The following is a 115343-nucleotide window of genomic DNA, read 5'->3' on the forward strand; positions in this document are numbered from 1 at the left end:
ATCTTCATGATCCGCTCCAATTAAAAAGTAGGAGCGAGCTTTTGCTCTGACGAAATTTTTGTATTTATTGATCAATTGCTCCAATGCGGCGCCATCAGCCATACGTACAGCCTCCACCAGCATCTCGTCGGTCATCGCTTCATCAGTTGCAGATACGCTCCATTGAAGATTGACACTCACCTTCATCCCTCCGACCCGTGGGGTGGAAAACCATGATAAGAGTATTATAGCTGAGTTGCTACAAAAACGTCAAATTTTCAACCTATTTTTCTCGCCTCCATTTTTCCAAGGTTTCCAATAGGTCTCCAGCTAATCCTTGACCCAATGTGGATCTTCTTTCTTTTTTTTCTCGAATTCGCTTTGCTATTTTTTTATCCATTGCTGTTAATTGTTGGATGAGTTCCCGGGAGGAAACTCGATAAGCTCCCTGCCCGAATATCATCCGCTGTTCCATAAAATCCGAAGTTGCGACATAGATGCGCCGCTGGGACTTTTTATGTTGACGTACCAATCTTTCAATCATTTGGTCTGCTGTTTCATGCTCCCGAGTAAACCATACCTTCACCCGGCTGTCGATAGTCTTCGTCTCAGCACCAGGCGAACGGTGAGCATCGTAGACAACCGTTACCTCTCTTCCTGTCACTGCTTGATATTCGGCCAACGCCGATACAAGAAGATCCCGCGATTCATCCAATGAAAGAGAAGCCCACCCCGCATGTGCCCCGATGACATTATATCCATCTACAATCAGCCACTCTTCCATCTGAATGCACCCCTACCCTTCACGCTTCCGCAACACCTCATACATAAAGAGCGCTGCAGCGACGGATGCATTAAGCGAGGAGACCTGTCCTTTCATCGGCAAATTAACGAGGAAGTCGCAACGTTCACGCAAGAGGCGACTGATCCCTTTTCCCTCATTCCCGATAACAAAAGCCAAAGGCAACCCATAATCCACTCCGTCATAGCGGTCATGGGCTTCTGCATCACTTCCCACTAACCATACCCCTCGGTCTTTTAATTCATCCGCTGTCCGGTTAAGGTTGGTCACCCGAGCGACTGGTACATGTTCTACAGCGCCGGCAGATGTTTTGGCGACCACGGTGGTTAATCCCACGGCCCGACGTTTGGGGATAATCACACCATGCACACCCGATGCATCCGCTGTCCGCAAAATCGAGCCCAAATTATGAGGATCTTCAATCCCATCCAAGATCAGAAAGAATGGATCTTCTCCTTTCTTCTCCGCTCGTTGAAATAGCTCGTCCACCGTCGCATACTCATGGGCGGCTACTAACGCCGCTACCCCTTGATGATTGCCCCCTTCAGCCACTTGATCCAACTTCTTACGGGGAACTTCTTGAACGAGAATACCTTCTTTTTTTGCTTCGTTTAATAGAACAGCCAGGGGACCTTTGCTAGCTCCATCAGCAATCAATAACTTTTCCATATCTCGGCCTGCTTTTAACGTTTCCTTCACCGCTTGGCGGCCGATCACCCATTCATTCGCCATCGTTTTCGCCCTCTTCCAATGCTTGAATCATCCGTTTCATCATGTCAGTCAGTCGATCCACTTGTCCAGTCAAGTACCAATGGGCAACCAACGTTTCTAGCCCCGTCGCATAACGATACTCTGATGGCTTGGCACTTTTCGGAACCCCACCTGATTTGGCATTGCGCCCTCGCTTTAACACTTCCCATTCTTCTTCCGTTAATTGCTCCTCGACCGCTCTCATCCCTCGCGCTTGTGCCGGTGCAGCTACAAAGCGAATCGCCTCATCATGAAGTTCCTTTGGTCGGATATCACTCCCGATGACCAGATGGTAGCGTATATACAATTCATAAATGGCGTCGCCCAGGTAGGCGAGCTGGAGCGGATTCATTTCCTTGGTCTCTTTCATATCCACTGACTTCGTCATCCCGATTTCCATGCCATATCCTCACTTCCGACGCCAACGTATGCCTTGGGGGGTATCTTCAAGAAGGATCCCTTGTTTTGCTAGCTCATCTCGAATGGCATCCGCACGGCTAAAATCCCGATTTTTTCTCGCTTGTTGACGTTCTTCAATCTTCGTCTCGATTTCCGCCTCTAAATCAGCTTCATCAACCATTTCAACTAGGCCAAGAATTTCTCCACCAAAATGATGTAACCAACCCTGCATCGCTTCCAAGGATCCACGGGAAACGACATCTTTTGCCACCAATTCATTCGTAAAATGAACAGCTTCAAACAGTACACTAATCGCGTTTGCTGTATTCAGATCATCATCCATTGCACCTTCAAAATCCGTTGTCAGCAAGCGTAAACGCTCACGCACTTCTTCAGATGCTTCGCCATCCATCGCCGCACTCATGCGATGGGAGAGATTCGCAACCGCTGTATCGACCCGAGCGATCGCACCACCGATTTGGTTGATCGATTCATCTGAAAAAGAGATGGGATTGCGATAATGAGCCGAAAGCAAAAACCATCGTAACTCTCTACCGGTATACCGACCACGCAGATCACGCACACGCTCCACATTCCCCAAGGATTTCGACATTTTCTCTGATCCCATGTTAATAAAGCCATTATGAAGCCAATAGCGTGCAAAGGGTTTTCCCGTCCATGCCTCACTCTGTGCGATCTCATTCTCATGGTGTGGAAAGCATAGGTCCGTCCCACCCGCATGGATGTCTAACGTATCACCTAGGTATTTTCGCGCCATCGCGGAGCATTCGATATGCCAGCCGGGTCGCCCTTTGCCCCACGGACTATCCCAAGCAATTTCCCCTGGTTTCGCCTTCTTCCATAATGCAAAGTCCAAAGGGCTTTCCTTGCGATCATTAACCTCAATCCGCGCTCCTGCCTTTAGCTCTTCCAAGGGCTGATTCGAGAGCGCACCATAATTCTCTTTTTTAAGGGAGCGGTAGTAGACATCCCCATCAACCTCATAGGCAAATCCTTTTTCAATCAAGGCACGAATGGCATCCTGCATTTCTTTAATATGTTCCGTTGCCCGTGGATGAACGTCCGCGCGCTTAACGCCTAGATCGTCCATATCTTCAAAGTAAGCATCAATATAAGCCGCTGCGACTTCCGGTACAGTTCGCCCTTCTTCAATGGACTGTTTGATCAAACGATCATCCACATCCGTAAAGTTTTGCACATACGTCACTTCATATCCCCGGTAGGTTAAGTAACGACGAACGACATCAAAAAATACAAATACACGCGCATTGCCAATGTGAATGAAGTTATAAACAGTAGGCCCACAAACATAAAATCGTACCCGGTCGTCTTCCAACGGTTGAAACGGTTCTCTTTCTCTTGTCAACGTATTATATAATTGAATCGCCATCTTCTATGTTCTCCTTTCTTCCCATCGAAGCTTCCTTACGTAATTGGTTCACTTCATCCCGTAAACGATCAATCTCCTTTTGCATTTTTCCACAGGTCTCCGCAACCGGGTCAGGCAAATTCACTTGATCCAAATCCGCTTTCTTCACTTGGCCACTATGTTGAGCCCCTGCCACTCGCACCCCATCTTGGATCACCACATGTCCAGGAACTCCTACGACGGTTGAATTGGGTGGAACATCACGCAATACAACCGAACCCGCCCCGATTTTAGAGCAATGACCAATTTGAATCGACCCGAGCACTTTGGCTCCTGAAGCAATTAGCACGCCATCCTCAACCGTCGGATGACGTTTCCCCCGTTCTTTGCCAGTCCCACCAAGGGTGACGCCTTGGTAGATCGTTACATAATTTCCGATTTCACAAGTCTCTCCAATTACCACACCCATCCCATGGTCGATGAAGAATCCTTTTCCTATTGTAGCCCCTGGATGGATTTCAATCCCAGTAAAGAACCGACCCAATTGCGAAATAATGCGGGCAATCAAATACCCCTTACGCTTATAAAACCAATGGGCGAGACGGTGGGACCAAATTGCATGGAGTCCTGAATAAGTGAAAACGACCTCAAACATATTGCGCGCCGCAGGATCTCGATCAAATACCGCATCAATATCTGAACGCATCAAGTCAGTTGCCCTGCGCATTCCCTTTATGATTCCCATCCTCTCGCTCCCCCTTTCTTTTCGCACGATTGTTCGCCTCGATAACCAACGGCATCATCGAGTACACAAGTGAATACCGGATCCAAATTAAAAAACGTCTCTGTAACCTGTTTCCAGGTTACAGAGACGGTGATGACCGCGGTTCCACTCTGTTTGACTAAAGCCCACCAAGGCACTTATCGTCCGCTCAACCCAGTAACGGTGGGTTCCGGCTCTCCCTACTCCCCTTGGGTTTCGGTCGAACAGCTCACGGGGGCATTTCCAGCGGCTCAAGAACGGAATCTTCTCAGCTTTGAGATTCCTCTCTGGTGATCTTGCTAACGCTGTACTCTCCCGATCATCGCTTCCTAAGATACTTATAATTCCATTATAGCAAAAAAGAACGGGTGAAGCGAGCAACGCATTTCCTTTTATTGACCCAAAAAAGTCTCCAATCGAGTCATCACTCGCTCTTTACCCAATAATGAAATTGACTCTCTTAAGTCTGGACCATGGGTTTCTCCCGTCACTGCTGCACGTACAGGCATAAAGAGTTGCTTTCCCTTAAATCCAGTCGTTTTTTGCACAGCTTTCAACAGTTTTTTCACCTCTTCAGGATCAAGCTCACCCTCATGGGTTTTTACCTGTTCCACAAAGGCCCCAATGACGGTAGGAACTTGCTCTTCAGCCAATACCGTTTTGGCTTCTTGGGAGTGCTCCACTTCTTCAAGGAAAAAGAGTGCGGTCAGATCCGTAATCTGGGCAACGTAATCCATCTGCTCTTGATAGAGCCCTACCAGACGAGTGACCCAGGTTTTCTCGGATTCATTGATCGAGGAATCAATCCGTCCAGCTTTGATAAGGTGAGGAATCGCCAGATCCGTAATCCGCTCCAACGAAGCTTCTTTGATGTAATGATTATTCATCCATTTTAATTTACCCGTATCAAAAACAGCAGGTGCTTTCGAAATCCGATCCAAGGAGAAGATGTCTGTAAGCTCATCCAAGGAGAAGATCTCCTCTTCTGATTTTTCTCCGGCAGGTGCCCATCCCAAGAGAGCTAAAAAGTTATTAATCGCCTCGGGAAGATAACCCAGCTCTTTATACTGGTCAATAAATTGAATGATGGACTCATCCCGCTTACTCATTTTTTTCCCTTCAGGATTTAAAATGAGCGGCGCATGAGCAAATCGAGGAATTTTAAATCCGAAGGCTTCATAAAGCAGAATTTGCCGCGGAGTATTAGAAAGATGCTCTTCCCCACGAACCACATCCGTAATTTCCATGAGAGCATCGTCGATCGTCACTGCAAAATTGTAGGTCGGGCGACCATCCGGACGTGCAATGATAAAATCGCCGATGCCATCCGTTTCAAAGGAAACATCCCCACGAACGATATCTTCAATAAGGATCTTTCGCCCGGCCGGAACACGAAACCGAACGGAAGACATCCGTCCCTCTGACTCCCTCGCGGACCTCTCTTCCTCTGTGAGATCACGACAGCGACCGATATATCGCGGGGCTTGTCCTGCTGCGAGTTGCCGCTCACGATCTTGTTCAAGTTCCTCAGAAGTGCAATAACAGGGATATGCCTGTTTGCTAGTCAGTAGGCGCTTTAGATACTCTTCATAAATGCCCGTACGTTCCATGGAACGATAGGGAGCATGAGGCCCACCCACATCAACGCTCTCGTCCCATTGGATCCCTAACCAAGCAAGAGCTGCCATCTGCTTTTCTTCCGCATCCACCACATTCCGCTCGGTATCCGTATCTTCAATGCGAACAATAAAATCGCCACCATGTTTCTTTGCCCATAAATAACTAAATAATGCCGTTCGTGCACCACCAATATGTAGGTGTCCGGTCGGACTTGGTGCGTAACGTGTACGTACTCGATCAGCCATTACACCCTCACCTCACCCAGTATTTATTGTTTTTTTAACAAGCAGACCACAGCCATCGCAGCAATTCCCTCTTCACGCCCAGTAAAGCCAAGTTGCTCGGTTGTCGTTGCTTTTATATTGATATCCGTTACATCCGCCTGCAATAATTCAGCAATTCTTTCCCGAATCACCGGGATATGTGGAGCCATTTTTGGACGTTGGGCAATCACTGTTGCATCCAGGTTACCTAAGGTATATCCCTTTGCCACCGCCAACTCCCATACCACGCGCATTAACTCTGCACTATCAGCCCCTTCAAAAGCCGGGTCGGTATCAGGGAAATGCTTACCTATATCCCCCTCTCCCAACGCACCCAGCACGGCATCGGATATGGCATGTAGCAACACATCCGCATCAGAGTGTCCAGCCAGTCCCAGGGAATACGGGATGGCGATTCCACCTAAAATCAAGGGGCGCCCTTCTGCAAAAGCATGTACATCAAAACCTTGCCCTACTTTAATCATGGGTCGAACACCTCATATTCCATATCGCTTCCGCCAATACCAAATCCTCAGGTGTAGTTAACTTTAAATTCACATAATCACCATGGATGACACGAACCAGAACACCCATCTCTTCCACAAGTCGCGCATCATCGGTTGCTTCAATTCCTGTTTCGATCCCCTTTTGATGGGCCTTTAGCAGTAATTCCTTTGAAAAAGCTTGGGGTGTCTGCACTGCCCACAGTTGATTCCGATCCAGCGTACTTTCAACCGTCCCTGCATCTGATACTTTCTTTACTGTATCCTTCACAGGCACAGCTAAAATAGCGGCGCCAGTTTCCTTCGCAGCCACTAACAATTGATCCACTTGTGCACGCGTCACAAAAGGACGTACGGCATCATGTACCAGCACCCACTCCGCATCAATTGCCTTTAACCCTTGGTAGACACTCGATTGTCGTTCGCCTCCACCCTGGACCAGACGAATGGACGGTGATTCCATCTGATACTGATGGAGAAGGCCTTCCACTACTTCCCGCTCTTCTTCTCGCACAGCAATTACAATTTCTGTGATCGCTGGATGACCTTCAAATACACGCAAAGTATGAATGAAAACTGGGGCCCCAGCAATTTCGAGAAACTGTTTACTCACTTTCGTTCCCATACGCTTTCCAATCCCAGCGGCTGGGATGACAACCCCTACACCCATCGGTTGTTTCCCCCTTCAAAAACACAAGAACACCCGGCGACGGAGATGCCACCCGACGCCGGGCGCTACAAGGAATCGATCAAGAATTGCTTGTTAAAGCGCCTGTTCCAGCAATTTTGGCTTCGCAAAAATCATTCTCCCTGCAGATGTTTGTAACACACTGGTGACTAATACGTCAATCCGTCCACCAATGTACTCACGACCACCTTCAATGACGATCATCGTTCCATCATCCAAGTATGCAACACCTTGTCCGTGTTCTTTCCCGTCTTTAATTACCTGGACATTGATTTCCTCACCAGGTAGGACAACGGGTTTCACCGCGTTCGCCAAGTCGTTGATATTAAGCACCTTGACTCCTTGTAATTCACACACTTTATTCAAATTAAAATCATTGGTAACAACCTTACCCGATAGCACCTTCGCCAGCTTAACCAGCTTGCTATCTACTTCAGATACCTCTTCAAAATCACCTTCGTAGATCAAGACACGCATATTGAGTTCTTTTTGTATCTTATTAAGGATATCCAGTCCACGACGACCACGGTTACGCTTCAGAACATCCGAAGAGTCTGCTATGTGTTGTAATTCCTCAAGAACAAAGCTCGGGATGACCAGTGTCCCCTCTAAAAAGCCCGTCCGACAGATATCCGCGATACGACCGTCAATAATCACACTCGTATCAAGAATCTTATGCTCCACCTCATAACTTTCTCTTTCCTTCTTCGCTTTATCCTTGGTTTGCCTTCCCATCGTAAAGACGCTAATCAATTCATCTCGCTTTTTATAACCCACACGGTAACCGAGATAACCGAGCAAAGCAGAAATCATAATGGATAAAATCGAAGGCACACCCGGAAAAGGCAGTTCGGAAAGGGGAAGCTCTACCAGATAGGCTACAATAAGACCGAAGATCAATCCCAATGCTCCGAACAGCGTATCCGCTGCGGGGACCTTCACCAGTCTCTCCTCACTCCATTGAATCCATCGTACAACATAATCCGATAACCACATGGTTGCTACATATAGGAGGGCCGCCCCCAAAACGGCTCCAATGTATTGGGGGCCAGGCACCTCACCAAAGTTTAAGGGAGAGCTCTGGAGAATTCGAAATAGCATAGGTCCTACATAATAACCAACCGTTGCACCCAGTAATGCAAAGGCCACCTGCACAAATCTTTTTAACACGGGGCTTCACCTCCTCATTAGCATTATAGACAAACCTCCGCGATGAAAACCCTATATATTGCATCGTATTTGAGGAAAGTTCCCCGATTCAACCATTTTTTAGCAACCGGATGCCCTTTCATTTTCCTGGATCACTTGATCCAACAAACCAAAAGCTTGGTTTTCATCGATTTCCTTGGCAAGTACCATCTCACTAATCAGGATCTGGCGAGCATTTTCTAGCATTTTACGCTCCCCGGTGGAAAGGCCCTTCTCCCGTTCACGAAGCATGAGACAACGCACGACATCTGCCATGTCGTGAATATCTCCACTCTTCATCTTGTCTAGATTGGCACGATAACGACGGTTCCAATTGTTCGATACATCAGGGTCACCCTCACCCAAACGCTGGATGACCTCGGTGATGGTGGCTTCATCCACCACTTCTCTCAAACCAATGCTGTTTACGTTGTTCATTGGGATCATTACTTTCATATCCCCTAGTGGTAATCTCATAATGTAATACCTTTGGGACTCGCCGAGGATTTCTTTTTCCTCGATCGACTCGATAATGCCTGCACCGTGCATGGGGTAGACCACTTTGTCTCCGACGTTGAACAAAAAACCCACCTCCAAGGGCAATATCCATTTTCCAAGATATCACATCCTGAGAGATATGTCAATAATAAACAAAATATCTTAGCACAGTATATGAGATATCGTCAATACTTTTTTCAAAAAATCATGCATACCCGATCTAATTTGCCTTTGGTCAAATTGACACATTCTACAAATTCCCGCTATAATGATCGTGTAGAGAATCTTCAGTCGCTTTAGAAATTTCACTCAACCCCCAACACGGGGCGGAAATTACATGGTGAGGTGAATGCGGTGAATGAAATCCAGGCTTCTATTCTGCAATCCTTCCAGCAACAAGTATCAGAATTGCTGCTCCGCCACCGTAGCTTTCTCGATGTCTCTTCTAAATTTCAAGAAACTAACGGCCGAATTAATCGGGCGGTCACTAAATCCGTCACTGAATGTGGTTGTATGGAAATCAGCGCCAACTGTCAGCCCTTTACCGGAGACACCCCATTAGCAGAGATGAAGGATCAGGTGAGTACTCATCTGTCAGGAAGTCTTTGCGACCATTGCCTTGAAGTGGTCATCGAAGAAATGGGTAAAAACCTTTTTTATCTAACCGCCCTCTGTAACCATCTAGACATTTCCTTAGATGAGGTTGTGGAAAAGGAATCGAATAAACTTTCCACGCTCGGTGTATTTAATCTGCGCTGATCACGACTTATCTAAATCCAAAGAAGGGTACCCCTACTCTTCAAAGAAGGGAATAACCACAACTCTCTCCTTGCTCTTCCCTTTTTTTCAATGCAAAAAACACCCCATTAGGGGTGTTTTTTGCATGGCTCAATCTTCGACGGGCTCATCTTGATTGGCTCGACGCCGCCGAGATACACTTCGCTTTAAACCATAAGCCGCATAAAGCGCCAAGGGGATAAACACAAGTTTTGGAAATTCTTCAGGAAATCGTGCCGCTAGCCATCCTAATGCAATAATAAAAAGCGGAGCGATCCAGTAGGCACTGCGAGGAATACCAATTTTTTTAAAGTTCGGGTACTTAATTTGGCTCACCATGAGATAAGAGAGTAGTAACATCCCCAGCACCAAAACAGTAGGCCCAGCGGTCTTGCCACTATATAAAGCCATGGTAGCCAACACGCCACCAGCCGCTGTAATGGGCAATCCAATAAAATACCCTGGAATTCCCGGGTGAACATTAAATCGCGCTAAACGAAGGGCTCCACAAATCGGAAAGACAGCCGCAATAATCCAGCCTAGAATTCCCAGTTCATGAAGAATAGAAGTATACATAATAAGTGCAGGCGCTACGCCAAAAGAGATCATATCCGAAAGGGAGTCTAATTCTTTGCCGAATTCGCTTTGCGTGTTTAACATTCGTGCCACACGACCATCCAAACCATCCAAAAACATACCGATAATCACCATGATCGCGCCGTATTTCCATTCACCCTCTACAGCGAGAATCATTGCGACCACTCCGAGGAACAGATTCCCCACCGTAAAGATACTGGGCAATGCTCGTGCTAACATGACAGGAACCTCCTAAAATGGGCAGGTGGTTCCCACCTCCGACCCGGCGGGACCTACTTCCCTTCATAGTGATATTAGGGATAGCCGCTAAAATATCACTTGTGTACAAACACGTCCGTTTCTTTTGTTGAAAAGTGAGTAATTTCCCATGCCTCACAAGAATCCATCATTTACAAATCATAGATGACTCCATCATAGGAAATTTAGATATGTCTGTCAATAAAGACTTGCTCTTGAATTCGCTTGAGTCCCTCTTTGATTGCACGAGCCCTTACCTCTCCAATCCCTTCCACCTCATCCAATTCCTCAATCGTCGCCATCATGACACGGGGAAGGGAGGTGAAGTTGCCAATTAACTTGCGAATAATTGGACTCGGTACACGAGGAATTTTATTTAAAATGCGATACCCTCTAGGGGAAACCGCTTCATCTTGAATATTGGTACTTATAGAATACCCCATATGGCGAACGATGTTTGGATACTCTAACAGCTCATCTGCAGATAATTTATTCAGTCGCTCCAATACAGCAGAAGCGGATTGACACTCAATATCTTTACAGTAATCTTTGATCACCAAATGGGCTTCTTGCTCGATATTGACCACAAGCTCTTCTAGTTGCATACTGATTAATCGACCTTCGGTCCCCAGTTCATTAATATACCGTTCAATCTCACTTTTCACGCGTAGAACCATTTCAATCCGTTGCATTACCATTGCCACTTCATGCAAAGTAACCAGTTCTTCAAACTCCAATGCCGATAGATTGGTCATTGATTGATCCAATACAGATTTGTACTTTTCAAGGGTTTGAATCGCTTGATTGGCCTTTGTGAGGATCACACCGATATCTTTTAATGAATAGCGTTGATTGCCTTGATATAGCGTAATGACATTGCGACGCTGGGAGATCGATACGACCAATTTTCCCGTTTGCCGGGCCGTCCGTTGTGCCGTTCGATGACGAATCCCGGTCTCTGTCGAGGGGATGGAGGAGCTGGGAACAAGTTGCGCATTGGCGTACAAAATACGGCGCCCATCGCTGGAGAGGATAATCGCCCCATCCATTTTGGCAAGCTCGTACAGATAAGCCGGCGAGAAGGGGCAGTCAATATGAAATCCGCCATCCACTAGCTCCCGCACGGATTCATCATAACCAACGACAATCAACGCCCCCGTCTTTGCTCCTAATACGTTGTCTAGTCCCACTCGAAAAGATGTCCCTGGAGCAACCATGCGAAGTGTACTCGATTCAAATTGATTATTTTTCGCTTCTTCTTTCATTGGTTACCCTCCTTAAAGCGCCGCATCTAATGCTTCTTCTACCGTATCCACCCACAAGATGTCTACATTTTTAGGGGGTGTCCATCCCCGCCGATTTTTAGCAGGAAGAATCACACGAGTAAATCCCATGTTTGCCGCCTCAACAACTCGTTGTTCTAATCGAGTTACCCCCCGCACTTCCCCTGTTAAACCCACTTCGCCTATCACAACATCTTTGGGTCGTGTTGCTACATTACGAAAACTAGAAGCCAGGCTCACTGCCACTGCTAAATCTACCGCAGGTTCGTCCAGCCGTACGCCCCCCACGACATTTACATAAGCATCTTGATTTTGCAGGAACATTCCCAGGCGCTTTTCAAGCACAGCCATCACCATCGTCACTCGGTGATGGTCCACCCCCGACGCCATCCGCTTTGGAGAAGGGAAGCTTGTCGCAGAGACAAGCGCCTGTAATTCAATCAATACGGGTCGTGTTCCTTCCATACTTGCCGTAACTGCTGAACCAGCGACTCCTGATATGCGATCGGAGAGAAACATTTCTGATGGGTTATCCACCTCGGTCAATCCACTATCTCTCATCTCAAACAAACCAATTTCATTGGTGGAGCCAAACCGATTTTTTACTGCACGCAACACACGATATGTATGATGGCGTTCGCCTTCAAAATATAGAACACAATCCACCATATGTTCTAACATCCGCGGTCCAGCAATCGCCCCTTCTTTTGTAACATGACCCACGATGATAATTGCAATTCCTAATCCCTTTGCAATGCGCATCAACCGACCCGTACACTCCCGCACCTGCGCCACGCTTCCTGGTGCTGAAGTAACCTCTGGATGATAAATCGTTTGAATCGAATCAATCACGAGCAATCGGGGCTTCTCACGTTCCACCAGTGCTTCGATTTCCGTTAAATCAGTTTCGGATGCGACTAACAGCCGTTCATCTAACGCTTGTAAGCGATCCGCCCGCAGACGGGTTTGTTCTGTTGATTCTTCCCCTGATACATAAAGTACCGATACCCCTCGACTCGCCAGTCGATAGGAGGCTTGCAAAATCAGGGTCGACTTTCCAATTCCAGGATCCCCACCTACTAGGATCAAAGATCCGGGTACCAATCCACCACCAAGCACGCGATTCAACTCACGAATACCCGTATCGGAACGTGGTTCATCGACTTGAGCCACGCGTGTGATTGGTGTTGCTGATTGCCTCGGAATCAAAGTACCTCCACGAGAGCGCACGGGGCCTGATGAGGAAACTTCCCTCTCTTCAACGAGGGTGTTCCATTCTCCACAACCTGGGCAACGTCCCATCCACTTTGGAGTTTCATATCCGCACTGTTGACAAGCAAATTTTGTTTTTTGTTTCGCCACGGTGGGTCCCCTATTCATACTTATGGATTCAACATCCATTATATCAAAATCCTTCACAAAAAGCGCACCTCCCGTGGGAGGTGCGCTTTTCAAAGGCCTTACTTCGCTGAAGGCGAAAGTTCAACCCGGTTAAAGGTTAATTTTCCATCTTCCTCTTTGATTTCGACGGTATCACCGTGTTTGATATTCCCTTTCAACAACTCTTCCGAGAGGCGGTCTTCAATATGTTTTTGAATGGCACGGCGTAAGGGTCTCGCACCATAGGTCGGATCGTAACCACTTTTCGCCAAGTGTTTCGCCGCTTCTTCGCTCAGAACAAAATCAATCTCCTGTTCTTTGAGTCGCTTACGCAATTGCTCTGACATTAACGTCACAATTTCTTGCAAATGCTCCTCTTTCAAGGAATGGAAGACAATCACATCATCGATACGATTGAGAAATTCGGGCCGGAAGCTTTTCTTCAGCTCTTCCATCACATTGTCCTTCATTGCTTCATACTCGTCAGCAGAAGTGTCACCGACAGCAAAGCCCAGTCGTTTATTCTGCTTGATCAGGTTTGCACCTACGTTGGAGGTCATGATAATCACCGTATTACGAAAATCCACGGTGCGTCCCTTTCCATCCGTAAGTCGCCCATCCTCTAAGACTTGAAGCATGACGTTAAACACTTCAGGGTGTGCCTTTTCAACTTCGTCAAAAAGAACGACGGAGTAGGGCTTTCTGCGAACCTTCTCCGTTAGCTGTCCACCCTCATCATAGCCCACATATCCTGGAGGTGCTCCGACAAGCCGCGCTGTCGAATGTTTCTCCATATACTCAGACATATCAATGCGAATGGTTGCATCCTCATCTCCGAACATCGCTTCCGCCAAAGCACGGGCCAATTCTGTTTTCCCCACACCGGTAGGACCCAGGAAGATAAACGATCCGATCGGACGTTTTGGATCCTTCAAGCCTGCTCGTGCGCGACGAATGGCCCGAGAAACCGAACGAACGGCTTCATCTTGCCCGATCACCCGTTGATGCAGAATGTCTTCCATATTCAAGAGACGTGCGGACTCATCCTCAGCTAACTTCCGGACGGGAATTCCTGTCCAACTACCCACGATCTCAGCAATATCCTCTGCATTCACTTCCGAGTCGGTCTTCCCTTGATCCGCTTTCCAGCGTGTTCGGGTGTTTTCTAACTCTTCCCGAAGTTTCTGCTCCGTATCCCGTAAGCCAGCAGCCTTCTCAAACTCTTGGCTCTGAACTGCTGCATCCTTTTCTTTACGAACCCCATCCAACTTTTGTTCCATTTCCTTTAAATCTGGCGGAATCGTATAGGAAGATAGGCGAACCTTAGAGGCTGCTTCGTCAATCAAGTCAATCGCTTTATCCGGAAGGAAGCGATCCGTAATATAACGATCGGAGAGTTTTACCGCTGCATCGATCGCTTCATCGGTAATTTTCACGCGATGATGGGCCTCATAACGATCCCGTAAGCCTTGAAGAATTTGAAAAGCTTCTTCCTTTGTTGGCTCTTCTACCGTAATCGGTTGGAAACGACGTTCCAATGCTGCATCTTTTTCAATGTATTTTCGGTATTCATCCAGGGTCGTCGCCCCGATGCATTGAAGGTCGCCACGGGCCAAGGCAGGCTTCAAAATATTGGATGCATCGATTGCTCCCTCGGCCCCCCCTGCACCAATCAGGGTATGAAGCTCATCAATGAACAAGACCACATTCCCCGCTTGACGAATTTCATCCATGATCTTTTTGAGCCGATCCTCAAATTCACCACGGTATTTAGTACCTGCAACAACGGTTCCCATATCCAGCGTCATCACACGTTTGCCGCGCAACGTTTCTGGAGTCTCCCCGTCGACAATTTTCTGAGCCAATCCTTCCGCGATCGCGGTTTTCCCCACGCCAGGCTCCCCAATGAGAACCGGATTATTTTTCGTGCGGCGCGAAAGCACTTGGATCACACGTTCAATTTCTTTACTACGGCCAATGACGGGATCCAAATTATCTTCCTTCGCTGACGCAGTCAAATCCCTTGCCAAACTATCGAGCGTAGGGGTGTTTGCATTGTTCCCAGAGCCTTGATGGGAAGAGACCGCTTCCGAACTTCCGAGAAGTTGCAAAACCTGCTGCCGAGCTTTGTTGAGGGAAACCCCTAAATTATTTAATACCCTTGCTGCAACACCCTCTCCTTCACGGATCAAGCCAAGCAGGATATGTTCCGTTCCGACATAAGTATGGCCGAGCTTGCGAGCCTCATCGATGGATAGCTCAATCACTTTCTTTGCTCGGGGAGTATAGGCGATGTTGGTGGGTTGGCCTTGACCGCGACCAATGAGGGTTTCCACTTCCTTCTGGATTTTTTCCAAACCCAGACCTAAACCCATCAAAGCTTTCGCGGCAATGCCTTCTCCTTCCCTCACCAGTCCGAGCAGGATATGTTCTGTACCGATATTGCTATGGCCGAGACGGACCGCTTCTTCCTGTGCCAGCGCTAACACCTTCTGTGCTCTCTCCGTAAATCGTCCAAACATCATGGTCATCCCACCTCACTTGGTATCTGGTCTGCCCTTCAGCTGTTCATCCTCTGATTCTTCATGATGAAGGCGTTCTCGAATCATGACCGCTCGTCGGACATCCCGTTCTTGAGAATCCAATCGAGCCCGGGCGTATTGTTGTAAAAAACCAGGCTGGGTCATCACAATTAACTCATTCATCACATTGGCATCAATATCATGAAGGATTCCCATATCAATCCCTAATCGTAAGTCAGACAATCGTTCCATCGCTTCCTTTGAACTGATCACCCGCGCTTGGGAAAGCACGCCATAGGAACGGTATACACGATCCTCCAGTTGAATCGATGACCCTTCAACTAAGCGCTGGCGGGCATTTTGTTCATGCTGAATCATCTGCTTGGCAACCCCCGCCAATTTATCAATGATCTCTTCTTCTTGTTGCCCAAGAGTCACCTGATTGGATACTTGATATAAATTTCCTAACGCTTCACTACCCTCCCCATAGATGCCTCGCACGGCCAATCCCACTTGGGTAATGGCAGGAAACAAACGGGGTAGTTGATTAGTCATTGCCAATGCTGGGAGATGAACCATCACCGAGGCTCGAATACCCGTCCCTACGTTGGTAGGACAACTAGTTAAGTATCCCGTTTGTTCACTAAAAGCATAGGTTAGTTGCTTTTCAAACCAATCATCGAGCTGATTAGCGATGCGCCAGGCTTCCTGGGGCTGAAACCCTGGATAAAGGACTTGGATACGAATATGATCCTCTTCATTGATCATGATGCTAATCGCTTCATCCTTTGATAAAACCACAGCACCATGGCGTGATTCTTCGGCTAAATGGGGACTAATTAAATGTTTTTCCACTAACACACGCTTCTCGAGTTCAGAGAGGTCATCCATACGAATGAGCTCCGCTTTTGCAAGGATCGGAAACTCTTTTGCCGATTGAAGGGCTTCCTCCACTCGACGAACAACCTGAGAGGATTGCGCGGAGGTCGCCAACATTGGAAATGGGAGACCTGACAGGTTACGAGCAACGCGAACCCGACTGGATATCACAATGTCAGACTGTGGACCCTTTCCTCTCATCCATTCACTCAACGCATGTTCAGTAAAACGCTTTAGTGACATGGACCACTACCCTCCCTGATTCGCCAATTTCTCTTGTAACGAGCGGATACGATCTCGAAGTTGAGCGGCTTCTTCAAATTCTTCATTTTCAATACGACGGGACATATCCCTTTTTAATTCTTCAACTTCACGGCGAATCTTTAAACGCCCCCCTGTACGATGAGGCACTTTTCCGCGATGGGTCGTGTGACCATGCACTCGACGAAACAAGGGATCCAGGCGATCGCCGAAAGCCTGGTAACAATCACTACACCCAAACCGACCAATTTTTGAAAACTGTGTATAGGTGAGTCCACAGGTAGAACAACGGGCTCCCTTTGACGGTGTCGTATCGCGAACCTGTTGCTGCCCTTCAGAAAAGGAAGGTTCTAGGTTAAGCAGCCCCGAAAGCAGGTTATGGATGGAGAAGCTCCCATCGATGCCTGGCATTTGTTCACCCTTCTCCCGGGCACATGCTTCGCAAAGATGAAACTCCGTTTTTTCACCATTAATAATTTTAGTGTAATGAAGGGTCGCCGATTGTTTGCCGCATTCCTGGCACTGCATCCCGGCTCACTCTCCTTTATTAGCAAATAGGGTCGTCACCACTGACCGCATCATCCGAGCTCTCACTTGGTCACGCAGACGTAACGGTAAATCCAATACATCGCGGGAAACCATTTTACGAACCAGACCCGCTTCGCGGAGAGTCATCCAACCCTCCTCAATCAGGCGGTAAAGAAGATCTTCCGCAGCAGATTGACTAATCTCCAACCCGATCAATTCCTGCAAAAGTTCGTAATAATCTCCAGTGGATGGCGTTTGTACTTTACAAAGGCGAATATATCCGCCCCCTCCACGCTTACTTTCAACCACATACCCTTTTTCCACCGTAAATCGAGTACTGATCACATAGTTGATTTGAGATGGCACACATTGAAATAAATCCGCCAATTCACTACGTTTCACCTGTAAGATCCCGGAAGGAGCTTCACGGATCATTTGGATCAGATATTGTTCAATGATGTCTGAGATACTTGACATCCTAGGACCCCCCGCTGACTTTGACTAACTTTGACCTTGTGACCTTATTATACTGGATGGGTAAACCGTTGCCAAGTAGCTTTCACATCGATTCCAGTAACATTCTTCCGTACTTCCCGTGGTTTCATACGAAAGAACGGGGATTCCACTCCCCGTTCCTCATCCCACAGCACAAAGGTAGTCATCGACGCGGAGTTTTATTTCTGTTCATTACATACCCGCATCAGACGATCATTAATCGCCCATTTACAATCGAAAAGGGGATTCCCCATCACTGATCCATATGTATGGGAAGGTGCACATCGCTATGCACATTGCTACAACACCATCCATCTACTCGACATGGACTTCCCGAATACCCTGCACCGATTCGACTGCTTCCATAATGGTTGCCACTTCTAAATCCCCCGGTAATTTCATGGTAAACAGAATTTGGAGCCGATTTTCGTTAATTTCCCCGTGATCCAATGTCACTTTTCGGATTTGAATCCCTAAATTGCCGATCACCGTTGCAAGCTCCCCCATACGCCCGGTTGCATTATCGGTGTCAATTCGCATGGTAATCAGTCTCTTTCGGCGAAAAAGATAATTTTCCGCCCGGTTAAGGAGCTCCAAACTTACCAAGGCTACCACCGTTGTCACGATGGCAGGAAAGTAAAATCCCGCTCCAGAAGCAAGCCCGATTGCAGCAACCACCCATAAGGATGCCGCTGTCGTCAGACCACTGACAGTAAATCCTTGCCGCAAGATCGTCCCTGCACCGAGAAAACCGATCCCACTAACCACTTGCGCAGCGATCCGGCTAGGATCCAACCGTACATTATCTTCCTTCGCAAACTCAGAGAAGCCATAAACGGATAACAACATAATGAGGCAAGAACCCACCGACACCAAAATATGCGTTCGTAAACCCGCCGGATGATTGTTATGCTCCCTCTCCCAGCCAATCAGCCCACCTAATACCGTGGCAATTAATAAACGTAATGCCATCTCCCAATGAGAAATGATCCATATACTATGCACTTTTCTATCGTCCTCCTTTACAAGATAGGTACCTGATTCATTCCCTTTGGCTGAAGAAATGCATAAATTCGCGTTTTGACATCAGCCACTCCTATACGATTAAGGAGAGGAAATCAGCTCTTTTAACTGACTAAACTCATGGATGACCTGATCAGCTCCATCCAGTTCACCCTCTTTGGCAAAGGAAGGGAATCCCTTATACCGACAACCAATCACAGGGAGACCGTTTCCTTTTCCGCCTTCTACATCCGATTGACGATCCCCAACCATATAGCCTTTGTCAATTCCTGTTTCCCTAAGCAATCCTTCAATTAATGCGGTTTTATCTTTTACTTGTTGTTCCGCCGTTGAATAAACACCCAGAAAATATTCATGTAAATCAAAGTGGGCAAGAATGCCTTGAAGATAGGGAGCTAAACCATTACTTGCAATCACTAACACCCAGCCCCGATCCTTTAATTCCGCCAGGGTCTCTCGTACCCCCGGGTAAAGCTCTCCCATCCCTTCTGCAAGACAATCCAGTTCATCTTCAAGCCACCATTGATCCGCCTGTTCTTTTGCCTGTGAGGAAGCGCCTGGCAACAACCGCTCCCATATTGCTGCACTGGTCATACCAAAGACAGAGCAAATCTTTTCGTCGCTCGGAGATTCCCCTTCATACAAACCTTCGTCGACTAATCGACGGAAAGTCCGATGAAAAGCAGGGACCGCAACTTTCTCTGTTTGAAGCAGTGTGCCATCCATATCAAAAATAATGCCTGCTTGGTTCTCGACCATGGGATATGGCCCCCTTTTTTATTTATATTTTTATGAACTACAAATAACAACAAAGATCACACAAAATCAACGTCCAATTCTAACAAGATTCCGGCAAATATTGGGTTGACTCAACTGGAAAAACCAAGTAAAATTATCGTACTTGCACTAAGAACTTGTATATCATCTTACGAAAGGAGGTCGTCGGAATGGTTACACCTATCACGCTTTTACAACATCCAACCCAAATTTCTCCCATTCGCACGATGCATGCATATGCTAACTATGTTGAAAACGGAATCTCTTTATTTGATTACAAGAAACATTCCACCCTTCGTGCTTCGATGGTAACTCAATTCATCCCAATCTCTCATTCGATTCCGACGACTCCGCACTAGGGGAACCCCCCTGGTTAACTAGGCAATTTACTGCCGCGGGTTGTCACAACCTGCGGCTTTTTCTCCACTTCAATACCCGATTTTTGGTATTTTAGTGAGAATATACCGCAGGAGTCCCTGCGGTATTTTTTTGTCTCGAAAGTGTGGAAACAACAACGAAATTTACAAAGCATGTTTTGGCATAGGAAGGAGCAAAGCATCTGGGGCGCTCACCACCAACTGCGTCGTCTTTCTCATCACCGTGCCCATAAATAAAGGAGGAGTTCACTCGATGAACTTTGATAGCTATTCCCTCGAACACCACATTCGCTCTCGACAAGAGGAAGCCGACGAATGTTGCCAACAACCCAAACTTGACCGCCCCTCGCTCTTTTACCGAATAGGTCAGAGGCTAGGCCTCACCGAAGCGACACTGGCGAAGCCTGAGCCTCCACATTTAAAACCACTAAAATTAACGGAACAACCCTCATCCAACCTCGTCTTCCTACAATTGTACCGCAATCGCACCCGACAACCAAAGGGACGCCGAGCCCAGCGTCGTTCCTCCTAATTCTCGTTAATCAACCATCCAGAGGATTCATCGGGATACGCCTCTAAATGAAACAAAGGAACAACCCCTTCGCCTTCATGGTCGCTAGAGGGGTTGTTCCACATTCCCGCTATTTTGCGATTAACTGACTAGGGTAGAGTCCAACATCGGCAAATTACCCAATTTGTACAACATATAGATTAAAAACACCGCTAATCCTAGATATGCCGTTCCATAAATAAATCGAATTGTAGGTGACACCTTGTAGTAGGCTTCATCTTTACGCAGCGATGCTTCCATATCACTGGGGGTGTAGTCGGCTTCCAGACGCATTTGCACAATCTCTTTCCCATCGGAATCTTTCATCACTTTTGTTTTCGTCAACCAAACAGATTCAAAGGACCCCAGAAAGCCATTCATCCGATGAATCACCCCGAGCCCCGGGTAGTAAACATCTCCCCAGTGCTCATGATCTTCGAGGGTACAATATTGCACCATGGATAAACGACGGCGATGATCATCAGCAGGGATTGGATATCCATGCTGATGAAAAGAGGCGGCCTCGATTTCGGCTCCGGCAGTTACCTTTCTCACCCGCTGGCGGCGACGGGAAAAGAAAGTGGCCCATAATTCAAAGGCAAACATTAACCAAATAATAATTAAAATCAAGTTTTTCGTATAGATAATAAGGACAAGGCCACCGATTAGACCAAGTACCCAAAACCAACGGGAAATCGCCGTAACAATTCGTCCTCCATCTAAGGGGTGAATGGGTAACAAATTAAACAAATTAATGATAAAACCGAGTGCAGCAATCGCACTTAACACTTCCCATCCAGTCCAACCACCCAGAAGATAGCAGACAAAGGCTCCAAGACTGCCAAGCAAAGGCCCACCTAATGCCACAAAGGCCTCTGTTTCAGCATCTTGGGGTTGTTTTTTTAATGTAATTAAGGCTCCCAGAAAGGGAATAAATGCAGGCGCTGATACAGGCAACTTCTTATATCGCGCAGCCCATATATGACCCATCTCATGGATAAATAGCATTGCCACTAATCCAATCGAAAAGGACCAGGGAAAGATTAAAGCGTAGGCCCCCACCGTAACCAACATGCTAATTAACGTTCCCCCTGCTTTGCCTAGCTTCAACAAACCCGGGAGAAACTTTAATCCGCCAAAGGCAACGGCCGCCCATCCCCCAAGCCTCCCCCACACCCCTTCGCGTTTCTCTTTTTTTGGATGGGTTTCCAAAGGAACACCCTCCTCCTTTTTCACATCGATTTACTCTATCGTATCATTCCCCGTAATTCTTGCACTCTACACTTTTAGAAAAAAAGATGAATTCAAGCGTTATGTTCCATTGGCGACAGAAAACCCCTGATAAATTTACGCCGAAAATAGTACAAAAGTAGCATGAAATCCTTTCATTTACTCTGTATGATAGAGAGATACGCTAGGTTTTATCTTTTATGCGATAAAGAAAGGAGGACATTTATGAAAAGAGTCCTGTTATTGTTGTTGATTATGTTGGTAAGTACGGCAACTGGATGCTCCCCCCTGACCCATCTAGTAGCGGGTAAGTCATCGAGCGAAGAAAAAAAGAACGAACCCAAACAAACCCGTGAAAAAACCACTACAGAAAATCTTGAAGTTGACATCCCTCAAGAATTAGACGGGCTTCAATTAGAGAATGGCGCTGGTCGATATGGTGGTAACCATTATGATATCAACAACATTCGCACTGCCCTAAAGAAAATCCCTAAGAATGCCTCTTCGAAAGAAATTTACAATCAACTTATTGGACTCATCGGTAATGATTATCGCCATGATATTAAACAGCTTGAAGAATTTGATACCTCCATTCTCACAATGAAAAAAGGTCCCAACGGTCTACAGATTCCCCAACTTCCTGGGCAAAAGAAAGTAAATATTATGATCCTATTGGATGCAAGTGGCAGTATGGCCGGAAAGGTTAAAGGCGGGGAGAAAATGAAGTTGGCTAAACATGCGGTTCAAAACTTCGCTGAGAAAATGCCATACGGAGCCAATGTCAGTCTCACTGTTTATGGTCATAAAGGATCCAACAGCAAAAGTGACAAAGACATCTCCTGTAAAGGCACCGAGGAGATCTACCCCCTGGGAAATTATAACCCAGAGAAATTCGCAAAATCGATGAAGAACCTTCATCCCGCTGGTTGGACCCCTTTAGCAGCGGCTATGAAAAAAGCAAAAGAGCAATTAGATCCTCCTGAAAATGCAAAGGCAGAGAACCTCGTCTATGTCGTAAGTGATGGGGAAGAAACCTGCGGGGGGAGCCCTAAACAAATCGCAAAAGAATTAAACCAATCCAATATTAAAGCAGTGGTGAACATCGTCGGTTTCGATGTGGACGATGCTGACCAAAAAGCACTCTCGCAAATCGCCGAAGCGGGGGGCGGCAAATATGAATCCGTAGAGAATGAAGTTGCTCTCAATCAATACTTAGACGTTGAGAAGGATCGGCTTTATGACCAATGGGAGAAATGGTCGAATGCCCATTACGACAATGCTGAAGCAATCGGTAATAAGAAACATGATCAACTGGAAAAGATGAGTGACAATTTCTATAATCGACTGGAAGTTGAAGGAAATCGCTATTATGATTGGGGCGATTACCTCGAAGAGAAACTTGGCTTTGATTATGATGCGGTCAGCACAACAAAGTCCATGCTTTCAGACCGAATTGATGATATAAAATCCTATGCCTTAGATAAACCCGATGAATTGCAGGCCGAGGTATTGGATCATGCGGACAAAATCCAGGCAGAAGTGTTAGAGCGCGCGGATAATGAAAAAAGCAAACTGTATGACAACTAGGAGATGGTGAACCATGCTGAAAAGACTATTTTTAATCATGACCGTAATCACTTTGGTAGTGACTGGAACAGGTTGTGGTCTACTTGATGTAGCCAGCGGTAAACCTACTAAAAAGAAAGTTGAAGAGCCTAAAGTAGCAAAGTTAGAATTTGGGGACTACGATGAGGACGCCGATCACCATCTAGTTAATGCGAGAGGTCACTTTAGTCGAGATGAAGAGATTTATTTTTCTTTTTTTAATAGCGGGAAGAAAAAATTGGACTCCACAGTATTAAAAATTCGTTTATTAGATGGATCTAAGAAGCGTGTGATTGATGAATGGAACCATGGCGATATTAATCCTTCATGGCCAGGACTCGTCACATCATGGACGGATGATGACGGATTTGACGGATTTACCGACTCTGGAAAATACACCTTACAAGTGCTTCGTGGTGATACCCTATTAGCGGAAGGTAGCTTTGAAATCGTCGACTAATTCCCCAGAGGAGATTCTGTGATATCATGGAATCTCCTCTTTTTGAATTTCTTTTACGAAAGGGATGATTCGATGACACATCCATTATTCCAACCCCTGACACTACCAGCAGGAGCGACTATCAAGAATCGTTTTTTTAAATCCGCGATGAGTGAAGGCTTGGGCACGCCTGATCATCGACCCACTCCGCTTCACGTTACCTTATACCGACGCTGGGCAGAGGGGGGAGCAGGTCTGGTCGTTACCGGAAATATTATGATCGACCGCCGTGCCATCGGGGAACCACGTAATGTCGTCGTCGAGGATGAGCGTGACTTCTCACTACTTAAGCAATGGGCATCCGCTGGTACCAAGAATGGCACCCATCTATGGGCTCAACTGAATCACCCGGGTAAACAGATTCCCAAATACCTTGTTAAAGAACCCGTTGCCCCCAGTGCCATCCCCTTGCAAGGCAATGTGGAAAATTTCTTTGCCAAACCGCGCGCCCTCACCTCAACTGAAATTGTAGAAATCATCCATCGTTTTGGAAATTCCGCTCGTATTTTACAAAGGGCAGGTTTTACCGGCATTCAAATCCATGCCGCCCACGGTTATCTGATTAGTCAATTCCTATCCGCCCATCACAATCAACGCGATGATGAATGGGGTGGATCACTTACCAATCGGATGCGCTTTTTAGTTGAAGTCTACCAAGAAATTCGCAAGCAAGTCGGAGATTCCTTCCCTATCGGTATTAAATTGAACTCCGCAGACTTTCAACGTGGAGGATTGACTGAGGAAGAATCCATGACCGTCATTCAAAAGCTATCGACGATGAACATCGATTGTATCGAGATTTCAGGAGGAAACTATGAAAACCCTGCCATGTTCCTCGGAAGTGATATCAAAGAAAGCACACGCAAGCGAGAAGCTTACTTTATCGACTTTGCAGAGCAGGCACGCGACCATGTGACAACCCCCCTCGTCGTCACCGGCGGATTCCGTTCTGAAGAAGGCATGACCCAAGCGATCGACAGTCACGCCATCGATATGGTAGGGCTTGCTCGTCCCTTCTCTATCAAACCGGACTTACCCAATCAGATTAATCAAGGAAGCTATCACACCACTTCTTTAAAGAGAATCCGTACAGGTATTTCTTCCATCGATGAATCCAGTTTATTGGACACCTTATGGTATGAACAACAACTCAAGCGCCTCGGCAAAGGGAAAAAACCCCTGCGACGATATCCAAGCTTCCTCTTCTTTATTCAAACCCTACTTTCACAAGGAATCCTCACCCTACAAAGGAGAAGAAGTTAATTGAAGTGACGACTTGGATCACAAAAAGGAGCGTGATTGGATCCGAAAACGGGAATCCCCCAAGTAGCGACTTATTTGTGCGTTCCTATCAAAAAAGCAGACCATGCAACCGCTGCATGTCTGCTTGATTTTACGACTTACCACGTCCGACCCAATCGCTCTTCATATTGTTTGAGCCTTTTTTTCAACTCGGTATTCTCCAGTAATACCTCCGAATAATCATGGATAATCTGGTCCAAAAAATCATTGACACCCTGGATGTCATAACCATGGGGGGCCTGAACAAATTCGTGTTGGTGAATTTCCTCGGGTGTAATACGCCTTTGATTTACTGGATAGGACAGCGGTTGCACAGATGGGTATAGCGGTATTTGCTCGGGGTGATCCTCTTCATAAGCGATTGTTTGGGGTGCATGTTGTTGTAGTAATTCTTGATAACTATCCAGGATCTGGTCGATATATTCATTAACCTCATCCCGGTGATAACCGCGCATCTCCACGCGAAATTCACAATTCGCAATCTCTTCAAGGGTGAGCTTTGGGGTGTCTTCTCCACGCAACAAGGCCTCAAAGGAAAGAATCACTTGATCAAGAAAGTCATTCACATCATCCTGATGATATCCACGGAAAACGGTTTTAAATTCCTTGGAATGAATCTCTAATGGGGTCAACATATCGACCACCTCCTCACTATCCGATTGACCTTCATTATAACTCTCGTAATTGCGGTTGAATCGAAAGAAGTTCCTCTCCCACATCCTCCACTTCTACAGCAACTGCTTCCCGTTCCTGCCCAATCCCATCGTAAAGGTCTAGTAATTCTTTCCTTTCTTTATCCCATGTCATCTCTTTACGGGCTCGTAGTACACCGATAAAGAAGGGTAGCGAGGTCGTTATCACTTGATTAATCGCACGAGCGATCCCTTGTACATCCGAAGGATTAACAAGCAACCCTGCACGATACGTTCCAACCACCATAGATTTCCCTGGTTGATCACTCGCTACCACGGGTAATCCTGCTTGAATGTATTCAAAAATCTTATTGGGCGTTGATAACTGATGGTTGAGGCAATTACTATGTTGCAGAGCCACCCCCAGATGGGCATGGGAAATCATCGACAACAACTCACTGGGAGGAACCGAAGGGTGAAAATACACCCTTTCCTCCAATCGATTTTCCCGGATAAGCCCTTCCAAGGCCTCACGTTGGGCACCATCACCCAATAATACGAGCTTAATGTGTGAAGGTAAGAATGTCAGGGATTGGATTAACTCTTCTAATCCCCCATTCTTCACAAAGGTACCCTGGTATAACACCACCTTGGCATCCGATTCGAGGCCAAAACGTTGGTGAAAATACTGTTTGTCTTCTTCGTCGGGCAATTCCTCAAGGGCATTTGGGATGCTTCGTACCACACGTGTCTCTACCTCGCTATACCGTGCCATGAGTTCCTTCGCCATCAATTCATTTACTGTGATAAGACGGTCAACATGATGGATCCACATGGATTCCGCACGGTACCCCATTGCACGTTCCCAACGATTCTTTCCATTCCGTTCATTAAATAATTCATGGGAATCGTAGACCAACATCGCCCCTGATTTCCGTTTAAGATAACCACCAATACTAAGCGTATATAAATCATGACAGTGAATCACATCATAATGGGAATCTTCGCACAAACTCCAAACCCGGAAGGAGAATTGCCTCTGAGCAACTACATCCTTTGCCAATTTAACAATGGGATTCCGAATGATCCGATAGACGCCCCGTTTTACCCGATGGTCTTGCTGTCGTTCCACAACGCGCTTGATTCGCTTCGTATGAATGGGAAACCGCAGTAAACGAACGCGTTCATGTAATTCTGGTGTTGGTTGGACGGTGGTCTGCACGCAGGCAATATCCACTTCCCAGCCCTTCTGGGCCAGGGCGACGGCTTCCTGCTGTACACGGGCATCAAAATGGATGTCTCGGAACAGGATCATTAATACGCGCATCGCCAGTCACCCTCAATCTAAGATAGTAGGAGGCGACTTCTCCTACTTCTTCTTTTTCTTTTCTTGTTTTTGAAATTCTCCAAGCGCTTTCTCATATCGGGCATTACCAGCATCTAACTTGAGAGCTTGTTCATACGCATTTTTTGCTTCTTTTTTCTTTCCTTGTTTTTGAAGCACAACCCCATATTGATACTGATAGCCTGCTATTTTAGGAGAGAGACGGACTGAGTTTTGCGCACTTTTTTCCGAAGCAGAGAAGGAACCATAGAAGTATTGTGCAATCGATAGATAATAGTATCCCTGGCCGCTCTTAGGATCCAAGCTTACCACTTGATGAAAGGCATGAATCGCAACTTCCGTCCGCTTCGCCATCTCCCCCCGGTTCTTCTTAGAGTCGCCACCATCGTGATACACCTTTTGTCGATCAGCAAGATAGGCTTGACCCACCTTCATCCAATAAAAGGCGCCCCGCGGCTCTAATTGCGTCGCCTTCTCTCCATGCTCCTTTGCCCCTTCAATATCACCCGTATGTAATAAGTAGTAGGAAAGCATGCCATGATAGCGAGCACTGTCTGGTTCTAACTTCACAGCTTTTTGTAGCGCTTGTGCCGCAGCATCATAGTTTTCACGTGCCCCGTATACTTTTCCGCGGTGATAGAGAAAACGGGGGTTATCCGGGTCGAGTTTAAGCGCCTTCTCTACTGCGTCGCGCGCTTCGTCCTTCTCCCCGTCCATTAGGAGATATACACTTAACGAATCATAAACGCGTGCCTTTGGTGCTGTTTTTACACCTTTTTTCAAGACATTGATTGAACGATCATGTTGTTTTTTTTCGTTATAAAGATTGGCCAAGTAAATGAGATACTCTTCTTCCTTAGGATCCGCTTTCACCGCTTTTTGTGCCTGGGTAATCGCCTCATCGAGATGATGATCCTTAAAGGATTTGACAGATTCCCCATAATAACGGGCAGCCTCTTCCGCTTCGTCAGCGGAGAGACCACCCGCATTCAGAAAGTACGCACCAATCCCTCCCCCCAACAAGGCGACAACGGTCGCGATTGCAATTACTGGCCGTCGTGACAACCATGCCTTTACAGGGTGAAGCGGAGTAGGTTTGGAAGAACGATCGCTTTCAGGCTGTTCCTTCAACCTCTCAGTTCCATCTTTGGATGTCCAAACCTGCTCCCCTTTCGGTTGAGGGAGAGGCTTCTTAGTCGATTGCTCCGGCAAAGGTGCTGGTTCCACCTTGGAAAGAGAAGTGTCACTTGTCTCCTCCACCCTTACTGAAGGGGTAGGGGCAACCGTGGTTCGCTTGATCCAAGGACCCGCATCGACCTCACCTGCTTCCCAGCCTTCCCAGCCCGTCGCATCCATGGGATCGGTTGCCTCTTGACTACTTGAATCAGGGAACTGAAAGAGATAGGTCTCCAAACTCTCCTTGTCCGGTTTTAGCCAGTAAATGGGGTCACTTTTTTTTTTTTCAAAGTCCGTATTTAGAGGAAGGGCGTCTAACCATCCCCAAATATCTGACACCCGCGGTCGCGACTTCGGATCCGCTGTCAGGCTCTTGATGACGAAATGTTCTAACTCTGGTGGCACATCGCGCCGGTATGATTGGATCGGTGTAACCGAGCCAGGTACGGGACTCGCACCGGTCAACATGATGTACGCCAATGCTCCGAAGGAATACGCATCCAATGGTTCTTCCCTCTGTTGCTCCCCCGCCGGAGTGGGCGGCTGATTTCCTCCCCCCCTCTTGGGTAGCATTCCAATCGGTCCACCATATAAAAACCGGACCGAATCCTGAGAAAGAATCATGTTTTGTGGATGGATAACTGTAAATTCCCTACGCTCATACATCCGTACCAAGTGACCGGAAACGACTTTTAATATGTGTATGGTCTCGGCTAATGAGAGCGGTACTGATCGATATAGATGATCAGCCATCAAATTACCATCTAATTTTCCGAACACTTGGTACAGGATTCCCTTTTCCACAAACAACCCTTGAATCGGAAAGAAAGAAAACCGATTACGCTTCAGGAGTGCATCTGGTCCTGCTCCGCGGTTCACCGAACGGAGATCCAATGCATGGATAAATCGGGTCACTCCACCTCCACTTTGTTGCCCAGAAGGACAAACTTCGACATAATACAATGCCCCCTGCACAAAGGGAAACGCTTGCAGAACCCGATACGCTTGGCGAATCCACTCACCCTTCTTCTTCATATTCATTCACTATCTGGCTCCTTCATACGAAAATCAAGTTCGTTCTTTCGGCCTATACTATAGTACGAATTTATCCAACACTGCCTGAGTTACCGGTTGGAGAAAGTGATTTTTCTACAGGTTTCTACAATTCTTTTACCGATCTTCATTTTATCATAAGCTGTGGAGTCAGGCACCCCTTCACACAGAAAATGCTGTCATTTTTTTCGATAGATCCTCTCTTTTGCCAAGAGAAACATGTTTAATTATGATTGAATACTCCCTCTGCTAATGAATCTCCTATTTAAAATGGCTGTTCTTTTTATAGTACTTTTGCACTAATCATCTTGCGATCATTCCGTATATTGTCAGTATTCGATGGCTGAAGACACTGCCGGCTTAGCGAAGTGTCCCCTATCAGGTTCACTTCCCAGGGAACTTCTTCTCTTCATATTCCTCTAGTTATTATCATGATTTATAAAACCGCAGATCCCCTTTTGCTAATTTTTACACATCCACCACTCGAAAGAGGGTAGCCTGTCAACGATGGCGTAACTATTGTAAGTGTACTATTTTTCTCCTTAGAGAGGATGATCCCGATGAATCAAAAGGCTGTCCGAGCGTGGGTGTTCTATGATTGGGCGAATTCCGCTTTTGCTACCACCATCATGGCGGTGGTCATGCCCATCTATTATGCCGATATTGCAGCAAAAAATCTTGCTGGTGAGGTGAAAACCGCTTACTGGGGTTACACCCAATCCATCGCATTAGTCCTTGTCTTTCTTTTATCCCCGGTATTAGGAGCCATTGCCGATGCAACGGGGTCAAAGCGTCCCTTTATGCGCTTTTTCACGTATATGGGGGTCATCGCTACCTCGCTATTATTTTTTGTAGGTGAAGGAGACTGGGCCTTCGCGTCCCTCCTGGTCATCTTAGGGACTGTTGCCTTTTCTGGCGGAAATGTCTTTTATGATGCCTACTTACCTGATCTTGTACCTGATGAAGAAAGGGATATGGTCTCTTCCCGTGGTTACGCTTTTGGATATATCGGAGGGGGGCTATTACTCGCCCTAAACCTCGCGATGATCACCTTTCCAACTGCCTTCTTTTTACCTAATGGTACCGTCGCTACCCAAGTCTCTTTTCTCACAGTAGGGATCTGGTGGTTTGTCTTCTCCCTTCCTTTTTTCCGCCACGTCCATGATCGCAAGGAAGCCAAAACCGACAGCAGGCATCCCTTTCTACTTGCAAAGGAAGGAGTACGCTCGACCATCAACACCATCCGTAAACTGGGACGTTACCCTGAACTACTAAAATACCTCATCTCCTTTTGGTTTTTCTCAGATGGGATCAATACCCTGATCAAAATGGCAACCATTTATGGCCGTGAGATTGGGATTGGACAGCAAGACTTGATCGCAGCACTATTGATTACCCAATTTGTTGGTATCCCCAGTACCCTTCTTATCGGTAAGCTATCCAACCGACTGGGTGCAAAATCCACCCTTCTTTTTACGATCTTTTCTTACTTCCTCATTGTCTTACTCGGGTTCTTTATGCACACAGCCTTCCATTTTTATCTGCTTGCAATTTTAGTAGGTCTTGTGCAAGGAGGAAGTCAGGCGCTGAGTCGTTCGATCTTCTCCCGCCTCATCCCACCTCAACAAAGCGCCGAGTTCTTCGGCCTCTATGGGCTATCTGGGAAATTTGCTTCCATATTTGGTCCAGCCGCTTTTGGTTTTCTTGGGCAAATCACAGGTTCTAGCCGATATGGGATTGCTGCATTGGCGCTCTTTTTCCTCGTCGGCTTTATCATGTTGTATGTGGTAGATATCGATAAAGGAAGAAAAGAAGTTAACTCGCTTTCATAAATAACCAACAAATCGGATTGTAACATCATAATCATTAACCTCCCTTGCAAACTTCCATTCTCAACCAACAATCATCCAGAGGAATGGATTCTACTCAAATTTTAACAGTTTTCATGCCAAATTAGACCAAAAGTCGTATACAAACCAACAGCAAAAAATGTCAAACTGAAAAGGAAGTTTCTTCAAGGGAGGAATTGATTTTGCCAATTATGAAAAAGCGTATGGCTACCTTGACTACATTAGCTGTCGTCGGACTGATGGCGACACAACCGATTAGTTATGCAAACGCAAGCCCTTCAGCAACGATCGGGGAAAAGGATGCACCTAAGGTAGAATTAGGAGAACAACTCTTACCAAAGAACAGCCCTATTTTCCATGTTGCTGTTCCAAACCCAGTACCATCCCCTAACCCAGCACCAGAGGATCCGCCAGCCGATCCCGATAATCCGCCACCTGACGATCCAGAGGATCCACCGATCGATCCACCCGATCCTGGTGACGATAATCCAGATAACCCTGGCGACCCTGGTGATCCTGGTGACCCTGGTGACCCTGGTGACCCTGGCGATCCTGGTGACCCTGGTGACCCTGGCGATCCTGGTGACCCTGGTGACCCTGGCGATCCTGGTGACCCTGGTGACAACCCGGACAACCCAGACAACCCAGACAACCCAGACAACCCAGACAACCCGGATAATCCAGACAATCCAAATAACCCGGATAACCCTGGTACCGACCCGAGTGATCCAGGCACACCAAACAACCCAGGCAATGGCGGCATCAACTTGCCCCATCCTGACGACCCTTCCACTGGTGACAAACCGGAATCAGTTGGCACCATCAATAACGCAAAAGACCAAAACAAAGTGGATGACAAGGAAAAAGGGAAAGATATGCCAGGTACTTCTGTCTCCTATCCAATGCAAATCGCAGCGGGTATTATGGTCGCTCTTGCAGGTGCCGCACTCTTCTTTGTCCGTCGCCTGAAGGGAAACAAAGCCTGATCCGAAGGATGAATTTGCTTGTTCTTACGAATCTTATCTGCCCTCATCATCGTGAGCGGGCTCTCCCTAGCCGGATATAGTGGTTGGCACTTGTGGCAAGAAACCCATCTTGTCAAAACGTATGACGACAAGTACTCCGTCTCGGCCAAAGAGGAGAAACAGCCCCTGAAACCTCTAGACAAAGGCATCCATTACAAGAAAAAAATTAAAATTGGACAATCGATCGGGGACCTGATCATCCCCCGTATTAAGGCACGCGTCCCTCTTATTGAAGGCATCGGATCCAATGAATTGGCCAAGGGCGTAGGTCATTATCCTGGCAAAGGCATGGTCTTCCCCGGTGAAACCGGGCACGCCGTCCTAGCCGGCCATCGCGAAACCACCTTCAAAAAAATGAAGGATATTAAAAAGGGCGATCACCTCATCATCGTAAACGATGAGGGAACCTTTACCTACAAGGTCCACAAAATGTGGATCGTCAAAGCCAATAACCGTACCGTGATTGTACCGAAGAAAAAACCGATCCTTACCTTAATCACCTGCTACCCCTTCCAAATGTTTGGAAGCTCTCCCCAACGCTATATTGTTGAGTCACAGCTGGTTAAGATTGAGAAGCCAGGAGAGAAGAAGTCTTAAAGTAGGTCGATTCGGAAAGTATTAAAACCCCCACTCCCAGGGCCCGGGAGTGGGGGTTTTATGTTAGGTAGTTAACATAAGCGGTAGAAGAGGGAGTTATCATTGATCTCGACGATTTTCTTCCACAGAATCGAGGCCTTCTTTGACATCGTTGTCTATTTCATCATGTGTGTTATCGTGTTCATGATACTACTATGCCATGTCGACGTTTTACTTATTTTTCAGCTTTTTTTCCGTCGAATCGAAACCATCTCTATAATTCTTGTCTACTTGGTCTGATGTCTCTTGATAGCCTTTGTCAATTTCATTGGATACCTTTGAATATCTAGCTGAAAAATAGTTGTCAATTTCACTATACCGTTTGTAACTGTATTCATTTAAATGATCTAACTCTCTTTTTTCCAACATATATCCTACTACTTCATCAAATCGATTATTCTCCCTAAGATGCTTATTAGTTATCTTACTGTTTAATGTCACTAAATTATTTGATTGACTTCCATAATCACTAGCAAGTTGTCCAGACGCTTTTCCATTATAATGGATCCATTTCATCTGCAATTCAAGATATTGTTTATGAAAATATTGCTTCAAATCCTCTTTCGACTGTGCTGTAAAATAGGTTCCACCACCGGCTTCCGCCACTGCTTGTAAGGTTTGTTGTTCCTGGTTATTTACATCAAAGCCGATGATATTGACAGTGGCTTTAATATGGGCTTTGGTCAATGCTTCTGCTTCTTTCGCTGGGTCTCCCCCACAGGTTTCTAGTCCATCACTGACAACAAATACAACATTCTCTGCCTTTGCATTCCCTTCGGTTGCAAAGCTATCCTTGGCTTGTTTGATCGCGCCTGCTAGCGGCGTCCAACCCGTCGGTTGCAAGTCATTTAAAACCGACTGAAATCTCTCTTTATCCATTGCCTTTAGTGGATAGACTTCCTCTACGGCTGCACAGGATGCTTTTTTATCCGCTTTGCTGTTGCCCCCCTTGTGTCCATAGGCAATTAGTGAGACCTTGGCATCCTTAGGTGCTTTCGATACAAACTCTTGAACCGCTTCCTTAGCGACCTTCATCTTTTGACCACCACCCACCTGTGATGACATACTACCACTGCTATCGAGCACAATTGCAATATTTGTCCCTTTCATACTAGGTGATGTCGTATTATTGCCAGGTTTTTTTACCTTTGCGTAATTCGTATCAAACTCGTCATAGGCTTTTTTCTCTGGGCGAAAGTCCTCACCAATTAAATCAACAATGCGATTAAAGATTTCCTTTTCTGATGCGTTCTTTGGTATCTTGTCTAACTCTCGCTCCACTTTCTTCTTGTCATAGCGGTCCCCTGCATACTTCCCCTCCTCTCGCTTTAATATCTCGTCCATTTTTATTGGTAATTTTCGATTCTTGGGTTGCTCTTTTTCTCCTTTCCCTGCAGATGCTTGATCAGCGGTGGGGGCACACCCCGCCACCATCAGTGTAAGCAGTAAGCTAAGAACCCACATCCGTCGTATGGTTTTCATAATTTTTTCCTCCTACGTTAACCTAATAAATAGATCCTTCTTATATAGAGACGTTCTTCTGTGCTTAAGGTTTCACATTAACGATACATAAATGTCTCCATATAAAAAGGCCCTCGCAAGGGCCTTCTTACAATTAGTCCATTGAGTTTAATCCATCTTCTTCTTTTTGCTCCGTTGCTCCCTTTTTCTTTCCTTCCTCCTCTTCTAATAAATCTGAAATTTTGGTACTCCGATCCTCATTATAATCACCAATCATTCTCCATCTCTCAAGCTCAATTTTCTTATATAAAATATCGTACTCATCTCCATAGTCGCCATCTTCTAACTTATTATTTTCATTCAAATAGTTCATTGCAGACACCATTTGTTTATTTTCTTGTCCATTTAGAGAACGTATATTAGATTCCACATTCCAAACTGCTTCTTGTTTTTCCGCCCATATCTGGCCAATTTTTATATTTGTCCTCGCTCCCCAATTTTTCCACGCTATCTCTAAACGTTGTCGTTCGGCTTTAAATTGTTGTTCCAACTCTTCCTTCGTCTGAACCGCAGTATACTCTCCCCCACCGGCTTCTGCGACCGCTTTTAACCCCTGTTGCTCTGCATCATTTACATCCAACCCGATAATGTTGACCACTGCTTTGACGTTGGATTCATGAAGGGACTGTGCAACGGATACGGGATCTCCTCCACAGGTTTCTTTTCCATCACTGACGACATAAACCACATTCTCTGACCCTTGCCCTTGGGATGCCAGGTCACTTTTGGCGGCCTTGATCGCTTCAGCAATGGGTGTCCATCCCGCTGGTTTAACCGACGCCATCGCTTTCTCTAAACGGTCACTGTCAGGCTTGGCGAGTGGATACATCACCTGGTTGCTTGCACAGGACTCCTTTTTATCCGCAGTACTGTTGCTCCCCTTATATCCATAGACTCGTAGGGAAACTTGTGCAGAAGAGGGGAGCTGCGAGACAAAACCACGGATCGCCTCCTTGGCTAAATCCATCTTCTTTCCCCCTGATATCTTCTCCGCCATACTTCCACTCGCATCCAATAGGATCGCTACATTCAGGTGCTTACCTGCTTGCGCTGCTTTCTTTCCTTCGGGTGTATCTAAATCAACCTTAATTGAAGGATCAAAGCTATCATATTTGTCCACCAGTGGACCATAGTCTTCGGCCAATAACTGAACAATGTGGCTATACGCCTGATCGCCCGTTAAATCATCCGGTAGTTTGTTAAGGGCTTGATTCACTTTGTCTTCGTCATAGTGATCACCGGCGTACTTTCCTGGGCCCTCTCGTAACATTCCTTCAACTTTAGTCGCGGGTTGAAAGGGTTTTTTCTTCTTTGCTTCATCGGTTTTTGCTGGTTCTGCTGTCGGTTTCCCACAACCTGAAATGATAAAGGTAAGGATGAGAGCCCATATAATTATTTTCTTCATATTGTTCCTCCGTAAAGTAATCTCCTTCCTCTATGTAGACGGATAGAATGAAAAAAGGTTTCAAAAAACGACTATCTTCTAGGTCCTTTCCTTAGGAATGGAATAGAAGATAGTCGTAACTGATTGTTATCATGATACCCTTATGATTATTTAGTATTTTCTACTGACCATTTCGGGTTTTTCCCATGGAGTTGACCAAATGAGGCATCCACTCCTTATTAGTCAATAGATCTCTAAATATTTATCCACATCAGCAACCGACTGGATTTCGGATATATCATTAATTTCTAAATATCCTGTAACATACTCTCCATATTGTATCTCATTTGTAAAATCGACTTTCTTTACCCCTTTTTTCTTCAATGAAGGCTTGTAATAAGTAATCTCTAAGCTTGCATTGATCCCTTTTTGATTCAAGTACTCAATAAGTTGATAAGCCTCATCCATCTTTTCCTGGGCATTCTCGTTAGTTAATTTAGCCGATATGTTCACCATCACTTGTTGTTGATAACGATCCGTTTGCTGGCGAATCTCCAGATAATTCCGCTTTTCTGTAATCATCTTTTCTTTTACTGTAGGCGCTACAGTCACCGTTGATTCCCAATTCATCATGGATGTAAATACTTGTTCCATTGTCGGACGAATCTCTTTCATCCCTTCATCCGCCAATACATGAGAAAAATAAGAATCTACGTACTTTCCCTTACTATCTTTAGATATATAAAAACCATTAGACTGTTCGTCATCTTTTAGATGACCCCTCATCGTATATCGCGGGGATTGCCTGATATACTCGATTTTGTCCACATAGAATTCTTTTCCGTAACGGTCCTTCAAGTAGGCTTCTGCTTCTTTTTTTAATTCTGTCTTCTTTTTAGGAGATAGTTCATTAGTACCCGACAGTAATTTATTTAACGATATCATAGCTTTTTTCTCGATACTGTAATCGATAATTGATAATGTAGTTCCCAAAAAAAGGAGTACAATCAACGGTTCGATAATATATCGCTTTCCTTTAGGCTTCTCTCTATCTCCTCGAATGATTTGTATACCTACAATAACTGTATCGATCAAGGTAGCCACTACAAGCAGATACATTGGAATTGGCGATATAAAATAGCTAAGAGCAAAACAAATGACATATATACCAACAAATAAATACCCTTTTCTTCGTTGTCCATTTACCAATTGACCCGTTCCTGGTAGCAATAAAGAAGCAATTACCGAGAATAAAATCCTCAAAATTTTCCATCCTCCCTATATTATCTTATAATTATCTATCTATATTACCGTCTTTTCTGTATTGATTATCAAAGGAATCTAAACTATGCTCATTTGTTACTTGATCACTACCACCTGAGACAAAACTTAAACCTCCCCTTATAACAGCACCTGCATCACTAGAAATAAGTGGGTGTAAATAGTCGTTTCTCTCTGATGGTTCGCCATCACCAGTAACTACCGTTTTACCATAATGTAAACCAAAGCTTCCAACCGCATCTTTTTTATTCACATAGTTTATCACTTGATCATCGTTACCTCCAGTCGAATTCTTCACATCCTCCCAGAGATTTAAGCGTTTATTAAATACCCCTTTAAGGATCCCTCTAACTGAATAATTAGAAGTCGGCTTCAATCCAGGTGCATTATATGTAACTGCAGGTAGACCAGTTTCTTTAGCTGCTTTTTGCGCAAGATAGCCCCCTAATGAATGTCCGGTTAGTACTATTGATGAATTTTTGGTTTTGGGATTTTTTTTAACTTCTTCTACAAATTCTTTTGCTGAAACGTCCTGTAAACCATTATCTTGTGACCATAAACTATAATTCTGGCCCCACCAATCTGCACCGTAATTCTCCGTATCAGATCCCCGATATGCTATTATGACTTCTCCAGTTTTTTTATTTTTTACAGCAATAGCTTGAAAACCAGTTCCCAAATCTTTTCTACCTATAATTTGAGCATTGGGTTTTCCAAATCTATCAACTCCAAATATATCATTTAAGTCTTTATTTTTAATATCGGTTATATGATCATAAACTTTATCAGACATCTGACTCAACTGCTGATCCGTAGTCCTTACATCTTTAAAACCATGAGCTTGCTTTCTTTTTGGTATTTTTGCGTATTGTTGATCCGCTGTGTTAGTGCTTTTTTTCGGAGAGTTTGGCTGATGTGTATCATTACCACTCAAATCCCCATTAATAATTGCCATTATTTTTTCTTTAATTAATGTCTGACCACCACCAGAAGAATAATTTACTAGTACCATAGCTACAGATACAGCTAATACTATTATGATTACATACTCTAAAGTGGTAGCTCCTCGTTGCCACCACTGATTTTTATGCATATTCATTATTATCTCCTTTATTTAATTTATATTAGAATTTTTAATATATTTATTGATGGATACCAGTGAATATATTATAGTGAGTAAAATCTATACACTAAGGAAACAGTAATTATCGATATGGAGTGTATATTGAGACGCTTTTCATATCTTTTACCTCACCATCAACAGTTAGGCCATAAGAAGTCTGAACTGTTAATTATTAGATAATTGGATGACGGAGAGAATGTGGGAACAAAAAAGAGTTGCTATTGACGCAAAAAACACTTTCCCCTACAAATTAATTGAGAACGTGCAGTGAAAATCCCCTTTGGGAAGCGCATTCAGTGATGATTCGTGGCCCTATGCTCTACCTAATCGAAGTCTCCTCTAGGTTAATAGCAATTCCCTTCATTCTCTCGTAAGCCTTTATATTCCATAAACAGGTTAACCAATATACCTGACAAGAGGTATCGGATCTTTTATATAGAATTTAATATTAAAACATCGAAATAATATATACATTTTTATTATTATATAGATTTAATCAATAGAATTTATTTCATCTTTACTTTTTTGATCAGATATTTCTCTCTCTTTTGTTTTCTCCTTCTCCAATAAGTTCTCGATCATATGTGAACGTTCTTCATTATAATCAAGAATCATTTGTCTTCTCTCAAGTAAAATATGCTTATATAATACTTGATACTGATCTTTATACTTACCATCTATTAACTTATTGTTTTCATTTAAATAGTTCATTGCAGATTCCATATGTAATTTTTCTTGGTCATCATTTAACGCTCGAATCTTATTTTCCACATCCCAAACGGCTTCTATTTTTTCTGACCATGTTTGACCGATTTTCGTATCCATTTTTACTCCCCAATTTTTCCACGCTATCTCTAAACGTTGTCGTTCGGCTTTAAATTGTTGTTCCAACTCTTCCTTCGTCTGAACCGCAGTATACTCTCCCCCACCGGCTTCTGCGACCGCTTTTAACCCCTGTTGCTCTGCATCATTTACATCCAACCCGATAATGTTGACCACTGCTTTGACGTTGGATTCATGAAGGGACTGTGCAACGGATACGGGATCTCCTCCACAGGTTTCTTTTCCATCACTGACGACATAAACCACATTCTCTGACCCTTGCCCTTGGGATGCCAGGTCACTTTTGGCGGCCTTGATCGCTTCAGCAATGGGTGTCCATCCCGCTGGTTTAACCGACGCCATCGCTTTCTCTAAACGGTCACTGTCAGGCTTGGCGAGTGGATACATCACCTGGTTGCTTGCACAGGACTCCTTTTTATCCGCAGTACTGTTGCTCCCCTTATATCCATAGACTCGTAGGGAAACTTGTGCAGAAGAGGGGAGCTGCGAGACAAAACCACGGATCGCCTCCTTGGCTAAATCCATCTTCTTTCCCCCTGATATCTTCTCCGCCATACTTCCACTCGCATCCAATAGGATCGCTACATTCAGGTGCTTACCTGCTTGCGCTGCTTTCTTTCCTTCGGGTGTATCTAAATCAACCTTAATTGAAGGATCAAAGCTATCATATTTGTCCACCAGTGGACCATAGTCTTCGGCCAATAACTGAACAATGTGGCTATACGCCTGATCGCCTGTTAAACCGTCTGGTAATTTGCTAAGAGCTTGATTCACCTTGTCTTCGTCATAGTGATCACCGGCGTACTTTCCAGGACCCTCTCGTAACATTCCTTCAACTTTAGTCGCGGGTTGAAAGGGTTTTTTCTTCTTTGCTTCATCGGTTTTTACTGGCTCTGCTGTCGGTTTCCCACAGCCTGAAATGATAAAGGTAAGAATGAGAGTCCATGCAATTATTGTTCGCATGATTAACCCACCTTTCAAATAATTATGTAATATAATTTCATAATAAAACAATATTATAAATGATATTTCTATCTCAAAAACGGCATGGGATCAACCGGATGACCACCAATTCGAACTTCAAAATGTAAGTGGGGTCCACTACTGTTCCCGTTGTTTCCGCTTTCCCCGATTTTCTGACCTCTTGTCACACTCTGTCCGGCATGTACGACTGGCTGATCATCATACATATGCGCATATAATGTCTGAATTCCACCTCCATGGTCAATAACAATATAGGTTCCATAACTTCGATCACCAAGATTCACAACTTTAAGAACCCTTCCACTTTCGGCTGCAAATATATTTGTTCCAATTGGTGCTGGAAAGTCTTGTCCTGTATGCCCTGAGTAACCATTGATCCCTACTCCGGGTGCAGCATGTATGGGAGCCGCTAATTTCCCACCAGGTAGTGCTGCCCCATTCAAAAAAGCACCACCATGTCTCCCACTTGAACTTCCAAAGCCATATGAAGCTGCCACGTTATTCAATACAGGTGCATCTGAGTCGCTTGAATATGTAAACGCCTTTGAGTTAACAAAAATAATTGGTATATTCGTATTCGCAGAAACTGTTACTTCCCCATGATTTACTTTCACACTTAATTTTTTAAGTTTATATGCGTTTGATTTACCAAATGAAGATATCCCTTCTTTTCGGGCTGTTTTTACATCCCCCGTTACTGAAGCTACTTTTATCGCATCACGAATAGCGCTATGAGTATCCATAATTGCTAATGAAAAAATTGCAAACTGCCAAACAGCCATGCTAATTAATAGAACAAGTGGTAAAATGGTTACAAACTCGACAGAAGCTGCTCCTTTGCGATTACGTAGCATCGTAGCGATCCGGCGTATATACAATTGCATACTTTCTCCTCTCTATTTTGCAATCTTAGCGATAAATAATAATTGACTTCTTCTTACTATGATAAGTTATATACTTATCAGGCAGAAAAACTACCTTGATCTTTGTTACAGCACGCACAGTAATGTGGTTATCCCATATAGGTTTGCCTAGTTTATTCGTACCTAACTTTTTCTGGTATACATCGAAGGATTTTAAATGATAGTACTTTGTTAATCCAAACTTCTTCTTACCATCCTTCTCTGCTTTAACGATTTGACCTGTACTAGCTGCATATCGGGCTTCATCTCTGATCGTATTCTCTGTTTCTACTATAGCCATTACACAAATCGCCAGTTGCAAGATAAAACAGACAGTCAATAAAAGAAGAGGCACCAATGCAACAAATTCGACTGTAATACCTCCTCGTCGATTTAGCCACGCCTTCACTTTCTTCACCTATTCCCTCGGTTGTATTCGATATGAATAGTATCGTTTGGTAAGCCTTTCAGGTAATAACGCACTGGCCCAGCCCCGTCACCCTGAATGTCTTGCTTAGAAAAATAGTTCCTTGCAATCATTGACTGAAATGGTGTACCTGCTCGGACTACTACACGCCCACTGCGCGAAGTAATCAAGCCCTTCCCCTTCGCACCATGTTTACGTGTATATTGTTTCACTACTTCGATCAATTCGTTTCGATGACGCTGGATAGACCACTGGATAAAAGCCCTCCTTTGAGCATTTGAACCAATTGCCTTTTGATAATTTCCTTCATAACGTTCCAGCCAAAGGGTCAAATCCGCATTCACCCATCCATCGATCTTATGTGTAGCTGCTAAACTAGCGGCATCTCCAGCCATCTGACTATTTGAATGAGACATCCATGCCACCGCTAACGACCCAATGAACATAAAGAGTAAAGCAAAAATAGGAAGGCTTGCTACCCACAAGGTAGTTACATTACCTTTTTTGCTTTTAATAATCCAAAAACCTTTCATTTAATCCTCCATTTTTATGAATAATAGGCATATGCTTAGCATATGCCTATTATTTTTTTTACTAAATTTTTATTATTATTGTTTATTTTCATCTTCCGGTTATTAAGGTTTTTCTGGTTTTTCTGGTTTATTCTCCCCGCCTTTGCCAGTAGTATCAATGGAACTAATTACAGATGAAACTTTAGCTTTTAATGCATTGCCAATTTCACCGCCATTTGATACTAATACACCACCAATTAAAGCTGCCGCTGCTAACACCGTTACATATTCTACGGTTGATGCACCTTTACGACTCTTGACAATACCCTTAAACGATTTAACAATGAAATTTTTCATCCCAATTCCTCCAATAATAATTTTAATTGCACCCTATTACCCCTCTTATTTCCAATCACCTCCCTTCGATTCTAAAAAAGGCTATAGTCCCCATACAGAAATTGTAGGGCCAGCACACCAAAAACCAAGATTAGGATTGAAGGGGTCAGGACCAACCCTGCTACTGCTGAAATTTTGGGTTCCGATTTTCCCGCCTGTTCCTTTGCTTTCTCCGCACGCATGGTTCTCATTTCTGAAGCTTGTTGGGCGAAGGTTTCTGATATCGGGGTACCTAAGTTATGGGCTTGGATCATTGATTGAATTAACGCTTCCAATTCAGGGGATTCCGTCCGTTCTATTAAAGAGCGATAAGCCGTTTCCCGCTGTACTCCAAAAGATATCTCCTGGTTCATTCTCATAATCTCTTCACTTAAGGGACCACGTTGCGTAGCCACATAATAGTCCAGCGCTGAATCTAAGCCCATCCCTGCTTTTAAGGTAATGCTCATCATATCTAGAAAATCTGGTAGTTCATACTGGATCTCCTGCTGACGCTTCTTTGCTCGAAGTTTGATCCATTGGATCGGAAACATATACCCTGCTAACGGTCCAAATGCCAAACCAAAGGATCCCAAAGGAAGACCCAGTAGAAAATATAACAACCCCCCAACTCCAAAAAGCAATGTACCAACAATTTTAGCCCCTTGTAAACGATCGATAGTTAGACCATGGGGACGACCTGCTTTTACGAGGTACTCTCTTAATTCCTCTTCGTTACTCATCAGTTCAATACTTTTTCCTGCTTCAGAAAACTTGTCACACCAATGGAGTAAGCTACTTTTCCAACCTTCTTCATCTGGGACATTTGAGGATAATAATGTATCAGATTGTTGTAAGATTTTGGTTGCTACTTCTGCTTGTTCTTTTCGATATTTAATGTACATATATCCTGACATAATCACACAGATAAAGGAGGCAGTCACCAGCACATTGAGTATCATCATCCCTACACCCCCTTTTTATCACACGCGAATCTGAGAGATTTTTTTTACTAGGAATACGCCTAGGACTTGCATTAAAGCAAATATCGTAAGAATGATAATTCCAGGCAAATTGGACATAATCCCCCAAAAATTATCCACCATCTTACTTAACATAAAAGCAATTAAGATTGACATCGCTGGTAATGCATAGGCAGAAGCACGAGCTTGAGCAGTTAACGCACGAATGGTTTGATGAATAATTTTCCGTTCTTCCATCGTTGAAGCCATCTCGCTCATGACCTTCGCTAAATCTCCACCTGCACGTCGTTGAATAATAAGTGCATTGATAAAAACTTGGACATCCTTCGTTTCCACCCGCTTATACAAGTCCCGAACCGAGTCTTCCAAATCTCGTCCTAGTTCTACTTCACGCACGACCTGTCCAAGTTCGTTTTTAATCGGAGCGGACATCTCTTGAACAACAAGCTGTAAACCTTGGGGAATGGATAAACCTGCGCGTGCTGCACTACTGAGTAAACGACATGCTTCAGATAGTTGATTGTCTAATCGTTGGGCATAGATGTGTTTACGCGATTTCAAAAAAATAGATGATGCGAAGTATATAACAACTGATGCAATGATGATACATAGGATGATTGACTGAATACCCACCATTAAATTCATAACGAGTGTTACTACGATCAAACCCAGAAACAAATACGCACTGTAGTCCGAAGGTTTATAATCTAAGCTTGCCTGATCCAACTTTATCCGCATTTTTTTGGCCCATTCTGTCCCATCGATACGATCAGCGACCGAATCAGACCAACTCGTTTTTTCAATTCCTTGATACATCCAATCATTTAATTTATCATGGGCTTTTTTTCTATCATTACTTAACAGCAAATAGTAATGTAATGCCCAAATTGCTGATGCCGCCGCTCCAGCGATTAAGAGAGCACTCATGGTGTGCTCACCTTCCTTGTCACTGGACTAAAAATACTTGACTCAACAGGAGCTCCATATGCATGTAATCTTTCAAAGCAACTCGGAATTTTCCCGGTTGCGGTATGAAATCCTTGAACAACCCCTTCATCATCTACGCCTGTTTGTTTGAAGTCAAACAATTCTACAAGGTCAACTGAACCATCTGGCTTCTTTTGCATTTCGGAGATGGATGTCATTTTTCGTTGCCCATCAGGAAGACGTGCAATTTGTACAATAAAGTCAATCGCTCCAACTAGATACTCCCGGATAATTGAAGGTGGCAACTCTGAGCTAGACATCATTACCATTGCTTCTAATCGCCTCATGGCATCTCCTGGGGTATTCGCATGGACGGTTGTCAGCGACCCTTCATGACCTGTGTTCATAGCTTGAAGCATGTCAAATGCTTCCGATCCCCGTACCTCACCGACAATAATGCGGTCTGGTCGCATCCGCAAGGAGTTCTTTACCAACTGTCGGATGGTAATTTCCCCTTTTCCCTCCACATTCGGAGGGCGAGCTTCCATTCCCGCTACATGACCATGGGGAATACGTAACTCGGCCATATCTTCGATAGTAACAATCCGTTCATATTCTGGAATAAAGTTTGCCAGCGCATTTAACAGCGTCGTTTTACCGCTACCTGTTCCCCCAGAAATGATAATGTTTAGCTTTGATTTTACAACAGCAGCCAAAAATGTAGCCATATCAGAAGTAAGGCTATGAAATCCGACAAGGTTATCCATTGTAATCGGATCTTTTCTAAATTTCCGGATGGATAGTAGTGAACCTTTTAAACTTACAGGAGGAATAACACCATTAACACGGCTTCCATCCGGCAACCGGGCATCTACTAAAGGGGAACTAACGTCCACTCGACGACCCAATGGGGCTACAATACGATCAATTACATGTCGTAGTGCCTCTTCATCCCTAAATTCAATATCTGTTTTATGGATACGGCCTTTCTTTTCAAAATAAATCTCTTTTGGACCATTCACCATCACTTCGGTGACATCCTGGTCCTCTAGAAGCGGCTCTAGAGGACCATATCCCACTGATTCATCGATAATACGAGTAATTAACCGATCACGATCCTGACGAGAAATTACTACTTGTTCATCAGCTAAATAACGACCGATTAAACGATCCAAAGTTATACGTAATTCACTAGAAGGCATCTGTGTTAGTTTTTCTAGATCCGTTTCGCTTAGTAGCCGAGCTTTAAAGTGACGGGCAAGTGCATCTAGCCGCGCCTCACTTGCTGCTGGTTTCACAGGCTTTGATACGGACGATCGCTGTGCCTGCCGCATTCGAGGAGAATTTTGTGGTTTTTCTCGATTAAATAGGGACATGTCTATTCCTCCTTAGGAAGCGGAAGCGGTTCGGTTGGACTGCTGTTCTAACAAAGAGTCGGCTAATTTTTTCACATCTTTTAGGAAAACCGATCCTCGTTTTTCTTTACGTGTTGTCCGAAGAGGAACTCCTCGGTTGATAGCTGGTTGTACCTTCTTGGCATCTTCACGCAATGCACCTTGGATAGGAAAGTCAAAATGCTGTTTTATATCTTTATCACGTAGCTCCGTTTCGCGACCAATTCGATTTAAAATCAGTTCCAGACGATCAGCAGGATCGACCCCAATTTTATCGAACAAGTCTAACACTTGACTAAATGAACGAATGGATGGTGCATCTGGAGACATAATGTAAAACATCTTATCTGCTTCTTCTAACGCTGCATAACTAATCGCATTCATATCTGTAGGAAGATCGACCAAAATGTAGTCATAATACAGTCGAGATGCTCTCAGTAGCCGTTGTACATGTTCTTCTGTAACTTGTTCTGCAATTTCTGCATCCCGAGGGCTTACTAGAACTTCCATATGGGAAACCTTTTCAATTGCGGTCACATTACGAATGTGGTTATCATTTAACTCTTTTAAAACAGGTGTCAAATCATAGATTGACCTCTCATGATCGACATCTAAGTAAGTTTCCACACCACCAAATTGGAGGTTTAGATCCACAAGTAGTACACTACTATTAGAGTCCATCTGAAGAGTCTGAGCGAGGGTTGCTGCAACTAAACTACGACCACAACCACCCTTTCCGCTATAAAAAGTCATTACTTGTCCTCGACCCCACGTAAAGCCACCTGATACCCTTTCTTTTACTTCTTTTTGTAACTCCCCCGCTTTTACCGCTCGGTTAAGTACATCCAAAATTGCTGTAATCTCATCCGGCATAAATAGAATGTCAAATGCACCAGAACGACTAACATCACGTGCTTTTATGGGATCTCTCTTATTTGTTAAGTACACAACCTGACAATTTGGCAACTCATTTACAATATAATGAAGAAGTTGCAATCCGTTCGAGTCATCCCTTGGCTCTTGTAATATCACTATATCTGGCTCTAAACGTGCAATCTCTCTTCGTACTTCATCGGGGGTAATATTCATATAATGTGGAAAAGAATTAGCAATACGACTAATAATATCTTGAGCATGAGTTGCATCCTCATCAACCACTAACAATTTAACGGCTTCACTCATTACCTATCCCCCCTTTGTTATTGTTTTCCCGTTCCCTGGTTTGGAGAGGTTTTTGATTTTTGTTGAGGTTTTAAATTATTTGATTTCCCTTGAGTTATTTGTTGTTTCGTTTGATTATTGTTTGACTGTTGTTGTGCTCCCTCATCGGATATCTTTTGTTTTTGAGGTGCTTTAATCACTCGAATGGAATGTGCAAAGTTCTCAGCTTCAACCAACTTTCTTGCTTCATCCATCGATAGTTCTAAACCAAGAAAACTATTCTTACTACCCACTCTGAAAACCAACTTATCTTTCAACATAAATTTCGTAGATCCTCCGCCATTTTCTGCATAGGAAACTATTATATCTACTCGATCTTGTGTCTGAAAATAATCATCAAATAATACCCGATCAGATCCACGCAATTCAACTACACGCTTCTCTGAGTTCTCCAACTCCGTTATTGGTCGTAATACATTACTTGTCAGCTCATCACCTTTTGTAATAGAAACAATCGAAACATTTCCGTCGATTTCTTCCAAATCCCCTACCTGATTGGGTTTGTAATACCGCTCAGGCACTGACTTGACTTCAAAATCCGTCCGACGCAATGGCTCACGAGATGAAATATCACGTTTGGCCACTAGCACCATCCGTTCTTCACCTAGCCCCGCTCGTAATGCGTTACTCTCCTGCAAAAACATGAATCCAGCTACGGCTGCCAATATGACAGATAAGATAGCGAATATAATCGCTCTACGTTTGGCATCTTGCATCGAAGCAACACCCTTATCCATAGAAGTAAAAATAACTAAAAAAATAGTTACAGAAATATTAAGATATTATAGGTGAATAATTCAGATAACAACGACCATTATCTAAATTACATCCAGATAACCATTCCATAAGTAATAATGACTCCTGCTAATATAAAAGGGGCAAAGGGCATTTCCCACTTGCGATCCACATCTTTGCGGTGTTTTATTTTTGCAAAGATCGCAAAAAATGCGCCAAGAAGATGGGATATAAAGAAAATAAGTAATAGTGCATCCAAACCTAAAGCAAAAGCGATAGCAGCAAATAACTTAATGTCCCCACCACCAATTGATCGCCCACCCGTCAGGATAGCGATCACAGCAAGCCCAAGGAAAACCCCTATCGCTGACAAGCTATACTCCAGCCAAGGAACAGAACCTTCGGTAAACTGCTCGTAACAATGAAGGAGGAACCCCCATCCGAGAAGGGAGAGCACAAACCGATCATAAATTAATCGTTCTCGTAAATCCGTCCAGGTTGCCAAAAGAAGAATAATAAGCGTTCCGATAAATAATAGATGTTGGATCATCCTGTCTACCCCGTTGAAAGAATTCCGTTGCTTTTTTGGAAACAATTCCTTCTATCGACTATTATAAGTGAATGAGGGTGAGAATCAACCGCTATCATAAAAATATGTCAAAATAACTACAAATGAAGAGCATCTTCTAATGTTCTCTGTTGACTCTTTTATTAATAAAATCGCCTAATCCCTTTATTTATGGGCATTTAAGGACATACAGAAACTATTAGGTACCTTGCTAATTATTTTTTATTCGATAGATATAGGTCAAAAGTACTAGACTCTCCGTTAGGATGTAAGGGTTGCATATCCATTTATCACTCTTGATTTGGAAAATAAATTGGATTTCAATTCATAAAAATTACAGGTATTGAAAGATAAATACACTACATCTGCTAATATACACTTACAACGAGGTCTCACATTATCGTACATCTTACTTTTAACGAAAAGGATACCATAGGTGCGTCGCAAGTTGACCATTTTAGCCACTTTTATAAATTATTAAAATGAGCGCAAAAAACAAATCTTCTTTTTAGGGTGTTCCATGCAACCACCCATTTCTGTTTCCAGAAGTCCCTATGCATTCCCTATTCGCTTATATCGTTATTTATCGTTGATTCACATTCTTTTCCATACCTAAGTCATTTTCCAATTCCTTGTCATATGCTCGATTAAACGCTTCTCTTACTCTTCGCCGTACTTTTCACTATACTCATCCATCACTTTTTTCCAATGGCTGAGGAGCAGAGCTTCATTGCATGTTTCTTTATCTATCCCTATTCCACCCTTCATAGTTCCGCTCCAATTGCTAATATATTCAACACCTTGTGTACCACACTTTTTTGTTTCAACAAATTCATGGTACGCACTTACAAGGTCCCGAATCTCATAGCCTTCATACTTCACTAACAACGTAATGTACATCCATACACTACTTGCATCATCATCTTCTGGATAGTTTTCTTCTAAAAATTGAAACAAGCATTCATCCATAAGATATTTCCTCCAATCTCTTTAACCTACCTTAGCATAATATCTTTACTTAGATTGAATGTTCTCAAGCTCTTGCGTCTCGTTATATTAGTGTTACCTATATCCATTCCGAAACCGTCTTAATCGTTACATAAACAAAAGCCCCTTATATAAGGGGCTTTTGCTACTAACCTGTTATCCCGATTCTGCTTCCTAGAGAACTTCGACATGTAGTAGATTAATAGAGTGTAAGTCATCCTGTAGCGACATCAAAAAGACAGCGTTCCAAACACCTAATCTTCCAAACCCATATTGGATAGTGGCATGATCAATCGGTTTGAACTACTTTGTATAATACACCGACAACTTAGATATAAATCTCAATTACTCTTCGCCGTACTTTTCAATATACTCATCCATCACCTTTTTCCAGTGGCTGAGGAGCAAAGCTTCGTTGCATTTTGCTTTGTTCATCCCCGTTCCTGCTTCCATCGTTCCACTCCAATCACCTATTATTTCAACACCTTGTGTACCACCATGTTTATTCTCAATAAACTTATGATACTCACGTACAAGGTTCTGAATCTTATAACCTTCATATTCAACCAATAATGTAATATACATCCATACACGACTTGCATCATCATCCTCTGGATAATTATCTTCTAAAAATCGAAACAAGCGTTCATCCATACGATATCTCCTCCTTCACTTTTTAGATTACCCTCTTACTATTAAAATTTGGGGTAGTGGGTATCTATATAATCCACCGTCCCATCGGGCCTGGGTATCACATACCCCTCCACTTCGATAGTCTTGCCATCCGGTCCTTTTACCTTTGAATTAAACCTCACAGGCCTGACGTCTCCCTTTACAATCATGTAAGGCAACGACCCATTCCCCTTTAAAAAGTCCGATAATGCTTGATTTCCCATGTCATCAATTTCTTTATCCGTATAGTGGTCTGGATAAACAGTTTTAGTCACTTTTTTACTGGTTTTCGACTCTACTTCAGGATCAACATCCTCTGGATTTGTGTTTCTCATATTGGGAGGGATAATTTTATTACATCTCTTTTTTTGGCTCTTACTGATATTAGGATCCTGCAGATCTTTTAATGCTTGCTTAATATTTTCATATTTCTTTCTTGTTTTGGGATCGTGTCCTACCATTTCTACTTCAACTTCCCTTACACCTGTATGTGGATTAATGGACACATTTGTAATATTATAGCCATCTTTTTGTACACGTTGCTGGAGATTTTTCTAATTATGCAATCAATTCCCATACCGTTTTCCATAGTAAGCGGATTGAGCATCTTCAGATATCTCACCATTATGGACATGATTTCTTGTATGGCTATTCGTAAAAGTAGACGGATTCTTACTTGGAATGTTCGAAGATGAGGAGCTATGACCCGAAGCATGTGGGCATGCTTCTCCGTTGATCACAGCCAAAACCTTATCCTTTATCATTCCAGCGAAGCTCTGCTCACCGGACATTGTAAAGAGTACTCCTGCAAGTAATGCACCTAACATCAATATAATGACATATTCTACCGTTGAACTACCTTTATTTGAAAGGGATAACGACTCCATCGATTCATTCGTTTCACGGATTCACCATAATTGCAATCATAGATATTGTAATGATAAGGCCAAGTGGAATAATAACAATCGATCCGAATCCCTTCAGCAAACAAACAATTCGAGGCTCTCGTAAACTTTACAAAGGTATGTCGTCACAACAAAAAGCACCCTTCTTCACAAAAGGGTGCTTTTTACTATCCAATTATTTACCTATAACTTATCCCTGATCCCGCATCACCGGGAACAACAGGACGTCACGGATGGAAGGGCTATCCGTCAGCAACATGACGAGACGATCAATCCCAATTCCGAGGCCGCCTGTGGGAGGCATGCCATATTCGAGGGCTTCGAGGAAGTCTTCGTCCATGGGGTGGGCTTCGTCGTTACCTTGGGCTTTTTCCTTCACTTGCGCTTCAAAACGCTCCCGTTGATCAATGGGGTCATTGAGCTCGGTGAAGGCGTTGGCGTGTTCACGACCGACGATGAAGAGTTCAAAGCGGTCGGTGAAGCGAGGATCATCTGCGTTTTTCTTCGCCAGAGGTGAAATCTCGAGGGGGTGACCATAGACGAAGGTCGGCTGGATGAGGGTCTCCTCTACCTTTTGCTCGAAGAATTCATTGACGATGTGACCATAGGTCATCCCTGGTTTGGTTATGATGCCGTGTTCCTTGGCAAGGGCGAGGGCTTCGTCATCGCTCATCACTTTCCAGAAATCGACTCCGGTTTGTTCTTGAATGAGATCGACCATGTGTTTGCGTGCCCATGGGCTGGTAAGGCGAATCTCCTCACCGGCATAGGTGACGGTGTCTGAACCGAGAACATCCTTTGCCGCATGGGTGATGATGTTTTCGGTCAGATCCATGATGTCATGAAAATCCGCATAGGCTTCATAGAGTTCCAGCATCGTAAACTCAGGATTATGACGAGTCGAGATGCCTTCGTTCCGATAGACGCGGCCGATTTCATACACCTTTTCAATGCCACCGACGATCAGGCGCTTGAGGTGTAACTCAATCGCGATCCGCATATACAGTTCCATATCGAGGGTATTGTGGTGGGTGATAAAGGGACGTGCCGCTGCACCACCTGGAATGGTATGAAGGGTAGGCGTTTCAACTTCTAAATACCCTTCTTGATCCAGAAAGCGGCGAATGGAACTAATTATTTTACTCCGCGCGATAAAGGTATCCTTCACTTCTGGGTTCATGATCAGATCCAGGTATCGTTTGCGATAGCGGATCTCCACGTCTTTTAAGCCATGGAATTTTTCTGGTAGCGGCCGCAGGGATTTGGAGAGGAAGGTAAGTTCACGGGCTTGGACACTGGTCTCCCCGCGATTGGTCTTAAAGACAATGCCTTGAATCCCAAACCAATCCCCTAGATCGGCACTGGTAAAGGTTTCGTATTGTTCCTCACCCACGGTATCCTTGCGCACGTAGATTTGAATGCGACCCGATTGGTCTTGGAGATGGGCAAAGGAGGCTTTCCCTTGTTTCCGTTTAGCAACGAGACGACCAGCAATGACTGCTGGCTGGCTCCTCTCGGCAAGCTCTTCTTTGGAATATTCTCCATAGGCAGACACGATATCCTGGGCAAGATCCGTGCGGTCAAATTTTTGACCAAAGGGATCAATGCCTCGCTCACGTAAGGTGGTCAGTTTGTTGCGCCGGATTTGCAGGAGCTCGTTTAGCTCTTCTTCCTGCAAAGGGGCTTGTTCTTCTTCTCGACTCACGTCGGATTCACACCTTTCCAAATTGCAATACGCCCGATTCACGCGTCATCATTCGTTATGGGCAAAAATGAAGGACATTAGACCGATGAAAGCCGTCGGAGCCCGACGGCAAGATGATACTACTATACTACACTTTGAACCGATGGCAAACGCCTTAACCTTAGGCGGGTACTTCCTTTTGTTGCTCTTCCAAGCGATCGACAAAGTCACTTAATACCGTTGCCATGCCGTCCCGTGTGACTTGTTCATTCACCTGATCCTTGATCCGAGCACTGCCACGCATTCCCCGTAGATACCATGCAGCGTGTTTCCGCATTTCCCGCACCGCTACATCTTCCCCGCGCAGGGCAATCAAGCGATCCATGTGTAGGATGGCAATATCGATTTTTTCCCGTGGATTCGGCTCGGGTGCCAGCTCCCCAGTCGTCAAGTAATGAATCGTGCGATACAGCATCCAGGGATTCCCCAGTGCCGCCCGTCCGATCATCACGCCATCACAGCCCGTTGTATCAAGCATCCGCCGGGCATCTTCTGGGGTTTGAATATCGCCGTTACCAATCACGGGGATATCCACCGCTTCCTTCACTTGCCGGATAATGTCCCAATCGGCTTTTCCGGTGTACATCTGTACCCGGGTACGACCATGGAGGGAAACAGCTTGCCCCCCTGCCCGCTGAATCCGCTGGGCATTTTCCACGGCGTAGATATGTTCTTCATCCCAGCCCATCCGCATTTTTACGGTGACCGGTTTCTCTACGACATCAACAACCGCTGAAACCATCTCTTCAATCTTGTCTGGATTGAGCAGCCAACGGGCTCCAGCATCACATTTAGTGATTTTCGGTACGGGACACCCCATGTTGATATCAATAATATCTGCGTTGGTATGTTGATCAACGACTCGGGCCGCCTCCACCAAGGAATCCTTATCCCCACCAAAGATTTGGAGGGAAAGGGGTTTTTCCCGCTCATCCACATAGAGCATCTGCTTCGTCCGTTCATTTCCATGGATGATCGCCTTATCGCTTACCATCTCCGCACAAACAAGGCCCGTGCCAAATTCCTTAGCAATGAGGCGGAAGGCGGGGTTACATACTCCTGCCATCGGGGCGAGCACCACATTGTTTTTTGTTTCCACGGATCCAATTTTTAATTTCATCCCTCTACACCTCCTTTTTTAATCCATCCCTTTACATCCGATGATGCTCGGAAATCGTATCCAGGGACGCTTGAGGTTGGGGCTGCCAAGGCAACGTCCCCAAACATCGAATGTCCTCACCCGAAATCGTTTCTTCCATCCACTCGGTCACACTTTTTCTGGTGCCAGGAATGATTCTCTTTGGTACAAGGTCCGCCAGGGGAACCAAGACAAAGGAGCGATGGGTCATGCGTGGGTGGGGAACCAAAAGTCCCTCTTCTTCTATCTTTTCATCTCCATAAAGTAATAAATCCAGATCCATCGTTCGAGGACCCCAGCGTACCTCCCGCACACGATGAAGGTCTCTTTCAATCGCCAAGAGATCATCGAGTAACGCTTGCGGTGAACGGGTGGTTTCAAGGGCCGCACATAGATTCAGAAAATCTGGCTGATCGCGTAACCCCCAGGGCTCGGTTTCATAGACCTGGGAAATCGCCGTTACCTGGATACCTGCATGTTGGTCCAACCGTTCCAAGGCTTCCACCAGATTGGCTATGCGATCACCCAGATTGGTTCCAAGACCAATGTACACGGTATGGGTCATGATCGTTTCCTACGAATCTCGACACCGACGGATTCATAGTGCCCGGGAATGGGAGGATCTGGCTTGGTCACACGCACCATCACCTCATGCAAAGGAAAGTCGGTCAGGAGACGATCAGCAATTCTCTCTGCTAAGGTTTCCACTAAAGCAAAGGTATGGTCCTCAACGATCCCCTTCACCGCTTCATAAACCGAGGCATAATTGACTGTGCGATCAAGGTCATCCGTATCCGCCGCCGGTTTGAGATCCATCATGAGCTCAAGATCGACAAGAAAGCGCTGACCGAGGCGATTCTCTTCTGAAAAGGCCCCATGGTATGCATAGAAAGCCATCTTATTAAAAAAGATCCGATCCATTTCCCTCACTCCTTTCACACCACCGCGCGTACCATCGCATCTGTCATACGGGCTACCCGTACCATCTCTTTGACATCATGAACCCGTATCAGTTGGCAACCCTTTGCAATACCAAGGGCTACGGTTGCCCCGGTTCCCTCTACCCGTTGATGAACAGGAAGATTTAGCGTATTCCCCACCATGGATTTTCGTGACGTACCCAGTAGCACAGGATACCCAAGGGCAACAATTTGCTCGAGATGCCTCATGACAACCAGGTTTTCTTGATGGGACTTAGCGAATCCAATCCCTGGATCCAGAATGATGTTCTCATCGGCTACACCTGCATTGCGAGCGAGGGCAACGCTCTCCAACAGTTCTTGACATACCTCGTTCATCAACTGGCGATACCCTGTCTTTACTCGATTATGCATTAAAATCACAGGCACATTGAACTTGGCAACGACAGAGGCCATCACGGGGTCTTTCTTCATTCCCCATACATCATTGATGATGTGCGCCCCTGCCTTTACTGCTTGGCGTGCTGTCTCTGCTTTATAGGTGTCAATCGAGATGGGACAATCGATTTCTTGTGCAAGGCGTTCGATGACGGGCAAGACACGATCCAATTCCTCTTCCATCGGTACCACCTGATGTCCCGGTCGTGTGGATTCCCCGCCAACGTCAATGATATCAGCCCCTGCTTCGATCATCGCCTGGGCATGAGCCACTGCACCGTCCAGTCGATTATACTTTCCTCCATCCGAGAAGGAATCCGGAGTCAAGTTGAGGATTCCCATCACGACGGTTCGTTCATGAATGGGCAGTCGATAAGGGCCCACTTGAAAAGGGGCCCTTCGAAATTGTGATTGTGATTCCATCGATCGGTACATCGATCCTTCTCCTTCATGGCGATTCCTTTCACTTCAAAAAGAATGCCTTCCATCTGCAATTCTGCGTCCATCCTTCTTTCTTAACGAAGCACAACCGGACGAACGGTCTCCATAAAGTTGGCCAACATCCGCTTGCCCTCTTCCGTTAAGATCGATTCTGGATGAAACTGCACACCCTCGAGGGGGTAATGGCGATGACGGATCGCCATGACCTCTCCTTCCGCCGTCTCAGCACTCACCTCAAATTCAGGGGGAATGCTTTTCCGATCCACGATGAGCGAGTGGTATCGATTGGCGCGAAATGGAGAGGAAAGCCCTCTAAAAAGAGTCTTCCCATCGTGATATACCGGCGAAGTTTTGCCATGCATCAGTCGTTCAGCCCGCACAACAGAACCGCCAAAAGCTTGGGCAATCGTTTGGTGCCCCAAGCAGACCCCTAATATTGGGATCTTCCCAGAGAGATGCTGAACTACGTCCAAACTGATCCCCGCTTCGTCTGGATTGCCTGGACCTGGGGAAATCAGGATCGCATCCGGGGAGCGTGCCTCAATTTCCTCTAAGGAGATACGGTCGTTGCGATGCACCTCCATCTTCTCACCCAGCTCACCCAAATATTGCACTAAGTTATACGTAAATGAATCGTAGTTGTCGATGACTAAAATCATTTTTCTCGTCTCCTCTCATCTATTCTCGTCTCTGCTCTACTACAACGAGCCTTCTTACTGACTATGAACCATGCAATCTCACCTTCATATAGAAGGGGATATCCTTCCCAATAGTTTACACCAAAATCGAACCTGAAAAAAGAGTCCCCTGCTGGATAATCACTTCCAATCAGGTTTGTTGATCATCTTATTTTTGGAAAAAGGAAGGAGGTGCCTGGGAGCAAAAAAGCGTTGCCATCAATCAATCCTGGTAAGGGAGTGCTGGGTCATCAAACCGCCCGACTTTAAGGAGTAAATTTTGTATTGGTTCAGACCCCTTCCTGGGTAAGTGATCCTATCACTTTGTATGCTCACAACATAAGATAAGATACCTGTCTCATGGAATGTAGCAAGAAAAATGATTTTCCCAGCAAAGGAGTCGTCAAATGGTTCAAGTCGGTTATAAGTGGGAACTGCATAAAAGGCTCATGCGCGATAAACTATTGGCTTCTACCTTGCCCGAAACCTATCTATGGAGCCCCAAAGTCATGTGGAGCATGTTCCAACGCTATCCATCTGTCATATTAAAACCCTCGGGAGGTACGGGTGGCTACGCAGTCTTTCATATCCTTCGTAAATCTCCCCACCAATACGAACTGCGCTACGGGAAAGAAAAGAAAGTGGCCAATGGAAAAGTCGCTTTGGAACGTTTACTCCAACGTTTCATCCCTATCGGAGGGACGAAGTATCTGATTCAGAATCGAATTCCTTTAGTCAGTGTGAATCATTCACCGATTGATATTCGATTTATGGTTCAGAGAAGACAGGTAAATAGCCCTTGGGTGATTACCGGTCACCTTGCGAAAATCGCAGGGAAGGGATACTTCATCACCAATATGGAACGAAGTCGCGGCGCCGTGATTCCTACACAGCAGGCGATTTCCTTAGCGAAGTTTGATCGTCCTGTGTCGGTGCCACAGCTTATGAAAAGTATGAGTCAAATTAGTCTCCGTGCTTCTAAAATGGTTGGCCGTTCGCCAGTATGTAAAGCAATCGGCATGGATTTAGCCCTAGATCGGCGCGGAAAGATCTGGATTATAGAAGCCAACCCACAACCCATCGCAAGTCCTGCGATCAATTTCTTTAAGCATTTAAAAGATAAGAGCATGTATCAACGGATGATTCAATTTGGTTACAACCCCAACAAATAATCACTCGTCGATTAAAAAAGAGAGCCCCTTAGGCTCTCTTTTCCGTTTATTCTTCTCCAAATTGATAAAGTTCAGTGGTTAGATAACGTTCCCCATTGGATGGGATCACCGCAACCACCCGTTTACCGGCACCAAGCCGTCGAGCCACTTTCATCGCAGCAGCGATCGCCGCACCTGAAGAGATGCCTCCTAAAATTCCCTCTTCCTTCGCCAAACGACGGGCCCAAGTAAAGGCTTCTTCGTTATCAATGGTTAACACTTCATCATAAATGTTGGTATCTAAGATATCCGGTGCAAAACCCGCCCCGATTCCCTGAATTTTATGGGGTCCGGGTTGTCCGCCAGAGAGAACCGGTGATGCACTCGGTTCTACAGCAATCACTTCCACCCCAGGGATTTTTTCCTTTAGCACTTTACCGGCACCTGTGATCGTACCCCCGGTACCAATGCCCGATACAAAGGCGTCAATCTTCCCGTCCATCTGCCGAACCAACTCAGGACCCGTTGTTACCTCATGAATTTTCACGTTATCCGCGTTTTTAAATTGTTGAGGCATAAAATAATCCGGGTTCTCTGCTTGGATTTCCTCGGCCTTGGCAATGGCCCCTTTCATTCCCTCAGGCCCTGGCGTCAACACCAGCTCGGCTCCATAGGCACGTAAGAGATTGCGACGTTCCAGACTCATCGTCTCAGGCATGACCAACAAGGCACGGTATCCCTTTGCGGCAGCCACCATCGCGAGGCCAATCCCCGTATTCCCACTTGTGGGTTCAATAATGGTAGAACCGGGTTTTAAATCCCCACGTTTTTCTGCCTCTGTAATCATGCTATAGGCAATCCGGTCCTTCACACTACTACCTGGGTTAAAGTATTCCAGCTTCAGATAGACATCTGCATCCGCTTTCCCTACGATCCGATTTAGTTTAACGATGGGGGTTTCCCCGATCAATTGTAGGATATTATCGGCTACACGCATGAAAAATCCTCCTCTATAAATAACCAAGTAGTTCGGTCGGTATATATGGTTTATTGTATCCAGTAAGACCCCAATTGTCAATCAATGCAACTTGTTCCGCGCCTTTTCCTACCTGATCGCTTGGGATTATTTTCAGGGTCGATCCCATCCTGATTATTCATCAGAGGCAGCCGATAATCATCTTTACAAAATGACAGGGAGGAAGTTAGGCTCATCCAACACCCTAACGATGGCGGTGATTACTCCACTTCCACTTCTCGCTTTAACTTTTCTAATTCCTCTTTTGAGAAGGTATACGCTTCATTGCAAAAGTGACAAATCACTTCCGCCTGACCTTGCTCCTCAATAAGGTTCGTCAATTCTTGCGCGCCAAGGGTCTTTAACGTTGCTTCGATACGATCCTGGGAGCATTGACATTGAAAGGCGATTTCCTGACGATGGTGCATGGACCACTCATCACCCAAAATGCGATATAAAATCTCTTCGGCTCTAGCACCGGCCTGCATCTGTTGAGTCACCGAGGGCATCCCTTGAATTCGCTTTTCCAACTCGTTGATTAACGCATCATCTGCTCCAGGCATCATTTGCAGGATAAAACCACCTGCCTGGAGGATCGATGCATCCCGATCAACCAGTACACCTACACCCACCGCGGAGGGAATTTGTTCGGATACCGTAAGATAATACGTAAAGTCATCCCCCAACTCCCCAGACACCAGGTGAACACTTCCACGATAAGGATCCTTTAATCCCAGATCCTGAATGATGTTTAAGCTACCTTGTCCAACCCCTCCAGCAACATCCAGTTTGCCCACGCTGTTTAACGGGAGATCGACAGCAGGATTATCTACATATCCCCGGACATGTCCTTGTGCATCCGCATCGACTACGATCTGACCAAGAGGACCATCCCCTGTCACCTGGATCGTCAATCGATCCGTTGGGTTTTTCATCATCATCGCCATCATTGCCCCAGCCGTGGCTGTTCGACCCAGTGCAGCACTCGCTACTGGCCACGTCTGATGTCGCCGTTGCAACTCGCTAACCAACTCGGTCGTTACCGCTGCAAAAGCACGTACTTGTCCATCAAATGCTGTACCACGAATCACATAATCGTTACTCATAACCTACCCTACCTTCTTTGTTATAAACCTCTACTTATCATCCATTCCCTTTGAAAAATACTTCCCCATACACCAACGAATTGATTCTACACTCAACAAAATCAATTTCATTTCGAAAAGCCATTGAAGGACCGCCGTTTGGCACCAAATGGATCGTTCTTATGATCTCCATCGTGTTTGCAATTGTGCAAGAGGGGTACATTTTCTTTCAAAGGCAATCGTTTTTACTTAGAAAGATCAGGAGTAACTCCCGGAATTTCGCTGATAAATCAGATTGAGTCCTTCTAATGTCAAGAAAGGAGCCACTTCATCAATCATCTTTGTATCTTCACAAATCAACTCAGCCAACCCACCGGTTGCCACGACCGTCGGGCGTTCTGTCAGTTGCCCTTTCATCCGACTAACAATGCCATCGACTGCACCGACATAACCAAAATAAACACCCGCCTGAATCGCTTTAACCGTGTTTCGCCCCACAACACTGTCAGGACGAACAATCTCGACCCGAGTTAATTGGGATGCATGTTGATAGAGCGCTTCGGTAGAAACTTGTATGCCAGGGGTAATCGCTCCCCCGATATAGCGACTTTTTTCATCGATCAAGCAAAACGTAGTTGCGGTACCAAAGTCAACGACAATCGTAGGTGCTCCAAATCGTTCAATCGCAGCAACCGAATTGACGATCCGATCCGTTCCTACTTCGCGTGGTGTTTCATATTGAATGTTAAGTCCGGTCTTCACTCCAGGCCCCACAATCAGCGGTGCACGATGAAAGTATTTGTGGATCAAGGTCTTCAACACATAAGTAAGAGGGGGCACGACAGAACAAATGGCGACACCCTTTATTCCATGAAAATCCACACCCACATGGGCAAATAAACTTTTCAAGCGCATGCCATATTCATCTTCTGTCGCACGACGGTCCGTATGAATCCGCCAGTGATGCAACAATTCAGCACCTTGGTACAAACCTAAAACAATATGGGTATTCCCAACATCCATTACCATCAACACGACGCTCCACCTGCTTTTCCAAAAAAAGTCCAACTTCATCATAGCAATGCCCAGAAGGGAATTCAAATTGCTCAAATCACGCGAAATCATGCGGAATTCACTAGGAATTTCGACTTTAATTCCATTAGAAAACAGACTAGAATTTTACATATTAACTCCTTTATTATTACATAATAACCCAATTAATAAGCGGGTTATTCCTGACTCCATTACATGGATTTCTATACCAACCAACGAACAATCCAATGCAACCTATTGGAACCCATCACGTTAAACCCTTGGTAATACAGTATTTACACTGAAAAACACCGATGAAAGGGTTTACAATCGCGATTCTTTCAGACTTTTCACGATACCTGTTAAACCCAATAAAAAGCGATTAATAGTTATTTTTTTAATTTAATTATCTCAAAATTGTTGAAAAATAAAATAAACAATTTACAATAAGAAACTATCAACCACTTTAACGTGGTACAACAACAACAAGGAGTGATTTGATGAAGAAGACCGCTATTATTGTTTCTGCAATCGTACTTTCCGCGGGCGTTCTTACCACCCTGGCTCAGGTCAATGCGCAAACTCCGGAGAAATCTTCGGAAATCATCGTAAAATACAAAAATGGTGCGACCAGCTCCAAAATGACAGCACTTAATGATTCCGTTGAAGCAAAAGTGACTGGTGGTAGCAAAAAACTGGACTTCCAAACCGTCAAGGTGGAAGGTTCCGCGAAGGATGCTATCAAAAAGTATGAGAAAGATCCGAATGTTGCCTATGCAGAGAAGAAGATCATCTTTAAAGCAACTGCTGAAGAGCCCAATGATACTGACTATTCCAAACAATATGGTCCTCAACTCTTAAAAGCTCCTGAGGCTTGGGATACCACCAAGGGTAGCAAAGACATTAAAGTTGCTGTTGTGGATACGGGAGTCGACTACTCTCACCCTGAGCTTGAAGGGAAAGTAGAAAAAGGCGGCGACTACATCAACAACGATGAAGATCCAATGGATGACCAAGGACATGGTACTCACTGTGCTGGGGTTATCGGCGCAATTGCTAATAACAACGAAGGGATCGCTGGGATCGCACCTGAAGTCACCATCTATGCTGTAAAAGTGTTGGGTGCTGATGGTAGTGGTGACAACGAAACCGTAGCTAAAGGGATCCAAGATGCAGCCGATGCGGGTGCAAGCGTAATCAGCCTCAGCCTCGGTTCTCCTGAGAAATCTCAAGTCGTTGAAGATGCTGTAAACTACGCTTCTGAAAAAGGTGCAGTCGTTGTAGCAGCTGCTGGTAACGATGGTTCTTCCACACCTAGCTATCCAGGTGGGTCTGAAAAAGCAATCGGTGTCGGTGCAACGGATCAGAACGATGCAAAAGCTGATTTCTCCAACTACGGCGCTGACTGGGTTGATGTTGCTGCTCCTGGCGTAGACATCCTCTCCACAGTTCCTGGTGGTAAGTATGAAGAAATGTCCGGTACCTCCATGGCAACTCCTCATGTAGCTGGCGTAGCTGGTTTGGTAGCTTCTACTGGTAAAAAAGGTGATGAAATCCGTGAAGCGATTGAAAGCACCACAGACAAAGTAGACGGAACTGGTTCCGACTGGAAATACGGTCGTGTAAACGCTGCTGCTGCAGTACAACAGTAAGTAAAAAACACATACATTTATTGACGGGGAAAGCTCATCCTGCTTTCCCCTTTTTTATCAAAGAGAGAATCGTTCTTCCTTCTTTCCTGGTAGTACGTACCCCCATGAACCCTTGCTACACGACAACGACTGCACAGGACTAGTTAAGGAGAAAGAACGATAGAAGGAACCCAAGACCATCGCTTCACAGCAAACCATATACAAAAAATCAAAAACTCCCGGTTAACACTTGAAACATGAAAGTGGTGACCGGGAGTTTTGTTTCACCTCACCTAAGAATTTGTCTAGGAATAATGAACTAGATTACACGATATGGACCCCATACTCACGAAGCTTTCGAAACATCCTGGATTCCATATCCTCAAAAGAAAAAATCATTAATGAATGAGTCAGCCTGATTCATCCTAGCGGAAACTACCATCAACCCAAGGAAATTGCTATGGACAAGGAAGCTGATGTGATGGATGTTCAAAATAAACTGGGCATAACGATATCGGATTTGCTGTGGTATATCCCATGGCACCCGAAGTTGCTAGAATACTAGCCATAAGGGTTTTTGAAGAGAAATACCGGACCGTTTCTCTTACAAGGTGGTTGTCCCTAAAAGCTTCTCCCAAGGGCTCCTACCCCCCATTTTGACTCCACTCACATCCTGCTGAAAAACAAAGTCCAGCGTGAGAAAAAGACACACAAAAAGGGATGCCCGTTATGGGCATCCCTTTTTGTGTGTTCCCCTTTATTCATCCTTAGGATCTTCCGGTTTTTTACCATCTACATCCTGTTCCAACGGTCCAGGTGCTGGTTCTTCACCTTTTTCGTCCTTCCCTTGAATGTTCACTGATACATCGGAGTCAGTCTCAATTGGTTTATCCAATTTCCCATTCTCCATCAGCTGTTTAATCTCATCCACATCCAAGGTTTCCTTTTTATAAAGGGTTTGTGCAACCAACTCAAGAACATCCCGTTTTTCCGTCAGGATTTCTTTCGCTTTGTTGTAACAAGCCGTAATCATTTCTTGCATTTCTTGATCGATCTCATAGGCAACAGCGTCTGAGTAGTTTTGTTCCGAATTGAAATCGCGGCCCAGGAAGACTTGACCTCCCTGGTTCCTGCCAAATTGCATCGGAGCCAAACGACTACTCATACCGTATTCCGTAATCATGCTGCGAACAATGGCTGTCGCTTTTTCGAAGTCATTATGAGCGCCTGTACTGATCTCATTAAAGACGACTTCTTCAGCAGCTCGACCACCTAAGAGTCCCGTTACCCGATCCAAAAGCTCACTTTTGGTCATCAAGAAACGATCTTCCTTCGGTAACATCACCACGTAGCCACCTGCTTGCCCACGGGGGACAACCGTAATCTTATGCACCGTATCAGCGTGTTCAAGGAAATAACCGACGACAGCATGACCACCTTCGTGGTAGATGATCGTCTTCTTCTCTTGTTCGCTAATCACACGGGATTTTTTCTCCGGTCCAGCAATAACACGGTCGATGGCTTCTTCGATCTCTGCCATCGTTATCTTTTTCTTTTGTCGACGAGCCGTCAAGAGAGCGGCTTCATTCAACAGGTTCTCAAGATCAGCACCTGTAAATCCAGTGGTACGTTGAGCGATCTTGTCAAGTCGCACCTCATCATCAAGGGGCTTATTACGCGCGTGTACTTTAAGAACAGCTTCCCGACCCACCACATCGGGGCGGTTAACAGTAATTTGACGGTCAAATCGACCCGGACGCAACAAGGCAGGGTCAAGAATATCGGGGCGGTTGGTCGCAGCAATCATAATGATTCCTTCGTTGGCACCAAACCCGTCCATCTCAACGAGAAGTTGGTTCAAGGTTTGCTCCCGTTCGTCATGACCACCACCGAGACCGGCTCCACGTTGGCGACCCACTGCATCAATTTCATCGATGAAAATAATGCAAGGTGCATTTTTCTTCGCTTGCTCAAAAAGATCGCGAACACGGGATGCACCCACCCCGACAAACATTTCTACAAAGTCGGAACCACTGATACTGAAGAAGGGTACACCTGCTTCACCAGCAACTGCACGAGCAATTAAGGTTTTCCCTGTCCCAGGAGGTCCAACGAGAAGCACACCCTTAGGAATACGTGCGCCCACCGCCGCAAACTTCCGTGGATCCTTCAAGAAATCAACGACCTCAACTAACTCCGCCTTCTCTTCATCCGCACCTGCAACATCACCGAAGGTCACTTTCTTCTTCTCTTCATTGTACATCTTGGCCTTCGATTTCCCGAAGTTCATGACACGGTTCCCGCCACCCTGAGCCTGATTCATCAAGAAGAAGAATAGCAACAGAATGATGATAAAGGGAATGATCGAAGTAAAGAAAGTAAGCCAAAGGGATTGACCCTTCGATGGATTAAATTTCGTTTTCGTGCCAAATTTCTTATCGGCATCTTCTAAATCAGCAACAACATTACTACCTACCGAATAAGGCCCGTTGGTGATAAACGTCTTTTTCGGATCGGATTTATACTTACCTTCAATGTGATATGTGTTACCCTCCGGACGTACAGTAACTTCAGAGATTTGTCCAGAGGACAGTTTCTTCTGGTAATTGGTATAGGTTAACTCGTCTGTCCCCGTCCCTTGGTTGTATACAATGTTTACAATCCCGACGCAGACAAGGATGAGGATAATATATAATCCGGAGTTCCGGAAGATGCTTTTCATCCTTGACCTCCTCTCAAGATACCACTTTCATCATTTTACCATAGCGAAAATGGGGTCACAACTCACTCAAACTGGATCCGTGTAGATCTCTTTTTTCAATACACCAATGTAAGGAAGGTTGCGGTACTTCTCCACGTAATCTAGCCCATATCCTACAACAAAGGCGTCAGGAACTTGAAAGCCTGAGTAGTCCGGTTTCAGACCGGTAGTACGACGACTTGGTTTATCTAATAGTGTAACCACTTTCGTGGAGGCGGCATTCCTCCCTTGCAATAGTTCCAGTAGATAACTTAACGTTAAGCCACTGTCGATGATATCCTCGATCACGAGAACGTGACGGTCTTCAACTGGCGTATCCAAATCTTTAATAATCCGAACAACCCCAGAGGATTGCGTCGATGCACCGTAGCTTGAAACCGCCATAAAATCCATCTCCAGGTAGGTGTCAATCTGACGCACCAGATCAGCCATGAAAGGAGCAGCACCTTTTAACACACAAATACACAATGGGTTTTTCCCTTTATAGTCACGTGTTAGTAGCTCGCCCAACTCTTTCACTTTACTCTGGATCGCTTCTTCGGAATATAAGATCTCTTGGATGTCATCATGCATGGGGGAACCTCCTGAACGAAATATGTATGCAGTGCAACCGCGATGCCTACTCTACTCAACTACTCCATTTCCAGGATAGGGTAAGGTATGTTTTGGTATCTTGATCAACTGGTGCCCACTGAGAATGGACAAGCCCTGGGATCCAAATAATCTCATCTCCGTGAAAGACGAAGGGGATGGAATCCCTTTCTCGCTTCGGTACCTTGGCATCAATCAAAATATCCTTTACCTTCTTCCTACCATGAAGACCCTTCGGCCACATTCGGTCACCAGGACGACGGGATCGCACCGTTAATGCACCTTGCAATTGTTCCCGGTCAAAAACGGCATAATCCATTCCATGCTCCACAGAAACCGGTTGAGTACTCGTCCAAGCACGGAAAGTGCCTTGAGGTAGCTCAGTCCTACCCGGAATTTGCAGGGGCAACGGGGACGAAAAAGGGGGGTAGTAGGGGATGGATCGCTCCTGGGATTTCCTAAATAGATGAAGCCAACCGTACTCCCGTTCCGCTTTCATCTCCCCAGGTAGATGAAGCGACGCCGCGGGGTTGGATCCGATTATTACACTTCGAATCCCTTCTACAGCTTGGTGGGTCGAAAGATTTGTTTCTTTTTTCACAAGACAATTTAATATTAGTTTAATCACCCTTCTTTGTAAAGCAATATCCAAGGCAGTCAAGCGTTGAATATCGAGGGTAATCCATCCGTCCCTCTCACTTACCACAACTTCTGCCCTCGCCTGCTCCTCCAGCACTTGCCAATGAAGCGATTCTGCTTGGGCAAGTTTGGACAATTGCAGGATGGAATCACGAACACGCGGGTTGTAGGTGGCTAACATGGGTAATAACTCTAGACGAACCCGGTTTCTAGTAAACTGAATGTCCTGATTGCTGGCATCCTCTCGGGGAGTTAGTCCATTTTCCAAGCAGTAAGCCTCAATCGCTTCCCGCGATACCCCCAACAAAGGGCGAACAAGCTGGATGTCCCTCCATGGACGAAGGAGTGGAATACCCACCAAACCCGCTGGAGACGTTCCCCGCAAAATTCGCATCAATACGGTTTCCACCTGGTCATCTGCCTGATGAGCCAGGGCAAGTACATCCACCGCTTGTTGTTTCGCTATACGTGCAAAAGCGTCATACCGCATTTTTCGTGCGAGCTCCTGCTTATTGCCCCCCTGCTCCCTTAACGCCCCTTTGACGTCTACATGTTCTACAAAGACAGCAATCCCCCACCGCTTTGCGGTCTGCACCACAAATTGTGCATCCGCTTCACTTTCCGCCCCCCGCAGACCATGTTCCACATGGATCGCTGTTAACCGCCATTGATAATCGTGGGCTAGCTCCTTTAATCCATGGAGCAATGCAAGGGAATCTGCCCCCCCAGAAACCCCCACCATCACATGACTTCCTCCCGGAAGTAAGTGATGTTCATCGATCCATCGCTTCATCTCTTGTAACACGTTCAACCCCACCCCATGAATAGCAATAAAACCCGGGGGATCCATCCCCGGGTAATATACCCCGCTTCGTCCATTTCAAGCATAAACTTTCCCCCTGAAATCTTACTGACAATTGTAATCTTTTTTTCTCCCTGATTCAATTTTTGGTGCTTTCTAACTTACAAACGTCACAATCCTGCCACATGCTTCCGTGAAAGGCGCCCCACGCCCGGCATGCGAATCGTTGCCCACTCAGGTACATGTCGCTCGACTCGTGCCACAAGGACTGTCATATCATCATCGATTTCCCCCTCGTGATGACGTACCACCTTTTCTAATAAACAATCGGCAAACCCTTGAGGATCTTTTGTATCAATATCCGCAATCAGACGTTTTAAATGTGCTTCCCGATTGGACATAAAGCGGGGTGCATCATAAATCCCATCGGTTACCATGATCAATAGATCCCCAGGCATCAACTCCATATCCAACGCATCCACTTCAATATTGCGTAATATGCCAAGGGGTGGATTTCCCGCCGATACGCCAATCACCTCATTTCCCCGCTTGATAAATCCTGGGGTGGAACCGATTTTTAGAAAGCGAGAGTTTGCCGAATTTAAATCGATCATCGCCAGATCAATCGTAGCAAACATCTCGTCCGTCGAGCGTAGGCTGAGAATGGAATTGATGGTGGTCACCGCCTTTTCTTCATCCATTCCCGCCATTAACAACTGTTTAAGCAAAGCTAACGCTGCACTTGATTCTTCTTGGGCCCGGGTTCCGTTTCCCATCCCATCGCTTAAAGCGACAGCGAATTTCCCAGTCCCCACGTTCATGGAGCAATAGCTATCCCCCGAAAGCCATTGCCCTCCCTTCGCTGCTCCTGCTGCCCCTGTCTTAATTTCAAAGCGCTGTGCCGATCCAAGTGTGACAGAGGTGCCTGCAGATCGCCCCTGGACCATTTTTCGTTGAACCGTAATCGGCTCGCCCACAATCTCAGTCAGCAACGGTGCAACCAATTTGTGACACTCATCCAACGCATCACTATGAGGCATAACGACTTCAATTTCCACCCTACCCTCCTCTAAATTGATCACTTCAACACGTTGAATTGAAAGTCCTAAGTCTTCAAGCGCCTGATGAATTTGCTCCTCTTGGGCTGCCATCACCTGGGTTTCGGTTCGAATTTCCTTGGCCAGATCCGCCATGACCCCTGAAACGCCATCCAGTTGCTCGGAGACCAACCGTTTCGACTCTTTCATCCGCTCTCGCCACAACAAATCCTGTTCATAGGAGGCATACTCCTCTTGAATTAGCTCGAGGACCCGTTCTCCTTTCACACAGTGATCGGACCAAGAACGCGGGATGCTGATCGGCTCCTCCACCCCATTCATTTCCACGCGCGCCATCAGATCCGTCATCCCATTGTAAGTGGCAACAAAATTTTTCTCCCAGCACTGCCGATATAAATGGCAGGACTTACAGGAGCGCTCTGCCACTTCATCAATGAAGCGGTTCATATGATTTTCATCCTTACGCATCGCTCGATTGGCATCTTCACGAAAGCTTTTCGATAATTCACTAAACAACTCTTGGAATTGTTCCACCTTCGTAGCCGTTACGTCACGTAGACGACGAACATACTCCTGCTGAGATGCCTCATTTTCTGACGTTCCAGGGATAAATCGCCCCATTGCTTGTAACACCCATCTAGGTGTCATCAGGAAGAGAATCATCGCAAGCACCGATTCCCGCAAGGACGTCCAAATCTCAGCCATCCCCCCACTATACAGGGCCAAGATCGAGGTTCCTAGCAAAAACCCCAGTGCAACTCCCCACCGTTTTCCTTCGCGAAACAATCCCGCTAATAGACCCGCAAAGGCAAGCAAACCGATTTGGGTGAGTGCCTTCGCATCGGACAAGCTCATAATCATCCCGGTTACCACACCCACTGAAGCGCCAAGCATTCCCCCACCTGCTAGCGCTAATAGCATGATGAGATAGCGAGAAACTACGTTGATCACCGACATATCAGCAATATTCCATCCGAGTGTTCCAGTCACAACTGAGCTTGCTAAGATCACCAAACAGATAATTTCTTCATGTCGGAGCGAAAATTTTCGCCTTCGAACCGTGAAGAGCGGAAGAGATTGAACAAAGATAAAGGTGAGGATGAATGAAAGTAAAATATCCACACCCGCCATGATCCCTCCATAAGGGGTCCAACCTTCTAAGTAAAGGCGAAGCAGGTGGGCCCCTACGCTGGTAGCCAACACCACAAAGGGCGAATAATTGAGTTGCCCCTTTCCCATGAGGGTAAAAAGCTTTTGCATCATAAGCAACCAGATAAGAACACCTGTAATCCAAGCCACTTGGGTTAATCCAAGGGTCGACGCTCCCAAAATAAGAGCAATCATCGCCAGTGGCCATTGCCTTCGATAAAGATGCATAATCACCCCCATGTAGGCCACCGCGAAAGGGGAGACAGTGTCTAATATCATCGCTCTGCCTAATAAAAAACCCATGATAAGTACAGGAATATTCCACGATGCGATTAACTTAAGTCTTCGTCTGGATGTCTCTTGTTTCTCTTTGACATTTGGTCGACTCATTACCGATCCCAATTGCGAAAGCCACGTTTGCATGTTCATCCACCCCTTGTCCGATTCGTGTGGCTCTGATTATAGCGGGGATGAGGTCGATAAGTTTGTCACAATGACTGCTAATTTAAAAAAAGTTTCCGACAATTTATCATTCTCGTTTTGATCTTGATTGCTCATATGGAAGAAAGAAAAAATCCCACCTTTATAGACGCACAAACATTCCCCTCTCTTCTCGAATTTCACGTGGCAACCCGTGTCCCACTCTGTCGATGAGACACGAAAACCTCCCTTCTGCGACAAAACTGGTGAAAAAAACATCTTTTTCAAACCAACGGATGACAAAAATCATAAAAAAAAACCACCTAGTTATCAGGCGGTTTCACGATCACAACCACAGAATCCTTACGGATTGCATCATCCGCTATTAGGAATCGTTCATCCTGTTCGCTTTTGTTTGCGAGGAGTCCGAAAGGGAAAACATGGTAGCTTCGTGGATATATCGCGGAATAAAGGTACGGTTGGTCTGCATTCGAATCATTTTATCAAGGGTTTGTAAGGTGTGTACTTGCTGCCTTTTTTTTAATTGCCCTTTTTCAATCGCATGGGAAAACTCATCAACATCGATCAGATGGTAGCGACCATCTGGGTAGACGATCAAGTCAAGCAAAAGATCGACCATTACGTATCGGAGTCTCCCCACCTGGCGCATCTCCATGACATCACAGTAATAATAGAGGAATTCCCCTGATTTAAGAAATACCTTGGAGATGGTATACCCCTTCTTCACGAAGTACCAGGTAAGAAAAATCCGTTTTCCGTCAGGGTTGGCGTACTGGGTAGCAAAGCAGTGACGTCCCCGCCAATCCCGTACCAACTCAGTGTAGGTCTTATTGATCGTCGTGAATTTGATCTTTTTTATGGATACATCCACAATACCACTCCTACACCTGCTGTTTACACAGCAAGCCGGCCTCATCATTTAGGATTCCCTTACAGTGGATCTCCCAACCCAGGAGTCCCTCTCAAGGTAAATAAAAAAAGGCGAATGTTTCCCTGAATTGGGGATCAACCTCGCCTTCCTTGGTAGCGGCGGAGGGTCTCGAACCCCCAACCTTACGGGTATGAACCGTACGCTCTAACCAGTTGAGCTACGCCGCCACATTCAAAAGGGGAGGGCAGAATGTAGAAACTTACCTGCTACCCTTCCCCTTTGGTTTTCATTTGGTTGCGGGGGCAGGATTTGAACCTGCGACCTTCGGGTTATGAGCCCGACGAGCTACCCCTGCTCCACCCCGCGTCATTCCTGAGCACAAATATGATTATACAAAGAACCCTACGGAATGTCAACAATTTTTATGCGAAATCTCTCCTGCTTTAAATTGCCCGGGAAATGGATGGATAATACCAACGATTATTAATAAAGGAGATAAGGTTTGCGCAGGTGTTTGAAGGGTTCTAATTCTCTTTTGAAAATTACTTCCATCGCATGGGCTGATTCACCCTGATCCATCCCTTTTCGAACCCGATCGGAACCCGTTAACTTATCAATCCAATAGTTATCCCCATCTTTGCGCCATGCAAAATCCTCTGGGTACAGCTCTTTTACGGTTTGAATAATCGTAAGTCCTGTTAGTACTGGGCGGAATCTATCTGAATCCGTAACGTATATCTGTATCCCTTTCACTGTTTCTCCTTGATACTTGGAGAAGGTGGGTGTAAACGCCGCCTCGCGGAATGCGACTCCAGGCAACTTCGCTTTGTTCAATTGCTCCGCCAGTTCCCACCCCCTAATATAAGGCGCACCCATTAATTCAAAGGGACGAGTCGACCCTCTCCCTTCTGAAAGATTAGTCCCTTCAATCATTCCCGTTCCTGGGTACACCTGTGCCGTTTCCACCGTTGGCATATTTGGAGAGGGCGGAACCCATGGGAGATGGGTATCAGAATAGCCATCCTTCCGATGCCACCCCTTCATACGTACGACTTGTAACTTGGGTTTATGGGTCAAAAATTCCCCCCGAAACAGTTGCGCCAATTCCCCCACTGTCATCCCGTGGCGTTGCGGAATGGGATAAAGACCGACAAAGGATTGATAGGATGGATCAAGTACGGGACCCTCCATGTGTATTCCGTCAATCGGGTTGGGACGATCCAAGACCATGAAAGGCTTGCCTGCTTGGGCTGCTGCCTCCATCGCATAAGCCATGGTGTAGATATAGGTGTAATAGCGGGTTCCTACATCTTGAATATCAAAAATCAATACGTCTACACCATCAAAAAGCGGGATCATCTCCTCCGGTTTTTTTCCATATAGATTGATAAAAGGAAGACCTGTCCGAGGATCTTCAAAGGAACCCGGTGTGTCACCTGCCTGTTCAGTTCCACGGACCCCATGTTCTGGTCCGTATACTTTTTGGACGTCGATTCCTTGTCGAAGCATTGCATCTAACCCATGTTCATAGGAGGCAGTGATTCCGGTTGGATTGGTAATGAGTCCGACTCGTTTCCCTTCAACGAGGTTGGGATGTTCCAACAAGACTTGTAAACCCGTCTTTACATCCCCTTTATTTTTGGGCTTTCCACTGGCCCCTGTTGCAAGTACTCCTCCTATTAATAGCACTGCCAACAGGCCGATCCATGACTTCTTCACCTCACCCACCTCCTTGATCGATCTTATTTACATCCTCACGTTTTGTTGCATAGGAATCGATTATTCCACCTCTTGTTTTTTGTACGCTGAGTAGATTTCATCCCCAGGATTCCCTTTATTCTTCGATATCCTATGAAGAAACCCTTTTTCATCACCACACCTCCTGCACAATTAAAAAAGAGCCGCCTACTCCCTAAGAAGTAGATGGCTCTTTTCTATTCATTCGGCCTTTTATAGCCCATTTTTCGCGCGAGACTTTCCATATACCCATCATCTTGGAAAAGCCCCATCTCTTCCTTCAACCGATTTTTTTTCTCCTTTAAAGCATCCCGATCCTTCACCTTGGCTGCTAAGGCAACTTCTGCCTCAGCAATGTGTGAGGATTGAATCCATAGCTGGGAACCACTCCATAAGAAGACACCCGCCATCACCACCAACCACAGTCTCCGTCGCCGACGAACACCACGAGGTAATGGAAGGCGACGACCAGACGCCTCTTCCCGACCGGGTTGAGAAGGGCGATCCGGTCGGATGGAAACCACCTTCGAACCTTGATCTAGCATCAATATCCCCCTCATTAAACCGATCGGGTAGCTGATCAGAAGAGAGCCCCTCTCCTCATCGGTCGATCGGTTATTCTTTCTTATCATCGGTGTCATCGTCCTGATTGGGATGATGAAAACGATGGTAGAGCCACTTGCTTCCATGGACAATCGGACGCCACGCGGGAGCCGTGTACTCCTGAATCCATCTACCCAAAGGCGCAAAAAGACGCCCAACCGGGGTAAGGAGCCAAAGAATGAAACGTATCAACCCCCAGAAGAGACGAACAAGTCCCTTCATAAGACGGAGAACAAGTCTCCAGCAGGTGATGAAGGGAACCCAAAGGGTCAATACAAACACACGAATCACCAACCGAATCGTATACTCCACCACATTCAAAAGCCATTGAATGACCTTTGTGATCAGGCGACTAAACCAATAATAATAGACGACCCAGCCCAATATCACAGCGATAAAGACGGTAAATCGCAACTCTCCCCAGTTGCTCCAAAGCAATAAACTAAAGACTAGAAGCGCCGTTGCGATCCAATATAAGAGATCGATGAGGGAGATCACCCAGCCCTGCAGACGGAATCGGCGTGCGAGAATCCGGTATGCATCCAGTAACATGCCCATAAACCAACCGGATCCCAGCATCACCCCCATGGTTGCCCACTGGGTGAACAGGGTCACTTGAACAACCTACTTAGTAGGGATTTCGTTTTTATGCCACGCGAACTACCATCATCCAAGTAGCTCATTTCATAGAACTCCCCAAGTATTGAAACCCGACCGGCATCCAAGTCGAGGTTTTTAATATGCAAATTATTTCCGCGAATCCCCAAATAACCACATTCCGTCTGTAGCAAGAACTCTTCACTGTCGAAGCTCTCCACTCCAAGAACTCCCGATACATCCATCGTATTACGACCCGTCATCACCACTTCATGAGCGGATGAGTGGGTATACGTCTCCTCGATCATGGGCATGTACCTCCTTTTGGTACATGCTTATGATCAAGGACCTATTTTAGAACAGATCCACAGAAATGGACGGTCAACCCTTTGTTTTCTCAATCGCATCCGATGCCCCTTGCTCCAGAAGGGTATACAACTCTGCTGCTTCATTTTTTTTCGTTGTTTCCCGCAAACTTTCCACACGTACCTTCACCGTCTGATTACCAAAGCGAAGGGTTAGTTCATCTCCCACAGCAACATCGGCGCCCGCCTTTGCTGCCTTGCCATTCACATCAACTCGACCTTGATCACATACTTCTTTGGCGAGTGTCCGTCGTTTAACAAGTCGGGAGACTTTCAGAAATTTATCCAGACGCATGGTTACTTAACTGCTTCCTTCAACTTCGATCCGGCTTTAAATGCTGGAACATTTGATTCAGGAATCGTGATCGCTTTACCGGTTTGCGGGTTACGGCCATTGCGACTGGAACGTTTACGTGTTTCAAAGGTGCCAAAGCCTATTAATTGCACTTTATCGCCTGTCTCTAATGCACCTGTCACTTCATCAACAAATCCATTAATTACTTTTTCGACGTCTTTTTTAGTCAATCCACTCTTTTGTGAAATGGCATCAACAAGATCTTGTTTATTCATATTCAATAACCTCCCTTAATTTCCCGTGTGGGGATATACCTTCTGGGCTTCTTGGGAAAATCCTTCTTCCCGCGCAGAATTATTCCGCTTAGGCACCGGATTCATTCGCTTTGGCTTCATTCCACCATGCATCCAGCCTCTTTAGGGATAGCGATTTCACTTCATCCCCCTGTTCCTCTGCCCTTTCTTCAATGTAACGAAACCGGCGGGTAAACTTTCGACATGCCGCCATTAGTGCCTGTTCTGGGTCAATTTCCAACCACCGAATAAGGTTCACCACTGAAAATAACAAATCCCCTGCTTCCTCTTCGCGTTCAGCAACGGAAGCGGTCACCAATTCATCCGCTTCTTCAATCAACTTCTCCTTCGCCCCAGTAATATCTGGCCAGTCAAAGCCTACTTTCGCTGCTTTCTTTTGTAACGCAAAGGCTCGTAGTAACGATGGATACGTGGTGGGGATTCCATCGAGAAGTGAAGTTCGGGTGATGCCTTTGCCTTCTTGCTCTTTTATCGCTTCCCATTTCAACAGTACATCTTTTTCTGTCTGGGCAGATTCTTTACCAAACACATGGGGATGCCGCCGGATCAACTTATTTGCCAAAGTGGCAATGACCTCTTGAATATCAAACTCCCCCGATTCACTTCCTATCTGTGCATGAAGGAGTACCTGTAGCAAAACATCTCCTAATTCCTCAGTCATCGCATCGGGATCTTGTTGATCGATGGCTTCCAAGAATTCGTATGCTTCTTCAATTAAATAGGGACGCAGGCTTTCATGGGTTTGTTTCTGATCCCATGGACAACCTTCTGGACTGCGAAGATGCGCCACAATATCAACCACTGCATCAAAACGGCGATATAGCACTTCCTCTGCTGTGGTCGGCGCGATATAAACCGAGGTTAAATCGGTAAAACGCTCTTCATGGTCTAATTGCCATAGAGCGACCTCTTCTATCCGCTCTTCCCCCGCTACCCCTAAGGCGGTTACGACTTGGATGGGATGATCATCAGGATAACTTTCCATTAATGATAGCTTCACCTCTGACGCAGTGAGGCGATCATAGACTTGTGAAATTAATAGATGAAGCCTTGGATCCACTTGATCCCCAGTGAGACTGGTCCCATCCAACAGCATAAAGCCATCATTCGGATCGATTCCCAAGCGACCAAAAGCCGTATCAACAAAGCTTACGCCACCCCGAATATCGATTTGGATACCCTGGGATTCCCCTTGAGTGCGCAAATGTTGAACAGAAGTTTCAGCAACGGTTGGATGCCCAGGTACCGCATACACCAAATTCTGACCCTTGTTGGCTTCTGCCAGCAAGCGATCTGCAATCTCTTGATATACACTGACAAAATCCTGATGTTTTTCATAAATCGCATCAAAGGTTTGAAAGGAGATTCCCTCCTTTACAAGCCAAGGAACGACAGGATGTTTTTCTGTTCGAAAATAAAGATGTTGGGCCTCTTTCATCTGACGCAAACTTCCCAATGATAAATTCTCTTCGTCGCCAGAGCCCAATCCAATTACCGTGATCGTTGCCATTCATCCATCCTCCTTTATGATTGAAATATGCGCAAACGTTTAAGTAGACGGGTCAACCTCGGCCCGATCTTAGGCACCCGTTCCAATTCCAAGGAAGTAAACCCACCAAAGCGGAATAGCGCCAATAAATAAACGATAGCCCCTATGGATACCCCACTTAGGGAAGCAACTGTCATCGTCCCCCGCATCGGAAATGTGGAAGGAATCATCGCTTGAATCCATGTCATAACCACCCAAACTAATCCTCCCATCAATCCAGTCGCTACAAGGATGGAGGCACCTCTTTCTTTAATCCGGAACAGAGGACCAATCGGCCCCCGCAGTGCAGCTATATTTAATAGGGTGGCGACAGCGTAACCGACAACGGTTGCCCATGCGGCCCCCTCAATATCCATCGTCGGTACCCACCATGCATTCAAAAAAAGTTTAACCCCTACACCTATCAGTAGATTGCGAGCCGGTAACATCACTTGCCCCAGCCCTTGTAGGATTCCCGAAGAAGTTAGCCCAAGGGTGGAAAAGAGTGTTGTAAATGCCAAAATGGCTAAGGCACTCGTTCCAGCGTCATCACGAAAAAGCATAATATTTGTTGGCCCTGCCACAACTGCTAAGCCAAGGGAAGCGGGTAAGCCAAATAAAAGGGTTAACCTCATTGCAAGAACCGAACGTTCAATTACACCACGTTGGTCTCCCTTGGCACGCGCTTCAGCAACCGCTGGCACAATCGATAAGGAAAGCGCGGTAGCAAAAAAGGAAGCAAATTGAATTAAGGGTTGTCCCCGATCGTAGATTCCCTTTGCCTCCACCGCAGCAGATGTCTTCCATCCTGCTGCAGTAAGTAAATTGGTCACGGTAAATGAATCGACCAAAGAAAATAGTGGCATCACTAATGCACCTAAGCATACGGGTACTGCCAGCACAAATAACGTATGGATCATCTTTTTAGTAGACCCTAGGGATGTGGAAGGAGTGCTTGCTACCCGATTCGAATCTCGTCTCTTCCACTCCCTGCGGATGGGTCGCCAATAAAATAAAAGCACGATCAACCCTGCAACTGCACCAGTAAACGCGCCAAAAACAGCACCCGCTCCCGCCCATACGACACCGGCACCCACCTTCATCATCCACCAAGCAAGAATGAGAATCGTGAATACCCGCACCAATTGTTCTACCACTTGGGATACGGCAGTTGGGATCATATTCTGGACCCCTTGAAAGAAACCACGGATCACCGACATCAGAGGAACCACCAATAAAGCAAAGGAGACCGCTTGAATCGGACGTGTCAGAAGTTGTTCACTTCCCATCCAGGTTGCGATCCATGGCGCACCAAAAAAGACGAGGAAAAAAAAGAAGATACCGGATGAACTCAGAAGCAATGAAGAAATACGGAAAATTCGTTGTGCTCCCCATTCATCACCCTCAGCCAATCGCTCTGATACCAATTTAGATATCGCAATCGGCACACCTGCTGTTGCAAGGGTTAATAGGGTGCTATATAGCGGGTACACTTGTTGATAAACAAAGAGCCCCTCATTTCCAGTGATGTTTTGATAAGGAATCTTATAAACTGCACTCAATAATTTCGTAATAAAAGCGGCGATTCCTAAAATCGCGGCGCCTTTCAATAGTGATTGCTTCACCAAGGATGTGGGACTCTCCTTTCTAAAATCAGGTGACAAGCCCCTTTCAGTATACACTCCTAACCATAAGAATGCCTAATTCACCCACAAAAAAAGCAGGCATATCGCCTGCTACGAAAACACATCATTCTTTTGGGTTTCTGGAATTTAATGCTCCATCTGCTTCCCGAGAAAGGAAGCCGCAGTGGTGCCCACCTTCAACTCCATTTCCCCCATTTTTACGCCTTCCTTTTTTGAAAACATGATGACGGCCCCAATCGGGTCACCACCCGCCACAATCGGTACAATGATGTACGCTTCATAGGGTTCAGACAAATCGCGGATGAGTTCCGCCTTGGCAGGAGTCACTTCCTGATGAGGACGACGCTGATCCATGCTCGATTCAACGATACCCCCAACGGATTTATCTAGATAATCCTTCTTCGATGCGCCTGCCACGGCAATTACGGAATCTCGGTCACAAATCATCGTTACATGCTGAAGACTTTCATACAAGGATTCAGCATATTCCTTCGCAAAATCCCCTAATTCCCCAATGGGGGAGTACTTCTTCAAGATTACTTCACCATCACGATCAACGAAAATTTCCAGTGGGTCCCCTTCCCGGATGCGGAGTGTCCTACGAATTTCCTTGGGAATAACAACCCGTCCGAGATCGTCGATGCGGCGAACGATGCCGGTTGCTTTCATAGGCTAGATGCCTCTCTTTCGGGATGTGGTTCGGATCAGTCCGATATGCATGTCTGCTAGTGGATACAACCATAGTGTTCATCCTCTTCCAGATAATTATGCAAGCCTTTCCGCACATAAAAAAAGACAGAGCGTGAAAGCCCTGTCTTTGGGTAAAAGATATTGATTTAACGATACTTATTTCTTCTTTTTATCATCCAAATCCATCTTCTCAATCTTCACTTCGTCTTTAATATACTTCTCATAAAGTTTTTGTACATGTTGCCCTTTAATTTCTTCTTTTACTTTAGAGAAGGGGTCCTTACTCCGTTTGTTCACTTTTAATACATGATAACCATACTCCGTTTTGATGGGGTCACTGATTTTATTGAGAGGAAGGGTTTTTGCTGCTTTTCCAAAAGCAGGCACCCAGTTTTTCGGGGAATCTTCAATCTCCCCTGCATTGTCTTTAGAGCCTGGATCATCGGAGTATTTTTTGGCGACGTCTTTAAAGCTTTCGCCTTTTTCCAGCTTCTTCTTCACTTCTTCAGCTAGTTTCTTTGCATCGGCATCGGAACGTTTTTTCGCTTTCTTCCCGTCTTTTTCTTGGGGTTGGAAGGCCACGAGAACATGGTTCAATTTCACCTTGTCAAAGGCGTCCGACTTATCATATTCCTTTTTCAAATCCGATTCCTTCACTTGACTTTCAAAGTAATCGGACACCTTGTTGTTGTCCACCAAGAAACTACGCAATTGCGCTTTTGTGATGCCGCCCTCTTTTAAGACCGAGTCAATATCTTGCTTTTTCTTCTTTTTATCTTGAGCAGCCATTTGTTTCAATTGTTCCTCAAATTGCTTGAGGGACTTATCTGCTTCTTTCCCATATTTAGCATTGTCTTTGACTTCTTTGACAATTTTACGTTCGGCTACATACTGCTTGATGATCCCTTTCTTAGCTTCAGGGCTATTCATCATCGCAGCGGCCTGGGGTTGCAAGAAACGGTAAATGTTCAGGTACAGGTTAAAATCTCCCTCTTGTACCTTACCCCCGTTGTATTCTGCTACGATTTTCTTACTGTCCGTAGGCAGTGGCTTCATTTGACCTGCCATGGGGTTCTCTTTTTTGTCCGCTTTGTCGTCTTTGGAGCCGCAGCCGGCCACTAACAAGGAGACGGCAAATACTACACAAAAAGCCGCCAAGAGGCCTTTTTTAATAGGTTGCATTCTCATAAGCTCCTTTCGTTTTGGGAACCGCCTCATATTGTACCAGAAACTGTTCCAACATTTCTAGACCCTTCACGGGTGCTAATCCTTTAATCCGAAAGACTACACCAATGCGTTTACCCGAAGAAAGCCTTACTCTCCCTGGGAATTCCTGAGCAATTCGGAACAACTTTTGTCCATCCACAACCTCATTTTGGCTTGGATGAAATTTCAAATGAATCTCTTTACCTTCTTGTTTGATCTCCTCCACATGGTACCGAATTGCATAGGCACGGATCTTTGCCACACGCAACAAATTAATGACGAATTGGGGAAGGTCTCCAAAACGATCTTCAATTTCTTCTTCAAGATCGCGAACCTCTTCGAGGGTACGAACACCACGAATTTTTTTATAGATTTCGATCTTTTGCTTCTCATCTCCGATATATTCGGAAGGAAGATAGGCATCTGCCTCTAACTCGATCTCGGGATCCTTTGGTTTCTCTTCTTCCTTCTCCCCTTGTTGCTCTGCAATGGCTTCCTTCAGCATTTGTGTATACAATTCAAATCCAACGGAGGCAATATGACCATGTTGTTCGGCACCGAGAAGGTTCCCAGCTCCTCGTATCGTCAAATCACGCATCGCAATTTTGAATCCCGATCCCAGTTCGGTAAATTCTTTGATGGCTTGTAAGCGTTTCTCAGCGGTCTCGGACAATACCTTATCCCTTTGATAAGTAAAGTACGAATACGCGATACGATTGGAACGCCCGACTCGCCCACGAAGCTGATACAACTGAGATAATCCCATTTTATCCGCATCGTAAATAATCAACGTGTTGACGTTAGGGATATCCACCCCAGTTTCAATAATGGTGGTACTGACGAGTACATCATACTCCCCATCTAAGAAGTCAAGCATCACTTTTTCAAGCTCCGTCTCCGCCATCTGTCCATGGGCCACCGCAATCCGAGCATCCGGCACTAACATCCGTATCGAGTCCGCCATTTGATCAATATTTTGTACTTGATTATAAAGGAAGTACACCTGTCCTCCCCGAGCCATTTCACGCTCAACCGCTTCCCGTACCAACGCAGCTGAGTATTCAAGAACATAGGTTTGAACAGGAAACCGATTTTCTGGAGGCGTTTCAATTACAGAAAGATCTCGCACACCCATCATGGACATATGTAGGGTACGTGGAATTGGAGTTGCAGTCAAAGTGAGTACATCGATATTATTCTTGATTTGTTTAACTTTTTCCTTGTGCTTCACGCCAAATCGTTGCTCTTCATCCACGATTAAGAGTCCTAAGTCCTTGTACACCACATCTTTTGACAAAAGACGGTGGGTACCGATGAGGATATCAACGGTTCCTTCTTTCATTCCTTTAATGGCATCTTTTTGCTCTTTTCTTGTGCGAAAACGGGATAATACTCGAATTTCCACAGGGAAGTCAGCAAAGCGCTCCTTAAAGGTTTCATAATGCTGTTGCGCCAGAATCGTTGTTGGGACAAGTACGGCTACTTGCTTTCCTTCCATGGTTGCTTTAAAAGCGGCACGAATGGCTACCTCCGTTTTTCCATATCCCACGTCTCCACACAACAGTCGATCCATCGGTTGTTCCTTTTCCATGTCCCCTTTAATCTCGTCAATGGAACGGAGTTGATCCTCGGTTTCTTCATACGGAAATAACGCGTCAAATTCACGTTGATAAGCGGTATCCTTTGCAAAGGAATATCCCTTCGCCTGTTGGCGTTCCGCATACAATTTAATGAGATCTTCTGCGATATCTTCCACAGAAGAACGCACTTTATTTTTTACTTTGCTCCATTCACTACCGCCTAAGCTATATACTTTCGGGGTTTTCTCTTCACTTCCAAGATACTTTTGTACTTGATCAATCTGTTCAATGGGAACATACAATTTGTCATTTCCGGCGTACTGCACCAACATATAATCCTTGTGCATTCCACCTACATGGAGCGTCTCAATTCCCGCATAACGCCCAATCCCGTGATTCACATGAACCACGAAATCTCCTACTTTTAACTCCTGATAATTCTTGATTTTTTCTGCATGATCGATTTTTGCCGGTCGTGAAGTGCGACGTTGTTTTTGTGTAAAAACTTCCCCTTCACTTACAACCACCAATTTTGCAGAACCAAGCTCAAATCCACTGGCAAGAGCGCCAACATGAATCACGGGCTTCCCTGGACTTAGAATCCCAGGCTTACTTAGGGTAATCCCCATATCATAGTCCTGTAGCACCCGCTCCAAACGTTCAGCACGTTCTTTGGTTGAAGCTGTAAACAGGACTCGGGTATCCGTCTTCACCCATCGATCCCACTCGGATTTTAATACATGCATTTGTCCATGAAACTGTTGCATTCCTCGACAAACAAACTGAACAATATTTTGAGGCTGAGTGCCACTCGTCTGACGCATAAACAGCGATAGATAAATGCGAGGGTGATCATGTTCACCCAAGAACTCCTCAAAGGTTCGTGCTAGCTTTAACTGAGGTAAATATTCTCCTTGTTGCAGCAAGGCAACGGTAAATTCATCTTCCTCGCGATCCATTTGCTTAGCTGATTCTTGTATCCGACCTGGTTCATCCAACACCCAACAAGTATCGGGAGGGAGATAGTCGACCAAGCTTTCGTGATTAGGATAAATCCGACTAATATATTTATAAATTCCGGTAAACATATTTCCCGCTTTTAATTGTTCGATGTCCCAAGTGATTTTTTCTGTCAACTTGGCCTTGATATCCGGATCTTTTACTTTGGTCAGTCGATCAGCAAGTAATGATTCCACTTCATCCCCTGCTTGATAGAGGGTGTCCGCATCGGCAAACAGTTCACGGGCAGGAGGAATCTCGACCGTTTGCCATTTATCCTTGGAACGCTGATCTCCAACCGAAAATGGACGAATGGAGTCGACTTCATCATCAAACCACTCAATGCGAACAGGATCGCTAAAAGAAGCCGGATATAAATCGAGAATGCCTCCCCGAAGGCTAAATTCTCCAGACTTTTCTACCATGTCAACTCGTTCATACCCCACATGAACCAAATGTTCTAAGAGGGATTCAATCGGTTGTACTTCACCAACCGTTAACGTCCGATGACTCTTTGCAATCAGTTCGCGCGGAGGAAATAATTTCCTTACCCCAGCATAAGGCACGACAAAGATCCCCGAAAACCCCTTTGCGAGCCGGGAAAGGACATGGATACGATCGTGTAGTGTTTCAGAACTATCCAGGGCAATCTCGGTGGCAACCAATTCATTCGCAGGGTATAATAGCACCTGCTCTCGTGGTAGCAACTCATACAGATCTTCGACTGCTTTTTGCGCCTGGTTTAAGTTATGGGTTACTAACATGATCGGTCGATTTGTCTCTTTATGGAGAGAAGCAAGATACAAAAGACGGGCAGTCCCTGTCAATCCCACAACGAGCTGTTCCTTCAGCCCTTTCTCTAGCGCAGCTGACGTCGTCTGAAAATCCTTGTCACGCCGGAAGAGTTGAACTAACGTTTCCACGTTACCCTCTCCTCCCTTCTTTGATTAACCGCATTTTTCTATCATGAGTGCTTGTTAGAATGGATCAAGGACACCCCTTCACGAAAACATCTTTAGGGTTACTATACATCCCGTTCACCAACGATCACCTATGCCAACGCCACAAAAACATGATCCATTGATCCAAAAGCCTACCATAGCACAATTATTCCCTTTAAAACCTACGTGAGCGTCATCGATATTAAACACAAAAGAAGCCTCAGCTAGGGACAGCTAAAGCTGTTCGCACCAACCCTTGGCGAACATATCTCGCTTCCAACCGTACGTGTTTAGACATACGAAAACGCCCACTTCGGGGCGACGATGATTGGGTCTACCCTCTTTCATTGAAGAGGACTGGATAGCAAGGATAGTTCTGGATTGTTTTCAAGCATTTCTTGGCAGGTTTCACAAATGACCCGAACCGATGCATCACCTTTAGCATCATACGATATTATATCCTGCCGTTCATCAGGGGTCAACCAATGAAAGCCCAGCTGCATCTCTGTTACCTGATCATTATTAATCCGACCAATTTGGACATTACAACACCGACAAGTGTAGATTACAGCCATCCGATGCCAACCTCCTGCGCCATATTCTGTAACAGTATTGCCGACAGGGGGGAAAACATGCATCACCCACCCCCTTTTGATATCCTGTATGGAGGGCACGATAAAAGTCATCCACTCCACCAATGAAGAAAGGAACATCATTGTGAAGATCGGCATCGGATATCGCACACTAAAAACGGCCTTAGGAGCAACCCTTGCAATTGCTACAGCCCAATTTTTTGATTTGCAATTTTACGCCTCTGCTGGGATCCTAACGATCTTATGTGTAAAAGAGTCGCGAAAACGATCCCTGGTGAATGCATGGGAACGCATGTTATCCTGTGTGCTTGGTCTTGGAATCGCCGCTTTGCTCTTTACCATCATCGGTTACTATCCCATTACCGTAGGCATCGTGATCTTAACGATGATTCCACTACTTTTGCAACTGAAGGCAGAGGAAGGTTTAGTTACCAGTGTTGTAGTGATTTTGCATTTATATACCCTTGAAAAAATTACCCCCTCCATCATATTTAATGAGATCCTTATTGTTATCATTGGAATTGGCTTTGCCCTCATTATGAACCTCTACATGCCAAACAATGAAAAAACATTGGTTTCCTATCGAAATCAAATTGAAGCCAATTTTCAACTAATCTTTAAAGAGTTTTCCCGCTTCCTCAGAGAAGGCGATATGAATTGGGATGGACGAGAAATTACAGAAACCAGCCAGCTTCTTGTTACCGCGCGAAGATTGGCAATGACAGAAGTGGAAAATCGCTTACAACTCGATGAAGATTTTTATGTGCGTTACTTTCATATGCGCCAAAAACAATTTGCTGTGATTGAACGGGTCATGGGAATTATTTCCCGTCTTGATCGTACCTGTACACAAGGGCAAACCATCGCCCAATTTCTTGATGAATTGGGCGATGCGATTCATCCTGGCAACACCGCCCCCCACTACTTAAAGGAACTCGAAGCCATGCGAGAACAATTTCGCGATTCTCCTCTACCCACTTCCCGCAGGGAATTTGAAACCCGCGCGGCCCTCTATCAATTTGTACACGAAATTCGACAATACCTGATCATCAAAAAAAATCTAACGCCTCCCACATCCCCTACAAAGTCATTCTAGGCATAACAAAAGCGACCCCTTGTGTGGTCGCTTTTGTTATTTCCCATTAAATCGATTCATGACCTCAATGAAGGGAGTTTCCATCCATTCAGCGATGGCTTCCGTCGCTTGGGAAACCGATTCAGCAACAGGGAGCTCCTCTTCCTTCCCAAAACGAGAAAGCACATAATCTGAAACAGAGATTGGGTGGGGGGGTCGACCGATCCCAATTTTAATTCGTTTAATTTCCATCGTTCCCAAAGAAGCAATGAGAGATTTCATTCCATTGTGCCCTCCAGCACTCCCTTTTAGGCGCAAACGGATTTTCCCAACGGGTAGATCCAGATCATCATAAACGATAACTAGATCGTCGATATCCCCTTTTAACCAATTTAATGCTGGAGCGACGGATTGACCGGAAAGATTCATGTAAGTCTCGGGTTTAATCAAAACCACTTTTTCACCACCTACTCGGCCTTCCCCAACCGATGCTTTCCAGCGATCACGATCACAGGGAATCCCCCACTTCTCACTCAGCTGATCCACGACCCAAAAACCAATATTATGGCGAGTTAATGCATATTTAATTCCAGGATTGCCCAATCCAACAATTACTTTCATAAACCATCCTCCCTATCCATCATCGATTTTACTATAACGACACGCAAGGAAGGGTGCAACTTTCGTTGCACCCTTCCTGGTAATGCCCTCTTTCCTCGTATCCTTTGGCCTCTGAGTTGAGCTATTAATCTTCTTTTTCCTCAGCATCCTCATCAGCACCGGCTTCATCCTGAGTGGCATCAGCTGCTGCTGCTTCATCCAGCGCTTCCGCTTCGGCTTCTTGCTCCACCTGTGGAGGCAGAATGGAAGCAATCACTTCCTCAGCTTCAGACAAGACTTCAACCTGAGCAGGGACCTGTAGGTCTCCTACCGATACGGAATCCCCAATGGCTAGCTCGCTAATATCATAGCTAATTCCATCCGGTATATGCTCCGGTAGGCAACGGATGTGAACCGTCCGTGCCTGATGTTGCAAAATCCCACCCTCTTTAACGCCGGTGGCTTCTCCTTCTAAGTGAATACCAATTTCGGTATCGATAGGTTCCTTCATATTAACAATCTTAAAATCCACATGAATGATCCGGTCTTTCAATCGGTCCCGTTGTAGTTCACTGATCATAACGTTGTGCTTATTGCCCTCCAGTTCGAGATCGATCACAGAAGCAGTACCCTGCCGTTGTAAGATACGGATCAATTCACCCATATCCATATCAACGGTTGTATTCTCCTGATTATATCCATACACGACTCCTGGGACGCGTCCTTCCTCACGAAGCTTTCTTAGCACAGACCTTGGACGACTTTCACGACGTTTTACAGCAAATTGTTGAGCCATCGGTACAATGTCCTCCTTGTGTGAATGAGAGTTCACTCATATCGTTAAGGTTTTCTGACCAAATGAGCTCTGCCAACCGGTTCCTAAAATATGAAATCCTGATCACCCAATATCCTGGAAGGTGAGACTTTCATAAGGATTCCTCGTATGGAACCGATCACTCCCTTATGAACTACTCTTCCCTTCCATGAGTTAGCTAAACCTCACCATCCAAGACGTCAAGTATCACGAAAACTCCCATCGATTAATCAAATAGCTTACTTACGGATAACTCCTCGTGCACACGAATAATCGCTTCCCCAATCAAGGGCGCGACTGATAATACTTTCACTTTGTCCAGTTGTTTTTCTTCTGGCAGTGGAATGGTGTTTGTAATTACCATTTCTTTGATGTTAGCATCCCGAATCCGATCAATTGCCGGACCAGAAAATACTGGATGCGTACAACATGCGTATACTTCTTCTGCTCCATAATCCAATAATGCATTAGCAGCAAGGGAAATTGTCCCTGCTGTATCGATAATATCATCGATGATGATCGCTTTTTTCCCTTGAACATCGCCAACGATATTCATCACTTCAGCGACATTCGGTTCTGGACGTCGTTTATCAATAATGGCAATCGGGGAGCCTAAACGCTCTGCCAATTTACGTGCACGAATAACGCCTCCATGGTCTGGAGAGACCACGACAACGTCCCGTAGATTTTTTTGGAGAAAATACTCACCCAAAATTGGTACACCAAGCAGGTGATCCACAGGGATATCAAAAAATCCCTGAATTTGCGTAGCATGCAGATCCATTGTAATAATTCGATCGGCCCCTGCTGTTTCAATCAAATTGGCAACCAATTTGGAGGTAATCGGATCACGTGCGCGAGTTTTCCGATCCTGACGCGCATATCCATAATAGGGCATCACAACATTAATCGTGCGAGCAGAAGCTCTTTTCAGCGCGTCGACCATCACTAACAATTCCATTAAGTGTTGGTTAACGGGGTGGGAAGTCGACTGTATGACATATACATCGGACCCACGGACACTTTCATCCAGTCGGACATGAATCTCCCCGTCACTGAATTTCCCTACGACGGCATCGCCAAGGGGTACCCCGATGTGATCAGCGATTTGCTGAGCGAGCACCGGATTTGAATTACAGCTAAATACATGCAAGCGCGTCTGTCTGACTGTGGACATCGTAGATCCAACCCTCCAAAAGTGGCGTTATTCTTTGCCTTCTCGTTTCTTTTTTAATCGACTTGCATAATTCTCTTTATTGGTTTGTCGCTCACGAGCAACAGCAAGAGCATCTGCTGGGACATTCTTTGTCACAGTAGAACCTGCTGCTACAAAGCCACCTTTACCCACGGTAACAGGGGCAACCAAGTTCACATTGCATCCAATAAACGCGTCATCTTCAACAACGGTACGATGTTTTTTCGAGCCATCATAATTGACTGTGATCGACCCACAACTAAAGTTGACATGTTTGCCTACATCCGCATCGCCCACATAACTGAGGTGAGGAATTTTGCTCCCTTCACCGAGGCGAGCATTTTTCATTTCAGCAAAGGCGCCCACTTTTGAGCCTTTTTCAAGATGACTGCTTGGTCTTAGATAGGAAAAGGGACCGACAGTCACTTCACTCTCTAATGTAGCCTGATCGACAACTGAATAAGAAATTTTCGTCCCATCGGCAATCCTCACATTGCTTAGGTCCACTTGAGGACCTACTTCACAAACAGAACCGATGTGGGTATTCCCACGCAAATAAGTGCCAGGATGAATGGTTGTGTCCGCCCCGATAACCACATCCGTATCGATATAGGTATGGTTAGGATCAATCACCGTTACACCATTTCTCATGTGGTTTTCCAAAATTCGTTGACGCATCATCTTCTCTGCTTGAGCCAGTTGAACACGATCGTTTACCCCTTGTGCTTCATTGGGATCAGCGATCGTCACGGCTCCAATCTTCTCGCCTTCCTTATGAAGGATGGCAATCAGATCGGGGAGATAGTATTCCCCTTGTGCATTATTATTGCCAACTTGTTCAAGGGCACGCCAAAGCTTCTGATTATCGAAACAAAAAGTTCCGGTATTCACCTCCGAAACCTTCCGTTCTTCATCAGTTGCATCTTTGTGCTCGACTACCCGATCTACACTGCCATCCGCTTGTCGAATGACGCGTCCATATCCCGTCGGATCAGCCAAGTTCGCTGTTAAAATCGTAGCAGCTGACCCTAGTTCTTGGTGTTGAGATACCACATGCTCCAAAGTGGTTTGAGAAAAGAGAGGATGATCCCCATTGAGGACTAATGTGATTCCATCTTTCCCTTCCAATTTGGTGCGAGCTTGCATAACTGCATGTGCGGTACCCAACTGTTCTTCTTGGAGGGCAAAATGAACCCGATTCTTCAAGTGTGCCTGAATGGACTCAGCATCATGACCGATAATCACAACCGTTTCACTAACACCCATCTTTGTCAGATGATCTGTCAAGTGATCGATCATCGGTTTGCCGCAGACCGGATGTAAAACTTTATGCCGGGTAGACTTCATGCGCGTCCCTTTTCCGGCTGCCAGAACAACAGCAAACACATTTCTCATTTGAAGAGAAGCCCCCCTAAAAGTCTCTGAAAAACTCCACAACCGACTATATCCCAAAGGGGTCTGCAATGCAAGATGAGCATTTGTGAAGGGTTTTCCTATTAAACCATAAATAGGTATGGGTAGAAACAAGCGGAAGAGGGGCCTCCGCCCGGGAACGCAATCATTACACTGCGTTTCCACCTAATGCAGAATTTAGCCCCTCTTCCTCACTGCCGGCTCGGCGATATTCTTCTAAAACTGCCATCTCAATTTTTTCCCGGGAATCAGGGGATATCGGATGTGCAATGTCTCGAAACTCCCCGTCAGGCCGACGCTTACTGGGCATCGCAACAAACATACCATTATTCCCATCAATTACACGAATATCATGGACTACAAATTCCCCATCGAGCGTAATGGACGCGATTGCACGCATACGGCCTTCGCGACTCACTCGACGTAGACGAACATCCGTAATTTCCAACCTGGTTCACCACCCATTTCCAGAAAGGATGTATTTCACATATTCTCTGCAAAGGGTGAATTTCCTTCAAGATCTTCCCATTCAGCTTAAATTTTTTGCGCTCATTCGACAACAGCAATCGCTTCGATTTCGACACGTGCACCTTTAGGGAGTTGTGCGACCTGCACACATGAACGAGCAGGGCGGTGGTCACCAAACCACTCCCCGTATATATGATTGACTTGTTGAAAATCATCCATGTCCATCAGGAATATGGTTGTTTTTACAACACGGTTTAAATCCGCATTCGCTGCTTGAAGAACGGCTTGTATGTTTTTCATCACTTGATGGGTTTGTGCTTCAATATCACCTTCAACTAACACCCCATCGATTGTGAGAGGAATCTGCCCGGAAGCAAAGATAAAGGATCCGGTGCGAATAGCTTGTGAATAAGGGCCAATTGCTTGAGGCGCTTGATTAGTATGGATTCGTTCCATCGAAAAAACCTCCCGGTCCAAATAAGTTCCCTAACTCTACGGCAATTCTTCGATTTTTCACATCCACGTCCGTGACTGTGGCGAGGGACATCGAGTGTTCCACTAACCGTTCATCCACCCGAGAGTCTGCCATGATACCGATCCCTACGACTTCCGCTCGGAACTCGCCCATTAAATCAATCATCCCTTGTACGGTTCCGCCAGCCTTCATAAAATCATCAATAATTAATACCTTCGACCCCTCCGAAAAACTACGTCGTGCTAGGGAAAGGCTACCTAAGCGCTTACTCGATCCAGAAACGGTATTGATTGTCACCACCGATCCTTCAGTGATGCGGCTATCGCGACGAACAATAGCAACCGGTAAGCCAAGGAAGGAGGCAGTGGCATAGGCAAGGGGGATCCCCTTTGTTTCCACAGTCACCACCACATCGGCACCACTATGGCTAAAAACAGTCGCCCAAAGACGTCCAATATCCCGTACGAACTGGGCATCTCCCAATAAATCAGATAAATATAAATATCCACCAGGTAAAATTCGATCTGGATTTTCCAGGTGAGTACACAATCGTTTTGATATCACCAAAGCATCGTAATCATTCGCCTTTGGTAAATATCGCACCCCACCCGCTGCCCCTGAAACCGTCTCCAAAAGACCTGTGCCTTCTTCACGGAAGGTTTCATGGATAATGGCTAAATCTTCACTAATCGATGATTTTGCAGCCTGATATCGCTCTGCAAAGGCGCTAAGGGATATTAAGCGATGGGGTTGCTCGAGAAGTTGCCTCGTCATATCCACTAAACGGGCACTCCGTTTCCACTTTTTCATCCTACATCCTCCGAAAACCCGAATGACTTTTCATAATTTATACCATATTGTTCGGATTTATTCAATAGAACCTTCTTCTAGACCCCCAAGCATGCGGACCGCATACACTTGTCGACAAAATCCACGTAACCCATTTACCACACGGCGAGCCACGGACTCCTTGTTCACTAATCCAAAGACAGTAGGACCACTCCCTGACATTAAAACGCCATTTGCTCCAAAGGTAGCCATCCTCTCCTTGAGAAAGCGTACTTTTGGATAGGCTTCGAGGGTCACATTCTCTAGAACGTTACCGAGTTGATCACACATCTGATTAAAATCTTGGTTTTCAAGGGCATGAAGCATCCCTTCCAAGTTTGGATGAGAAGTCACCTTCTCCATTTTTAACGCTTGGAATACTTCTGCTGTCGATACTCCATGGGGTGGCTTCGCTAGGACAACCCAACAAGGAGGGGGGGTAGGCAAAGGCGTAAGTTGCTCTCCCCGTCCACGAGCAATGGCGGTGCCGCCTCGCACGCAAAAGGGCACATCTGAGCCAAGGGCTAATCCCAGCTCTGCTAGTTCCTCCATCGACAGACCTAAATTCCACATGGTATTTAACCCACGCAGGGTTGCAGCAGCATCCGCGCTTCCTCCAGCAAGACCCGCTGCAACAGGAATTCGTTTATGAATCAGAATATGAATCCCTTTTGTAATGCCAAATCGTTCTTTGACGAGGACCGCTGCCCGATAAGCTAAATTACGATCATCAAAGGGAACGAAGCCCGAGGTGCTCTGCAAGCGGATTCCTCCGGTTGTTTCTGTTAAATCAATGCGATCCGCAAGATCAACCGTAGTCATCACCATTTCTAAATCATGGTATCCATCAGGACGTTTATGTAAGACATCCAGCGTTAAGTTTATTTTGGCTGGCGCTTTTACGGAGATATCCACCCGTGCTTTCCCCCTCTCTATATTCTCTTGCAGTTTCATGTTATGTCATGACCCGTTCATTGGTCGGCTTATTTATTGTAACACGAGCTCAGACCCCTTAAAAGCTGAAACAAAAGCGGTCGGGGGAGTCCCCCGACCGCTTGCCTGTGGCTGACGTTTCTTTGGTTATCGCTTGGCCATACGTTCTTCGGCCAGCTGGATTGCACGTTTCACCATATTACCGGCGTCCCGAGTCGTAATTCCGCCCCAGCCATCACGCTGAACAACGTCGTAAAATCCTAATTCCTTAGCCAATTCCACTTTTAAGGCTTCAGACATGATACCCCGACGTGCCAATGCCATTCCCCCTCCGCCTTCACCTCAGGCCCCCTTAGTATGAGTCAATGGGGAGAAGATCTCCCCTCCCAAACCCTACCATCCGTTTATAAGTCGTCAAATCCATTATCCACGGATACCTTGGTATATGAGCGGGATTTTCCTTCGAAAAAATCTTGTTTTCCTTGGTTTACATCCTCATAAGCAACAATCCAACGCATGGGATTGGTACGATAACCTGGGAATGGGGGTTCCATTCCCATTTCACGTACCCGTTTATTAGCCATAAATCGAATGTATGAGCGAAGGTCATCGATGGTTACCCCGTCAAAACGGTTCCCCACAATGTACTCACCCCAGCGAATTTCCAACTCCGCAGCGGTACGGAAAGTTTCTGTCACAAATTGCCGCGTCTCATTGTCATCTAACTCAGGATGTTCAACCAGTAACTCTCTGAAGATCTGTGTAAAGAGACGAACATGCAGTTGTTCATCGCGATTAATATAATTAATCATCGCTGCAGAAGCCACCATTTTCTGATTACGCGCCAAATTGTAGAAGAAGGCAAAACCTGAGTAAAAATTGAGCCCCTCTAGGACAATATCGTAGACGATGGATTTTAGAAACGTCCGAGGTGTTGGATTTTCTGTAAAGTCTTCATACCCTTGTGCGATAAAATCATTTCGCTCTCGTAGGATTTCATCATGCTTCCAATACTCAAAGATCTCATCTTGCTCTGACTTGGGTACCAAAGAAGAAAGTACGTAGGAATAAGACTGATTATGAACCACTTCCTGAAAGGATAGCACCGCCATCAGAGCAGAAAGACTGGAGTCCGTTAGGTAGTCAGCCACCTTCGCCGAATAATCCGTCTGAATGGAATCCAAAAAGGCGAGAAGTCCAATAATCCGCTTAAACGTAAAGCGTTCATCCTCGGATAGGCGGGACCATTGCTTAATATCCTCAGCCATATTGATTTCAAAGGGTGTCCAAAAGTTCCCTAACATATTTTTATACATAGGATATGCCCAGGGGAAGCGACAATCATCCCAATTCAGTACATTGGATGATTGTCCATTGATAATTCCTGTGCTGGCATTGGGTGCCGTTACATCATAAAGTTTACGCTTCGTGATTTCCATCCGCCTTCATCCTTTCATCAGCTGGAGCAGCTTTCGCATTCGACGATCTCCGAAGAAGTCGAACGTGTATAGTAAGTCGTCTTCAGCCCCAGTTTCCATGCCTGGAGATGGATATCTAGGAGCTCCTTCGCTTTGATGTCATGGGTAACATAAATATTAAAGGACTGCGATTGATCGATATGCCGTTGACGAGCAGCATTTTGCTTGATGCTCCAATGGGCGTCGATCTGATGGGCAGGCTTATAATACCAAGTAGTCTTTGGTGACAGGTCTGGGGCCGTCACCGGAATCCGATAGTTCTTCTTCTCTTCACTGTATTCTTTCCGATATACAGGATCAATGGATGCAGTGCTTCCCGCAATAACTGACGTGCTCCCATTGGGTGCAACCGCCATTAACCAACCGTTCCGTATTCCCTGGCTTGCAATCGAAGTCCGTAGCTCATCCCAAGCTTCCCCTTGGTAGCCCCGTCTCTCAAAGTAAGCCCCTGTCTCCCATTCACTTCCAGCAAAGGCGGGATATGATCCCTTCTCCACTGCTAATTCATAGGAGGATCGAATAACAAGTTGAGCAATTTTTTCATACAATTCATCCGCATAGGTCACCGACTCTTCGGATTCCCACATAATTCCTTCCAATGCAAGTAAGTGATGCCATCCGAAGGTTCCTAGACCAATTGCACGATATTTTTGATTGGTCAACCGTGCTTGAAGAACTTCAATTGTGTTCAGGTCAATCACATTATCCAACATCCGAACTTGTATCGGAATCAACCGCTCTAATACCTTATCCGGTACCGCACGCCCCAGGTTGATCGAAGACAAATTGCACACTACAAAATCTCCTGGGGTCTTCGTAACGACAATTTTCCCGTCCATGGTCGTCTCTTCCGTCACGGTTGTCGCACTTTGATTTTGCAAGATTTCACTACATAGGTTCGAAGAATAGATCATCCCTTTATCTTTATTGGGGTTCATCCGATTCACTTCATCCCGATAAAACATATAGGGGGTTCCGGTTTCTAATTGGGAGATCATCACCCGCTTCATAATCTCAATCGCGGGTACCGTTTTCCGAGATAGGGTTGAATGATTGACACATTCCGCATAGCGTTCTCTAAAGGAGCCCGCACCCTTATTCTCATCATAAAAGTCCTCTAGTGAGTATCCCATCGTGCGACGTACTTCATGGGGATCGAATAGATGCCATTCTCCCCTCGCCTCAACGGTCTCCATGAAAAGGTCCGGCAAACAAACGCCCGTAAAAATATCGTGAGTTCGAAGACGTTCGTCTCCATTGTTCAGTTTTGCATCGAGGAAAGAGAAAATATCTTTATGCCAAACATCCAGATACACCGCGATAGACCCTTGACGTTGCCCCAACTGATCCACACTAACGGCTGTGTTGTTCAGTTGTTTCATCCAAGGAAGCACACCGGAACTGATCCCTTTAAACCCTTTAATATCACTTCCTCGGGAGCGAATCTTACCCAAATAAATACCGATTCCTCCTCCTCCTTTGGAAAGAGTAGCAACATCGGTATTACTATCGTAGATCCCACGTAAGGAGTCCTCCACCGTGTCAATAAAGCACGAAGATAATTGCCCATAATTTTTCCCTGCATTTGCAAAGGTAGGCGTCGCCACGGTCATATACAGGTTAGAGAGCGCCCAGTACGCTTCCTTTACCAAGGTTAATCGATTCTCTTGGCTCTCATCGGACATTAAGGTCATCGCAATGATCAAAAAGCGCTCTTGAGGAAGTTCCCATACTTTGCCGTCATGATCCCGTGTCAAATATCGATCCGCAAGCGTACGAAGGCCTACGTAAGTAAATAATCCATCGCGCTCGGGTACAATCACCTTTTCGAGTTCTTCCAATTCTGCGGGAGAATAACGCTCTGTTAACAAAGGAGAATAAATCCCTTTTTCCATTAGCGTCTGTATGAGTCCTAGGAAGTTACCATAACCCTTTTTAAGGTTTCCGCCACGGTTTTTTGCTGCTTCCCGATAGAGAGACCATGTATGAATTTTTGCTGCTATGTATGTCCAGTCAGGAGTATCGGCTGTAATTTGTTCAAGGGCGTTTAAAATCAGTAGTCGATCCGCCTTGTCCCGATTCCATTCCTCTTTTTCTTCCAAACTATCTAAGGTTTTATCAATCCAATAGCGACCATCTAAGTGGGGATATTCCGCAATTAAATGTTCAAGATCCGCTTTCAGCTCAGTCAGCCCAAGGGCCATTTCTGAAGTTTGTTCCAACTGGGTCGTCGACATGACTTGTCCACCTCTCTGATTAATTGCCATATAAAACGCCGTCCGAGTATGGACGGCGGGGCGTTAACACCAGGATCCATAGAAGCGAGTCAAAAACCGGAGACTCATCAGGAATTCACTTCCCACCGATTCATGACCCTTCTTTTATGTCACCTTGCTTCCCTATTCACCGAAAAATCGAAGATCCGGTAGATTCAGGCGAAACACCCGTTCCTTCCAAACCCTGATCCGTATATGAAGGGTTGTTCTCACTGGCAACCCCTTTTTAAAATGGGGTTCTACGCCTTGTCCACGATCAACTAGTTATAATACGTAACACCAAATCAAGTCGCGGCGTGCACAAACCCTATTCATCAAACTCTCTTATTCTCACGCTCAGCGATCCAGCCAAACCACAACATCTTGTGTTTTGATTTTTAAAAAACGTCTATATATACGATTTTACATGACTCATCCATCGGGTGCAAGGAAAAATTCCACACAATAAAAAACCGAACCTGGGACGGTTCGGATGGGTGAAGCTTAGCAACGGCACCTTGCGTTTCAAGCGCTCATTGGGGATTCTTTACATAACGCACAGGGACTTGTCCTTCATCTTGAAAAACGGTCAGCTCCACAGTTTCTGTCAAGATATCCGCATAACTGTACGATACACGCTCGAAAGAGTGTTGTTCTTCGTCCAACTTCACAATGAAGACGGAGGGGTATGTTTCTTCTAGAACCCCACTTCGTTCAATGGTCTTACGACGTCCGCTGTTGGCCTTTAATCGGATTTTCTGTCCAATGTAACTTTCCAACGTCCGTTTTATCTCAGATAGCGCATTCCTACCCATATGACTCGACCACCTCACTCATCAAGCATTATATCACGGTAAGGACAGGTTGTCAAAAGTTGAATTATAGCAAGGGGAAAACCCTTATGTCAACGGGTTTTTTTTGATTTGACAGGAATAGTGGGATCTCGACATGATATGGGGGAGGATTGGAAAAATAAACCCCCCAATCGGGGGGTTATTCATTATTTAGTAAAGCGATCAGCTACCGCACTCGCAGCATAAGCATCCGGTTTGATTTTGGCAGTGTAACCGACGGCTGTCACCCACCCTACCACTTCCTGAATCAACTTCCTCGTTTCACCTTTACGACCCACATCCAGATGTACTTCCACAGGAAGGTCCCAGGAAGCACTAAAGAAATCTTTCTCCTTAAGCATGTCCATGCATGCTAGACTGTACTCCGTCTCTTTATAGATCCGATATCGCAAGTCAAGCAAAGGACGGCTTTTTTTCTTTGAGTAATAAAACAGCGCGCCTTTTCCAACACGATGAATGATAATCGCCGTCACAAACAACGTTCCGCGATGACTGGTTTGTGAATCGGTACCGATCACCATTTTATAGGTTGAGGAACGATCTTCCTCAATATACGCGTAGATTTCTGAGATCATCTGATCGAGTTCTAAACGGCCTTTGCGAGGATGGAAGAATTGCAATGGGTTCCCCTCCGGGCTCTACCGAACCATGTCGGTAACTTCTACCCTACTATTATATGAATCATCAAGCGTGTTCATCCAATCGTTCGTCTAGAAAGTTGGTAAAATGGGCGAACTCTTCAAGGGAGAGTGTCTCTCCCCTGCGTTTCGGGTCGATCCCTGCCTCCTCTAGCCAAAGAGTAATTTCTCCTTTACGCTTGCCACCAAAGAGACCAGCAGAAATCGCATTCGGAAGGGTTTTTCGCCGCTGTCCAAATGACGCCCGAACCACCCTGAAAAACAAACCCTCATTGTTTACAGCCACTGGAGGCTTAGGACGAATCTTTAACCGAATGACTGCAGAATCCACTTGAGGTGGCGGCATAAATACATGGGCAGGTACCAGGGTCACCCACTCAGGTTCTGTAAAATATTGCGTGGTAACGGTAATCGATCCATATGCTTTGGTACCCGGTTCTGAGGTCAATCGTTCAGCGACTTCCTTTTGTACCATAATGACAATGGAATCAAGAGGAAGGCGCTCCTCCAAGAGACGCATCAGAATCGGGGACGTAACATAATAAGGGAGATTCGCTACGACATGACGCTTTTTACAATCACCCAGGTGCTCCTCAATTACCTGATGAAGATCAACCTTCATTGCATCACCATGGAGAATCGTTACATGAGGATAGGCAACAAAGAGCTCTTGCAAAATCGGGAGAAGGCGTTGATCGAGCTCAACTGCGATCACGGACTTCGCTTCTTCCGCAAGATGTTCCGTCAACGCACCAATCCCAGGACCAATCTCCAATACACCCGCGTTCTCATCTAAATCTGCAGCTTCTACAATTTGGTGTAAAACATGATCCTCTGTAAGAAAATTTTGGCCCAGGCTCTTTTTTAAATGCAACCCATGGCGACGTAATATTTCTCTAGTGCGAGTAGTAATTCTTCCTTCAGCCACGGGTTTCCTCCCTTTCTTCTTCAACACGAGAGAGTGCTTCTTCAAATTCTTCTCGAGTAATGCGCAAAAGATGCAATCGCTTGTAGAATTGCTTCCCGTTGGCATAGCCAATGCCTAGCATTTCCGCCAACCGTTCGCGCATTTTACTAGCACCCTTCCCTCCAACAAGCCCTGCCTTTAAATACGTTTCCCAGGAGATAGAGGGAACCTCTGTACCATCCTCCGTGCGAGCATCCGAGAGTGCAGATTGTATTGCCTCTGGCGTGGCGTGTTCCACCCCTAGCCCCTTATCTCCACGGGCTTCATTTCTCGGAAGAAAAGCTTGTCGGCAACCAGGTACTTCTTGAGAAATAATGCGTCGAATTCGTTCTCCCGCTCCATCGGGGTCAGTAAAAATGATCACACCCCGCCGCTCTTGGGCACGTTTCACCGCAGCAATGACATCGGAACCAACCGCAGAGCCCCTCGTCTCCAATGTATCAGCTTCGACCGCCTTTAATACAGCAACAGTATCATTTTTTCCTTCCACCACGATCACTTCGCGGATTTTTCGACGTTGATTTGTCTGCTCTTTAATCGTTATTCATCCCTTACGACAGCAAAATCTCTTTTCTTCATCGAGTTTTCACTGGTTCATTTACTACAAACTATTTTCCTTCAGAAGTTGATCCTGCTTCGATTTGAAAGAGACGGCACGCGTTAGCGAAGGTTTGAGCTGCCACATCCGCAAAGGAGATCTCCCGTAGGATTGCAATTTGTTCAGCCACCAGACTGACATAGCCTGTTTCATTGCGTTTTCCCCGATGGGGATGAGGAGCGAGATAGGGCGCGTCTGTTTCGATCAATAGTCTATCCAATGGAACGCGTTTCGCTACCTCTTTGGGATCGTGGGCATTTTTAAAGGTAACTGGACCCCCTAAGCCCAGATAAAACCCGAGGTCAAGGCACTGTTCTGCCAAGGACCAATCCCCACTAAAGCAATGCATAACCCCACCTACCTCCGATGCCTTCTCTTCCCTTAGGATACGAAGAACATCCTCATCCGCTTCACGGTTATGGATGATAATCGGTAGTTTTAACTCCCTGGCAAGTCGAATTTGTTGGCGAAATACACTCTCTTGAATCCCTTTCGGAGAAGTGTCCCAATGATAATCGAGCCCCATCTCACCCAGAGCGACCACTTTGGGGTGATCACAGAGCTCTTCCAACCAATCCAAATCCTCCACAGTCATCTCCACAGCATCCACTGGATGCCACCCCACCGAACTGTATATAAAATCATAGGTTTCTGCTAAAGCGATCGAGGTCGGAATGGATTCTCGGTCACATCCGATATTAAGAATGCGAGTCACCTTGTACTCCTCTTTCGCACGTCGAATCGTTTCTACTTGATCCTCAACAAATTGACTTGCATTTAAATGTGTATGGCTATCAAATAACACTCGTTCTTCAACCTCCTCCCTTAAGGAAATAGCAATTTCATTTCCTTTAGGGGCATTAACTGAACATCGGCACGCCCTGCGATTTCATTAATGGCAATGGGCCCGATTTCACGACTATCTCGACTCCGGTTGCGATTGTCACCCATGGCAAACACATGATCTTTCGGGACGACCGTTACGGGTAACGATTTCTCAATCATTTTCTCATTGAGATAAGTCTCTTTTAAAGCCTTCCCGTTACGATACACTTTACCATCACGAACTTGTATGCGATCTCCTTCTTTGCCAATCACGCGCTTGATAAAATCCCGCTGTTCCGAAGTATGGAAAACGATGATATCTCCATATTGCGGGTTCTCAACATCATAAATCCATTTGTTAATAATCAGCAATTCGCTTCCCTTAAAGGTAGGCTCCATCGATTGACCATACACTTCGTAGGGGGCATACAAAAACGAGCGGATAATTAGCACTAAGGCGGCAGCAACTACCACCGCAATGATCCATTCCCTTGCTGAGTTCTTCTCTTTCTTTCCCAATCGAACCCCTCCAATTCTTCAATCCGTTGTTTTTCCACCCTTCTTGATCAACCTGAGGCAGATTCGACGGGATCGTTATTTTACTCGTGTTCCATTTGGAATATCTCCAGAGAGTGTAGAGAGTACGAGTCGATCACCTGCTTTTGCTGCTAAGATCATCCCTTCGGAGCGCTCACCACGAAGCTTCGCTGGTTTTAAATTAGCAACAAGAATCACTTTGAGCCCGATCAAAGAAGTTGGTTCATAGTGTTGAGCAATCCCGGCAATCACTTGTCGTTGTTCCCCGCCTAGATCCACCTGAAGTTTCAACAGACGGTCCGCCCCTTTAAGAGGTCCGGCTTCAATGATCTCTGCAACACGTAAGTCCACAGCGGAAAACTGGTCAATCTTAATTAATTCTTCTAAATCGGCTACTCCACTCTCTTGCTTGGTCTTTGTGTCCTCTTTCGCGTCTTCTTTTTCTTTCACGGGGGTTCCTCCCATCTGAAGAACGATCTCCTTCACTTCATCCTCCACATCGAGTCGAGGAAACAAGGGGTTTTTGCGGTGAGTCATCGTTCCGGAAGGAAATCCACCAAACTGACGCAAACTTTCCCAAGCGGTCGTCGATTCGTCCTCTACTAATCCCAACTGCTCCCACATCTCTGTTGGTGTACGTACCAAGAATGGCTGAATTAGCACACTAACATATCGTAGCGCCTCTACCACATGGTACAGAACGGAGCCTAATTTCTCTTTATTCGCTGGGTCTTTTGCCAACTCCCACGGCATCGTTCCTTCTAAATAACGATTCGTTCCTCGAATTAGTTCCCAAATCGACGTGAGTGCCATGGAAAATTGCATTTGATCCATATAATTTTCCACTTTCGTGACCGTTTCTTCTGCAAGTTGAACCAGTCTCTGGTCATGATCGGTACCATCAATCACCCGTTTAGGAACTTTGCCCTCCGCATATTTCTTTACCATCGTTAAGCTGCGATGTAACAGATTGCCGAGATCATTGGCCAGATCAGCGTTCGTCCGTTCCACAAATCCTTCCGGTGTAAAGACACCATCATAACCAAAGGGAACTTCCCGCAAGAGAAAATAACGAACGCGATCCAAACCATAGCGATCAATGAGCGGGACCGGATCGACCACATTTCCTTTAGATTTAGACATTTTCCCATCCTTCATCATGAAGAAACCATGGCCAAAAACTTGCTTAGGTAAGGGAATATCTAACGCCATCAACATAATGGGCCAGTAAATCGTATGAAAACGAATAATATCCTTTCCAACGAGATGGACATTGGCCGGCCAGTATTTTTGGTATTTTTCATCCTGGTCCGTTCCATATCCTAAGGCGGAAATATAGTTGGTTAAGGCATCGATCCAAACATACATCACATGTTTTGGATTTTCCGGAACAGGAATCCCCCAGTCAAATGTCGTACGAGAGACCGCTAAATCCTCCAACCCTGGCTTAATAAAGTTCTGGATCATCTCGTTTTTACGACTTTCCGGTTGGATGAAATCCGGGTTCTCTTCGTAATACTTCAAAAGGCGCTCTGCATACTTACTTGTACGAAAGAAATAGCTTTCCTCCCGCATTTTTTCAACTGAGCGACCGCAATCAGGACAGTTCCCCTCGTTTAATTGCCGCTCTGTCCAAAAAGATTCACATGGAGTGCAGTACCAACCTTCGTACTCATCAAGATAAATATCACCTTGGTCCAACAGTCGTTTAAAAATCCTTTGCGCCACTTGTTTATGACGCTCTTCACTTGTACGAATAAAATCATCATAGGAAATCGCTAGTTTGGACCATAAGGCTTGAATTCCCTCCACAATCCCATTTACAAAAGTTTGTGGATCCTGACCTTGTTCTTTCGCTCTTCTCTCGATCTTTTGACCATGTTCATCCGTCCCCGTCAAATACATGACATCATAGCCACGAAGACGCTTATAACGGGCCATCGCATCCCCAGCCACGGTTGTATATGCATGACCAATATGCAGGTTATCATTGGGGTAATAAATAGGGGTTGTAATATAAAATGCGGGTTTCTTAGACATCGCTTCGCTCTCCTTTTTACAAACTAAAAAGCCCTCCCCCGATCATGGGGCGAAGGCTGCTTCGCGGTACCACCCAAGTTCGCCGCTTCCTCACGGTAAGCGGCCTTAACCAGTGAACTCACTGCCCATTAACGTCGGGACACGCCCTCTCTTACCACCAGAATCACAGTATTCAAAGAGGGTTCTCAGGGGCCATGTTCCCCTCGTATCCCTATACCGGCTTTCACCTAACCCGGCTCTCTTTTGATAGGTACACGAGGATACTCCTCCCCGTCGACAAATTCTCACGTATTCAATTAGCGCAATGACTCAACTATACCAACCATTATAGTCAATCTAGCTAAATAATATCAACATTGACCGTGAACTTTTCCTAATTATCCCTTTCCTGTAGCGGTTGATCATAGCGCGTGACAAAGGGGGATTCTTTTTTGACAATCACCCCTTGGCTTGTCCATCGCTCTAATTCTTGTTTAAAACGATGAACCTCCCAGTTACTACCACACTCTCGATTCACTTGCGTCAAGACATCGAGTAAATCCGTGTCAAATATGGGGAGATGGTTTGTTACCACCCGAAGCACCTGATCGTCTTGTTCAACGCGAATGGCACGTAATTCGTCAAAAGGGTTGGATACATGGGGACTATGCGTATAGGACGCCCTGACTCTCACAAATACCGTGCGCCCATATACGGCAGAAGAAATGAAGGTATCCCCTGAGCGCAGGTATGGTAGACGTCGACCTTCTTCTTGAGTAAGATCCGTCTCCTCCCGCAAAGTAGCAATATCCGTCCCACGTACCGTTCGAAAGACAAACTTGGTGTTTAATTGAGCGGTAATCGTCTCATCAAGCAACGTCGGTCGCTGCGTCGCCAAAATCAAAAAGGCTCCATATTTACGCCCCTCTTGGGCGATCTCCTTAAGTGCCTTCTTTGGCGGGGCATCCACCCCCTTTGGGGCAAAATTGTGGGCCTCATCCGTCACAATGACAAACGGCGGAAAAAACCGCCCCTCTTCCCCATTCATCCGTGCATCTCGGTATTCTCTTCGTTTTCGATACACCGCATTGACCACATATGTAGAGAAGACCTGTAGTAACCAAGTATCCCCTTGAATAACAACCAACCGCCCTTGTTCCAGTCCTTGTTCCACTGCCCGAATATCCTGGGTAAACAGCCCGGCCTTCTCCAATCGATCCAGACGCCACTTCACCCCTTTGACAGAAGAGAGTGGTAAGCTTCCATACTGGGAAAGCAATTCTAATAAACTTTTTGTCCGCTCTACCTCTGTGGGTGTAAGACCATCCTCATGAACCCGCTTTTTCAGCCCCTTCTCTCCCTCTTCAATGGCTTGAGCTACGTTCCCAAGTCGATCACTAAAGGACTGGAAACTGTCTCGGCGCTTGTGTAAGGATTGGACCACATTGCTCATGGGATCTGTCAAACCCCCTCCTGAAGCACCCAGTAAATTGACTAACTCCTTTGCTGACAAATCCGGAAAATGGATACCAACCTCACGCCCGATTTGCACAGCTAACCAACGATCCGCAAAATCAGGCGCATCCGTACCCCATTCTGGCACCTTCTCTTTAAAACTCATCTCGAAGTGAGGATCAAAAACCAGGGTTGGCACTTGTAGCTTCATCATCTCCTCTAGAATCACGCGCAAACCAAAGGATTTTCCCGAACCTGATCCCCCAAACACCCCAATATGGGGATATTGTTGCATCGTTCGTATATCAAATAAAAATGGAACCCCCTGTTGCTCTCTCCATTCACCCTCCTCAATTAAGCGAACCCGATTCTGTAAATCAGGGTCCACCGTATCCCCCAGCGCATCCGTACCCCGAATCTCTCCCAATACCATCCCATCATCTGGATCCGCCTTCACCAATAACCTCCGCACTTCCTCAAATCGCGGCGCTCGCGCAGACACCCCAGTCCGTATAGGATGAGGCGCTTCGGCAAATAATCGCACCTTGGCAACATTCACCTCATCTGAACCGATATCATACCCAATCTGCTCTAAGGATTGAATCACTTGGGTATCAACGACGGATTTGTCCATCCCCATCGGAATCAATCGATTGTAAGAGAGGGTTTCCACCACTTCGCCACGTGGATGATCCAATGCACGATCTTCCAATACTAAAATTTCATTGATACGAAACTTTCGTTCCTTGGAGGCAACATACACCTCCTGCTGCGTGGTTACCCCTACAACTTGCATTGCTTTCTCCTCCCCTTCTCATGCTCCCTCTGTTTAACTCCAGGTATTTTTCGTCTTCTGTTCTTTTACAAATGCCGATCATTCCGTTTGGGGATCAAGAGACGATGACGTAAATCCGGATCGATATACTGCTCCACCATCCCCCGCACCAACGCATCCGTCACACGGACCTCCCGGTCAACAATATCTAACCACAAGGGAACCCCCCGTCCTTCATTAGGGGTTAACGTATGAACTAATTGAATTAAATGTTCTCGATCTTCTGACTGCGCGAGTAACCCATCGATGCCAACGGGTTGAGGATGTTTAGTTGAGCATAAAACCGCTTTCCAAAGTCCGGTTCCTGGTGGGTCCATCGCCTCCGAGCGATAACATTCCTCTCGTTGAAGTGTACCAAAAAGGAGCTCTCGGTCCGAATAGGTTGTGGAGTGAGAAAATAAGCGACGCGCTAAGCTTTTCGTACCGATCTCCTCCGCTACGCCCACCAAAAGCACACCTTGAGTAATTGCCGCATCCGCTAACCTAGCCCAACCCGATGCATCATCAATTAGAAAATGAAGGAGGGATCCATCCATCATAATAATTTTTGGCTTCCAGCGTTCAATGGCCTCGATCGCCACCTGTATTTCCAAGGAAGCAAGGAGAGACCCCCGCCGTTTGGCCTCCCGCGCCAACTTTCCTTCCTCGTTCTCTTCTTCTTCTTCCAAGAGGGGTGTATATAAATCAGCCGCCCACGTCTCCTCTCCACGTGTCCCCTTTGCTAATGCTTGAAAAAGGGATAAGGTATGTGGATGAGCCCCTGGTGTGGAGTTGACGGATCCGTCAACTCCAACCAACGTCCCCCCTTCCAACCACTTCTCAAGCGTATCCCCGGCCCATTTTTCTACATTAGAAAAAAATCCAAGCGTTTTAAGTTGGTCGCGCAATTGCTCCCGATCAAATACTTGACTAGGATACATTCGACGCAATTCTTGATTCGTTTCGATGATTTTATTTTTTAATTGTCGAGAAACTGACAACATCCCTTTTCCACCTCTTTCCCTCTTGCTAGCCCTTATTATCCAGTTTACAGGAAAAATAAAGCCACGTAATCCCCCAGTGAATAAGGCTTTTATCAACTTGTTTAATTTTGGTAATCTGCTTTTTTTGCTTAAAAAATTTTCTATAAAATTCGCTGGATGTTATATTGACTGTTATGGGAATCGCTGGTATGATGATGTTGATGCTGTTTATGTCGAAATTTGGCGGCATCAAGACCAAGACCAAAAAAAAGATTAAAAGAGTGAGAGGAGACGTTTGATTATGCTAAAATCTACAGGTATTGTACGTAAAGTTGATGAACTCGGCCGGGTGGTTATCCCTATCGAACTCCGTCGCACCCTAGGAATTGGCGAAAAAGATGCTCTTGAAATTTATGTCGACGGAGAGCGAATCGTGCTTAAAAAGTATGAACCAGCTTGTATTTTCACGGGTGAAGTCGATAACACCGTTCGCTATAAAAATAAAGTCGTAAGTCGCAAATGTATTGAAGAAATGCATACGATGCTTAATTCCGACGAAGTAGCATCCAACTAATTCAAATACTATCTCTTTTATCCACACATAGAATTTTTCTACATTCTACATCATTTATAATTTTTTAAATAAAAAGAGAAGAGTCCCTAAACAAATAGGGTTCTCTTCTCTTTTTATTTGACCCACTCATTTAGAAATTATCGATGGAGTGAGAGCGCCATACGCCGATAGGTGTGTCGTCTCCCTTTTAATGAAATGGAATATGCATGGATATTCTCTGGCAACGCCATTCCACTAAAGCCCGCATCACCGATATGATAAAGATCACCACCCGCCATTTTCCCATTAATGGCCAACCGCTCGATCACTGTTGGGGTTGCGCTTTCCTGGGAAGTTCCCAGGGTAAGCATGGAAAGAGCGCCTCTTCCCTGACACATGTGTACCCATTCTGCCACATCGGTTGTTGATACCCCTGGGACACTACCGGGTAGTGGTAATAGAATCACATCCGCACCCGCGTGGATCCAGTTCTCTATTTCTGTTTCCGACAACCATCCTCCCTTTGAGGCAACCACCCCCGCATGATGCATTTTCCCTGCCATCAATATTAAATCCGGCCCCAAGGCCCGTCGTAGTACTTTCAATTGTTCTGTAATGGCCATGGGAGTGACTCCCGTCAAGGGGTTCCCTGTAAGGACAATAAAGCGAGCTCCCTGTTCCAACGCCTTTTCTCCGTTCAACAGGGTAGCACGCCTTCCTGTGGGAACGAGCTTGGTTGAAACCTCTGAAGTTACGGGCTCTAGATTGATACCGATGGGACGTCCTACATACCTCTCTACATCCTGAATGGTCCTTCCCAGCCCTAATATCTCTAAGTGCTCAATTAGCAATGGGTCACTCGCTTGGCTGAGCTCTTCTCTTCTTTGTGATGGAAAGCCGCCAATCTTTGGCGAACTCACATCGTATTTATTTAGCAGAATGAGATCCGCCCCAAAGGCAGCGGCAATTTCCACATTACTACACCCATCCACGAGCGGCAATGCGGGTGCAACCATTTCAGTAACGACGGTTCGTCCTTCGGATTGCTTCATCGCACAGAGCAACTCTCGGCCGGTCATTTTTATTAATTCTGCGGGGGTCGCATCGATTAATCGCTTGACCATCGATTCAGTGCTCTTCCCGACCCATCAAGCGAATGATTCGATCACGTAATCGCTCAGATTGGGTACCAAATACCGCTTGATAATATCCTTTACCAACCCGAATAACCCCAGCGGCCCCTAACGTTTTCAAACGATCTTGGTCCAACTTTGAATCATCCTTAATCGTCATGCGCAATCGTGTAATACAGGCATCGAGTTCTTCTACATTCTCCTTGCCGCCGATTGCTGCAAGCACTTCCACTGCTAATGGATCTAAATCACGGTCCACCCTTTGTATCCCCTCATCTTGCTCCTCTCCCTCCTCCAGTCGTCCTGGAGTAGGCAATTGAAACCGGCGAATCACCGCACGGAAGATCCCATAATATAACGCTCCATACCCCAGACCTACAGGGATAATCAACCAGGCCTTTGTCGCTCTTGTAAAGTTGAGTAGGTAATCAATCAACCCTGCGGAGAAACCAAATCCGTGCTTTACTCCAAGTGCGTCCATGATAACCAAGGAGAACCCCGTGAGCACCGCATGAATGCCATAGAGCACAGGGGCTAAAAACATAAAAGCATACTCAATGGGTTCGGTTATCCCCGTAACAAAAGCAGTTAGCGCCGCTGCCATCAACACACCTGCAGTTGCTTTTCGTTGGGAGGGTTTTGCCTCATGTACCATGGCTAAACAAGCCCCTGGAAGGGCAAACATCATAATGGGATAAAAACCGGCCATGAAGCTCCCTGCAGTTGGATCACCAGCAAAGAAGCGATGAAGATCCCCTCTGATCACTTCCCCTGAGGCATTTGTAAACTGACCCACATCAAACCAAACCAAAGCATTTAAGATATGATGCAAACCAAAGGGAAGTAATAACCGATTAAGAAACCCATAGCCGAAAAGTCCTACTCCCCCCGAATCAACAAGGGCCGTGCCAACCGTACCAATTCCCTCTCGAATCGGCGGCCATATCATCATAAAAAGAATTCCCACAAGCAACATGACAAAGGAGGTAATAATCGGCACAAACCGCTTTCCCCCAAAAAACTGTAACCAATCGGGTAAGCGAATATCCTTGTATTTCCGATACAAATAGGCAGTGATAAGACCCGTAATAATCCCACCCAGCACATCCGTCTGATTGAGCTTTACTTGCCAAGCACTATCCGTCGGTACTTTGGTTTCAAGCCCCACTAACGAATTTAAGATGACATACCCAGCCACTGCTGCTAAACCAGCAGCTCCTGCCCCTCCTGTCATTCCGACAGCCACACCAACCGCAAACAATAAGGGGAGATACATAAAGATCGCATTGCCAGCTGCCATGATCACTTGACCCATTTCAAATATCCAGCTCCCCTTTTCTACAAACGCTGGATGGGTCATGTTGTATCCAAGAGATAATAGAATCGCCGCCGCAGGCATCACCGCTACTGGCAACATCATCGCTTTCCCAACCTGTTGCAACTTTCCAAGAACCCGACTCATAGCCGACCACCTCCGAAAGTCAGAATAGTCCCCCTTTTCGGTGTATAACATTGCTTGCGATTATCGGTTGCATTCACTTGGGGTTGTTATTAAAGGGGTTCTCTTTCATATTATGTGGACTGTCTAGACGCAATGGCTCAACTCCTTTGATTTTCTAGAATTGACTACAAATTGATCTTTCTACTCATTCTCGACATTGGGAAGGAATCCCTTGCAATATATCCCTCCTCTTTGAATAAACCCCTTTTAGGATCTTGTTTTACGCAACAAAAAAAGCCACCCATCTGTGAGAATTTCTTCGATGAATGGCGTTACTCCTTATTCCTGATCACGGTGATAGGCATTATACACTTCGCGTTTAGGTAGCGAGCGACTCAAAGCCGTCTCCTGAATGGCTTCTTTTTTGCTTTTTCCGCGGCGAATATACCACTCCACATGTTCAATGGGAGTGAGCGCTCGCCACCATTCCTCAGGCTCAGCGGCCTTCTCATCCGTGTCAAGTTGCATCGTCTTTCCTGCAACAATCACCGTCATTTCTCCACGGGGTGTCTCTTCCTCAAACCATTGAACACATTCAGTCAATGTACCTCGCAACCATTCTTCATGCTTTTTCGTCAACTCACGAGCAATCGTTGCGTCGCGATCGCCTAGTACCTTCACCATATCCGCTAATGTTTCTTTAATACGATGAGGTGATTCATAGAACAACAGCGTAGCAGGCACTTCTTCCCACTTAGTTAATTCTTTTTTTCTCTCCTTTGATTGCCGAGGAAGAAAACCAATAAAAAGACAGGGCTGTGGCGGAATACCTGAGGCTACCACTGCGGTGAAAGCAGCATTGGGCCCTGGGATCGGAATAACAGGCACGCCTTGATCGACCGCCTCTTTGACTAAGTCACTACCGGGATCCGATAATCCAGGCATGCCAGCATCGCTCACCAGTGCAATTCGCTCTCCTTGTACCATTCGATTAACCAATTCAAGGCCTCGTCGATGGCGATTGTGTTCATGGTAACTAACGGTAGGCTTCGAAAAGCCCCAGTGGGAAAATAGTTTTTTGGTATGGCGCGTATCTTCACAGGCAACAAAATCTACCATCGCCAGCGTCTCGCGTACCCGCTCACTTGCATCCCCTAAATTTCCAATGGGTGTACCCACAATATAGAGCGCTCCACCATCCTCTTCAAAACTTTTCTGTCTCTGCATCAACCATGCCTCTTTCTGCAATGAGCTGAATTTTTTGCCGCCGCGTCATTCCTTTGATCTCATGTTCTCTTTTGAGGGCCTCGGAATGACTCTCCTGCTCTTCCATCCAACGTAGATGTAGAGGCGCTCTCCCTCTTGTATATTTCGCACCCTTCCCATCACGGTGTTGAGATAACCGGCGCTTCATATGGGTAGTAATTCCGGTATAGTATGTTCCATCCGCACATTCTAAGATATAGACCGTATAGGGACGCTCTCTCTTCATTGTGCTTTTCACACCTTGCCCATGTAATTCCCCATTGATAGGAGGTCGTTCCTCTATCCTTCCTACTTTCTACATCAGCCATATAAAAAAGCGCCGGTCACCCGGCACTCCTTTTTGCTGTCATTCTGATCCTGCCTTCAAAACACAGCCGAGTTCACATGGTTGATTCCTAACGGATTCAATCACTTTTCTTCTTGGGAAGTTTTACTTAAGAAGGAGAGACAAAATAGACAATCCCCATTTCCTCTCATGCTACCATAATGCACATTACATATATGGAATCCCTCATTATATAACCGCGCCAAGTTATCATGACCCTCACCGGAAACCTCTGCTGAGCTTAGATCACTCGGCGTCGTCTCATTCTCATGATTGGTTTGTATTGAATCAAGACGTTCTCGCTTTGCTTGATTCTCTAACTCTAGCCGTGTATTTTCTTCAAGCATCTGCACAATTTGCTCTTTCAACCCGCCCAACTCTTTATAAAGATTACCGATTTGATCTTCGATTTGAGTCATTTGGGCTAAGATCGCCTGCTTGTCCACGCCCCCCACCTCGAATCACCCGTTGTCAGATCTGTACATGTCCATCATCATACCGACGGTATGGCATCCAGTGACATGGTTCACGCTTGGGCTTTAACGACTTCCGCAGGGTGCTCCACGGTACGACCTGATTCGGATAGTTGCACCTGGATGCGACGTTCCAAAAGATTAAGTACCGTGACTCGCCCATCCCCTTCTGGTGTAGTCACCCGCGCTCCAATATCAGGCATTTCCTTCTTTGCTTCTACGTAATTATCGTTTTCATACTTCAAACAGCACATTAGACGACCACATAGTCCGGAAATTTTGGCGGGGTTCAGTGAGAGACTTTGATCCTTAGCCATCTTAATCGACACGGGTTCAAAGTCGCCAAGAAAGGATGAGCAACAAAGAATGCGACCACACGGCCCAATGCCACCCAACATTTTCGCCTCATCACGCACCCCAATCTGACGTAATTCAATTCGGGTACGAAATACAGAGGCAAGATCCCTAACAAGCTCCCTAAAATCAACACGGCCATCCGCAGTAAAGTAAAAAATTATTTTATTGCGGTCAAAGGTGTATTCCGCATCAACAAGCTTCATCTCTAAGCTATGATGCTGGATTTTTTCCAAACAAACAGCCAATGCATCATGTGCTGCCTGTTGGTTTTTCTCCATCAACTCCGTATCATCTGATGATGCTTTTCGAATGACACTTTTGAGAGGAAGAACAACCTCATCCTCTGTCACATACCGAATCCCTGTAACCACAGTCCCATACTCAATTCCACGTACAGTCTCCACAATCACAGGATCATCTCGGCTGATGTCCAGCTCTCCTGGATTAAAATAATATATCTTACCCGCTTGACGGAAACGGACTCCTACGACTGATAACATGTGTGGATCCCCCTTGCATGGCCATTACCAACCTTTCCAACACCGCTTGTGATTGGATCGGTCCAGCCAGTTGACGCCTCGCCTCCATGATGGCGTCCATCGCATTGACAAGACCACGAATGCTCCACTCTGCAGATTGGCGTCGACGAGGTTCATCGTATCCCAGAAAGATCACCGCTTCCCTTCCTAATCGCTCATCGAGAAGGTCACGTAACCAAAGAAGCAAAAGATCAACAATGCGCTCGATTCTCCCTCGGTCGGAAGCCTCTTGAACCAGCCATGATTGCACGGTAATCAAGGCTCCTGATTTTCCAGAAACGATCTCCCCACTCCATTTTATCACTCGCTCGCAAAGCAGGGCAAACCCCTCCTCCTTTGCAATCGCCTCCGCCTCATCAATTCCCCCTGTTAAATGAGAAGATATGGTAGCGATTGGGTTCTCTAATCCTTTATCCACTAAGGATTTTGCAATTTGGTTCGATGACAAAGGGGGAAATTTGACCCACTGACAACGTGAAATGATGGTTGGTAAGATTCCATGAATATTTTCTGTTAGTAACACCGCTACCATACGGGATGTGGGTTCTTCTAAAAATTTTAAAAGGCTATTTGCCGCTTGATTTGTCATTCCTTCAACCTGTTCAATAATCACAACGCGTATAACACCCTCAGCGGGGCTATATGAAAAATCACGTTGTAACTTTCTTACTTGATCAATTTTGATGGATTGTCCATCCGGAGCAATCCAGCGAACTTCTGGGTGATTTCCATGTTCGATTCGTTGACAGGAACGACATTGATCACAGGCATCGCCCCTCGTTTGCTCACAATTAAGTGCCTTTGCAAACTCTAGCGCCATTTGCCGTTTTCCTACACCAAAGGGACCGGAAAAACCATAGGCATGAGCTATTCGGCCCGTAATCAGTCCCTGTTTTAAGAAATGAACCACTCGCTCTTGACCAACGACATCGGTTAAAGCCATTGTCGTCCCCCACTTCTACATTCGTGGTACTTCTTTCTATCAAAACTGGATAAATTGATCGATCGGTAAAATAAAGACGGTTGCACCCCCTACCTGTACTTCAATGGGGTAGGGAACATAAGAATCCGCATTCCCACCCATCGAGGACATCGGTGCCATCACTTGTTCTCTTGATTGACAGTTTTCTTTAATGAGTGTCATGACACCATCCACACGCTCATCTTCAATCCCAATCATAAACGTGGTGTTGCCTGACTTTAAAAATCCACCTGTACTTGCTAATTTTGTAGCTCGTACATTGGCTTCCACAAGCGCGTGGGAAAGACGATTACTATCCTTATCCTGTACGATAGCGATGACCATTTTCATCGAATTCATCCCCTTCAGTCCATCAGTTAAAGTAAACGACACAACTTTCTTCAACCTGTCCATTAATTCTTACCAATGAGATCCATAACCTCTTCACATAACGCTGCAAAAACCACATCCTCATCTTGTGAGGCATCGATCACTCGAATGCGTTGATGATTTTCTCGAGCGAGCGCTAAAAATCCTTGTCGTACACGTTCGTGAAATTGCTTTCCTTTGGCTTCCATTCGGTCCACATATCCACGGGCAGCCAATCGCCGATCACCATCCTCAACGGACAGATCGAGCAAATACGTCCGATCTGCCTGAAGCCCTCCTAGAGCAACCTGGTTGATCTCCTCGACTTCTTGACGATTTCCATCTTCAGGTCCCAACCCTTGATAAACAATACTTGAATCGACAAAGCGGTCACAGAGGACCAGCTTACCAGATGCTAAAGCGGGCCGAATTACTTCTTCCACCAATTGCGCCCGTGAAGCCGCATAGAGAAGGACCTCTGCCTTCAGCGTCATCTCTGTTAATTCAGGAGCTAATAAAATCTCGCGAATGCGGTCTCCCACGGCCGTTCCACCAGGTTCCCGAGTGCACATACAAGGAATTCCCTGCGACTCCAAATATTCATGCAATCGGCGAATCTGAGTCGATTTCCCAGCTCCTTCAGGTCCTTCTAAAGTAATTAACCAACCCTTCACGTTGCGCCTCCACCCCTCAACAATATCGTGGATTTATTGTAACACGACCACTCGAGGGGGAAAACTAGCTCCCAAACCACGTACACGCCCTCCCTCTTTTATGATCGCTTCAATCACTTGAATGCTTTCAATCGATATCCTCTCCCCAGGTAACACCAAAGGAATTCCAGGGGGATAAGGCACAATCATGGATGCTGCCACATAACCAAGGGCCTCTCTTAATGGAACTTCAACCTCCTGCGCTCCGTTCGGCTCCCCTAAACACACTTCGCTTTCACTCATGACGGGGACATGGAGGTTAGGTGCTCTCTTGGTTGCCTTCATTTTTGCGACAGCTTGATCCAATTCTCGTAACCGGTCACACAAAGCGCGAAGATCCGCCACCGTTGTCCCAACAGAGAAGGTGGCTAACAACCGTCGATGATCTGCCAATTCAAAGTAAACATGACGATCTCTTAGCCAATTGAACATGGTGAGCCCTGAAACGCCATTTCGTGCCTGAAGCGTAAGTTTTAGTGGATCTTCACCAGGGATTTCTTCAACCAGTTTCAATGATGCAATCGTATCACGGAGAACCTGGAGCGACCCCAATAATTCCGCTAACATGGAGGATCCTTGAGCAACCATCCATCGACGTGCCAAATCAAGGGACGCCAGCATAGGATAGGAAGGGCTACTGGATTGGATCATACGCAACCCATTCGTTAATCGTTGCTGATCCACCCTTGTTCCCCGTACATGGAGCATCGATGCCATCGTCATCGCAGGCAACATTTTGTGGGTAGATTGAACCGATGCATCTGCCCCCTCCATCATCGCTGAAGGTGGAAGTTTCGGATGAAAAGAAAAATGGGCACCATGCGCTTCATCTACAATTAAGGGAACTCCATATCGGTGACAAACTTCCGCTAACCTTCGAACCGGTTGCACCCTTCCAAAATAATCAGGGCTTGTAATAAACACCCCGCGTATATCGTTATATTTAGCCAGCGCTTGCTCTAAATCCTCGCTTCGTAACGGTAAGAGTTTCTCCGCATTTTTTTGAAGCTTTCCTGAAAGATAAATAGGACGAACTTTCGCCAAAGCACAACCATTAAAAATCGATTGATGGGAATCCCGTTGAACAATAAGTTTTTCCCCGGGTTTACAAAGAGCCATCACTAAGGCTAAATTCCCAGCTGTGGTTCCACCCGTAAGAAAGTATGATCTCTCAGCTCCAAAGGCTTCTGCTGCTAACTCCTGTGCTTCGTCAATCACACCTTCTGGCTGATGAAGATCATCCAACTCTCCCACTTCCGTTAAATCAATCTGTAACATGGCACCAAACCATTTTCTACCCTCAGGATCGAAGGCTATTCCTTGTTTATGACCTGGCACATGAAAATTTCCTTGACTCTGTTTTTGATGGGCCACTAATGCTTCAAAGAGTGGCGCCTGTCTTTGCCTTTCCATCCAGCTTCCTCCCACAAAGAAGCGAGGACTGTAAACAGTCCCCGCTGGTTATGAAAACTGATCGGATATATCCTGCGTCCAAATATTTTTCATTTGCAATACAAAATAGGCGTACTTTTTGTCTTTGACATCCGTGTTGACAATTTCCGCTTCACAGTCGCGACAAATAAACTCGGCCAAGACTGTTATCCCTTCTTGGCACTCTTTTTCACAAACAATGCAGCGGATCTGATCGGTAATGTTGTTCTGCAAGATCGACCCACCTTTGCTTTTTTTCGTCCATCTTTCCCATTCCATTAAATAAATATACACTGACGAAGAAAATTCACGATCGATTTGCATAAGAGTCATCCATGACGAACTGTTCTCATCAGTATACCACGCTTTGTCTAAAAAAGGATGCACAGAGCTTCCTTCAAGCGTGTAGAAACCTTCCAAAAGGGAAGGGTAATACCATACTTGGTATAACGGAGGACACCATGACCAAAACCATCATCCAATGGATTTTTTTAGGTTATGTACCGATCATGGCTACCATGAAGGCTATACTGTATTATATTCACGAGCAACCCAGGGGCAACCCAGGGACAGCAGATGAATAAAATAAAGAAGCACTCCATAATGATTTTATCCCTATACAACTGGTAAAAGCGGCGGTTAAATGACTTGAGCCCGGTAGGTTACCGAGATCAAGTCATTTATATTGGTTTGCTTTCAGTTGTGTGCTCCATGGTAATCACGCCACCAAGGCGCTGATGGGTAATCCCTTTCTCCTACTTCAATCGCTTCACCAATCTGTGGAAAAGCTACAATGAGTCCGTTTTTCTCAGCCAACTTCAACCCGCGCTCAGCTGGGTCCGTCCAATCATGAAAAGCAAGAGTAAAAGATCCCCAATGGATTGGAATCATCACTTTTCCTTTTACATCTTGAAACGCTTGAATGGACTCTTCCGGCTGCATGTGAATCGTTGACCAACGATGATCATATTGTCCAGACTCGATCATGGCAATATCAAAAGGACCATACCTCTCCCCAATCTCCTTAAAGTGAGGTCCGTAGCCACTATCTCCACCAAAAAAAATCTTTTCATCCTGCGCCATCACAACCCATGAGCCCCATAATGTAGTATTTGAAGCGAATAGACCCCTCCCTGAGAAGTGCCTTGCGGGTGTAAATGCGAGGGAAAGCCCATCATATTCCGTCTCTTCCCACCAGTCCAGTTCTTCAATCTTAGCCGAATCCACACCCCATCTGACTAACAGGTTTTTCAC

General features: G+C 45.6%; 115 protein-coding genes, 2 tRNA genes, 1 pseudogene and 2 other annotated features (2 of these 120 running past the window's edge). Of the genes and pseudogenes, 14 read left to right on the top strand and 104 right to left on the bottom strand.

The window, feature by feature from the left end; all coding sequences use genetic code 11:
* The 11 genes from sigH to CHX35_RS12285 form a co-directional block, all read right to left on the bottom strand.
* Window positions 1-186: the start of an RNA polymerase sporulation sigma factor SigH gene (gene sigH, locus CHX35_RS12235; RefSeq protein ID WP_176392062.1), read on the bottom strand. It extends 471 nt beyond the left edge of the window; the window shows 186 of its 657 coding nt (coding positions 1-186); the start codon lies at window positions 184-186; its stop codon lies beyond the left edge, outside the window.
* Window positions 187-262: 76 nt separating this feature from the next.
* On the bottom strand, window positions 263-763 hold the full coding sequence (locus CHX35_RS12240) for an NYN domain-containing protein (protein ID WP_091837842.1): 501 nt from the start codon (window positions 761-763) through the stop codon (window positions 263-265).
* Window positions 764-775: 12 nt separating this feature from the next.
* Window positions 776-1513: a 23S rRNA (guanosine(2251)-2'-O)-methyltransferase RlmB gene (gene rlmB / locus CHX35_RS12245; RefSeq protein WP_091837843.1), complete on the bottom strand. Its 738-nt coding sequence runs from the start codon at window positions 1511-1513 to the stop codon at window positions 776-778.
* Window positions 1503-1931, bottom strand: a complete 429-nt coding sequence (locus CHX35_RS12250; protein ID WP_091837845.1) for a Mini-ribonuclease 3 — start codon at window positions 1929-1931, stop codon at window positions 1503-1505. The genes rlmB and CHX35_RS12250 overlap by 11 nt, the downstream gene beginning before the upstream one ends.
* Window positions 1932-1940: 9 nt before the next feature.
* Window positions 1941-3341 (bottom strand): cysteine--tRNA ligase, encoded by a 1401-nt coding sequence (cysS, locus tag CHX35_RS12255; RefSeq protein WP_091837847.1) that lies wholly within the window; start codon window positions 3339-3341, stop codon window positions 1941-1943.
* Window positions 3322-4065 (bottom strand): serine O-acetyltransferase, encoded by a 744-nt coding sequence (cysE, locus tag CHX35_RS12260; RefSeq protein ID WP_245838788.1) that lies wholly within the window; start codon window positions 4063-4065, stop codon window positions 3322-3324. Before cysE ends, cysS begins: the two co-directional genes overlap by 20 nt.
* Before the next feature lie 119 nt (window positions 4066-4184).
* Window positions 4185-4415 (bottom strand) — a binding site (T-box leader).
* 60 nt (window positions 4416-4475) lie between these two features.
* Complete coding sequence (gene gltX, locus CHX35_RS12265) at window positions 4476-5948, bottom strand: glutamate--tRNA ligase (RefSeq protein ID WP_091837848.1); 1473 nt, start codon at window positions 5946-5948, stop codon at window positions 4476-4478.
* Window positions 5949-5971: 23 nt separating this feature from the next.
* Window positions 5972-6451 (bottom strand): 2-C-methyl-D-erythritol 2,4-cyclodiphosphate synthase, encoded by a 480-nt coding sequence (gene ispF, locus CHX35_RS12270; RefSeq protein ID WP_091837850.1) that lies wholly within the window; start codon window positions 6449-6451, stop codon window positions 5972-5974.
* Complete coding sequence (ispD, locus tag CHX35_RS12275; RefSeq protein ID WP_091837851.1) at window positions 6444-7139, bottom strand: 2-C-methyl-D-erythritol 4-phosphate cytidylyltransferase; 696 nt, start codon at window positions 7137-7139, stop codon at window positions 6444-6446. The genes ispF and ispD overlap by 8 nt, the downstream gene beginning before the upstream one ends.
* A 93-nt stretch (window positions 7140-7232) precedes the next feature.
* Window positions 7233-8327, bottom strand: a complete 1095-nt coding sequence (locus tag CHX35_RS12280) for a PIN/TRAM domain-containing protein (RefSeq protein WP_091837853.1) — start codon at window positions 8325-8327, stop codon at window positions 7233-7235.
* Between the two features lie 99 nt (window positions 8328-8426).
* A complete protein-coding gene (locus CHX35_RS12285; RefSeq protein ID WP_245838808.1) occupies window positions 8427-8936 on the bottom strand; it encodes a CarD family transcriptional regulator in 510 nt (169 codons plus the stop codon).
* A gap of 270 nt (window positions 8937-9206) precedes the next feature.
* On the opposite strand from CHX35_RS12285, the gene CHX35_RS12290 reads away from it, so the two are divergent.
* Window positions 9207-9602, top strand: coding sequence for a nucleoside triphosphate pyrophosphohydrolase family protein (locus CHX35_RS12290; RefSeq protein ID WP_091838013.1), 396 nt, complete (start codon window positions 9207-9209; stop codon window positions 9600-9602).
* 129 nt (window positions 9603-9731) lie between these two features.
* Here CHX35_RS12290 and pssA read toward each other — a convergent pair whose 3' ends face one another.
* The 9 genes from pssA to CHX35_RS12335 form a co-directional block, all read right to left on the bottom strand.
* Complete coding sequence (gene pssA, locus CHX35_RS12295) at window positions 9732-10436, bottom strand: CDP-diacylglycerol--serine O-phosphatidyltransferase (RefSeq protein WP_091837856.1); 705 nt, start codon at window positions 10434-10436, stop codon at window positions 9732-9734.
* Window positions 10437-10639: 203 nt separating this feature from the next.
* Window positions 10640-11719 carry a DNA integrity scanning diadenylate cyclase DisA gene (gene disA, locus CHX35_RS12300; RefSeq protein ID WP_091837857.1) on the bottom strand — a complete coding sequence of 360 codons (1080 nt, stop codon included), beginning with the start codon at window positions 11717-11719 and terminating at the stop codon, window positions 10640-10642.
* Window positions 11720-11731: 12 nt separating this feature from the next.
* Entirely contained in the window at window positions 11732-13099 is a 1368-nt protein-coding gene (gene radA / locus CHX35_RS12305) for a DNA repair protein RadA (RefSeq protein ID WP_091838015.1), read from the bottom strand.
* A gap of 98 nt (window positions 13100-13197) precedes the next feature.
* The gene (locus CHX35_RS12310) at window positions 13198-15642 is read right to left on the bottom strand and encodes an ATP-dependent Clp protease ATP-binding subunit (RefSeq protein WP_091837859.1); all 2445 of its coding nucleotides are present in this window, start codon (window positions 15640-15642) and stop codon (window positions 13198-13200) included.
* A 12-nt stretch (window positions 15643-15654) separates the two neighbouring features.
* On the bottom strand, window positions 15655-16761 hold the full coding sequence (mcsB, locus tag CHX35_RS12315) for a protein-arginine kinase McsB (protein ID WP_091837860.1): 1107 nt from the start codon (window positions 16759-16761) through the stop codon (window positions 15655-15657).
* Between the two features lie 6 nt (window positions 16762-16767).
* Window positions 16768-17307, bottom strand: coding sequence for a protein-arginine kinase activator protein McsA (gene mcsA, locus CHX35_RS12320; RefSeq protein ID WP_091837862.1), 540 nt, complete (start codon window positions 17305-17307; stop codon window positions 16768-16770).
* Window positions 17308-17313: 6 nt separating this feature from the next.
* Window positions 17314-17784, bottom strand: coding sequence for a CtsR family transcriptional regulator (locus CHX35_RS12325; protein ID WP_091837864.1), 471 nt, complete (start codon window positions 17782-17784; stop codon window positions 17314-17316).
* A gap of 333 nt (window positions 17785-18117) precedes the next feature.
* Window positions 18118-18807 (bottom strand): MgtC/SapB family protein, encoded by a 690-nt coding sequence (locus CHX35_RS12330; protein ID WP_245838790.1) that lies wholly within the window; start codon window positions 18805-18807, stop codon window positions 18118-18120.
* A gap of 99 nt (window positions 18808-18906) precedes the next feature.
* A complete protein-coding gene (locus tag CHX35_RS12335) occupies window positions 18907-19584 on the bottom strand; it encodes an HAD family hydrolase (protein WP_091837866.1) in 678 nt (225 codons plus the stop codon).
* 188 nt (window positions 19585-19772) lie between these two features.
* Here CHX35_RS12335 and CHX35_RS12340 point away from each other — a divergent pair, with 188 nt between their 5' ends.
* Both CHX35_RS12340 and CHX35_RS12345 read left to right on the top strand, forming a co-directional pair.
* Window positions 19773-19961 (top strand): hypothetical protein, encoded by a 189-nt coding sequence (locus CHX35_RS12340; protein ID WP_091837867.1) that lies wholly within the window; start codon window positions 19773-19775, stop codon window positions 19959-19961.
* Window positions 19962-20232: 271 nt separating this feature from the next.
* Window positions 20233-20511, top strand: coding sequence for a hypothetical protein (locus tag CHX35_RS12345; RefSeq protein ID WP_091837869.1), 279 nt, complete (start codon window positions 20233-20235; stop codon window positions 20509-20511).
* A gap of 120 nt (window positions 20512-20631) precedes the next feature.
* Here CHX35_RS12345 and CHX35_RS12350 read toward each other — a convergent pair whose 3' ends face one another.
* Window positions 20632-21741: a site-2 protease family protein gene (locus tag CHX35_RS12350; RefSeq protein ID WP_091837871.1), complete on the bottom strand. Its 1110-nt coding sequence runs from the start codon at window positions 21739-21741 to the stop codon at window positions 20632-20634.
* Between the two features lie 243 nt (window positions 21742-21984).
* Between CHX35_RS12350 and CHX35_RS12355 the strand changes: the two genes are divergently transcribed.
* The 3 genes from CHX35_RS12355 to CHX35_RS12365 all read left to right on the top strand — a co-directional run bounded on the left by CHX35_RS12355 (window position 21985) and on the right by CHX35_RS12365 (window position 25126).
* Window positions 21985-23346 (top strand): vWA domain-containing protein, encoded by a 1362-nt coding sequence (locus CHX35_RS12355; RefSeq protein ID WP_176392063.1) that lies wholly within the window; start codon window positions 21985-21987, stop codon window positions 23344-23346.
* Between the two features lie 13 nt (window positions 23347-23359).
* Entirely contained in the window at window positions 23360-23824 is a 465-nt protein-coding gene (locus tag CHX35_RS12360; protein ID WP_091837874.1) for a hypothetical protein, read from the top strand.
* Window positions 23825-23896: 72 nt separating this feature from the next.
* Window positions 23897-25126, top strand: a complete 1230-nt coding sequence (locus CHX35_RS12365; protein WP_091838019.1) for an NADH:flavin oxidoreductase/NADH oxidase family protein — start codon at window positions 23897-23899, stop codon at window positions 25124-25126.
* 137 nt (window positions 25127-25263) lie between these two features.
* Here CHX35_RS12365 and CHX35_RS12370 read toward each other — a convergent pair whose 3' ends face one another.
* From CHX35_RS12370 to CHX35_RS12380, 3 genes are read right to left on the bottom strand one after another with little or no spacing between them, the layout of a single operon-like run.
* Window positions 25264-25800: a cell division regulator GpsB gene (locus tag CHX35_RS12370; protein WP_091837875.1), complete on the bottom strand. Its 537-nt coding sequence runs from the start codon at window positions 25798-25800 to the stop codon at window positions 25264-25266.
* 34 nt (window positions 25801-25834) lie between these two features.
* Entirely contained in the window at window positions 25835-27124 is a 1290-nt protein-coding gene (locus tag CHX35_RS12375) for a glycosyltransferase (protein ID WP_091837877.1), read from the bottom strand.
* Between the two features lie 42 nt (window positions 27125-27166).
* On the bottom strand, window positions 27167-29359 hold the full coding sequence (locus tag CHX35_RS12380) for a tetratricopeptide repeat protein (protein WP_091837878.1): 2193 nt from the start codon (window positions 29357-29359) through the stop codon (window positions 27167-27169).
* 572 nt (window positions 29360-29931) lie between these two features.
* Here CHX35_RS12380 and CHX35_RS12385 point away from each other — a divergent pair.
* The 3 genes from CHX35_RS12385 to CHX35_RS12395 all read left to right on the top strand — a co-directional run bounded on the left by CHX35_RS12385 (window position 29932) and on the right by CHX35_RS12395 (window position 32843).
* The gene (locus tag CHX35_RS12385) at window positions 29932-31203 is read left to right on the top strand and encodes an MFS transporter (protein ID WP_091837880.1); all 1272 of its coding nucleotides are present in this window, start codon (window positions 29932-29934) and stop codon (window positions 31201-31203) included.
* A gap of 200 nt (window positions 31204-31403) precedes the next feature.
* A complete protein-coding gene (locus tag CHX35_RS17595; protein ID WP_176392064.1) occupies window positions 31404-32207 on the top strand; it encodes a hypothetical protein in 804 nt (267 codons plus the stop codon).
* 18 nt (window positions 32208-32225) lie between these two features.
* A complete protein-coding gene (locus CHX35_RS12395; protein WP_176392065.1) occupies window positions 32226-32843 on the top strand; it encodes a sortase in 618 nt (205 codons plus the stop codon).
* Between the two features lie 210 nt (window positions 32844-33053).
* Here CHX35_RS12395 and CHX35_RS12400 read toward each other — a convergent pair whose 3' ends face one another.
* The 25 genes from CHX35_RS12400 to CHX35_RS12520 all read right to left on the bottom strand — a co-directional run bounded on the left by CHX35_RS12400 (window position 33054) and on the right by CHX35_RS12520 (window position 55966).
* Complete coding sequence (locus CHX35_RS12400; RefSeq protein WP_091837883.1) at window positions 33054-34364, bottom strand: vWA domain-containing protein; 1311 nt, start codon at window positions 34362-34364, stop codon at window positions 33054-33056.
* 133 nt (window positions 34365-34497) lie between these two features.
* Entirely contained in the window at window positions 34498-35808 is a 1311-nt protein-coding gene (locus CHX35_RS12405; RefSeq protein ID WP_091837884.1) for a vWA domain-containing protein, read from the bottom strand.
* Between the two features lie 222 nt (window positions 35809-36030).
* Window positions 36031-37050 (bottom strand): hypothetical protein, encoded by a 1020-nt coding sequence (locus CHX35_RS12410; RefSeq protein ID WP_091837886.1) that lies wholly within the window; start codon window positions 37048-37050, stop codon window positions 36031-36033.
* A 31-nt stretch (window positions 37051-37081) separates the two neighbouring features.
* Entirely contained in the window at window positions 37082-38161 is a 1080-nt protein-coding gene (locus CHX35_RS12415) for a Tle-like phospholipase domain-containing protein (protein WP_176392066.1), read from the bottom strand.
* 522 nt (window positions 38162-38683) lie between these two features.
* Window positions 38684-39997 carry a vWA domain-containing protein gene (locus CHX35_RS12420; protein ID WP_091837889.1) on the bottom strand — a complete coding sequence of 438 codons (1314 nt, stop codon included), beginning with the start codon at window positions 39995-39997 and terminating at the stop codon, window positions 38684-38686.
* 68 nt (window positions 39998-40065) lie between these two features.
* Complete coding sequence (locus CHX35_RS12425; protein ID WP_091837891.1) at window positions 40066-40902, bottom strand: M23 family metallopeptidase; 837 nt, start codon at window positions 40900-40902, stop codon at window positions 40066-40068.
* Window positions 40903-40927: 25 nt separating this feature from the next.
* Window positions 40928-41329, bottom strand: a complete 402-nt coding sequence (locus tag CHX35_RS12430; protein ID WP_091837892.1) for a TadE/TadG family type IV pilus assembly protein — start codon at window positions 41327-41329, stop codon at window positions 40928-40930.
* A gap of 5 nt (window positions 41330-41334) precedes the next feature.
* Complete coding sequence (locus CHX35_RS12435) at window positions 41335-41880, bottom strand: hypothetical protein (protein WP_091837894.1); 546 nt, start codon at window positions 41878-41880, stop codon at window positions 41335-41337.
* 102 nt (window positions 41881-41982) lie between these two features.
* Window positions 41983-42216, bottom strand: coding sequence for a Flp family type IVb pilin (locus CHX35_RS12440; RefSeq protein ID WP_091837895.1), 234 nt, complete (start codon window positions 42214-42216; stop codon window positions 41983-41985).
* Between the two features lie 71 nt (window positions 42217-42287).
* Complete coding sequence (locus tag CHX35_RS12445; protein WP_091837897.1) at window positions 42288-43199, bottom strand: type II secretion system F family protein; 912 nt, start codon at window positions 43197-43199, stop codon at window positions 42288-42290.
* Between the two features lie 18 nt (window positions 43200-43217).
* Window positions 43218-44144 carry a type II secretion system F family protein gene (locus CHX35_RS12450; protein ID WP_091837898.1) on the bottom strand — a complete coding sequence of 309 codons (927 nt, stop codon included), beginning with the start codon at window positions 44142-44144 and terminating at the stop codon, window positions 43218-43220.
* Entirely contained in the window at window positions 44141-45520 is a 1380-nt protein-coding gene (locus CHX35_RS12455; RefSeq protein WP_091837900.1) for a TadA family conjugal transfer-associated ATPase, read from the bottom strand. Before CHX35_RS12455 ends, CHX35_RS12450 begins: the two co-directional genes overlap by 4 nt.
* 12 nt (window positions 45521-45532) lie before the next feature.
* A complete protein-coding gene (locus tag CHX35_RS12460; protein ID WP_091837901.1) occupies window positions 45533-46720 on the bottom strand; it encodes a CpaE/TadZ family protein in 1188 nt (395 codons plus the stop codon).
* A gap of 17 nt (window positions 46721-46737) precedes the next feature.
* On the bottom strand, window positions 46738-47475 hold the full coding sequence (locus CHX35_RS12465; RefSeq protein ID WP_091837903.1) for an SAF domain-containing protein: 738 nt from the start codon (window positions 47473-47475) through the stop codon (window positions 46738-46740).
* A gap of 107 nt (window positions 47476-47582) precedes the next feature.
* The gene (locus tag CHX35_RS12470; protein ID WP_091837905.1) at window positions 47583-48044 is read right to left on the bottom strand and encodes a prepilin peptidase; all 462 of its coding nucleotides are present in this window, start codon (window positions 48042-48044) and stop codon (window positions 47583-47585) included.
* A gap of 678 nt (window positions 48045-48722) precedes the next feature.
* On the bottom strand, window positions 48723-49031 hold the full coding sequence (locus CHX35_RS12475; RefSeq protein WP_091837907.1) for a hypothetical protein: 309 nt from the start codon (window positions 49029-49031) through the stop codon (window positions 48723-48725).
* A gap of 363 nt (window positions 49032-49394) precedes the next feature.
* Window positions 49395-49703 (bottom strand): hypothetical protein, encoded by a 309-nt coding sequence (locus CHX35_RS12480; protein WP_091837908.1) that lies wholly within the window; start codon window positions 49701-49703, stop codon window positions 49395-49397.
* 41 nt (window positions 49704-49744) lie between these two features.
* Window positions 49745-50182 carry an EndoU domain-containing protein gene (locus tag CHX35_RS12485; RefSeq protein WP_091837910.1) on the bottom strand — a complete coding sequence of 146 codons (438 nt, stop codon included), beginning with the start codon at window positions 50180-50182 and terminating at the stop codon, window positions 49745-49747.
* Window positions 50183-50287: 105 nt separating this feature from the next.
* Window positions 50288-50512 carry a hypothetical protein gene (locus CHX35_RS12490; protein ID WP_091837911.1) on the bottom strand — a complete coding sequence of 75 codons (225 nt, stop codon included), beginning with the start codon at window positions 50510-50512 and terminating at the stop codon, window positions 50288-50290.
* 304 nt (window positions 50513-50816) lie between these two features.
* Window positions 50817-52331 carry a lysine--tRNA ligase gene (lysS, locus tag CHX35_RS12495; protein ID WP_091837913.1) on the bottom strand — a complete coding sequence of 505 codons (1515 nt, stop codon included), beginning with the start codon at window positions 52329-52331 and terminating at the stop codon, window positions 50817-50819.
* Between the two features lie 160 nt (window positions 52332-52491).
* Window positions 52492-53490, bottom strand: coding sequence for a tRNA dihydrouridine synthase DusB (dusB, locus tag CHX35_RS12500; RefSeq protein WP_091837915.1), 999 nt, complete (start codon window positions 53488-53490; stop codon window positions 52492-52494).
* Between the two features lie 31 nt (window positions 53491-53521).
* Window positions 53522-54073, bottom strand: coding sequence for a 2-amino-4-hydroxy-6-hydroxymethyldihydropteridine diphosphokinase (folK, locus tag CHX35_RS12505; RefSeq protein ID WP_091837916.1), 552 nt, complete (start codon window positions 54071-54073; stop codon window positions 53522-53524).
* Window positions 54070-54429 carry a dihydroneopterin aldolase gene (folB, locus tag CHX35_RS12510; RefSeq protein ID WP_091837918.1) on the bottom strand — a complete coding sequence of 120 codons (360 nt, stop codon included), beginning with the start codon at window positions 54427-54429 and terminating at the stop codon, window positions 54070-54072. Before folB ends, folK begins: the two co-directional genes overlap by 4 nt.
* A 14-nt stretch (window positions 54430-54443) precedes the next feature.
* Window positions 54444-55301, bottom strand: coding sequence for a dihydropteroate synthase (gene folP, locus CHX35_RS12515; protein ID WP_176392067.1), 858 nt, complete (start codon window positions 55299-55301; stop codon window positions 54444-54446).
* 80 nt (window positions 55302-55381) lie between these two features.
* On the bottom strand, window positions 55382-55966 hold the full coding sequence (locus CHX35_RS12520; RefSeq protein WP_091837920.1) for an anthranilate synthase component II: 585 nt from the start codon (window positions 55964-55966) through the stop codon (window positions 55382-55384).
* Window positions 55967-56391: 425 nt separating this feature from the next.
* Here CHX35_RS12520 and CHX35_RS12525 point away from each other — a divergent pair, with 425 nt between their 5' ends.
* Window positions 56392-57156, top strand: coding sequence for a YheC/YheD family protein (locus CHX35_RS12525; protein ID WP_091837921.1), 765 nt, complete (start codon window positions 56392-56394; stop codon window positions 57154-57156).
* A 46-nt stretch (window positions 57157-57202) separates the two neighbouring features.
* Here the strand turns inward: CHX35_RS12525 and cysK are convergent, their stop codons facing one another.
* From cysK to CHX35_RS12540, 3 genes are all read right to left on the bottom strand, one after another.
* Window positions 57203-58132 carry a cysteine synthase A gene (gene cysK / locus CHX35_RS12530; protein ID WP_091837923.1) on the bottom strand — a complete coding sequence of 310 codons (930 nt, stop codon included), beginning with the start codon at window positions 58130-58132 and terminating at the stop codon, window positions 57203-57205.
* A gap of 239 nt (window positions 58133-58371) precedes the next feature.
* Window positions 58372-59256, bottom strand: coding sequence for an Hsp33 family molecular chaperone HslO (gene hslO / locus CHX35_RS12535; protein ID WP_091837925.1), 885 nt, complete (start codon window positions 59254-59256; stop codon window positions 58372-58374).
* Window positions 59257-59493: 237 nt separating this feature from the next.
* Window positions 59494-60270 carry a type III pantothenate kinase gene (locus CHX35_RS12540; protein ID WP_176392068.1) on the bottom strand — a complete coding sequence of 259 codons (777 nt, stop codon included), beginning with the start codon at window positions 60268-60270 and terminating at the stop codon, window positions 59494-59496.
* A gap of 497 nt (window positions 60271-60767) precedes the next feature.
* On the opposite strand from CHX35_RS12540, the gene CHX35_RS12545 reads away from it, so the two are divergent.
* A complete protein-coding gene (locus CHX35_RS12545; RefSeq protein WP_091837926.1) occupies window positions 60768-61919 on the top strand; it encodes a S8 family peptidase in 1152 nt (383 codons plus the stop codon).
* A 736-nt stretch (window positions 61920-62655) separates the two neighbouring features.
* Here the strand turns inward: CHX35_RS12545 and ftsH are convergent.
* The 20 genes from ftsH to fin form a co-directional block, all read right to left on the bottom strand.
* A complete protein-coding gene (gene ftsH, locus CHX35_RS12550; RefSeq protein WP_091837928.1) occupies window positions 62656-64620 on the bottom strand; it encodes an ATP-dependent zinc metalloprotease FtsH in 1965 nt (654 codons plus the stop codon).
* Window positions 64621-64686: 66 nt separating this feature from the next.
* Window positions 64687-65232: a hypoxanthine phosphoribosyltransferase gene (gene hpt / locus CHX35_RS12555; protein ID WP_091837930.1), complete on the bottom strand. Its 546-nt coding sequence runs from the start codon at window positions 65230-65232 to the stop codon at window positions 64687-64689.
* 55 nt (window positions 65233-65287) lie between these two features.
* Window positions 65288-66694, bottom strand: a complete 1407-nt coding sequence (gene tilS / locus CHX35_RS12560) for a tRNA lysidine(34) synthetase TilS (RefSeq protein ID WP_176392069.1) — start codon at window positions 66692-66694, stop codon at window positions 65288-65290.
* 167 nt (window positions 66695-66861) lie between these two features.
* Window positions 66862-69321 (bottom strand): stage II sporulation protein E, encoded by a 2460-nt coding sequence (spoIIE, locus tag CHX35_RS12565; RefSeq protein WP_176392070.1) that lies wholly within the window; start codon window positions 69319-69321, stop codon window positions 66862-66864.
* A gap of 160 nt (window positions 69322-69481) precedes the next feature.
* Entirely contained in the window at window positions 69482-69628 is a 147-nt protein-coding gene (locus CHX35_RS17600) for a hypothetical protein (protein WP_176392071.1), read from the bottom strand.
* Between the two features lie 75 nt (window positions 69629-69703).
* On the bottom strand, window positions 69704-70210 hold the full coding sequence (locus CHX35_RS12570) for a ribonuclease FAU-1 family protein (RefSeq protein ID WP_176392072.1): 507 nt from the start codon (window positions 70208-70210) through the stop codon (window positions 69704-69706).
* Between the two features lie 150 nt (window positions 70211-70360).
* Window positions 70361-70437: transfer RNA gene (locus tag CHX35_RS12575), tRNA-Met, on the bottom strand.
* Window positions 70438-70501: 64 nt separating this feature from the next.
* Window positions 70502-70576: transfer RNA gene (locus CHX35_RS12580), tRNA-Met, on the bottom strand.
* A gap of 117 nt (window positions 70577-70693) precedes the next feature.
* Window positions 70694-71929, bottom strand: coding sequence for an exo-beta-N-acetylmuramidase NamZ family protein (locus CHX35_RS12585; protein ID WP_091837937.1), 1236 nt, complete (start codon window positions 71927-71929; stop codon window positions 70694-70696).
* 215 nt (window positions 71930-72144) lie between these two features.
* Window positions 72145-72492, bottom strand: a complete 348-nt coding sequence (locus tag CHX35_RS12590; protein ID WP_091837939.1) for a hypothetical protein — start codon at window positions 72490-72492, stop codon at window positions 72145-72147.
* Window positions 72493-72562: 70 nt separating this feature from the next.
* Window positions 72563-73165: a spore cortex biosynthesis protein YabQ gene (yabQ, locus tag CHX35_RS12595; protein ID WP_091837940.1), complete on the bottom strand. Its 603-nt coding sequence runs from the start codon at window positions 73163-73165 to the stop codon at window positions 72563-72565.
* Window positions 73162-73455 (bottom strand): sporulation protein YabP, encoded by a 294-nt coding sequence (gene yabP, locus CHX35_RS12600; protein ID WP_091837942.1) that lies wholly within the window; start codon window positions 73453-73455, stop codon window positions 73162-73164. Before yabP ends, yabQ begins: the two co-directional genes overlap by 4 nt.
* Window positions 73456-73528: 73 nt before the next feature.
* Window positions 73529-73807, bottom strand: coding sequence for an RNA-binding S4 domain-containing protein (locus CHX35_RS12605; protein WP_091837944.1), 279 nt, complete (start codon window positions 73805-73807; stop codon window positions 73529-73531).
* 2 nt (window positions 73808-73809) lie between these two features.
* Window positions 73810-74082 carry an HU family DNA-binding protein gene (locus tag CHX35_RS12610; protein ID WP_091837945.1) on the bottom strand — a complete coding sequence of 91 codons (273 nt, stop codon included), beginning with the start codon at window positions 74080-74082 and terminating at the stop codon, window positions 73810-73812.
* An 88-nt stretch (window positions 74083-74170) separates the two neighbouring features.
* Entirely contained in the window at window positions 74171-75631 is a 1461-nt protein-coding gene (yabN, locus tag CHX35_RS12615) for a bifunctional methyltransferase/pyrophosphohydrolase YabN (RefSeq protein WP_091837947.1), read from the bottom strand.
* A gap of 14 nt (window positions 75632-75645) precedes the next feature.
* Window positions 75646-77274, bottom strand: a complete 1629-nt coding sequence (locus CHX35_RS12620) for a putative polysaccharide biosynthesis protein (protein ID WP_245838810.1) — start codon at window positions 77272-77274, stop codon at window positions 75646-75648.
* Window positions 77275-77421: 147 nt separating this feature from the next.
* On the bottom strand, window positions 77422-77964 hold the full coding sequence (gene spoVT, locus CHX35_RS12625; protein ID WP_091837950.1) for a stage V sporulation protein T: 543 nt from the start codon (window positions 77962-77964) through the stop codon (window positions 77422-77424).
* Window positions 77965-78141: 177 nt separating this feature from the next.
* On the bottom strand, window positions 78142-79167 hold the full coding sequence (locus CHX35_RS12630) for a peptidylprolyl isomerase (protein WP_176392073.1): 1026 nt from the start codon (window positions 79165-79167) through the stop codon (window positions 78142-78144).
* Window positions 79154-82693: a transcription-repair coupling factor gene (gene mfd, locus CHX35_RS12635; protein ID WP_091837953.1), complete on the bottom strand. Its 3540-nt coding sequence runs from the start codon at window positions 82691-82693 to the stop codon at window positions 79154-79156. Before mfd ends, CHX35_RS12630 begins: the two co-directional genes overlap by 14 nt.
* 362 nt (window positions 82694-83055) lie before the next feature.
* Window positions 83056-83286 carry an anti-sigma-F factor Fin gene (fin, locus tag CHX35_RS12640; RefSeq protein WP_091838026.1) on the bottom strand — a complete coding sequence of 77 codons (231 nt, stop codon included), beginning with the start codon at window positions 83284-83286 and terminating at the stop codon, window positions 83056-83058.
* A gap of 142 nt (window positions 83287-83428) precedes the next feature.
* Here fin and CHX35_RS12645 point away from each other — a divergent pair, with 142 nt between their 5' ends.
* Window positions 83429-84400, top strand: coding sequence for an aromatic acid exporter family protein (locus CHX35_RS12645; RefSeq protein ID WP_245838794.1), 972 nt, complete (start codon window positions 83429-83431; stop codon window positions 84398-84400).
* Between the two features lie 36 nt (window positions 84401-84436).
* Here the strand turns inward: CHX35_RS12645 and pth are convergent, their stop codons facing one another.
* The 20 genes and pseudogenes from pth to CHX35_RS12745 all read right to left on the bottom strand — a co-directional run bounded on the left by pth (window position 84437) and on the right by CHX35_RS12745 (window position 104549).
* Window positions 84437-85000, bottom strand: a complete 564-nt coding sequence (gene pth, locus CHX35_RS12650) for an aminoacyl-tRNA hydrolase (protein WP_091837955.1) — start codon at window positions 84998-85000, stop codon at window positions 84437-84439.
* A gap of 124 nt (window positions 85001-85124) precedes the next feature.
* Window positions 85125-85775 carry a 50S ribosomal protein L25/general stress protein Ctc gene (locus tag CHX35_RS12655; RefSeq protein WP_091837956.1) on the bottom strand — a complete coding sequence of 217 codons (651 nt, stop codon included), beginning with the start codon at window positions 85773-85775 and terminating at the stop codon, window positions 85125-85127.
* A gap of 244 nt (window positions 85776-86019) precedes the next feature.
* Window positions 86020-86970: a ribose-phosphate diphosphokinase gene (locus tag CHX35_RS12660; protein ID WP_091837958.1), complete on the bottom strand. Its 951-nt coding sequence runs from the start codon at window positions 86968-86970 to the stop codon at window positions 86020-86022.
* 27 nt (window positions 86971-86997) lie between these two features.
* A complete protein-coding gene (glmU, locus tag CHX35_RS12665) occupies window positions 86998-88383 on the bottom strand; it encodes a bifunctional UDP-N-acetylglucosamine diphosphorylase/glucosamine-1-phosphate N-acetyltransferase GlmU (RefSeq protein ID WP_091837959.1) in 1386 nt (461 codons plus the stop codon).
* Window positions 88384-88549: 166 nt separating this feature from the next.
* Window positions 88550-88849 (bottom strand): septation regulator SpoVG, encoded by a 300-nt coding sequence (gene spoVG, locus CHX35_RS12670; protein WP_091837961.1) that lies wholly within the window; start codon window positions 88847-88849, stop codon window positions 88550-88552.
* Window positions 88850-88950: 101 nt separating this feature from the next.
* Window positions 88951-89325, bottom strand: coding sequence for a RidA family protein (locus tag CHX35_RS12675; protein WP_091837963.1), 375 nt, complete (start codon window positions 89323-89325; stop codon window positions 88951-88953).
* The gene (purR, locus tag CHX35_RS12680; RefSeq protein WP_091837964.1) at window positions 89306-90154 is read right to left on the bottom strand and encodes a pur operon repressor; all 849 of its coding nucleotides are present in this window, start codon (window positions 90152-90154) and stop codon (window positions 89306-89308) included. The genes CHX35_RS12675 and purR overlap by 20 nt, the downstream gene beginning before the upstream one ends.
* Before the next feature lie 57 nt (window positions 90155-90211).
* Window positions 90212-91087 (bottom strand): 4-(cytidine 5'-diphospho)-2-C-methyl-D-erythritol kinase, encoded by an 876-nt coding sequence (gene ispE / locus CHX35_RS12685; RefSeq protein WP_091837966.1) that lies wholly within the window; start codon window positions 91085-91087, stop codon window positions 90212-90214.
* A 165-nt stretch (window positions 91088-91252) separates the two neighbouring features.
* A complete protein-coding gene (locus CHX35_RS12690) occupies window positions 91253-91429 on the bottom strand; it encodes a small, acid-soluble spore protein, alpha/beta type (RefSeq protein ID WP_091837967.1) in 177 nt (58 codons plus the stop codon).
* An 80-nt stretch (window positions 91430-91509) separates the two neighbouring features.
* Window positions 91510-92544, bottom strand: a complete 1035-nt coding sequence (locus tag CHX35_RS12695; protein ID WP_091837969.1) for a ribonucleotide-diphosphate reductase subunit beta — start codon at window positions 92542-92544, stop codon at window positions 91510-91512.
* A gap of 17 nt (window positions 92545-92561) precedes the next feature.
* Window positions 92562-94820, bottom strand: coding sequence for a ribonucleoside-diphosphate reductase subunit alpha (locus tag CHX35_RS12700; RefSeq protein ID WP_091837971.1), 2259 nt, complete (start codon window positions 94818-94820; stop codon window positions 92562-92564).
* A 551-nt stretch (window positions 94821-95371) separates the two neighbouring features.
* A complete protein-coding gene (gene veg, locus CHX35_RS12705) occupies window positions 95372-95653 on the bottom strand; it encodes a biofilm formation stimulator Veg (RefSeq protein WP_091738979.1) in 282 nt (93 codons plus the stop codon).
* 185 nt (window positions 95654-95838) lie between these two features.
* Entirely contained in the window at window positions 95839-96312 is a 474-nt protein-coding gene (locus tag CHX35_RS12710; RefSeq protein WP_091837972.1) for a ribonuclease H-like YkuK family protein, read from the bottom strand.
* A 64-nt stretch (window positions 96313-96376) separates the two neighbouring features.
* On the bottom strand, window positions 96377-97258 hold the full coding sequence (gene rsmA, locus CHX35_RS12715; RefSeq protein ID WP_245838796.1) for a 16S rRNA (adenine(1518)-N(6)/adenine(1519)-N(6))-dimethyltransferase RsmA: 882 nt from the start codon (window positions 97256-97258) through the stop codon (window positions 96377-96379).
* Window positions 97251-97787, bottom strand: a complete 537-nt coding sequence (rnmV, locus tag CHX35_RS12720) for a ribonuclease M5 (protein ID WP_245838798.1) — start codon at window positions 97785-97787, stop codon at window positions 97251-97253. Before rnmV ends, rsmA begins: the two co-directional genes overlap by 8 nt.
* A gap of 118 nt (window positions 97788-97905) precedes the next feature.
* Complete coding sequence (locus tag CHX35_RS12725; RefSeq protein ID WP_091837978.1) at window positions 97906-98700, bottom strand: TatD family hydrolase; 795 nt, start codon at window positions 98698-98700, stop codon at window positions 97906-97908.
* A 20-nt stretch (window positions 98701-98720) separates the two neighbouring features.
* A complete protein-coding gene (gene lepB / locus CHX35_RS12730) occupies window positions 98721-99239 on the bottom strand; it encodes a signal peptidase I (protein ID WP_245838800.1) in 519 nt (172 codons plus the stop codon).
* 75 nt (window positions 99240-99314) lie between these two features.
* Window positions 99315-101303: pseudogene (gene metG / locus CHX35_RS12735) on the bottom strand (methionine--tRNA ligase); the annotation flags it as partial.
* Between the two features lie 36 nt (window positions 101304-101339).
* Window positions 101340-101583: a binding site (T-box leader), on the bottom strand.
* An 87-nt stretch (window positions 101584-101670) separates the two neighbouring features.
* Window positions 101671-103527 carry an ATP-binding protein gene (locus CHX35_RS12740; RefSeq protein ID WP_091837982.1) on the bottom strand — a complete coding sequence of 619 codons (1857 nt, stop codon included), beginning with the start codon at window positions 103525-103527 and terminating at the stop codon, window positions 101671-101673.
* A gap of 65 nt (window positions 103528-103592) precedes the next feature.
* Window positions 103593-104549, bottom strand: a complete 957-nt coding sequence (locus tag CHX35_RS12745; protein WP_091837984.1) for a DNA double-strand break repair nuclease NurA — start codon at window positions 104547-104549, stop codon at window positions 103593-103595.
* A 280-nt stretch (window positions 104550-104829) separates the two neighbouring features.
* On the opposite strand from CHX35_RS12745, the gene CHX35_RS12750 reads away from it, so the two are divergent.
* Window positions 104830-105102: an AbrB/MazE/SpoVT family DNA-binding domain-containing protein gene (locus CHX35_RS12750; RefSeq protein ID WP_091837986.1), complete on the top strand. Its 273-nt coding sequence runs from the start codon at window positions 104830-104832 to the stop codon at window positions 105100-105102.
* A gap of 137 nt (window positions 105103-105239) precedes the next feature.
* Here CHX35_RS12750 and CHX35_RS12755 read toward each other — a convergent pair whose 3' ends face one another.
* The 11 genes from CHX35_RS12755 to CHX35_RS12805 form a co-directional block, all read right to left on the bottom strand.
* Window positions 105240-106205 carry a DUF7916 family protein gene (locus CHX35_RS12755; protein WP_091837987.1) on the bottom strand — a complete coding sequence of 322 codons (966 nt, stop codon included), beginning with the start codon at window positions 106203-106205 and terminating at the stop codon, window positions 105240-105242.
* Window positions 106206-106209: 4 nt separating this feature from the next.
* The gene (locus CHX35_RS12760) at window positions 106210-107676 is read right to left on the bottom strand and encodes a PTS transporter subunit EIIC (RefSeq protein WP_091837989.1); all 1467 of its coding nucleotides are present in this window, start codon (window positions 107674-107676) and stop codon (window positions 106210-106212) included.
* 318 nt (window positions 107677-107994) lie between these two features.
* Entirely contained in the window at window positions 107995-108885 is an 891-nt protein-coding gene (gene rsmI / locus CHX35_RS12765; RefSeq protein WP_245838802.1) for a 16S rRNA (cytidine(1402)-2'-O)-methyltransferase, read from the bottom strand.
* Window positions 108860-109147, bottom strand: coding sequence for a GIY-YIG nuclease family protein (locus CHX35_RS12770; protein WP_091837992.1), 288 nt, complete (start codon window positions 109145-109147; stop codon window positions 108860-108862). The genes rsmI and CHX35_RS12770 overlap by 26 nt, the downstream gene beginning before the upstream one ends.
* Before the next feature lie 182 nt (window positions 109148-109329).
* Complete coding sequence (gene yabA, locus CHX35_RS12775) at window positions 109330-109692, bottom strand: DNA replication initiation control protein YabA (protein WP_091837993.1); 363 nt, start codon at window positions 109690-109692, stop codon at window positions 109330-109332.
* Between the two features lie 80 nt (window positions 109693-109772).
* Complete coding sequence (locus CHX35_RS12780) at window positions 109773-110576, bottom strand: PSP1 domain-containing protein (RefSeq protein ID WP_091837995.1); 804 nt, start codon at window positions 110574-110576, stop codon at window positions 109773-109775.
* A complete protein-coding gene (gene holB / locus CHX35_RS12785; protein ID WP_091837997.1) occupies window positions 110536-111558 on the bottom strand; it encodes a DNA polymerase III subunit delta' in 1023 nt (340 codons plus the stop codon). The genes CHX35_RS12780 and holB overlap by 41 nt, the downstream gene beginning before the upstream one ends.
* A gap of 39 nt (window positions 111559-111597) precedes the next feature.
* Window positions 111598-111927 (bottom strand): cyclic-di-AMP receptor, encoded by a 330-nt coding sequence (locus tag CHX35_RS12790; RefSeq protein ID WP_091837999.1) that lies wholly within the window; start codon window positions 111925-111927, stop codon window positions 111598-111600.
* Between the two features lie 62 nt (window positions 111928-111989).
* Window positions 111990-112619, bottom strand: coding sequence for a dTMP kinase (tmk, locus tag CHX35_RS12795; protein WP_091838001.1), 630 nt, complete (start codon window positions 112617-112619; stop codon window positions 111990-111992).
* 33 nt (window positions 112620-112652) lie between these two features.
* Window positions 112653-114071 carry an aminotransferase class I/II-fold pyridoxal phosphate-dependent enzyme gene (locus CHX35_RS12800; RefSeq protein ID WP_091838003.1) on the bottom strand — a complete coding sequence of 473 codons (1419 nt, stop codon included), beginning with the start codon at window positions 114069-114071 and terminating at the stop codon, window positions 112653-112655.
* A gap of 48 nt (window positions 114072-114119) precedes the next feature.
* Window positions 114120-114413 carry a sigma factor G inhibitor Gin gene (locus tag CHX35_RS12805; protein ID WP_342743135.1) on the bottom strand — a complete coding sequence of 98 codons (294 nt, stop codon included), beginning with the start codon at window positions 114411-114413 and terminating at the stop codon, window positions 114120-114122.
* Window positions 114414-114550: 137 nt separating this feature from the next.
* Between CHX35_RS12805 and CHX35_RS18045 the strand changes: the two genes are divergently transcribed.
* Window positions 114551-114673, top strand: coding sequence for a hypothetical protein (locus CHX35_RS18045; RefSeq protein ID WP_281252087.1), 123 nt, complete (start codon window positions 114551-114553; stop codon window positions 114671-114673).
* Between the two features lie 112 nt (window positions 114674-114785).
* Here the strand turns inward: CHX35_RS18045 and CHX35_RS12815 are convergent, their stop codons facing one another.
* Window positions 114786-115343 carry the final stretch of an MBL fold metallo-hydrolase gene (locus CHX35_RS12815; RefSeq protein ID WP_245838803.1) on the bottom strand. Its footprint extends 558 nt past the window's final position, so 558 of the gene's 1116 nt are visible here — the last part of the coding sequence; its start codon lies off the right edge, out of view — the gene reads right to left on this strand; the stop codon is at window positions 114786-114788.

Origin of the sequence: Marininema halotolerans (assembly GCF_900116235.1) — a bacterium.
In the GTDB taxonomy this organism is placed as follows: Bacteria; Bacillota; Bacilli; order Thermoactinomycetales; family DSM-45169; genus Marininema; species Marininema halotolerans.

Coding starts and splice junctions, on each gene's coding strand:
- CHX35_RS12240 (WP_091837842.1), bottom strand. CDS start 763: ATGGAAGAGTGGCTGATTGTAGATGGATATAATGTCATCGGGGCACAT.
- rlmB (WP_091837843.1), bottom strand. CDS start 1,513: ATGGCGAATGAATGGGTGATCGGCCGCCAAGCGGTGAAGGAAACGTTA.
- CHX35_RS12250 (WP_091837845.1), bottom strand. CDS start 1,931: ATGGAAATCGGGATGACGAAGTCAGTGGATATGAAAGAGACCAAGGAA.
- cysS (WP_091837847.1), bottom strand. CDS start 3,341: ATGGCGATTCAATTATATAATACGTTGACAAGAGAAAGAGAACCGTTT.
- cysE (WP_245838788.1), bottom strand. CDS start 4,065: ATGGGAATCATAAAGGGAATGCGCAGGGCAACTGACTTGATGCGTTCA.
- gltX (WP_091837848.1), bottom strand. CDS start 5,948: ATGGCTGATCGAGTACGTACACGTTACGCACCAAGTCCGACCGGACAC.
- ispF (WP_091837850.1), bottom strand. CDS start 6,451: ATGATTAAAGTAGGGCAAGGTTTTGATGTACATGCTTTTGCAGAAGGG.
- ispD (WP_091837851.1), bottom strand. CDS start 7,139: ATGGGTGTAGGGGTTGTCATCCCAGCCGCTGGGATTGGAAAGCGTATG.
- pssA (WP_091837856.1), bottom strand. CDS start 10,436: ATGTTAGCACGAGCATTGCCCAGTATCTTTACGGTGGGGAATCTGTTC.
- disA (WP_091837857.1), bottom strand. CDS start 11,719: ATGAAAGAAGAAGCGAAAAATAATCAATTTGAATCGAGTACACTTCGC.
- CHX35_RS12310 (WP_091837859.1), bottom strand. CDS start 15,642: ATGATGTTTGGACGATTTACGGAGAGAGCACAGAAGGTGTTAGCGCTG.
- mcsB (WP_091837860.1), bottom strand. CDS start 16,761: ATGTCACTAAAGCGTTTTACTGAACATGCGTTGAGTGAATGGATGAGA.
- mcsA (WP_091837862.1), bottom strand. CDS start 17,307: ATGCAGTGCCAGGAATGCGGCAAACAATCGGCGACCCTTCATTACACT.
- CHX35_RS12325 (WP_091837864.1), bottom strand. CDS start 17,784: ATGTCAAGTATCTCAGACATCATTGAACAATATCTGATCCAAATGATC.
- CHX35_RS12335 (WP_091837866.1), bottom strand. CDS start 19,584: ATGGTCGAGAACCAAGCAGGCATTATTTTTGATATGGATGGCACACTG.
- CHX35_RS12340 (WP_091837867.1), top strand. CDS start 19,773: ATGGTTACACCTATCACGCTTTTACAACATCCAACCCAAATTTCTCCC.
- CHX35_RS12345 (WP_091837869.1), top strand. CDS start 20,233: ATGAACTTTGATAGCTATTCCCTCGAACACCACATTCGCTCTCGACAA.
- CHX35_RS12355 (WP_176392063.1), top strand. CDS start 21,985: ATGAAAAGAGTCCTGTTATTGTTGTTGATTATGTTGGTAAGTACGGCA.
- CHX35_RS12360 (WP_091837874.1), top strand. CDS start 23,360: ATGCTGAAAAGACTATTTTTAATCATGACCGTAATCACTTTGGTAGTG.
- CHX35_RS12365 (WP_091838019.1), top strand. CDS start 23,897: ATGACACATCCATTATTCCAACCCCTGACACTACCAGCAGGAGCGACT.
- CHX35_RS12370 (WP_091837875.1), bottom strand. CDS start 25,800: ATGTTGACCCCATTAGAGATTCATTCCAAGGAATTTAAAACCGTTTTC.
- CHX35_RS12375 (WP_091837877.1), bottom strand. CDS start 27,124: ATGCGCGTATTAATGATCCTGTTCCGAGACATCCATTTTGATGCCCGT.
- CHX35_RS12380 (WP_091837878.1), bottom strand. CDS start 29,359: ATGAATATGAAGAAGAAGGGTGAGTGGATTCGCCAAGCGTATCGGGTT.
- CHX35_RS12385 (WP_091837880.1), top strand. CDS start 29,932: ATGAATCAAAAGGCTGTCCGAGCGTGGGTGTTCTATGATTGGGCGAAT.
- CHX35_RS12400 (WP_091837883.1), bottom strand. CDS start 34,364: ATGAAAACCATACGACGGATGTGGGTTCTTAGCTTACTGCTTACACTG.
- CHX35_RS12405 (WP_091837884.1), bottom strand. CDS start 35,808: ATGAAGAAAATAATTATATGGGCTCTCATCCTTACCTTTATCATTTCA.
- CHX35_RS12415 (WP_176392066.1), bottom strand. CDS start 38,161: ATGCATAAAAATCAGTGGTGGCAACGAGGAGCTACCACTTTAGAGTAT.
- CHX35_RS12420 (WP_091837889.1), bottom strand. CDS start 39,997: ATGCGAACAATAATTGCATGGACTCTCATTCTTACCTTTATCATTTCA.
- CHX35_RS12425 (WP_091837891.1), bottom strand. CDS start 40,902: ATGCAATTGTATATACGCCGGATCGCTACGATGCTACGTAATCGCAAA.
- CHX35_RS12435 (WP_091837894.1), bottom strand. CDS start 41,880: ATGAAAGGTTTTTGGATTATTAAAAGCAAAAAAGGTAATGTAACTACC.
- CHX35_RS12440 (WP_091837895.1), bottom strand. CDS start 42,216: ATGAAAAATTTCATTGTTAAATCGTTTAAGGGTATTGTCAAGAGTCGT.
- CHX35_RS12445 (WP_091837897.1), bottom strand. CDS start 43,199: ATGATGATACTCAATGTGCTGGTGACTGCCTCCTTTATCTGTGTGATT.
- CHX35_RS12450 (WP_091837898.1), bottom strand. CDS start 44,144: ATGAGTGCTCTCTTAATCGCTGGAGCGGCGGCATCAGCAATTTGGGCA.
- CHX35_RS12455 (WP_091837900.1), bottom strand. CDS start 45,520: ATGTCCCTATTTAATCGAGAAAAACCACAAAATTCTCCTCGAATGCGG.
- CHX35_RS12460 (WP_091837901.1), bottom strand. CDS start 46,720: ATGAGTGAAGCCGTTAAATTGTTAGTGGTTGATGAGGATGCAACTCAT.
- CHX35_RS12465 (WP_091837903.1), bottom strand. CDS start 47,475: ATGCAAGATGCCAAACGTAGAGCGATTATATTCGCTATCTTATCTGTC.
- CHX35_RS12470 (WP_091837905.1), bottom strand. CDS start 48,044: ATGATCCAACATCTATTATTTATCGGAACGCTTATTATTCTTCTTTTG.
- CHX35_RS12475 (WP_091837907.1), bottom strand. CDS start 49,031: ATGGATGAATGCTTGTTTCAATTTTTAGAAGAAAACTATCCAGAAGAT.
- CHX35_RS12480 (WP_091837908.1), bottom strand. CDS start 49,703: ATGGATGAACGCTTGTTTCGATTTTTAGAAGATAATTATCCAGAGGAT.
- CHX35_RS12485 (WP_091837910.1), bottom strand. CDS start 50,182: ATGGTAGGACACGATCCCAAAACAAGAAAGAAATATGAAAATATTAAG.
- CHX35_RS12490 (WP_091837911.1), bottom strand. CDS start 50,512: ATGTCCGGTGAGCAGAGCTTCGCTGGAATGATAAAGGATAAGGTTTTG.
- dusB (WP_091837915.1), bottom strand. CDS start 53,490: ATGAAATTAAAAATTGGATCCGTGGAAACAAAAAACAATGTGGTGCTC.
- folK (WP_091837916.1), bottom strand. CDS start 54,073: ATGACCCATACCGTGTACATTGGTCTTGGAACCAATCTGGGTGATCGC.
- folB (WP_091837918.1), bottom strand. CDS start 54,429: ATGGATCGGATCTTTTTTAATAAGATGGCTTTCTATGCATACCATGGG.
- folP (WP_176392067.1), bottom strand. CDS start 55,301: ATGTACCGATCGATGGAATCACAATCACAATTTCGAAGGGCCCCTTTT.
- CHX35_RS12520 (WP_091837920.1), bottom strand. CDS start 55,966: ATGATTTTAGTCATCGACAACTACGATTCATTTACGTATAACTTAGTG.
- CHX35_RS12525 (WP_091837921.1), top strand. CDS start 56,392: ATGGTTCAAGTCGGTTATAAGTGGGAACTGCATAAAAGGCTCATGCGC.
- cysK (WP_091837923.1), bottom strand. CDS start 58,132: ATGCGTGTAGCCGATAATATCCTACAATTGATCGGGGAAACCCCCATC.
- hslO (WP_091837925.1), bottom strand. CDS start 59,256: ATGAGTAACGATTATGTGATTCGTGGTACAGCATTTGATGGACAAGTA.
- CHX35_RS12545 (WP_091837926.1), top strand. CDS start 60,768: ATGAAGAAGACCGCTATTATTGTTTCTGCAATCGTACTTTCCGCGGGC.
- ftsH (WP_091837928.1), bottom strand. CDS start 64,620: ATGAAAAGCATCTTCCGGAACTCCGGATTATATATTATCCTCATCCTT.
- hpt (WP_091837930.1), bottom strand. CDS start 65,232: ATGCATGATGACATCCAAGAGATCTTATATTCCGAAGAAGCGATCCAG.
- spoIIE (WP_176392070.1), bottom strand. CDS start 69,321: ATGCAAACGTGGCTTTCGCAATTGGGATCGGTAATGAGTCGACCAAAT.
- CHX35_RS17600 (WP_176392071.1), bottom strand. CDS start 69,628: ATGATTTTTGTCATCCGTTGGTTTGAAAAAGATGTTTTTTTCACCAGT.
- CHX35_RS12590 (WP_091837939.1), bottom strand. CDS start 72,492: ATGCTAGATCAAGGTTCGAAGGTGGTTTCCATCCGACCGGATCGCCCT.
- yabP (WP_091837942.1), bottom strand. CDS start 73,455: ATGATCGAGGAGACGTATACCCACTCATCCGCTCATGAAGTGGTGATG.
- CHX35_RS12605 (WP_091837944.1), bottom strand. CDS start 73,807: ATGCGTCTGGATAAATTTCTGAAAGTCTCCCGACTTGTTAAACGACGG.
- CHX35_RS12610 (WP_091837945.1), bottom strand. CDS start 74,082: ATGAATAAACAAGATCTTGTTGATGCCATTTCACAAAAGAGTGGATTG.
- yabN (WP_091837947.1), bottom strand. CDS start 75,631: ATGGCAACGATCACGGTAATTGGATTGGGCTCTGGCGACGAAGAGAAT.
- spoVT (WP_091837950.1), bottom strand. CDS start 77,964: ATGAAAGCAACCGGCATCGTTCGCCGCATCGACGATCTCGGACGGGTT.
- CHX35_RS12630 (WP_176392073.1), bottom strand. CDS start 79,167: ATGCAACCTATTAAAAAAGGCCTCTTGGCGGCTTTTTGTGTAGTATTT.
- fin (WP_091838026.1), bottom strand. CDS start 83,286: ATGGCTGTAATCTACACTTGTCGGTGTTGTAATGTCCAAATTGGTCGG.
- pth (WP_091837955.1), bottom strand. CDS start 85,000: ATGAAAGTAATTGTTGGATTGGGCAATCCTGGAATTAAATATGCATTA.
- CHX35_RS12655 (WP_091837956.1), bottom strand. CDS start 85,775: ATGGCTCAACAATTTGCTGTAAAACGTCGTGAAAGTCGTCCAAGGTCT.
- CHX35_RS12660 (WP_091837958.1), bottom strand. CDS start 86,970: ATGTCCACAGTCAGACAGACGCGCTTGCATGTATTTAGCTGTAATTCA.
- glmU (WP_091837959.1), bottom strand. CDS start 88,383: ATGAGAAATGTGTTTGCTGTTGTTCTGGCAGCCGGAAAAGGGACGCGC.
- CHX35_RS12675 (WP_091837963.1), bottom strand. CDS start 89,325: ATGGAACGAATCCATACTAATCAAGCGCCTCAAGCAATTGGCCCTTAT.
- purR (WP_091837964.1), bottom strand. CDS start 90,154: ATGAAAAAGTGGAAACGGAGTGCCCGTTTAGTGGATATGACGAGGCAA.
- CHX35_RS12690 (WP_091837967.1), bottom strand. CDS start 91,429: ATGGCATTGGCACGTCGGGGTATCATGTCTGAAGCCTTAAAAGTGGAA.
- CHX35_RS12695 (WP_091837969.1), bottom strand. CDS start 92,544: ATGGAAATCACGAAGCGTAAACTTTATGATGTAACGGCACCCAATGCC.
- CHX35_RS12700 (WP_091837971.1), bottom strand. CDS start 94,820: ATGTCGACGACCCAGTTGGAACAAACTTCAGAAATGGCCCTTGGGCTG.
- veg (WP_091738979.1), bottom strand. CDS start 95,653: ATGGGTAGGAATGCGCTATCTGAGATAAAACGGACGTTGGAAAGTTAC.
- CHX35_RS12740 (WP_091837982.1), bottom strand. CDS start 103,527: ATGCAAGTTGTAGGGGTAACCACGCAGCAGGAGGTGTATGTTGCCTCC.
- CHX35_RS12745 (WP_091837984.1), bottom strand. CDS start 104,549: ATGTTGTCAGTTTCTCGACAATTAAAAAATAAAATCATCGAAACGAAT.
- CHX35_RS12750 (WP_091837986.1), top strand. CDS start 104,830: ATGCTAAAATCTACAGGTATTGTACGTAAAGTTGATGAACTCGGCCGG.
- CHX35_RS12755 (WP_091837987.1), bottom strand. CDS start 106,205: ATGGTCAAGCGATTAATCGATGCGACCCCCGCAGAATTAATAAAAATG.
- CHX35_RS12760 (WP_091837989.1), bottom strand. CDS start 107,676: ATGAGTCGGGTTCTTGGAAAGTTGCAACAGGTTGGGAAAGCGATGATG.
- CHX35_RS12770 (WP_091837992.1), bottom strand. CDS start 109,147: ATGAAGAGAGAGCGTCCCTATACGGTCTATATCTTAGAATGTGCGGAT.
- CHX35_RS12780 (WP_091837995.1), bottom strand. CDS start 110,576: ATGTTATCAGTCGTAGGAGTCCGTTTCCGTCAAGCGGGTAAGATATAT.
- holB (WP_091837997.1), bottom strand. CDS start 111,558: ATGGCTTTAACCGATGTCGTTGGTCAAGAGCGAGTGGTTCATTTCTTA.
- CHX35_RS12790 (WP_091837999.1), bottom strand. CDS start 111,927: ATGAAAATGGTCATCGCTATCGTACAGGATAAGGATAGTAATCGTCTT.
- CHX35_RS12800 (WP_091838003.1), bottom strand. CDS start 114,071: ATGGAAAGGCAAAGACAGGCGCCACTCTTTGAAGCATTAGTGGCCCAT.
- CHX35_RS12805 (WP_342743135.1), bottom strand. CDS start 114,413: ATGCAAATCGATCGTGAATTTTCTTCGTCAGTGTATATTTATTTAATG.
- CHX35_RS18045 (WP_281252087.1), top strand. CDS start 114,551: ATGACCAAAACCATCATCCAATGGATTTTTTTAGGTTATGTACCGATC.